Origin of the sequence: Lysobacter hankyongensis, assembly GCF_039543145.1 — a bacterium.
GTDB classification, from domain to species: domain Bacteria; phylum Pseudomonadota; class Gammaproteobacteria; order Xanthomonadales; family Xanthomonadaceae; genus Lysobacter_I; species Lysobacter_I hankyongensis.
In genome coordinates, this window is the sequence record NZ_BAABJE010000005.1 from 115,344 (window position 1) to 228,323 (window position 112,980).

Sequence of the window (112,980 nt, forward strand, 5' to 3'; positions counted from 1 at the left end):
GCGCATAGGGAATGCCGTGCAGCGGGCCCCGGTCGATGCCGGCGGCCAGCTCGCGATCGGCGCGCGCCGCATCCGCCTGCGCGCGCGCCGCATCGAGACGCACGAAGGCGTGGATCGCCGGATCCAGCGCATGCACGCGCTGCAGCGCGTCCTCGACCAGCGCGGTCGCGGTCAGCGTACCGTCGCGCAGGGCGCGGCCCGCCTCGGCGATGGACCACTCGTGCAGGGGAAGGCCGCGCATCACGCGGAGCGAACGATCGCCGGCAGATCGAAGATCGCCGCCGGTTCGACATCGTCGGCCACGACCTCGCGCACCAGCGCCGCAAGCCTGCGCATTTCGCGGATGTTGTCGCACACGCCGGCGGCGCGGTCGGGGATCAGCGGCATCCCGGCGAACGCAAGCAGCGCGGCGCAGGCTTCGCGATCGCGTTCCGCATCGGGTGCATCGTCGAAGGCTGTCGTCATCGTGCCTCGTCCCTCGCGATGGCCGCGGGATGCGCCGGCCGCGGCAGCCCGAAGTGCTCCCGCAGGGTCGTGCCGGCGTACTCGCGACGGAACGCGCCGCGCCGCTGCAGTTCCGGAATGACATGCTCGACGAAGGCGGTCAGACCTTCCGGCAGCGTCGGCGGCATCACGATGAAACCGTCGGCCGCACCAGCCGCCACCCACGCCTGCATGTCGTCGGCGATCTCCGTGGGCCCACCGCACAGCGTCCAGTGGCCGCGACTGGCGGCCACGAATTCGCAGAGCTGACGGATCGACATCCGTTCGCGGCGCGCCATCTCCAACAGCAGCGCACGTCGCGATTTTCCGAGATTGGTTTCCGGCAGATCCTGCGGCACCGGACCATCCAGCGGATAGCCGGACACGTCGCTGCCGAGCTGGGTGGCGAGCAGGGAATACGCCACCACCGGGTCGATGAGCGCGTTCAATCGCGCACGCAGGGCCTCGGCGTCCTCCCGGGTCCGGCCGACATAGGGAAAGGCGCCCACCAGCACCTTCACCTGCGAAGGATCGCGTCCTGCACGCGCGACGCGAGCCTTGACGTCGGCGTAGAACGCCTGCGCCTCCTCGAGCGTCGGCTGCGCGGTGAACACCACTTCCGCCATGCGTGCGGCGAGATCCTTGCCCGCATCGGAGGAGCCCGACTGCACCAGCACGGGATAGCCCTGCGGCGGGCGCGGAACGTTCAACGGCCCGCGAACGGAGAAATGCGCGCCGCGATGATTGAGCACATGGACCTTGTCGGGATCGAAGAACTGGCCGGACGCCTTGTCGTTGACGAAGGCATCGTCTTCCCAGCTGTTCCACAGACCGGTCAGCACCTCGGTGAACTCGGCAGCGCGCAGGTAGCGCTCGGCGTGCGGCGGATGCGCATCGAGGCCGAAGTTGAACGCTTCGTCTTCGTTCTGCGAGGTCACCAGGTTCCAGCCTGCGCGACCGCCACTGATGTGATCGATCGAAGCGAGCTTGCGCGCCAGATGATAGGGCTCGTTGTAGGTGGTGGAGGCGCTGCCGACCAGTCCGATGCGGTCGGTGGCGACGGCCAGCGCCGAGAGCAATGTCAGCGGATCGAACTGGCCGATGTAGCGGATCGCGGTCCGGCTGAGCGCAGGCAGGTCGCGGCCACGGACCGCGAGACTGTCGGCGAGGAAGACGAAATCGAACTTACCCTGTTCGGCGACGCGGGCGAGCGCCGACAGATGCGCGAAGTCGATGCCTGCACGCGGCGGAACTGCCGGGTCGCGCCATGCAGCGACGTGATAGCCCGTCGGATACAGCATCGCACCCAGATGCATGATCGATCACTCGCTTCCTAGATCCCTGGAAACCGCGACGGCGGTAATGCATCCAATATATCAGACGCCCAGATATCGAGACGGTTGAATACTTCGCTGTCGCAGTGCGGCCGGGCAGCGGCGGATTGCAGCAGGCGCTGGCCTTCGGCGGGCGTTCCCATTGCGGTCAATCGTGCGTCCTCGCGACCGGCCGCATCGTAGGGATGGAATCGCGGCGACAGATCCAGTCCACCGGGAACGAAATCGGCGTCCGGCGCTCGCCCGGGATTGATCCAGCGTCGCACCAGACCTCGACGCAGCAGGTTCGCGTACAGCGGTTCGACCGGATCGGCGGCATCGAACGCCGGCAGCCTGCCTTCGATCAGCACGCTGGCGCGTCGCGTCGCACCGGTTCGTGGGCCGGAGACGACGAACCCCTCCGCATCGGTTGCGACGGACGCGCCCGGCCCGACATCGAGATCGACGAGGCCCGCATCGAGCAAGGCGACCGTCTTCTCGATCGCTTCGATCCCCGCGCCGTTCGAAAGACGGTGGTAGATCCGCATGAAGCCGTCGAGGAACGACGCATGCGACGACGCATGCAAACCGCCGCGATCCACCAGGGCACCGAAAACGCCGCGCAGATCGCGCATCACGCCATCGCAGGCGGCCTTCAGTGGGTTGCGCAGATTGCCCTGCCTGGCGTTGCGCAGATCCTGGCGCACGAAGGCGAGCAGCCTGCTGCGCCAGGCCGGTTCCGCGACGGGCGGCTCGCCGGAACCGGCGAAGCGCGGATCGCGCAACGGGTGGAACAGACATCGCCAGTCGAATCGATGTTCGGAGAGGGCTTGCGGGTGGCCCCAGGGCGAGCTTTCGGGCCGCACCGCAGGCAGGTCGCCCGGCTGTGGTCGGCCGGGCAGGGCCGGGGCGAACAGAACGGCGTCGAAGGCATCACGCATCGCATCCCGCTGCGATGCGGAAACCGCGTCGTCCGAGGTCAGGGTGCGATGCGAAGGGTCCAGCTGACGACATGCCGCTGCGAACGCGGTCTGCAGCGGCGCGAGCAAGGCATCGATCGCAACCTCGCCCCGCAGCCCGACGGCGGCGTCGGCAGCGAAAAACGACTCGTAAACCGGCATCGCTTCGGCGACGGCGCGCTCATCGAACGCCGGCCCGAGCAACGTCAGGTAGTACGCCCGCGCGAGCTCCAGTACCACCAGCGGCAGCGCGTCGGCCTCGAAATCCAACTGCAGCGCGGTCTCTCCGTCAGGCAGCGACATCGGCACGCCGCGAACCCTGCGCAAACGGGCGATGGCATCGTGCGTGAAGAACACGCCGCGATAGGCGAGCGCGGGATCCAGCAATTTGAAATTCTGCGCACGGCAACACGGCAGCATGCCGCTGGGACTGAAGGCGACGATGCGGCGCGGCTCGCGACCGCAGGCGACATAGCGCAATGCCGGCTCCGCGGTGGCGACGGATTCGAACCGTCCGCCACGGCCCTCCGTCAGATGCAGCATCACGTCCACGGCGGTCAAACCGAGACCGCGGATGGCCACGTCCGTTCCGGGCGCGACGACCCGGGCATCCAGCTGCTGTTGCAACGGATAGGCCTGCGCGATGCGGCATGGACCTCCGGCATCGGGCTGCGAAGGCGGAGCGCGCGCGAAACTGGCGGCGTTGCCGGTGGCCAGGAGCACGCGGTCGACATCCAGACCATTGTCCCCGTCGACGCAGCGCGCACGCAGCCCCATCGCGTCGTCCGAGGACGGGACCAGATCGATGACTTCCGCCGCATGCGCATGCACCTCGACGCCGAAAGCGGCCAGCGCGGCGACATGCGCGGCGAACATTTCGGCGAGCGCCTCGCCATGCAGGCGGCGCGGTGGAATCGACATCGGACCGAGGGCATAGGCCGGATCGCCGGTCTCGCGAAGCCGGTGCTGCGTCCATTCGTGAAAGGTCGGCCGCGTCGCCCGGGGCAGCAACGCCGATAGCCGATGATTGGATTCATCGGCGGAAAACCCGATCTGGGCCGCGATCCGGTTCAGCAGGCTGGTCGCCGGTTGACGGTCGCTGTTGACCTCACCGGCGCCGAAACGCCCGCTGCGTTCGAAGATGTCGATGCGCAGCCCGCGACCCGGGACATCCACGCCCGACGCCGCGGAAAGACGGGCGACCAGCCTTTCCAGCGCATACACGCACAGAGGCCCACCGCCGATGATGGCGAGACGCAACCTGTCCGGTGGAGCCGTCGGCGGCATCATCGCCCCTTCGGGCGAGGCTGCCGTGGTCACACGACCGCGACGGGATCTGCGTGGCCGAGCATCTTCCTGAATTTCTGCCGCAGCGCCAGAGGCACGAAACGCTCCACGTGGAAACCCAGCTGTTCGTCGAAGACGTAGTGGGTGGGATTGCGCATCGAGATTTCCGAACACCCGTGAGCGAATTGCTCGATGTATCCGGGGAACTGCGACTGCATCGCATAGATCATGCTGTAATAGAGATTACGCCCGAGCGAGAAACACGGATAACGGGACTCGTAGTTCTCCAGCGACATCTTCGGGAAACAGCCGTCGATGATGCGCTTGGGACACAGCCAGAGCGGGAACACGAGATTCATGTCGCCGATCTCGCGCTTCGGGAACGGCGCCGGGATCATGCCGCTGGAAATGCGGAACAAGGCCTCGCAGAGCACGTCTTCGAGATTCAACCCGGTGCACAGATAGGTCGTCCCGAGATCGCGGGCGCGTTTCACCAGCGCCAGACGGACCAGCAGGGTACCGAGGAATTCGAAGTCGTCGCCCTTGAACTCCTTCTCGAAACGGTCGATCAGGGGCGTGCCGTCGTTCTGGATACCCAGCAAGGCCTTGACCTCGGGTTCTTCCATCACCGTCAGTTCGAGATTGTAGTTGGCGCACAGTTCGCGGGCGCGAGGCACGCCTTTGTCCCAGTCGGGGATGCCCATGATGATCACGGGGTGCACGCGCAGACCGTGGTCCGCAAGCTGGCTGAGGCCATAGAGCATGGCATTGCTGTCGCCACCGCCGCTGACGCCGACGACGAGGTCGGTATCCGGCGGAACGGTCGCCAGAATCGCGTCGCGGACGCGATCGGCGATGATCTGTTTGCACTCTTCGGGGCTGAGCTTCTTGAGGTAGGCCTCGGTCGAACCGTTGGCGTTGTCCATCCGCTGGTAGAAATATTCGGTGGCCTGCAGGGAGCCGACCGAAGGTGCGATGGTCTTGAACTGGTTCAACGAGAAGTTGAACGGATTCACGTTGCGGTTGAAGTACAGCAGGATCTCGGAGGCTTCGTGGAAATCCTCAAGCCTGCGATCCAGGCAAGGATCGAGTACGGGATCGCCGCCGCCCGTCGGGATGACGTAGATCGAAACCGCGGACCAGGGAACGCGATGGCGCTCCAGCAAATCGAAGAGGCGTTCGTCGCCCTGAGAGGTCAGTTCCTGACGGCCGTGAGTCGTCACGAGAGAAACGATGGGGCCGGCCTTGGTGCGGTCTCTTTGAGCGACATTCATCCTGAGCGTTCCATTGGGTCAGGGCGTCCGCCACCCGTCGATCACCGCTTTCTCATGCGCTTGCGCGCAACCGCAGCTCCGGCGGAATGCCGGTTCGTTTGCGGCGCCGGGAATTCGCGATTGATTGCGCGCGATGCTGCGAAGGTATCGAATGATGGAACGGCGCCGGTTCCAAGCATGGAGCCATTGGCTCCATGGACAACCGAAACCGTCCCTGATCGCTCAGGGACGGCTCCGAAGTTCGACTGCGCTTACTGCGCGCCGGTTTCGCAGCTGCCGCCGCAAATCACTTCGAGGCCGTGCTTCGAAGCGGAAACCGGACGACGGCTCGAGCGGGCGGCTTCGAGTTCGTTCAGGGAAACGAAGGCCGACTGGGCCGTCGCAGACGATTGAATGAGGTCCACCCGGGTGTTCTTCAGATCAAAGTTGCTGATCGGGGCCAAGCCAGCCTGTTGATGCTTCTGCATGTCGGATACTCCTGTATCGAGGTTGGACAGACACGCCGACCAATCTGCCGACGTACCATCTGATATACCTGCGTCAAGGCAGCCGTGTCAATAGCCGCCAGCAGCCGCCGATCCATTCCAGGAAATCGGCCGACACACGGCGGCAGTCGCCGCTTCGCGACGCATCACGGGCACGCTGGCGGATGACCGCCGCCGGGGCGCTTCGCCCACTCCGGAAACGCATCGAGCGTGTCGAAAAGACAGGCCAATTGCCATCCCCAATCGCGCGCCCGCGAGCCCTGTCGCGGGTCGAGCCGGGACCAGACCTCGGGGTCGACGACGCGATTCGAGAACAGGCTGTCGGCGAAGCGGAGGTAGTAGTACAGCGCCGGCCGCATCTCGTATTCGGACGCCACCGCCAGCACCCGGCTCCAATCGACGCTTTCGTGGCGCAGGATGCCGACGATATAGGCGAAATCCCGCAAGGAACGCTTTCCGTGGAGCGCCACCTCGTTGTAACAGCGACTGGTGATCAACCACAGGTGATCGGCGGCATCCAGGGCGAGGGCGCCCGGCACGACCGACATGCGCGCACGCGCGAACAGCGGCTGCGGATCCACATCGAGGGCGACGCTGTGATGAAGATCGATTTCATCGACGAGCCACGCGCCGCCATCGTCGTCGAACACCAACGGCTGTTTCGCCGGAGAAGCACGCAGTTCGGCAGCGACTGCCGGCTCGAAATCGATCGGCAGAATCCGCCGGAAGGGATACAGCTCGTAGTGCATGCGCTCGACGTCGGCGATGTCGGCGATGTCGGCATCGACCAGCGCTCCACGGGTCTCGTCGAAGTACGCCTGACGGAACCCGAGGCCCAGCAATGCGGTCCGGGCACGACCGATTTCGTCCCGCTTCACCAGCAGGTCGATGTCGTTCATCGCCGATGGGCTGCCATCGGCGAAATAACGCGGCGTCAGATCGACTCCCTTGAACGCGAGCGGTGTCACGTCGCGCGCAAGCAGTGCCTGCACCGCTTCCGCAGCCGACGCCTGTTGCATCGCCTCGATACGCGCATACGCAGACTGCAGCAGGCCCGAACGCGGGTCGGCGGCCCGAAACAGGCCGTCGATTTTCATCGCACGCAAACGATCCCACGCGGAGTCGGGAATCGACTCATGCGGTCTGCCTGTTTCGGCATCGGCGTAATCCGAAAGGATGCGGCAGGCGATGGCATGCCAGCCGGACTCTCCGGACTGAAGCGCGTTTCCTTCGATGTCCGATGCCTGGACGACAGGCAACGCGTTACCCGACCGGTTTCGCGCCGCGCAGCGTGAGAGCGGCGGATACGATCTCCGTCTTCTCATTGAGCGAGGCGATCGCCGACTTCAGCGTTTCCTTGTTTCCGCTGCGCAGGCGGACCGTGGCGGACACGCCCACGTTGACGAGGGAGGAAACGATGGTGGCGACATGGGTCAATCGGGTTGCGGCGCTGACGGTGACCATGGCCGAATCGGCCACGGGAACATTGACGGCGGGTTTCGCGACGCTGGTCGCACCGGCGACTGCGGCGGCGACGCTGACTTGGGCGGCTGCGCCCGGATTCACGGGGCCTTTCTCTTTTGCAGACATGCTGGCGTCCCTCCAGTGTTGAAGGCGAACTGAGTACTGCGGCATCGACTATGGACCTCCGCTGCCAAGGCTGTCAACAGCCGCCGGACCCTCGTTTCGACCGGGGATTCCGCGCCTCCGGCGCAGCGTCGGAAGCGGTGCCCGCGGGCTTGGCCCACCCGCATAATGAGTGCTCCTCGACCAGGAGCGGCCACATTGGATCGGAGCGAACCACCCGCATCGCTGATCGGCTTCCGGCATCGCATCGCGACGCTGCTGTCGGAAGAGCGTGGGGCGGCGAGGCGGGACATCATCGTCCTCGCGCTCGACGGGATTCCGCTGGCGCTCGCGCGCCGCTGTTGGCCGCACGCGAACATCTCGCGCATGGACTCGGTCTTCCCGAGCACGTCATCGACCGCCTGGCTGAGCAGCCTTACCGGCATGACGGTCGACGAACACGGGATTCCCGGCGTGGTCTTCCGCCTCGATACGCCGGCACCGATCAACGTCTATGCCCATCGGCAACCGCTGGGCGTTCCCGATCGCGGCAACCTTTTCAGCGATGCGGTCGCCGCCGGGTATCGCGCGCTTGCGGTGTCAGCGGACCTGGAAGCGGCACCGGGTCCCTGGCTCGACACCCTGCTGCGGCATGCGGAGCGCGTCGATGGACATCGCTTCTACGCCGATGTCGCGACGCCGACTGCCGAGGACACGATCGAAGCGCTGCGCGCAGCGGTGGACGCGCAGCGCAGCGATGACGGCGTGCCGCGGCTGATCTGGTGTTTCGTCGAGGTGGACCGCTACATCCACATGCACGGTTACGACACGGAGACGATGCGCTTCCTGGAGATGATCGATACGCTCGCCACGGCGTGGACGCGGGACGGCGCGATCGTGGTGGCGCACTCCGATCACGGCCTGGTCCCCACCCGGCACGAGCCGGAGATCGAATCGATGCTGCAGGCCAGCGCACGGGATTTCGCCTGCGACGCCGGCGGCGCCGGGCGTACCCGCTGGTTCTATCCGCAGGCGCACGATGAAGAGCGGATGCTCGCCCGCCTCGAGACGCGTTTCGCCGGCATCGCCCGCGTCTGTCGCGCCGACACGTTGTTCGATGTCGCAGGCTCGGCATTCCCGCGCGTCGGTCCGGTGGTCATGATCGCGGAAGGCGACACGTTCGCGACCTTCGACGGACACCGGTTCGATCATGGCTCGTGCACGGAGACCGAGATGCAGGTGCCTTATGCGCGCTGGGGCATGGGCTGAATCAGGCGTGCGCTTGGCGCAAGCGTCGCCAGTCGTGAATGTCGGGGTTTCGCAGCAAGCCCTCGAGCGGCCGTTCCCTCGGCACCACGGCGCTGGCGATACTGATGAAATCCCAGCGATGGTCGGCCGATGCGTGCGACGGCGCCAGCGCGCAGAGCGTCTCCCAATCCACGATTTCCTCCGCCGACAGACAGGCTTCCAGACGTCGCGCCGCGTCGTCTTCGATCGCACCCGCATCGCGCAATCTCCGCAGCGATGCCCGCGGATCGAGATCGTGTGCGGCATGCGAGGCATACAGCGCTTCGATCGCCGCGGCTGCGTCCATCGCGCCATCGGGGCGATCGCGAATCCACCGCAGCACGTCACGACGCGCGCCGGACTCGAGGAGAATGCCCAGTTCGCGAATCAGATCCGCAGGCTCATCCGTGACATGCACGAAATTGAGCACCTGGTTGGGCGGCGCGAGACGGCTGCGCAGATCGTCCGGGCCGCGCTTGCTCGCCAGCGCGTTTCCCTTCAGCGACGTGAGGCGAACCGAGGCGGGAATTCCGGGCTCCGGCGACCGGTCTTCCAGCACGAACATCAGCGACGGCGCGCTGGTGTACCAGAGGGTCGAGAAGCGCAGGCGATCGACGGTGTAGACATGCCAATCGTATCGCCATATTTCGCGCATGGAGTGGCGTCCGAACGCGAATCCGGCGACGCCGACGGGCGCGAATCCGCGTTCGATCGCGTAGTCGAGCATCGGTCGCAGGCGACGTCCGGCCACGGCATCCGGTTTCGCGCACAGAAGCGCGAATGCGGACAACGACGCGGCCGGATCGCCGTGCAGAACCGCCCGGGCATCGGCCCAGGCTTCGCGGAAATACAGGTCCTGGCCGAACAATGCGCGCTTCTCCGGCGATGCGGTCAACGTCCGCCACTGCGCATCGTCTGGAAGTGCATCCTGGGAGTTGATCATGAAAGGACGGACGGAGAGCAAGGGTGGAGCCGCGATTATGCACGGCTTGCGACCACGCTCCGCGGGGCGTGGTCGCCGCGGAAGCCGTTCGATGATCGCAGGCGCGATCGCGGCCGCCCGGTTCCCGCCCGTCGACCTTGTTTGTCATCGCAGGCGAGGTAGGCTAGCGCACGGCTCGCAATCGCTGCGACGGAGGTCTCCGGATGTTCGCACTGTGGGACTGGATCGACCGGATACCCGGATTCGGTCCGTGGCTGGGTCTGGCGCTGTTCGTCGGCTGGGTCGTCTACATGATCGTGCTCGGCGGCTGGATCGTGCTGCAGAAGCGCGAGCCCGTGGCGACGTTGAGCTGGTTGCTCGGTCTCGCGTTGCTGCCCTACATCGGCTTTCTGATCTATCACCTGCTGGGCCCGCAGAAGATCCAGCGGCAGCGCCTGCGCCGCGCGCGCAGCCGGCTGGAGCGCGACGTGATCGAGGGCGGCCTGTGCCCCGCCGCGAGTTCGCCGGAGGCACAGGAACTGGCGCGGCTCGCGCAGGGCGCGACCGGGCTGCCGCCCGGCACCGCCCGCGACGTGCGCCTGCTGGTGGATGGCGCGGCGAAGTACGACGCGCTGATCGAGGACATCGCTCACGCACGGCATCAGGTGCATCTGGAGTACTACATCTACACGCCGGACCGCAGCGGCGCGGCGCTGCGCGACGCGCTGGTCGCGTGCGCGAAGCGCGGAGTGAAGGTGCGCCTGCTGCTGGACGCGATCGGTTCCGGCGCCTGCACCGGCACGTTCCTCGCGCCGCTGGTCGATGCCGGCGGCGAAGTGGCGTGGTTCCATCCCACGCATTTCTGGCGGTTCTGGTGGCGACCGTGGCTCAACCTGCGTACGCATCGCAAGATCGCCGTGATCGACAGCCGCATCGGCTATACCGGCGGCATCAACGTCACCGACGACGAGAACGAGCGCATCCGCGCGGACGCCTATCGCGATCTGCACCTGCGGATCGAGGGCGATGCGGTGCGCGCGCTGCAGCTGGTGTTCGCCGAAGACTGGGTGTACGCCACCGGCGATCGCGGTTTCATCTCCGAGATCGCGCGCACGCTGCCCGTTCCGGAAAGCGGCGCGATTTCGGCGCAGGTGCTGACCTCCGGGCCGGATTCGTCGTGGGAAGCGATCCATCGCCTGCAGGTCGGCCTGATCCACGCGGCGCGCGAACGCGTGTGGCTGGTCACGCCCTACTTCGTCCCCGGCGAAGCGGCGATGATGGCGCTGACGTCGGCCGCGCTCGGCGGACTGGACGTGCGCCTGCTGGTACCGCGGATGAGCGATTCGAAACTGGTGACCTTGGCGGCGCGTTCGTACTACGACGATCTGCTGGCTGCGGGCGTGAAGATCTACGAATACGGGCCACGGATGCTGCACACGAAGGCGCTGCTGGTCGACGATGCCTCGACGATCGTCGGCAGCTCGAATTTCGATCACCGCAGCTTCCGCCTGAACTTCGAGGTCGCGGTGTTGTTCCAGGACCGCGATCTCGGCGCGCGGATGGCGAAGCTGATCGAAGGCGAGTTCGTCCGCGCCCCGCGGGTCCGCAACGATCGCCAGCGACGCCTGTTCCGGACCCGCCTGCCGGAGGCGTTGGCGCGGTTGATGTCGCCATTGCTGTAGCCGGCCGCTTCTGCAGCCAGCGGACCTGCCCGCCACGCACGGGCGACGGACGGCAGGCGTGGGCCGGCCCGGCGGGCTGTCGGCGACGGCGGCGCCCGGAGTAGACTGGCGCCCGCCCCTCAGTCCCCCGTGAAGGACGCCCTCATGCCCTGGTTGCTCCTCCTCATCGCCGCCGCCCTGCTGATGGTCGCGCTGACGACCACGTCGATGGCTCTCCTGGTGGTCTGCGCCCTGGCATCCCTCGGGCTCACCGTATTCAGCGTGATGTCCCTGCTGGCCCAGCGTGTGGACAACAGCGCCCGCAGCGAAGCCATGCTGATCGATCCGCAGGAACTGCGTCGTCTGCGCGAACAGGCCGAAGCCAAGCGCGCGGAAGCCGGCAACGGCCAACAGGTCGACCAGAACGTCCCGCAGCCCTGAATCGTCGCGACACCGTCTTGACCGTCCTCAGCGTCAACGTCAACAAGATCGCGGTCCTGCGCAATTCGCGCGGTGCGCACGATCCGGACGTGGTGACCGCCGCCCGCGCCTGTCTCGACGCCGGCGCTCACGGCATCACCGTGCATCCGCGACCGGATGCGCGCCATATCCGCACCGACGATGTGTTCGCGCTCGCCGAGCTGACGCGCAGTTACGGCGTCGAATTCAACCTCGAAGGCAATCCCTTCGCGCCACCGCGCGACGGTTATCCCGGCTTCCACGCGCTCTGTGCGGAGGCGCGCCCCGCCCAGGCGACCCTGGTCCCGGATGGAGACGGCCAGCTCACTTCCGACCACGGTTTCGATTTCGTCCGCGAGCGCGACGCGCTGCGAGAGCAGGTCTCCACGCTCAAGGCGCTCGGTTGCAGGGTCAGCCTCTTCGCCGACGCCGGCGCCGATCTCTCGGCCGCGGCCGCCAGCGGCGCCGATCGCATCGAGCTCTACACCGGTCCCTACGCCGAAGCCTACGCGTCGGGATCGGCGGATACGCAGCTCGCCCTGTTCGCCGAAACCGCACGCGCTGCAGCCGCGCACGGAATGGGCGTGAATGCCGGCCACGACCTGAGTCAGGCCAATCTGGGCCGGTTTCTCCGCGATGTTCCGAACGTGCTCGAAGTCTCGATCGGCCACGCGCTGATCGGCGAAGCGCTGTATGCCGGGCTCGAGGCCACGGTCAAGGCGTATCTCGCCATCCTCGACGGACGTTGAGCGCAGCGGGCGGCGAACGGCCGCCCACGCGCATTCGAGCGCGATGTCTTATTCGAAGCGGATGTTGGCGAGGCCGGCGTTTTGCGCAGCGGCCAGCACCCTGGCGACGGTCTGGTAATCGGCATCGCCGTTGGCGTCGATGCTCAGGATCAGCGGCTGGCCACCGGCGCGTTCGAGTTCGGCCGAGAACACCGACGGCAAGGCCGACATCGGCATCGGCCGACCGCCGAGAAAGAGTTCGCCGGAGGCGGCGATCCGCAGTTCGAGTGGCGCCGGGGGATTTTCTGGCGGCGTTCCACCACGCCCGATGTCCAGCGGAATCGGCCGGCTGAAGACCGGCGCCGCGATCATGAAGATCACCAACATCACCAGCATCACATCCACCAGCGGGGTGATGTTGATCTGCGAAAGGCTGTCCTGCCGGGTCTGTGCTTGGGCGAAAGCCATGGCGACGCTCCTCCGGTGTGGGTGACAACCTCACCTTATGCCTGTCCCCGCGGCGTCGGCAAGCCCCCGGCACGATGTCCGAGCGGGCACAAAAAAACGCCGCCCCGAGGGGCGGCGTCGAAAAGAGGCAAGCGGTTGGAGGCGTGGAGGCGGGCTGCAGGTCCACCTTCGGCCGGTAGTGCGGTTTATTTCTTGACGAAGCCGATCTTCTTCATGTCCGAGTCCTTGGCCGAGGCCAGGACCTTGGCGAGGATTTCGTAACGCGCATCCTCGTTCATGTCGATTTCGAGCGTGGGCTGGTTGTTCGGATCACGCTCGACTTCGGCCTGCATCATGTTGCGCAGGGCGGAGATCGGCGTGGTGCTGTCGTTCCAGTACACGGCACCGGCGGCATCGATGCGGAGCTTGATCGGCGGCGGCGGTTCCGTCTCCGGCGGCGGCTGACGATTGGGCTGCGGCAGATCGATGTCGATCGGATAGGACAGGATCGGCGCGGTCACCATGAAGATGATCAGCAGCACCAGCATCACGTCGACGAGCGGCGTGACGTTGATGTCGGCCATCGGGCCCGAACCGGAGTTGGAAGCGAATGCCATGGTTCAATCTCTCTCGTCGATGCGCGTCAGTTGCGTTCGCGGGTGGCCACAAAACCGACCTTGCGCATGCCGTTGGCCTGGGCGAGATCGACCGCCTGTTTCACGAAGCGATAAGGCGTGGCCTTGTCGCCGCGGACGTTGACCTGCGGCTGCGGGGTCATCTGCGCCTGGGTCGAGAAGCGGCTGCCGAGCAGGTCGAGGGTGACCGGCTCGTCGTTGTAGAAGTACTTGCCCTCCTCGGTGACCGCGATCGTGATCGGGGTCGCCTGGAGCGGTTTTTCTTCCCGCTTGTCGTAGTTGGCTTCGGGCAGTTCGACCTTGGTTTTGTGCGACATCAGCGGTGCCGTGATCATGAAGATGATCAGCAGCACCAACATCACGTCCACGAGGGGCGTGACGTTGATTTCGGACATCGGGCCGCCGCTGTCGTTGCCGGTACTGAAGGCCATGACTGTGCTCCGTCAGGTGTTCGATCTGGGCGTGCGGATCAGCGCTTGCCGCCGACTTCGCCGACGCGGGCGCCGGTCGCGAAGAAGTCGTGCAGATCGTGGGCGAAGGTGTCGAACTTGTTGTTCGTGATGCGGTTCAGGCGCACGAAGAAGTTGTACGCGAGCACCGCCGGGATGGCGACGAACAGACCGACGGCGGTCATGATCAGCGCCTCGCCCACCGGGCCGGCGACGGCATCGATCGAAGCCTGGCCGGTCGCACCGATCTTGATCAGGGCGCCGTAGATGCCCCACACGGTGCCGAGCAGACCGACGAACGGCGCGGTCGAACCGACGGTGGCGAGCACGGTGAGGCCGCTTTCCAGACCCATCGATTCGCGGATGACGCCCTGGCGCAGCGCGCGGTCGACGAACTCGGAACGGTTCAGCGACTCGACCAGACGCGAGCCTTCATGACGCTGGTGATGCGCAGCGGCTTGGGCGGCATCGAGGGCGATCTTCGAGAAGGGCTCGCTCTTGGGCTGCTCTTCCATGAAGCGGATCGCGTCCTGCGCGTTCGGGGTTTCCCAGAACGTCTGCGTGACGGAATCGCCACGACGACGGAGGTTGGAGTTCTTGATGAAGTTGACCACGATCCAGTACCAGGACATCGCGGACATGATGACCAGGGTGGCGGCAACCACGAGCTGGACGACGTAGTCGCCCGGGTTGCCGAGCATTTCGCGCGCCAGATGGTCGACGCCCATCTGCTTCAGAGCGGCGGCGTTGCCCCCGGTTGCGGCGGTGGTGGTTTCCTGCAGCATGACGCTTACCTTTCTTGTGTGTGGAAGGATCTAACGAAGGGTACGTGGAGCGGGATGAAACGGATTTGCGGAAGCTGAATTGCAGAAGCGGGTCTTGCTGAATCTGGTTTGCTGAACCTGGTGTCGCTGGATCAGCAGGATGACGCCTTGACTTATTCGGTCGCGAACGAGAACGGCAGACGACCCTGACCGGCGGAACCCGGACACAGCTTGGCGCGTTTCGCCCAGGTCTGTGCGGCGCGGTCCAGATCGCGGTTGCGGCTGCTCTTCACGATGTCGACATTGGTGATGGTGCCGTCGGCCTGGTAGGTGATCATCAGGGCGAGGTCGGCGGCGACGCCGGCGCGGCTGGCGGCCTGCTGCAGCGGGGCCAGCGACGGACGCACGCACAGGCTGGCGCGCAGGTCGTTGTCGTTGCGCGGCGGACCGGTCGGCGCGGGCGGGGTCGGCGGCGCCGGCGGAACCGGCGGCGGGGCCGGTTCGGCCATCGGCGACGGTTCGTCGAAGATCACCGGCGGCGGCTCGGGCTGGGGTTCCGGCGGCGTTTCGCGCGGCACTTCCTGCGGAGTGAGCTTGATTTCCTTCGGCGGTTCCGGCGGCGGCGGCGGCGGTTCCGGCGGCTTCGGCGGCGGCTCGATGATGACGACGCTGGTGTTCTGCTCTTCTTCCTGCTCGGCGCCCGGCGGAGTGACCGGCACCAGCAACAGCATGAGCGCCGCGATATGCAGCGCGATGGCGAAACTGATGGCGGTGATCCGCGGCCAGTTCAGGCCGGGTTCTTCGCGGTCGCGCTTGTCAGGGGTCGGCAACGGTTGGGTCATGCGCAGCAGGCTCGGTTTAGCGGACTCGTGGTGCTGATTCGGTATCGCGTTCGCGATCAATCCCTGAAAGTGAACCCGACCCCCAACCACGACACCCCGGAATGGTCGAACCGCGGCCGGCCCTCGTAGTGAGAACCGGTCGCGGGAATCTGTAAGCTTATACCAATCGCAGCAGGACTTACCAACACCCCTGCCTGAAACGCCGCTCGATACGTGACCGTATCGGGCGGTTTCGCATTACTTGCCCGGCAGCGCCAGGATATCGTTCGCATCCTTCGGCTTCTTGATGCCTTTGGCAAGGGCCTCGCGGGCCGCCGCCTTCGCCTCGCCGATGCGATTCTCGTTGCGCAGCACCTTGGCCAGATTGAGCGCGGCTTCGCCGTTGGTCGCCACTTTGGCCGCGCGGCCGTAGAAGTCGATGGCCTGGGCCACCTTGTCTTCGGCGAGATAATTCTGGGCGATCACCGCATAGTCGTTGGCCAGCGTCTGCGATGCGGGGATCGCGCCCTTGGCCACGCCGTCTTCCAGAACGGCCTGCGCTTCCTTGTATTTGTTGGCGTTGATGTAACCCACGAACAGCGTGCGGAATTCGTTGGCGTCCTTCAGCAGGCCCTGCGCGCGCGCGGCCTCCAGCAGCGCGTTGGCCTTGTCGAAATTGTCCGCCTGCTGGTACAGCGACACCGCGTTCATCAGCGTCGCACGGTCGCCGGGATTGGCGGCCAGCAATTTCTCGTACAGCGCGGCGCCTTCGCCGGCGCGATCGAGCTTGCTCAGCAGATACGCCTTCAGGCCAAGGGCCTGTTCGGATTCGTTCTTGGTCTCGGCGAGATAACGGTCGATCCAGGTCAGGGCTTCGGCATCGCGATCCAGTTCGTTGAGGATCACCGACAGGTTGAACATGATCTGGTAGTGGCCGTTGTTGTCGAGGCCGTTGGCTTCCACCGCCTTGCGGTAGTAGTCGACGCCCTTGGCGCGGTCGTCCTGCTCGATCGCCGCGCTCGCGGCCAACTGATAGAAATAACTGAGCAGATAGGCGTTCTGGCTGCCGGCGGCGTAGGCGTCGACCTTCGCGATCACGTCGGGGAATTTCTTGGCGTCGAAGTCGGCCTGGATGCCGTTGGCGACCTTGGCGTCCTTCTGCGACACCTTCTGCTCCGGCGGCTTGCGGGTGGCCTGCGGGAACATCTCGGGCTGCTGGTTGGCCTTGGCCGCGGCTTCGGCCTTGCGCTGACGCGCGCGGTCGGCGGCGGCCGCCGCACTGCCGCTCATGCGATCCGACTTCGGCTTGTCGTCGTAATCGTCGTCGTCCTGCGCCAGGGCACTGCCGGCGAAGGCGCAACCGAGCAGGAGGGCGACGGTGGCGGCGAGGACGGTGGTCGGAAAGCGGCGGGTGGAAGCGGTCATGGCGGTTCTCGGAGGCTGGTGAGCGTCGTTCACGGCGCGGCGGCCGTTGCGGTGGGCGCGGACGGGCCGCGTGCGGAATGGCATGGGGGCGGAAAGGAGTTCGATGGTCGAACGCTCAGCCGCAGGCCGGTTTGCGGCCGGCGGCGCGCGCCTGTTGATACACCGGCATCAGGCTTTCGGCGCGTTTGCGCAGCTCGCCGATGCGGGAGGTCGGGTCTGGATGCGTGGACAGCCATTCCGGCGGACGACTGGCGCTGGCGGCGAGCATGTTCTGCCACAGATCCACCGCCTGGCGCGGGTCGAAGCCGGCCTGGGCCATCAGCCGCTGGCCGACGACGTCCGCTTCGGTTTCCTGCTCGCGGGTGCCGGGCAACAGGAAGCCGGTCTGCGCGATCACGCTGCCGCCCTGGCTGGCGAGCTGCGAACCGCTCTGGCCGTAGCGGGCACCCGCGAGCACCGACAACAACTGGACCGCGCCGGCCGCGCCCATCTGCCGGGTGACGCGCTCGTCGTGGTGGCGTTCGATCACATGGCCGATTTCGTGGCCGATCACCGCGGCGAACTGGTCCTGATTGCGGGCCACATCGAAAATGCCGGTGTAGACGCCGACCTTGCCGCCGGGCAATGCGAAGGCATTGGGATTCTTGTCGACGAAGACCGCCTCGTCCCAGCCGCCCTGCTGCCACTGCGGCGGCAGCTCGCGCACGATGGCATCCACCACGCAGCGCACATAGGCCGACTGCTTGCCGTCCTGGGTCAACGGTTTCTTGGCCTTCTGTTCATCGAAGGCCTGTGCGCCCAGCTGATCGAGCTGCTGCTGCGACACCCCGCCGACATATTGCTTGCGCCCGGTGGAGGACGTGGTCGTGGCGCAGGCAGTGACCAGCACGGTGCAGGCCAGCCCCAGGGCGACGCCAAGCGCGGCAGACCGGTGTTTCGGTTGGGGCATGGCGGCAGCTCCGGGGTGGATGGGGCGACTGTTGTAATCCGAAGAGGATTAAGGTTTCGTCAATCGGCGCCGCCGATCGGTGAAGACGCGACAATGGTCGCAGCCTCCGGGCCGTAGCGGGGGGATACCGACCCCGCTCCGGCACGCGTTGGCGCACCGCGGCTTCGAACGCGCGGGTGCGCCGCCCGGGGTCGAGCCCCGGCGCCGGATCTCCGGCTCACACGTCGAGATTCGCCACCTTCAGCGCGTTGTCCTCGATGAATTCGCGGCGCGGCTCGACCACATCGCCCATCAGCGTGCTGAAGATCTGGTCGGCGGCGACCGCGTCCTCGATGCGCACCTGCAGCAGGCGGCGGGAGTCCGGGTTCACCGTGGTTTCCCACAGCTGCTCCGGGTTCATTTCGCCGAGACCCTTGAAGCGCTGGATCTGGCGGCCCTTCTTCGCTTCATCGAGCAGCCAGCCGTGCGCCTGGGCGAAACTCGCCACCGGCTCCTCGCGGTTGCCGCGCAGGATTTTCGCGCCATCGCGCAGCAGCTCGTGCAATTCCTTCGCCGCTTCGCGCAACGGACGCAGTTCGCCGGTTTCGAAGCTCGCCGCCGGCAACACCTGCACGATGGATTCGCCCATGTGGGTGCGGGTGACGAGCAGCGCCGCCGCCTGGGCGTCGGTCGCGGCCTGCACGCCGATGCGGTAACGCGGCCGGCCGAGACCGGTGCGGTTGAGCCGGGCTTCGAGGGCGTCGAGCGCGCTGCGATCGTCGGCGAAACCTGCGATGGCGGCGGCGTCGATCGGCGCGAAGTCGATCAGCATTTCGAGCAGCGCGGGATCGAAACGATGCGCGTTGCGGGCGATCGCATCGCGCGCGCCGGCGTAGACCAGCAGCAGTTTTTCCAGATGCGCGCCGAGGATGGCGCCCTCGCCCGCCGCCGGCACCAGCGATGCGTTCTCCACCGCGTTGCTCGCCAGATAGGCGTCGAGCGCGGCATCGTCCTTGAGGTACAGCTCGTTCTTGCCCTGCTTGATCTTGTACAGCGGCGGCAGGCCGATGTAGATGTGGCCGCGCTCGATCAGCTCCGGCATCTGCCGGTAGAAGAACGTCAGCAGCAGCGTGCGGATGTGCGAGCCGTCGACGTCGGCGTCGGTCATGATGATGATGCGGTGGTAGCGCAGTTTGTCCGGGTTGTATTCGTCCTTGCCGATGCCGGTGCCGAGCGCGGTGATCAGCGTGCCGACTTCCGCGGACGACAGCATGCGGTCGAAGCGCGCGCGTTCCACGTTGAGGATCTTGCCGCGCAGTGGCAGTACCGCCTGATTGCGACGATTGCGGCCCTGTTTCGCCGAGCCGCCGGCCGAGTCGCCCTCGACGATGAACAGTTCGGACAGCGCCGGATCCTTTTCCTGGCAGTCGGCGAGCTTGCCGGGCAGGCCGGCGATGTCGAGCGCACCCTTGCGGCGGGTGAGGTCGCGCGCCTTGCGCGCGGCTTCGCGTGCGCGCGCAGCGTCGACGATCTTGCCGGTGATCGCGCGGGCTTCGTTCGGATGCTCCTGCAGGAATTCCTCGAGGCGCGCGCCGAAGGTGCTTTCCACCACCGGACGCACTTCCGAGCTGACCAGTTTTTCCTTGGTCTGCGAGGAGAAGCTCGGATCGGGCACCTTCACCGACAGCACCGCGATCAGACCTTCGCGCATGTCGTCGCCGGACAGCGTGACCTTGGCCTGTTTGGCGATGCCGCTCTGCTCGATGTAGTTCGTCAGCGTGCGCGTGAGCGCGGCGCGGAAACCGATCAGATGGGTGCCGCCGTCCTTCTGCGGAATATTGTTGGTGAAGCAGAACATCGTTTCCTGGTAGGCGTCGGTCCACTGCAGGGCCACGTCCACGGTGATGCCGTTCTGCTCGCCGCTCACCGAAATCACGTTCGGGTGGAGCGGCGTCTTCAGCTGCGCCAGATGTTCGACGAACGAACGGATGCCGCCTTCGTACTGGAACACATCCTGGCGGGTGTCGCCGCGCTCGTCGCGACGTTCGTCGATCAGGGTGATCTTGACGCCGGAATTCAGGAACGACAGTTCGCGCAGGCGCTTGGCGAGGATGTCGTAATGGAATTCGACGTCGGTGAAGATCTCGACCGACGGCTTGAAGCGCAGGCGCGTGCCGCGCTTGTCCGACGGTTCCAGCTGCTTCAGCGGATACTGCGGCTCGCCGAGCGCGTATTCCTGTTCGTAGTGATGACCGTCGCGCCAGATCTCCAGCCACAGATGTTCGGACAGCGCGTTCACCACCGACACGCCGACGCCGTGCAGACCGCCGGAGACCTTGTAGCTGTTGTCGTCGAACTTGCCGCCCGCGTGGAGCACGGTGAGGATGACCTCGGCCGCGGACACGCCTTCTTCCTTGTGGATGTCGACGGGAATGCCGCGGCCGTTGTCCGAGACCGAACACGAACCGTCTTCGTGCAGGGTCACGATGATGTCGTCGGCATGGCCGGCCAGCGCCTCGTCGACCGAGTTGTCGACCACTTCGAACACCATGTGATGCAGGCCGGTGCCGTCGTGGACGTCGCCGATGTACATGCCAGGCCGCTTGCGCACGGCCTCCAGGCCGCGGAGCACGGTGATCTTGCTGGAGTCGTAGGTGTTGTTGGCGCCGGGCTGCTGGGTGTCTTCGGTCATTCGCTTCGGTCGGCTGCTGGGTTTGGCTGCTGTTGGTTCGGCTGTCGTTGAATCCGCTGCGGCAGGCGGATGGCCGTGCGCTGCACGACACATTAGCTATTGGTGACGAGGGCGGAATTATAGCGCGTCGGGAGGTTCGGCGGGTCCACCGCATCGACAGGCCCGCAGGCGCACTGTGCCGCGCGCTACGGCTCGAGCAGCAGATATTCGCCCTTGCGGCCGTATTTGCGCGGGGCGTCGCCCACACGCGCGCACAGCGCCTCTCCGCAGCGGGTGATGGCGCCGCTGCGGGTGGCTTCAAGCACGTCCTCGGCGAAATCGGCGCGTTTGAACTGCTGCAGGCTGCGCCAGGCGATGAACGCGGTGCCGCCCGCGGCGAGCACCGCGCCGATCACGAGGGCCAGTGCGGCTTTCCACAGCATGCCCTTCTGGGCTTTCTGCAAGGCTTGGGCCTGGTCAGCGATGAGCTTGGCGCTCTGTCCCGCGCTTTCGCTGGCCAGGCGCAATTCTTTGCGCAGTTGTTCGAGCGATTCCGCGGTGCCCTGTTCGATCGACTGCCGGGCCTGGGTGCCGATGGTGCCGAGCGTTTGCTCGGTCATCTGCCGATGCTGCTGCACCAGGCTCTGCGCGACCGACTGCAGTTGTTGGGCACCCTGCGCGGCCGACTGCGCGGCCTGCGTGCTGCGCTGATCGAGCATATCGGCCACCGCGGCCAGTTTCAGCGCGAAGTCCTGCAACGCCTCTGGGGTCATCGCTCAATCCCGTGTCGATGTGATGGCGGCGATCATTGGACCGTCAGCGCGCCATCGCCGGCTGGCGCGCGGGCTCATCGACCGTCGGCGGTGGCACGGCCGCGGCCTGATCGCGCAATCGCGCCTGTTCGAGATTGAAGGCGCGGCCTTCCTGCAGCCAACTCTGGCCCGGGCCGGTCTCGAGGAATTGCTGACCGATGCCGCGCGTGCCGTCGACATCGCCAGCCAGTGCGGCGCGACCGAGACGATCGAACGGACTGGCATCGCGCGCGGGATCGAGGGCACCCTGGCGCGGGTCCAGCGGGCCGGGAATCGGCGCCAGGGGCAGCGCGCGGTAATCGAACCGTTCCGCCAGCGATTGATCCATGGGCTCGCGCATGCGGTTCTCTGCGCTGGGCGGCACCTGATAAGGCATGCCATCCATGGTCACGGCGTATTCCGGCGCGCCGACCTGATGATTCACATCGCGGACGCCATCCCGATCGAAACCGCGCCGGGTATAGATCCAGGAGTTGTGGCCCTCGGAGTCGTGGATGACGTTGCTCGGATCTCCGAACGCCGGCTCGGTCCGCAGCCGCAGCAAGGGCCGATCGTTGTCGACCAAGCCGTTGAGATATTGCGACGCCATGTTGGTGTTGCGGATGCCCAGCCCGTTGGCCTCGTAGCCGTCCCCGATGTTGCTGTGCGCCCCGGGCACCGTGATGTTCAATGAACGCTGATCGTCGCTGAGGCCGGTCGGCAGATGCTGCGTGCCGATAAACTGGTCGCGGGTTTCGTCGCGCGCGGTGATCTGCATCGCGGAAATCACGCTGGGCGGCAGGCGGCGGTCGTAGTTCCGCGGGTCGCCCGTGGCGACGGGGTCTTCGAGCACCGCTGCCTGCGCCACCTGGCCCGGCGCCACCAGCGGCGGCCTGGTGTAGCGGACACCGGTGACCAGACCATCGTCCCCGGTGGTGTAAACCGCGCCGGTCGGGTCCTGAATCCCGCGTTCGTCGACGAGGCGCGTGAAGTACGCGGCCTGTTCCGCGCCACGACTGAAACCGATCGCGGCCACGCGGATATCGGCGTCGGGATTCTCGCGCAACCAACGCGCCGATTGTTCGATGAACTGGCGGTACATCGTTTCGCCGCGTTCTTCGAAGGTATAGCCGCGGGCACCGTCCCAGGTACCGAACGAGCCGGTGCCCGGCCCCTGGAGGTAACCCGCAGCGACATTGGTCAATTGACCGGCGTTCTGCTGATCGCGGATCTGCGCGAAGATCTGCGCCGGACCCGTCGGCGGCCCCCTGCCGGGGTCGTTCATGTCGTTGCCGGTGCCATCCAGCACCGCGACGAACAGCCGTTCGTTGGGCCGATCGTCGCTGACCATCACCGGAACCTGCATCCGCCCGAGCTCACGGTTGGCATCGGTGTACGCCTGCAGATCGGCACGGGTGACCGGAGCGACATCGACACCATCGGACTGCCGGGCACGGACGGGTTCGTTCATGGGATCGCTCCGGATCAGTAGCTACGGCTATGGACCTTGATGAGATCGTCGCGGAACTGGCTGTGCTTGTTGCCCGGGACCTGCTCGCGCTTGGTCGGAATCAGGGTCCGGGTATACACGTTGACGGTACGGTCGTTCACTTCGATCAGGACATGGGTGAAGCCCATGCTGACGCCCTCGGCGATGTCCTCGCGCGGAACCTCGTGGCGGATCAGGCTATCGCCGAAGATCTCGCCGAGATCGACCTCGGCGGTCAGCTCGGCTCCGTCCTTCGCACGCCAGCGCAACTGCGCCGGGCCCGGAAAATTGGGCAGATCGCCGTAGCGGGCGATCATCAGCGCATCGAAACGCCCGGGCGGCAGGCTCGACACCGGCGGCGTATCGGCGGTGGTGCCATGCTCGCGGCCGTCGTAGCGCACGCTGCAGCCGTGGGTATCGAAACAGACGGCACCGAACAGGTGGCGCTCGAAGGTCAACGGCCAGTCGGCGACGGTCCCCGAAGCGGGGCCATCGACCGCCGAGGCAACGGCGTTTTGCGAAACCGGGGAAGTCATGGCGGGGTGGCACCCTGAAATCATCTGCACGAACGCAACGACGGCCATGGCCATGGCGTTGCGCCGACCGCGCGGGAGGATCGACGAAAACACGTGAGACGACAGACTGCGCATACGGCCATCCTGAAGGCCCAAGCCACAGCCTAACGGGTCCCCGATCCCGGTGCCAAGCGGGCTTGAGCCCGATGCGGCCCGTCAGTCCAGGGGTCTGAGCACGGATCCCGACCCGCGATGTTCCACGTGGAACAAGCGAACCGGAACATCCAGTGTCGACACACTGGGCGGCATCTCGGTCCCGGTGATGAAGACCTGCGCACCCGAGAGGATCAAACGCTCCAGGACGCGTCGTTGGTGGTTCCGGTCCAGCTCCGAGGCCAGATCGTCCAACGCCACCACCGGCCATTCGCCGCAGCCTTGGGCATGCCGCTCGGCCTGTGCCAGCAGCACCGAGAGCGCCGACAGCTTGGCTTGTCCGCGGGAAAGGGTTTCCCGGCCCGGCAATGCGGCGTAATCGATCCGCCAGTCCGCGCGATGCGGACCGATCGACGTGAAACCATTGGCCAGATCACGGTCGCGAGCAATCACGAGGGCATCCGCCAGCGACAACTGGTCTCGGGACCACCCGGGCTGGAAATGCAGCGACGCGTGACCCAACCCGGGCGCAAGGTCCGTGCTCGTCGCCTGCAACAGCGGTTCGAGGGCATCCAGATACGCCTGACGGTACCGGGTCAGAGGCTCGCCAGCATCCGCCAACTCATGGTCCCATGCATCCAGCTGTCGGTCGCGCACCTTGGCCTTGAGCAGGGCATTGCGTTGTTTCAGCGCCCGCGCATAGCGGCGCCACAACGGCAGAAAATCTGGTTCCACGTGGAACAAACCCCAATCCACGAGCCTGCGCCGCGGCTCGCCGCCGCCGGTCACCAGAGCATGACTGCCGGGCTCGAACGTCACCACGGCCAACGCCGCACACAACTCTCCCAACTGGCTGACGGACGCGCCGTCGAGCCGCCCTTCCCAGCGCTGGCCGGCGTGGCGCAATCCGGCACGGCGGGTCCGGCCGTCGTTCTCTTCCCGCCATTCCGCGAAGACTTCGACCGCATCCGCCCCGGTGCGAATCAGACCGTCGCGGACCCGGCCGCGGAAACTGCGGCCGTAGGCGAGCAGATGCAGCGCTTCCAGCAGACTGGTCTTGCCCGCGCCGTTGTCGCCGGTGACGAGATTGATACCCGGCGCCGGGAGCAACTCCACGGCCGCCAAACGGCGGACATTCGCCACCTGCAGACGCGTCACCCGCATGGATGACTCCAGTCTGCACCTCGGCTCAAACGAATTCGCCCGGGAAAGCCCGGGCGAATCGTATGCGTCTCATTATGTTCCACGTGGAACCCATCCTCCATCACGGGGAGCCCGTTCAGAGGCGCAGCGGCATCACCACGTGACGGCACTTCTCGCTGCTGGCCTCACGGACGAGCGCCGAGGAGTTGGCGTCGCGCAACTGCAGCACGACATGCTCGTCGCGCAGCGCGGACAGGGCGTCGAGCAGGTAGTTCACGTTGAAACCGATGACCAGACTGTCGACCCTGGTGTCGGCCTCGATTTCTTCCTGCGCTTCTTCCTGCTCCGGATTGTGGGCGTTGATCTTGAGCTGGCCGGGCGACACTTCGATACGCACGCCGCGGTACTTCTCGTTCGAGAGGATCGCCGCGCGCTGCAGGGAAGCGCGAAACGCCTCGCGATCGATCCGGACCTCGCGATCGGCGCCGATCGGAATCACCGCTTCGTAATCCGGGAAACGACCGTCGATCAGCTTGCTGGTGAAGGTGACGTCGTCGCGCTTCACGCGGATATGGCTGCGACCCATCTCGAGTTCGAGTTCGCGGTCGCCGCCTTCCAGCAGGCGTTGCAATTCCAGCACGCCCTTGCGCGGCACGATGATCTGGCGCTTGGTCTGTACCGCTTCGTCCAGGACCGCTTCGCACAGCGCCAGTCGGTGCCCGTCGGTGGCCACACAGCGCAGCGCCTTGTCGCGCAGATCGAACAGCAGGCCGTTCAGGTAATAACGAACGTCCTGCTGCGCCATCGCGAACGCGGTGCGTTCGATCAGTTCCTTGAGCCCCGCTTCGCCGACCTTGACCCGCTCGGTCGCATCCACTTCGTCCAGCGCCGGAAAATCGTTGGCCGGCAGGCTGGCGAGCGTGAAGCGACTGCGTCCGGCCGAGACCGTGATCTTGTCGCCCGACTGGCTGACGGTGACCTTGCTGCCGTCCGGGAGAGCACGCACGATCTCGAACAACTTGCGCGCGGGGATGGTCGTCTCGCCGGCTTCGGCGTCGTCGATCTTCGTGCGCGCGACCATCTCGACTTCGAGATCGGTGCCGGTCAGGGAGAGCAGATCGCCTTCGACCCGGGCCAGGAGATTGGCCAAGACCGGAAGGGTCTGCCGGCGCTCGACCACGTTGACGACCTGGGCCAGCGGCTTCAAGAGCACTTCGCGTTGCAGACTGAAACGCATGTGAGTGGATTCCCCTCGTTCGACCGACGTGCCGGCCAAGCTTCAAATAGATGGAAAATCTTAAAAGATGGTGGTGATGGTGTCGCCGAAAGCCGGGGGTAACGCATCCAGGCTCTTGAATTCAATAACAATTCCGAACTTGCGAAGGTCTGTACAACCGTCCGGAGACGGTGGGGACACCCTGTGGACAACTTTGGATGCGGTTTTGCGCCTCGCACTTATCCACAGATTGTCTCCAGCCTGTTCTCATTCTCTGAGACGCGGCTGTGCACAACCCTTCATTCGCTGAGCTTGCGGATCAATTTGTCCCAGTCCTCGCGCAGCTTGCCGTCGCTCTCGCTGAGCGTCCGGATCTGGCGGCACGCGTGCAGGACCGTGGTGTGGTCGCGCCCCGCGAACGCATCGCCGATCTCCGGCAGGCTGTGCTCGGTCAGTTCCTTCGCCAAGGCCATCGCCACCTGCCGCGGGCGAGCCAGCGAGCGGGTCCGGCGCTTGGACAACAGATCCTTGATCTGCAAGCCGTAGTAGTCTGCCACGGCCTTCTGGATATTGGCGATGCCGATGGCCTGCTGCTGCGCGCGCAGCAGGTCGCGCAGCGTTTCCTGCGCGAATTCCGGGGTGATCGCGCGCCCGGTGAAGTTCGCCCGCGCCGACAGCGTGTTGAGCGCGCCTTCGAGGTCACGCACGTTGCTGCGCATTTTCTTGGCGAGCAGGAAAGCGACATCCTCGGGAAGGTTCACCCCGCGTTCGCGCGCCTTCGACAGCACGATCTGGGCCCGGGTCTCGAAGTCCGGCGGCTCGATCGCCACCGACAGCCCCCAGGCGAGACGCGACTTCAACCGCGGCTCCAACCCTTCCACCTCGCGCGGATAGCGGTCGCAGGTCAGGATGATCTGCTGGCGCCCGTCGAACAGCGCGTTGAAGGTGTGGAAGAACTCTTCCTGGGTGCGGTCCTTGCCGGCGAAGAACTGGATATCGTCGATCAGCAGCGCATCGACCTGCTGGAACTGGCGCTTGAACGCATCCATCGTCTTGTCCTGCAGCGCCTTCATCATCGCGCTGAAGAACTGCTCGCTGCGCAGATACATCACCCGCATGCCTGGATTCTGCCGGCGCATTTCGTTGCCGGCGGCGAACATCAGATGGGTCTTGCCCAGCCCCGTACCGCCGTACAACAGCAGCGGATTGTGGGCGCGGTCGCCGGGTTTCTGCGCCGCCTGCCACGCAGCAGCGCGGCCCAACTGGTTGCTGCGACCCTCGACGAAGTTGTCGAAGGTGTAGTGATTGTCCAGATTGCCGCCGTAACCCTCGGCGGAGGCAGGCCCGTTGGCGCGCGCGGTCGCCAGCGCCTGAGTCGGCGTGGGCGGCGCAGCGGCCGGGCGCACCGCTGATCCAATTTCCAGCGAGACCGTCCCGTTGCCGGCATAGTGATCCAGCAGCTCGCTGATCCGCGGCAGGTATTTCGCCTGCACGGCGTCGCGCACGAACGCGTTCGGGGCGTACAGCACCATGCCGTCGTCGCGCAGGCGCGCCTGCAGCGGCTTCAACCAGGTCTGCACCTCCTCCACCGGCAGTTCGGCTTCGAGACGTTCGAGACAGCGGGGCCAGGCATCCATCGGTATTCGGGAACTTGCAGAGACGGCGGGAGCGCACCGGGCCATGCCGTGGGCCGTCGGGCCGGCGCGGCGGCCGGGCCCGGACGCCTGACGGAGCGGGGCGGTGGGAGTCGGCCAGACTACCACCCTGCTGGCCCCCCCGCATCCGTCGCGCTTCGCCGGGTCCGCGGCCATTTGACCCGCCCCGGGCCGCGCCTGCATAATTGCCGGTTCTTGCGGTTTCGCAGTCGCGCCTGGCGCGATCCAGTCGACCCCGCGTCACGCCACACGACATGCAACGAGCCCGATCATGGCCACCAAGCGCACCTACCAGCCCAGCAACCTCAAGCGCAAGCGCGACCACGGTTTCCGTGCCCGCATGAAGACCGCCGACGGCCGCAAGGTCCTCGCGCGTCGTCGCGCCAAGGGCCGCAAGCGCCTCACTGCCTGACGGCTACGGCCATGGCTGCGCCCTGCCGCAGCCTGTCCGACGCTTCCGGCCCCGGCGTGCGTATTTAAGGCACGCCGTTCATGGCCACCGGTCGCCCTGCCGCCGTTTCCGCCCGATACCCGCGCACCGCGCGGGTACGCGCGCGTCCGGAATTCGACGCCGTCTTCGCCAGCGGACGCCGTGCCGCCAATCCGACTTTGGCTCTGCATTACCTCGCCGATGATCGCCCTGCGCGCCTCGGACTCGCGGTATCGCGCAAGGTCGACCGCCGCGCCGTGGTTCGCAATCGGATCAAACGCGTCCTCCGCGATCACTTCCGCCGCAGTCGCGCCGAACTCCCCGGCGGCGCCTACGTCATCGTCGCCCGTGCGCCCGCCGCGCGCGCCAGCGGACCCGAACTCGCCAGTGCCTTCCGGCATGCCTTGCGCAGGCTCGCGTTGCCCCCATCCATCGCGAACGGCACAATGCCGCCCGCCTCCCCTCCTCCTTCCCCAGCGCCGCATTCCGATGGCGCGACGAGTCCCGCCGCCCCATGAATCAACTGCGCACCTTTCTGATCTTCGCCTGGGTTCTCGTGGCGATCATCCTGTGGATGGAATGGAACAAAGAACAGCGCCAACCGGCGCAGGTGGCCGCGACCCAGGTCACCACGCCGACCACCCAGCCGCAGGGCCTGCCGGCGCCGACGCTCGCGGGTGCCGTGCCGACGGTATCCGCACCGGCCGTGCAGGGGCAGCCGACGATGGCGGCGACCCCGGCTCCGGAAGCCGCGGCGCCGACCTTCACGCTCACCAATGACGTGCTGCGCATCGTTCTCGACGGCGGCAACGTGCGCCGCGCGGAGCTGTTGAAATACCGCACCAGCCGCGCGCCCGATGCGCCGCAGGTGCGTCTGTTCGACGACACGCCGAAGAATTTCTACATCGCGCAGAGCGGCTGGACCAGCGACCAGGGCGCACCCGGCCACAACGGCGGCTTCGTGGCCGAACAGTCGGCCACCGATCTCCGTCTGGCCGACGGCGCCAAGGACGTCAGCGCGCGCTTCGTATGGACCGGTGCGGACGGCGTGACCATCCGCCGTACCTACACCCTCGCGCGCGGCGAATATGCGCTGAAGGTGCGCGACGAGATCGTCAATCGCGGCGCCAAGCCGTGGACCGGCTATGTCTATCGCCAGCTCACGCGCCTGCCGCACGATTTCAAGCGCAGCATGTTCAACCCGGAGACGTTCGCGTTCAGCGGTGCCGCCTGGTACACGCCGGCGGAAAAATACGAGAAGCGCGGCTACGACGCGTTCCTCGACGACGAACAGCTCGAACAGATCGACGCGAAGAACGTCCAGGGCGGCTGGATCGCGCTGCTGCAGCACTATTTCTTCGCCGCCTGGATTCCGCAGACCGATCAGAAGGCGAATTACGAGCTGGCGCAGGGCGCCGACATGTACGGCATCAACGCGACCGGTCCGCAGTTCACCGTGGCCCCGGGCACCCAGACCAGCACCGAAGCCAAACTCTGGATGGGCCCGAAACTGCAGGACAAGCTGGCCGCACAGGCGCCGGGTTTCGACCTCACGCTCGATTACGGCATCTTCACGTTCCTCGCCAAGCCGATCCACTGGCTGCTGGCGCAGTTGCACAAGCTGACGCACAACTGGGGCTTCGCGATCATCCTGCTGGTGCTGCTGATCAAGCTCGCGCTGTATCCGCTGTCCGCCGCGCAGTACAAATCGATGGCGAAGATGCGCAAATTCCAGCCGCGCATTCAGCAGCTCAAGGAACGCTACGGCGACGACAAGCAGAAATTCCAGATGGCCATGCTGGAGCTGTACAAGAAAGAGAAGATCAATCCGGCGGGCGGGTGTCTGCCGATCCTGATCCAGATGCCGGTGTTCCTCGCGCTGTACTGGGTGCTGATCGAATCGGTGGAACTGCGTCAGGCGCCGTGGATGCTGTGGATCCAGGACCTGACCGCGCGCGACCCGTTCTTCATCCTGCCGGTGATCAACGCCGCGGTGATGTGGTTCACCCAGAAGATGACGCCGATGGTCGGCGTGGATCCGATCCAGCAGCGCATGTTCCAGATGATGCCGATCATCTTCGGCGTGATGTTCGCGTTCTTCCCTGCCGGACTGGTGCTGTACTGGGTCACCAACGGCACCCTCGGCATGCTGCAGCAGTGGTGGATGATGCGGCTGTACGGCGACAAGTCCACGCAGACCGTCGCCAAGTCCTGACCCGGGATCCGTACGACCCGATGACGAAGCCCGCCGAAAGGCGGGCTTTGTCTTTGTCGGAGCGAAGGAGTAAAGCGATGCAAGGCATCGCGTCTGCGCCGGATGCGGCGCAGACGCGCGATCGAACCTGAGATCGAAAATGTCGGGGAATCGGGACACGCGGATGCGGAACATGGGAGGCCCGAACGAACAGGCGGTCGGCCATGCGCCATCGCTTCACCGACTCCCCCAATCCCTGCGATCCTAAAGGCTGGCGTTTCCACCCGAGGTCGACCGAATGCACAGTCAGGACACCATCGCCGCCATCGCCACCGCTGCCGGAGCCGGCGGCGTTGGCGTCGTGCGCGTGTCCGGTGCGCGAGCACTCGAGATCGCGGAAATGCTCTGCGGCAGACCATTGAAGCCGCGTTTCGCGCACTACGCCCGGTTTCACGACGCGCATGGCGAGACGCTGGACGATGGCATCGCCCTGTATTTCCGCGCACCCGCGAGTTACACCGGCGAGGATGTGGTGGAACTGCAGGCCCACGGCAGCCCGGCGGTGCTGCGCGCATTGCTCGATCGCTGCTGTGCGCTGGGCGCGCGGATGGCGCGACCGGGCGAATTCAGCGAACGCGCCTTCCTCAACGGCAAGCTCGATCTCGCACAGGCGGAGGCGGTGGCCGATCTGATCGCGGCCGGCGATGCGCGCGCGGCGCGCGCGGCGCGGCGGTCGCTGGACGGGGTGTTCTCGCGACGCGTGGATGCGCTCGCAGATGCGCTGCTCGGGCTGCGGGTGCATGTCGAAACGGCGATCGATTTCGTCGACGAACCGCTCGACACGCTCGGCGGCGCGCAGCTGCGCGCCGGGCTTGCGCAGGCGGCGGTGGATCTCGATGCGCTGTTGGTGGAGGCCGAACGCGGGCAGAAGCTGCGCGATGGTCTGCATGCGGTGATCGTCGGTCCGCCCAATGCCGGCAAGAGTTCGCTGCTGAATGCCTTGGCCGGCAGCGAACGCGCCATCGTCAGCGACATCGCCGGCACCACCCGCGACCTGCTGCGCGAAACCGTGCGCGTCGATGGCGTGGAGCTGACGCTCGTCGACACCGCCGGCCTGCGGACCGGGGGCGATGCGATCGAACGTGAAGGCATGCGCCGTGCCGAGACGGAATTGACCCGCGCCGATCTGGCCATCGTGGTCCTCGACGCGCGCGATGTCGCGGCGGGACGGGACGCGGTCGCAGCGGCCATCGCCGGGGTACCGCAGCGGCTGTGGGTGATGAACAAGGCGGACCTGCTGCCCGGCCCGCCGACGGACACCGCCGATGCGGTCTGGGTCTCGGCCCGGACCGGCGCCGGTCTGGATGCGTTGCACGACCGCCTGCGCGCGTTGGCGGGTCTTGAGGCCGAAGGCAGCGAAGGCGCGTTCAGCGCGCGTGGGCGTCAAGTGGACGCCTTGCGCCGTGCGCGTCATGAATTGGCCGCTGCGCGGCAACAGCTGGAAGGGGATATGCTGGACCTGGCCGCCGAAGCGTTGCGCGCCGCCCACGACAGCCTGGGGGAAATCACGGGCAGGGTGGCTCCGGACGACTTACTCGGTCACATTTTTTCGCGTTTCTGTATCGGAAAGTAGACAACGAAGCCGCCCGGGGGATGCGGGCGTGCGCGACAGGGGGTGCGCTGGCACAGGATGTGCTTGCAAACCAAGACCAGCCTGCAGGAAACCAACGTGATGTCCGCCGCCCAAGACACCGCCCAATCACTGAATCCCCCGTTCCGGAACGCTCTGCGTACCGCCGCGTTGTCCGCCGCGCTGGTTCTGGCCATCGCGGCCTGCGGCGGCGACAAGCCGGCCACCGATGATGCCGCCGCCGCGCCCGAGGCCGCCGCACAGACCACGCAGGCGCCCGCACAGGCCGTTTCGGCCCAGGTCGCCGCCATGAGCGTGGACCAGCTGCGCGAGGCGGCGCGTGCCGCCCAGGCCGAGCAGCGCATGTATGCCCCATCCGGCAACAACGCGATGGAGTATTACCTCGCCCTGCGCGACAAACAGCCGAACGACGCTGCGGTCGCCAGCGCGCTGACCGATCTGATGCCTTATGCGCTGATCGCTGCCGAGCAGAGCATCGCGCGCGACGATTTCGCCGAAGCCCAGCGCCTGTACGCGCTGATGGAAAAAACCGACAAGGCCGCACCGGCGTTGCCGCGCCTGAAGCAGTCGCTCACCGATGCCCAGGCGACCTTCGCCCAGCGTCAGCAGCAGCAGGAAGTGGACGCCGAAGCCGAGAAGGCGCGTCTGGCCAAGCTGGAGGAGGACCGCAAGAAGGCCCAGGAAGAAACCCAGCGCCAGGCCGCGGAGCGTCTTGCCCAACAGCAGCAACAACAGCAGGCCGCCGCCGCTCAGGCGCAGCGCGAAGCTGCCGACCGCGAAGCCGCGCAGCGTGCTGCTGCCCAGCGTGAAGCGGCCCAGCGCGAAGCTGCGGAACGCGAAGCCGCGCAGCGCGCCGCCGCCGCACAACCGGCTGCCGCCAGCGCCAACGACCTGCGCGCGATCAGCACGCCGCCGCCGCGTTATCCGCCGGAAGCGCTGCGCGCGGGAACGTCGGGCGAAGTCCTGGTCGAGTTCACCGTCGCCACCGACGGTTCGGTCAGCAGCGCCCGTGTCGTGCGCGGCAATCCGCCGCGCGTGTTCGATCGCGAAGCGGTCGCCGCGGTCAAGCGCTGGCGTTATCAACCGGTGGCTTCGCCGGTCACCACGCGCCGCACCATCGGCTTCAAACCGGGTGGCTGAAAACCCGCGTTCGCGAATCGGCCTATCGCCGATTCGCGCGGGTTTTCAGGCCCGGACAAGGATGTCCGGGCGGGAGCCTCGGTTCCCGCACCGCATCGCCACGGACGGCATCACGAGCTCACGAAAAACCCGGCGAAAGCCGGGTTTTTCTTTGGGGCGAAACCTTCACGCGGCGCGGTCCACGCGCACCGGTGTTTCAATCGCGGGGGTGAAGTCCTGCGCATCCGTGCGCAGCAGTCCGTCCGACAACCGCGGCAGATCGGCGTGCGTCGGATACCGCGATACGCGACGGCCGTAGCGCAGCGCGCGAACGCCGTACTCGCGCCGGGTTCGGGGCGGATGAAGGAAGATCATTTCGGTCTTGAACAATTGCATGGGTCTCTCCTTGGACACGGTGCGGGGGAATGTGCGTTGATCAACGCGGGTTGTGATCGACGTGCGGGGCTCGCGGCATGCGGCACGCACGCGACAAACCGTGGCCGGTCGCGTTGCATGCGTCGGATGCCACCGCCTTGCGCGACGGCGGTACGGGGAACGCCGATGCGCCTGCGGCGCGAATCGGCGTGTCTGGGCGCGATGGACGGGGATTCGTCGGGGTGCCCGGCGGCACATCCTTGTGCCCGGAAACGTCTTTCCCGCCCGCGCCTCTGCGGCTGCGTCGCGGCGTTTCCTGTTCCTGGCGCATCCCTGCGAACCGGACGATCAGTGTCTCCCGAGCCTGTCTCGCGGACTGCGACGGCGTCGCCGTGCAGTGCATCCGGGCCGGGAGATCGTCGCCTCGAAAACCCTTGTTTTATTGGGGTTTTCGTATCTCCGTCATGGGAGAAATGATAGGGTTTCGAGGTCTCACGGACTGCGATTGCACGGCCCGCGTTGACGTACACTGCGGTCATGTCGCCGCCGCCCGCCGCTCCGGTTTCCGACACCGCGCAACGCGCGGCGACGCTGATCGCCGGCGGTTTCGATGACTACAACGCGCGCTTCTCCGACATCACCCGCCGTGCGCGCCGGCGTTTCGAGCGTCGCGACTGGAAGCATGCCCAGACCGACGCCACCGCCCGGATCGATCTGTACGAACAATGCGTGCGCGAAACCCTGTCGGGGCTGGAAGCGCTGCTGGAGGAGCGCGTGCGTTCGCGCCCGCTGTGGCGCGCGATCCTGCCGGCGTATGCCGCGCGCATCGCGACGCGTCCGGACCGTGAGCTGTACAAGACCTTCTACAACTCGCTGGTCCGCCGGTTCTTCCAGATCGATGGCGTGGCCCCCGACGTCGAATTCCTGGCGCTGGAGATCGTGCCGACCGGCGATCCCGCCTGCCCCGGAGAATTGCGCCACCACGCGTTCGGCGAGGAGGCGGTCGAGGTGTGGTGCGCGATCTTCCGCGCGCTCGCCTACGGCAACGGCTGGGCCGATCTGGAAGCCAGCGCCGGCGCGGTGGCGGAAGCGTTGCGATCGCGCGGCGTGATCGGCGTCTCGATGCTGCGTACGCCGTTCTATCGCGAACGGCGCGCGTACCTGGTCGGACGCGCGCACGGCGCTTCGGGTGCGACCTACCCGGTCGTGGTCGCGCTGGTCAGCGATGTCGCCGGCGTGCGCGCCGATGCGGTGATCGTCGACGATCAGCAGATCTCGATCCTGTTCGGCTTCTCGCGCAGTCATTTCCACGCGGATCTCGCGCGGGTCGGCGATGTCGTCGCTTTCCTGCATCAGCTGCTGCCGCGCAAACCGCTGGACGAACTGTTCACCGTGGTCGGCCGGATCAAGCAGGGCAAGACCGAGCGTTATCGCCAGGTGTTCCGCCATCTCGCTGAGCATCCCGACGAAGAACTGGTGCTGGCCGACGGTGAGCGCGGAATGGTAATGGCGGTGTTCACGCCGCGCGGGTATCCGGTGGTGTTCAAACTGATCCGCGACCGCTTCGCCTATCCCAAGGACATGGTGCGCGCCGAAGTCGAGGAGAAATACCGGCTGGTGTTCCGTCGCGATCGCATCGGCCGACTGGTCGATGCGCAGGAGTTCCTGCGCCTGCGGTTTCCGAAACGCCAGTTCGCCCCTGCGGCATTGCAGGAGCTGTTGAGCGAATGCGCGCAGACCGTGCAGCTCGACGGCGATGAAGTGCTGATCCGCCATTGCTACGTGGAACGACGGGTGCGGCCGCTGAATCTGTACGTGCGCGAGGCTGCTGCGCCTGCCGCCGAACGCGCGGTGCTCGACTACGGCCAGGCGATCAAGGATCTCGCGCGCAGCAACATTTTTCCGGGCGACCTGCTGCTGAAGAATTTCGGCGTGAGCCGCCATGGTCGGGTGCTGTTCTACGACTACGACGAGCTGTGTCTGGTCGAGGAATGCCGGTTCCGCGCGGTGCCGGCCATGCGCGAAGAGGACGAGACGCGGCCGTTGGACGAATGGTTGTACGCCGGCGCCGACGACGTGTTTCCGGAATTGTTCCCGCAGTTCCTGGGGATCGCCCCCGCGCTGCGCGCGCGGTTGCGCGCGGTGCATGGCGAGATCTTCGATCCGGCCTGGTGGCGGGATGTGCAGGGCCGGCTGGCTGCGGGCGAGCACTTCGATGTGCCGCCGTATCCGGACGCCGTGCGGTTGCCGTTCTGCTGAAAACACGAATCGCAGGATGGCGATTCTCAAAAAGATCAACCCGGCGTGCGGCGGATCTCAAAAAAGTGAACCCGCCATGCGGCGGATCTCAGAAAAATGAACCCGCCAAACGGCGGGTTCAGGCGGCCAGCGATCCGATGTTGGCGAGGGCTTCGTGGTTGTCGGTCGGGGCCATCGCGGCGGGCGAGTCGCTGAGGTGCAGCTCGCGCGGCAGCGATGTGGGTTGATCGGTCTCCACCGGACGGCGGCCATAGGTGCGGCCGTAAGTGCGGGTGTAGAGCCGGGTGGCGAGCGGGCGCTCGCGGGTGGCGTAAAGCCAGGTGCAACGGAACATGGTCTGTCTTCCTGTGTGGGGTGAAAGGCGCGGTGCGCCTGCGATTCCTTCGATGCGTCGTGAGACCGGACATCTTTGGCATTGAAACGTTGCAGCTTCATGTTGCAACGCAGCATAGGCTGCCGATTTTTGATGCAGTGCACAATTCCGCGGCCGTCACCGCTGTCACCCGTATCGGAGGCCCACACTGGCGAGTGTCGGATGCATCGCGGAGAATCGCCGGCATTCCCCCAACCGGAACACCTCCATGCCCGCGATTTCCCGCCTCGCCGTTTCGCTGCTGCTTGCCCTGCCGTTGATGACGGGGTGCGCGACCGCGCAATCGAACGCTGCCGACAGGGCCGAACAGGCCACGGCATCGGCCTTCACGCTCGACGCGGCCATCGCCGGCGCCTGGCGCGATCCGAAAAACGCTGCGCGCGACGCGTACCGCCATCCGCGGGAGACCCTGCGCTTTTTCGAGGTCACGCCGGACGAGACCGTCGTCGAGATCACACCCGGCGGCGCCGGTTGGTACAGCGAGATTCTCGCCCCGTATCTGCGCGAGGACGGCGCCTACATCGCCGCGCTGGTCGATCCGGCGGCCGTGCCGGAAGGTCGCAGCCGCGACAACCAGCAGAAGACCATGGACACGCTGAAGGCGCGACTCGCGCAGCATCCGGCGCAGTTCGATCGCGCGCGCATCGCCGGTTTCGATCCGAAGCAGCCGGTGTTCGCGGCGCCGGGCACGGCGGACACCGTGCTGACTTTCCGCAACGTCCACAACTGGGTCGCCGGCGGCACCGTCGACGGCTATTTCGCCGCGTTCTACGCCGCGCTGAAGCCGGGCGGCACGCTGGGCGTGGTCGACCATCGCGCCAAACCGGGCACCGACCTCGAAACGATGAAGAAGTCGGGCTATCTCACCGAGGCGATGGTGATCGAGCTGGCCACGAAGGCCGGCTTCGAACTCGAAGCGCGCAGTGAGATCAACGCCAATCCGAAGGACACCGCCGATCATCCCAACGGCGTCTGGACGCTGCCCCCGACCAACCGCCACGACCCGGAAGAAGCGCAGAAGTATCAGGCCATCGGCGAAAGCGACCGGATGACGCTGCGGTTCCGCAAGCCAGCCCGGGACTGACGGGACGCGACGCGATTTCCCGGCCGCGCGCGCGGCCGGCGAAAACGGATGACCGCCGGGTTCGCTTCAACGTGACCCGGCACTCACCGCTGTCGCGCTTCGAGCAATTGCTGCAGCAGCACGATCTGTTCGCCCTGCGCGACGAGGATCTTCTCCAGTTGCTCCACCCGCAGCTGGTCGAGCTTGTCGTGCAGCGCCATGATTTCCAGCTCGGCCTTCAGGTTGACCTGATAGTCGTGTTCGGCCGCTTCGCGGTCGCGCTCCGCATGCCGGTTCTGGCTCATCATGATGACCGGCGCCTGCAGCGCCGCGAGCATCGACAGCAGCAGATTGAGGAAGATGAAGGGATAGGGATCGAACGGATGCGCGCGCAGCAGCCAGACGTTGGTCGTCACCCAGGCCGCAAGAAAGACCATGAACATCCCGATGAACGTCCATGAGCCGCCCAGTCGCGCGACCGCATCGGCCACGCGTTCGCCGAAGGTGCGATCGTCGTCGCCGGCGATCGCGGGCGCCCGCGTCGTGCGTTCCCGCCGATGCATCTGGGTCAGCACCGCGCGTTCGGCGGCGGTCGCATGTTCCCAGGCCTTGCCCAGCCAGCGGGTGGAGAGTCCGGTGAGTTCGTGGTTGCCCATGGCGGTGCTCGCGAAAAAGTGGCCTGGGCACAGGATAGGCTCGCCGCGCGATGGCGGTGGCCGGCGATGCTGATCGCGTTCAACAAGCCGTATGGCGTGCTCTGTCAGTTCACCGACCGCTCGCTGCCGCCGCGGCCGACGCTCGCGGGTTTCGGATTGCCGGCCGGCGTGTACCCGGCCGGGCGGCTCGATCACGACAGCGAAGGCCTGCTGCTGCTCACGGACGACGGCGGGCTGGCGCACCGCATCACCGATCCGCGGCACAAGCGCGCGAAAACCTACCGCGTGCAGGTGGAGGGCGATCCGCAGCCGGAACAGCTCGATGCGCTGCGTCGCGGCATCGTGCTCAACGACGGTCCCACCCGCCCCGCGCAGGTTCGTCGGATCGACATTGACGCCGAGATGCCGACGTTGTGGCCGCGCGACCCACCGGTGCGGGTGCGCAAGACCGTGCCGGACGCCTGGCTGGAGATCGCGATCCGCGAGGGCCGCAATCGCCAGGTGCGGCGGATGACCGCGGCCGTGGGCCTGCCGACGCTGCGGCTGGTGCGGGTGGCGATCGGCGATTGGACGCTGGACGATCTGGCGCCGGGCGCCTGGCGCCCGGTGCGGGATTGAAGCGAGAGGTTCGACGCTCCGGTTTCAGCGGCGCGGGATCACGCCTCGCCGCGCGCGGCCTTCGATGCCGTCGTCTTGCGCTGCGCGTGCTTGCGCACGGGCCGCACTTCCCTGCTCTTGTTCTCCGTGGCGACATCCGCCGTCGTGCCGTCGTGTGCGATTGCGGCATCGGATGTGTTCGCGCGTTTGCGGTACAGGCGATACGCCAGAACGCCGACGCCGAGCACGCCGATCGCGACGGCCGCCGCCGGATTCCGGCGCACCAGCGTGGTCGCGACCCTGGTTCCGCTGCGGGCGAGCGACAGCGCCGCGCCCGCGCTCAACCATTGCGGCAGGTGGGAAGACGCGGCGTCGAGGCCGTCGCGGGTGCGGTGGACCAGTGCGAGGCTGCGGTCGGAAAGGTGGTCGATCGTGTTCATGGCGATGGGACTCCTCGTATCGGTGCGTCGGTGCGGCGATGCCGCGGTGCGGTTGCATTCTGTCGCGGGATCGCAGGCGTCCGGATGCAGCGCGTTTCGCGTGTGCGTGACGATTCAGATTGGCGCCGAACGCGCGTTTTCACGGCGATTTTCGTGCGCAGTGCCCGTGTCCATCGTGTATTTCGCGCGATGTTCGCGGTCTCCCGTCGCGCGGATCACGTCCCGCGCGGCTTCGCCCGATGCGTCGCGGTCGCGCTCCACGGATCGTCCGGCCACGGATGCTTCGGATACCGTCCCTTCATTTCCTTCTTCACTTCCGGGTACGTGCGTTCCCAGAAGCTGCGCAGGTCGCGCGTGATCTGCAGCGGTTTGCCGCCGGGCGACAGCAGGTGCAGCACCACCGCGACGCGGCCATCGGCGACGTGCGGGGTATCGGCGAGGCCGAACAGCTCCTGCAGTTTCACCGCGAGCACCGGCGGCTGCGGCGCGTCGATCGCGGCGTCGTAGGCGTATTCGATCTTCCGCTCCATGCCCGATGGCACCACGATCCGGGTCGGTGCGAGCGCGTCGATGCGCTGGCGCAGCGACCAGTCGATGCCCGATTTCAGCGCATCGCCGAGATCGTCCTCGCTCAGCGCGTCGAGCCGGGTCTTGCCGGCGAAGGCGGGCTTCAGCCATGCGTCGAGCGAAGCGAGCAGCGCGTCGTCCGCCAGATCCGGCAGCGCGAGTTCGGGCATCCAGGCGCACAGGCAGCGCACCCGCGCGCGCCACTGCGTCAGCGACTCGCGCCACGGCAGCGCATCAAGCCCGAGCGTGCGCACCGCGTCGGTCAGCGCCTGCGCCGCCTGCGCGGGATCGACCCGGCCCGCGGGCCGCGCATCGAGCACGATGCCGTCGAAGCGCTGCACGCGTTCGGCGACCAGCGCGCGTCTGCCGTCGTCCCAGCGCACTTCGTCGCGATCGGAGAACCGCGTCGGGAAATCGCGGCGCAGCCGCACTTCGTCGACCGGCGCCGCGCGCAGCACTTTCGCGTCCTTCGCCTCGAAGCGCAGATCGCAGGCGACGATCCACGGCTCGCCGATCAGCGCGCTGTCGTCGAACAGCTGCGCCATGCGTCCGTTGGCCAGCGGATAGCGGCGAACATCGCTGCCGTGTCGATGGCCGATGCGGTCGGGAAACGCATGCGCGAGCAGGTCGCCCAGCGCATGTGCCGGCACGCTCGCCGGCGGTTTCGCGGTGCAGCGCAGACGACGTCGCCATTGCGCCGCTGCCGCGTCGATCGCCTGCAGCGACGACCGCGAAGCCTCGGCCGGTGTCCGCCCGCCGCGGAATGCGGCCAACGCCTGCCAGCGTGCGGCCAGCGCATCGCTGCGGCCGCTGCCCGGCGTTGCGCGCAGCGGATCGCGCGCTTCGAGCAATGCGGCGACATCGCAGGCCAGTGCGGTTTCGACGTCGTCGTCGGTCGACAGCAGCATCGCCGCCAAGCGTGGATGGGTGCCGATCGCGAGCATCCTGCGCCCGAGCGGCGTGATCGCGCGGCCGGCGTCCAGCGCGCCGAGCCGCTGCAGCAGATCGCGCGCGGCGCCCATCGCGCCGGTCGGCGGCGCATCGATGAAGCGCAGTGCGTCGCTGCCCCAGGCCGCGAGTTCCAGCGCCAGCGAGGCCAGCTCCACCTGCGCGATCTCCGGCCGCCGCTGCGGTTCCAGCCGTTGCGATTCCGGCCAGAGCCGGTAGGCCCAGCCTTCGGCGACGCGGCCGGCGCGACCCGCGCGCTGATCCGCGGAAGACTGCGCGATGCTCACCACGTCCAGCCGCGAAAAACCGCTGTTGGGGTCGTAGCGCGGCTCGCGCGCCAGACCGCTGTCGATCACCACGCGCACGCCCGGCAGAGTCACGCTGGATTCGGCGACGTTGGTCGCCAGCACCACGCGACGACGGCCATCCTCGGCCGGCTGCAGCACGCGCGACTGCTGTTCGACCGGGAGCTCGCCGTGCAGGGCGAGCACGTCGACGGCGGCAGCGGCGGCGAGATCGGCCAGCAACGCCTGCACCTTGCCGATCTCGCGCTGCCCCGGGAGAAACACCAGCACATCGCCGGGGTGCCCGGCGAGCGCGTGTTCGACCGCGCGCTTCACCTGATGCTCCAGCGCCTCGTCGCGACGCGCGGCGAAGTGCGCGATGCGTACCGGAAAACTGCGGCCGGCGCTGGACAGCCGCGGCGCGTCCAGCACCTTCGCCAGGCGGTCGCCGTCGAGCGTCGCCGACATCGCGACGATCCGCAGATCGTCGCGCAGACCGGCCTGCACATCGAGCGCCAGGGCCAGGCCGAGATCGCCGGCGAGATGGCGTTCGTGGCATTCGTCGAACAGCACGGCGCCGACGGTCTCCAGCATCGGATCGTCCTGCAGCATGCGGGTCAGGATGCCTTCGGTCACCACTTCGATCCGGGTCTTCGCCGAGATCCTGTTCTCGAAGCGGATGCGATAGCCGACGGTTTCGCCCACCGCCTCGCCGAGCTGTTTCGCCATGAACTGCGCGGCCGCGCGCGCCGCCACCCGGCGCGGTTCCAGCATCACGATCGTGCGGCGGTCCAGCCAGGGGGCATCCAGCAGCGCCAGCGGTACCTGGGTGGTCTTGCCGGCGCCCGGCGGCGCTTCCAGGACGAGGCGCGGGTGTTCGGCGAGCGAACGCCGGATGTCCGGCAGCAGGCTGGCGATGGGAAAGGCGTCGTGCGGGGTCATCCCGACAAGGCTAACAGCCGCGGCAAGCACCCGTTCCGGGTCGCACCCGGGTGCCGTCCGTCGGGCCGATACGGGCCGGTATGCGAATCCGGTGGCGGCTGTCACAGACCTCGGCTAGATTGCCCCGTCCTTCATCGGAAGCGTGACGCTCCCGATCGATCGCGGTCCGCCGGGTGCGGACCGCCCGCGCGGTCAGGGGGCCGCGTCGTCAGTCCTGCGGGCCGGGGGTTGTCGTGCCTGCAATCGGAACACGCCCAGGACGTGCCTGTTCCATCCATCCCAACGAAGAGACCCAGCTTATGTCGCGTGTGTTGTCCACGGTGTCACCCTTGGCCTGCGCCCTGCTGCTCGCATCCGGCGCCGCCCAGGCCGAAGTTTTCATCAACGAATTCCACTACGACGATTCGACCGCCGCCGGCGACACCGGCGAGCGCATCGAAGTCGTCGCCACCGCCGGCGAGACGCTGAGCAGCTACCGCGTCTATCTGTACAACGGTTCGACGCCGACCGCGGCTGTCACCTACGACAACGACCTCGTGCCTGCCGGCAGCCTGGTCACCTGCGGTTCGCAGGTGCGCATCGCGACGCTGAGCTACGCCACCAACGGCATCCAGAACGGCTCCAACGACGGCATCGCCCTGGTCAATCCCAGCGGCCAGGTCGTGCAGTTCATCAGCTACGAAGGCCAGATCAAGGCCAGCAACGGTCCGGCGGCGGGTCTCACCAGCACCAATCTCTCGGTTTCCGAAACCGGTTCCGACCCGGCCGGCCGCTCGCTGCGCCTCGCCGGCACCGGCACCAGCTACAGCAACTTCAGCTGGCAGGCCCCGGCCACCGCCACCTTCGGCGCCTGCAACACCGGACAGACCTTCAGCTCCCCGAACACCGCGCCCACGGTCGTCTCGACCACGCCGGCGAACGGCGCCACCAACTTCCCGGCGGCGGGCGACCTCAACATCACCTTCAGCGAAAGCGTCACCACCAGCCCCAATCCCTTCACGCTGACCTGCGCGACGTCCGGCGGCATTTCGCTGATCCAGCCCGCCAGCGGCACCAGCTTCACCATCAACACCGGCACCGCGCTGGTGGCCGGCGAAGCCTGCACCTTCACCGCGATCGCCAGCCGCATCACCGATGCGGGCGGCCTGCATCCCGCCGCCGACACGGTGGTGAATTTCAACGTCGCCTCCGGCGGCGGTGGCGGCACCGGGTACTACTCGAAGGTCAACACCAGCAGCCCGTCGCAGCTGCGCTGCTCGCTGCACGCCACGATCAAGGGCCACACCGCGTATCCGTACAGCGGCGGCACCACCAACACCTGGACGATCCTGGAAATCGCCGACGAAGATCCGTTGAACTCGGGCCGCATCCTGGACGTGTATCGCAACCGCAGCTACGCCAAGGTCACCGATCGCGCCGGCGCCAGCTCGACCAACAAGTACAACCGCGAACACACCTGGCCGAAGTCGCTGGGCTTCAGCGCGGAAACCGGCAATCTGGGCCTGCCCAACTCGCCGCACACCGACACCCACATGCTGTATCTGTCGGACGCCAACTACAACGCCGACCGCGGCAACAAGCCGTACGGCAATTGCAGCGGCTGCACCGAACGCGTGACCGAGGTCTACAACGGCGCGGGCGGCGGCAGCGGCGTGTATCCCGGCAACTCCAACTGGTTCAACGGCAGCGTCTTCCAGACCTGGGGCAAGCGCAAGGGCGACATGGCGCGCGCGGTGCTGTACATGGCGATCCGCTACGAAGGCGGCACCCATCCGACCACCGGCCAGAACGAGCCTGACCTGGAACTCACCGACAACGCCAGCCTGATCGTCGCCACCTCCAGCTCGCCGGCCTACATGGGCCTGCTGTCCACGCTGCTCGCCTGGCACCAGGCCGATCCGCCGGATGCCGCCGAAGTGGCGCGCAACGAAGTGATCTACAGCTTCCAGGGCAACCGCAACCCGTTCATCGATCACCCGGAATGGGCCACTTCGAGCCTGTTCACCTCGGCCAAGCCGGCGTCCTGCCAGCTGAACTGATTCGCGGGACATCGCGATGCACGACGAAACGCCGGCGGGACACCGCCGGCGTTTTTCGTGGAAGTATTTCGTGGTCGCTTTCGTGGCCGCATACTGTCCGCGACATCCGCGCGGATACCCGTCATCTGTTCGAGGGTCGCATCGCAATGAACACGCTTTCCCCGTTGCCGACGTTGAGGCCGGGTCGTTACCGCCACTACAAGGGCGGCGAATACGACGTCGTCGATGTCGTCCGCCACAGCGAGACGCTGGAACCGCATGTGCTGTATCGCGCGCTCTACGGCGAGGGCGCGCTGTGGGTGCGGCCGTATGCGATGTTCGTGGAAAGGATCGAGATCGACGGCCGTCCGCAACCGCGTTTCGCACCGATCGATCCTGCGGGGTAGCGCTGGGGCGACGGAAGGGATCAAGCCTCGGGCATGATCCCCTCCGCGTCGATGGACTCAGCGCGTCTGCGGCACGCGTGTCCGTACCGTGGTCTTTGCGGGTGCCGCGCTCGACGACGGACGCGCCTTCGGCATCGCGATCCGGCGGCCCTGGCCGTCGGCGGTGACGGCGTTGACCATCAGCCGGATGTCGGTGATGTCGTCCGAGAGACGGGTGTTCACGTCGTCGACGAGGAACACGCCGGCCACCTGGGTGTTGCGGTCCACCCACGGCGTGAAGCCGAACGCACCGGGACTGGACACGATCAGCGGCGAGCTCGGATCGATCCACTGGCCGAGGCCGTAGCCGAAGCCGGTCGAGGTCGGCGGGCGCGAAATGTCGACGGTGCCCACGGTGCGATCGCGCGCCATGAAGTCGATGGTGGCGCGGCTGAGGAAACGACGGCCCGGCAGGCAACCGCCATCGATCCGCAGATCCAGACAGCCGTAGGCCAGCACCATGTCGACGACCTTGCCGTAGTCCTCCAGCGTGCTGCGCACGCCGCCGGCGATGCGCGGATTGTCGGTGCGCACGTAACCCGGTTCGGTCGAGGACGTGGCGAAGTCGGTGGCGTTGAGGTTCAGCGGCGTGGTCATCTCGGCGATGAAGATGTCGTCCCAGGCCTTGCCGGTGGCGAGTTCGGCCATGCGTCCGGCGACCTGCATCGAATTGCCGCCGTAGGAGAAGACCTTGCCCGGCGTGCCGATCATCGTCGAGGTCAGGATGCGGTTGGCGCAGGTCTCCAGCGTGTACAGCGGATTGGACATGCAGAAATCGTCGCCGCCCGGCAGTCCGCTGGTATGCGAGAACAGCTGTTCCAGCGTGATCGCGCGCTTGGCCGGTTCGACGTTCGGGAAATACTGGCCGACGGTGTCGCTCCAGCGCAGCTGGCCCTTCTCGACCACACGGGCGATGGTGAGCGCCGACAGCCACTTGCTGGCCGAAGCGATGCGGACCCGCGTGCCCAGCGTGTAATTGCCGAAGGCGCGGCGGTAGACGACATTGCCGGCCTTGTTGACCCGCAGCGAAGCGCCGTCGAGCGAATAGGTCTGCACGAAACTCTGCATTTCGGCGGTGACTGGCGCGAAGTCGTAGATCGGCACCGCGCGCGCGGGGCCGGCGGCGCCCAGTCCGGCGGCGAGGGCGGCCGTGACGATGAAGGTGGCGGAAAGGGTTCGGAACATGGTGCGTCTTCCTTGTGGTGGTGGGGACGCGCCCATGAACGTCGGGATCGGCCGCGGCGTTGACCTGCCTGCACCGCGGAGTTGTGAACAGTTGTGTCTGGCCCGTCGCCCGGCTTACGTACAATGGTCGCTTCCTTTCCTGCCGCACGCGCATCGCATGACCCTGATCGACATCGGCGCCAACCTCACCCACGAAAGTTTCGACCACGACCGCGAGGCGGTGCTGCAGCGCGCGCGCGCCGCGGGCGTGGCGAAGATGATCGTCACCGGCGCCAGTCGCGAGCATTCGCCGCGGGCGCTGATCCTCGCGCAGACCTTTCCGGGCGAACTGTTCGCCACCGCCGGCGTGCACCCGCACCATGCGGTCGAGTACACCGACGAATGCGATGCGGAAATGCGCGCGTTGCACGCGCATCCCGAAGTGGTGGCGGTGGGCGAATGCGGTCTGGACTATTTCCGCGATTTCTCGCCGCGTCCGGCGCAACGGATGGCGTTCGAGCGCCAGCTGCAACTGGCGGCCGAGACCGGCAAGCCGTTGTTCCTGCACCAGCGCGACGCGCACGACGATTTCGTCGCGATGATGAAGAACTTCGACGGCCGCCTGGGTCCGGCGGTGGTGCATTGCTTCACCGGCAGCCGCAGGGAACTGTTCGACTGCCTCGATCGCGACTGGTACATCGGCATCACCGGCTGGCTCTGCGACGAGCGTCGTGGCAGCCATCTGCGCGAGCTGGTGAGGCACATCCCGGCGAACCGGCTGATGATCGAAACCGACGCACCCTACCTGTTGCCGCGCACGGTGAAACCGCAGCCATCGCATCGGCGCAACGAGCCGATGTATCTCGCGCACATCGTCGAGGAACTCGCGCGCGATCGCGGCGAAACGGTGGATGCCGTCGCCGCCGCGACCACGGCGACGGCGACGGCGTTCTTCCGTCTGAATACGACGTAGGCTGGCGCTGAGCGCAGCGAAGCCCAGCCATCCGTCCACGACAGCACCGTTCGATCGACGCGCGGCATGAAAGCGCGGGGCTGCGCAGCGCTCAGCCCCACCCACGCCGGCCTGCCGAAGCCGCCGCCTTCGCAACGATGAAGATATGCCGTGGATCCTGCCGGGACCACGGAGACCAGCGGCATCACACCGGAGCGCACCACATCAGGCACTCCTCGCGCTGCATGGCGCAGATGTCCGCGAATTCCGGGCCGGCGTACATGCAGCGACTGTACGCCCGCCAGCACGCGTCCGCGCAGGGATTCGGCGACGGCGGGATGGCGAAGGACGTTCCGGCGCCGAGGCCGGCTGCGACCGCGAGCAGCGAAGACATCAGGAAGGTTCTGGGCTTCATCGGGATCTCCTTTTTCGACGACGTATGGGCACGCGGGACACGAGTCCTGATGCGTGCCGCGGGGATCAGCAGTCGGTGATGCAATTCTCGTAGTTGGTCTTGCACAGGTCGTAACACCAGCCCTGCCCGGGCGTGCACGAATACCAGCAGGCCGTGTACTCCGCCTGGCACGCGCGGATGCACTGGTTGCCGGCCGCCGCCGTGGTCGAGGACATCGACATGCCCAGACCCGCCGCCATCGCCATCATCGCCGTCAGTGCCCATGTTTTCGTCTTCATGGTGGTTCTCCTCGGTATGCGCGATCCTGTTGGAAGCCGGATCGCCGGGCCCTTCCCGGCCGTGCGGACATCGCCGCGCGGCCCGCGGATCACTTGCGCAGCGATGCGAGGGCGTCGCGGATGGCGCTTTCGCGGAAACCGTCGATCCTGCGCTCGCCGATGTACAGCAACGGCACGCCGATGCCGCCCTTCGCGGTGAACTCCGCGTTCGCCGCCTCGGACTTGTCGATCTGGTATTCGGTGTACGCCACGCCCTGTTCGGCGAAGAGCGCGCGCGCCTTCGCGCAATAGGGGCAGGTGGTGGTGGCGTACATCACGACCGGATGTCCGGCCTTGGCGTACAGCGCGGCATGATCGCCGGTGGTGTATTGCGCAGGCGGGAACACCGTGCGGTAAGCGCCGATCAAGCGTGGGCCGGCGTACAGGCCGATCAGAAAAAACGCAGGAATCAGCAGCAACGGCACGGATGTCCGGGCCGCGCGCGACAATCGGTCCTTGAACGTCATGTTCGACATCGCCTCGTCCTTGTGTTCATGGCGCCCTTCTGTTCACGCGCCGGTGCGCGGCAGACCACCGCGCATCCGTCCCTACCTTACTCCCGTCGCGGAGCGTCATGCATGCCGCAACGCAACAGTCGCCGTGGCGACACAGGCTGGCGCTGAGCGCTCAGCGCTGGGGCGTAGGCTGGGCTTCGTGCAGCGAAGCCCGGCAGCATTCACCGGGAACTGGGGTGGAGCGACAGCCTGACGGAAACGCTGGGCTTCGCTGCGCTCAGCGCCAGCCTACGTCGACGATGCGGGCGTCGTCGAACGCAGCCCCGCGATTCCTCAGCTGCGCAATCCCACGCCGCGCTTCAACAGCCACAGGCCCAGGCCGCCGAGCGCGACCACGAAGCCGAGCATCAGCGCATACGCGAGCCACAGCGGCACGTCGGAGACGCCGAGCAGGCCGTAGCGGAAGGCGTTGACCATGTAGAAGATCGGGTTGAGATGGGTCGCGGCTTCGGCCCAGCCGGGCAGCAGCTTCACCGAATAGAACACGCCGCCGAGATAGGTCAGCGGGGTGAGGATGAAGGTCGGCACGATCGCGATGTCGTCGAACTTCTTGGCGTAGACCGCATTCACGAAACCGGCGAGCGAGAAGATGGTCGCGCCCAGGATCACCGTGCTCAGCGTCACCAGCGGATGCGGCACGCGGACCTTGGTGAAGAACATCGCGATCACGAGCACGATCGCGCCGACCATCAGCCCGCGCAGCACCGCGCCGGCGACGTAGCCGCCGAGGATCACCCAGGCCGGCATCGGGCTGACCAGCAGTTCCTCGACGTGACGGCCGAACTTGGCGCCGAAGAAACTCGACGAGATGTTGCCGTAGCTGTTCTGGATGATGCTCATCATCACCAGGCCGGGGACGATGAAATCCATGTAGCGGATGCCGTCCATCTCGCCGACGCGCGAACCGATCAGGCCGCCGAAGATCAGGAAATACAGGGTCATCGTGATCGCCGGCGGCACCAGGGTCTGGCCCCAGATGCGCAGGATCCGGCTGACTTCTCGGCGGACGATGGTGAGCAGCGCGATGCGGTGGCGCTGGCCGATGCTCATCGACTCGCCGCTCATGCCGCCACCGCCTTGTCGCCGCCGCCATGATCGTTCCCGGTCAATCGCACGAACAGTTCCTCCAGCCGGTTGGTCTTGGTGCGCATCGAACGCACGCGGATGCCGGCGGCGTCCAGCGCGGCGAACACGCCGTTGAGGTCCATCGCGCGCGGCATGTCGATGTCCAGGGTGTGATCGTCGGCGGCGATCAGGGTCGCGCCCGCGATCGCGGGCAGCTGCGCCGGCAGGTTGCCGTCGATGTCCAGCAGGAAGCCTTCGACATCGAGTTTCGCCAGCAGCGCCTTCATCGGGCCCTGTTCGACGATCCGGCCCTTGTCGATGATCGCGAGATTGCGGCAGAGGTTTTCGGCCTCTTCCAGATAGTGCGTGGTGAGGATGATGGTGGTGCCGGAGGCGTTGATCTCCTTCAGCGTCTTCCACATCCCGCGGCGGATCTCGATGTCGACGCCGGCGGTGGGTTCGTCCAGGATCAGCAGTCGCGGCGAGGTCATCATCGCGCGCGCGATCATCAACCGCCGTTTCATGCCGCCGGACAGCGTGCGGCTCATCTTGTCGGCCTTGTCCCACAACTGCGCGTCCTTCAGCACCTGCTCGGCGCGCGCCTTCGCCGCCTCGCGCGGCACGCCGTAGAAGCCGGCGTAGTTCACGCAGATGTCGAACGGTTTCTCGAACATGTTGAAGTTGATTTCCTGCGGCACCAGGCCGATCAGGCGCATCGCGGCGTCGCGGTCGGCGACGATGTCGACGCCGAAGATCCGGACCTCGCCGGCGGTCTTGTTCACCAGCGAACTGGTCACGCCGATCAGGGTCGACTTGCCGGCGCCGTTCGGGCCGAGCAGGGCGTAGAAATCGCCGGGAGCGACATCCAGCGAGACGCCCTTCAGGGCCTCCACGCCGTTGTCGTAGGTCTTGCGCAGATCGCGGATCGACAGCGCCGGGGCGTCGTGTCCGGTGGCGGGCCCGCTGGGCGGGGAGGCGGATGCGGCAGTCATCGGGGGTCCTCGCCGCCGCGGACGGGAGCCCGCACGGGGCGTGCGGTAGGGGGCGCGGCGGAACGGTTAGTATAGGCGCCCGGCCGGGATCGGCCGGACAACACTCCATTCCAAGACATCACCGTGCCCGCCCATTTCCCGCTCAAGCTCGTCGGCCGCAGGATGCTGGCCCCCACCGTCGCCCATCTCGGATTCGTCCGCGACGATGGCGAGCCGCTGGACTACATCCCGGGCCAATTCCTCCAAGTGCATTTCCACTATCCCGACGGCACCGCGACCAAGCGCAGCTATTCGCTCGCGACCCGACGCGACCACGGCCGGCCGCCGGACGAAGCGGTGGAGATCGCGGTCAGTTACGTCACCGGCGGCGCGGCCACCGCGTTGTTCGAGTCGCTGCCCGAAGGCGGCACCATCCAGGCCAGCGGCCCCTACGGCCGGTTCTGCCTGATGCCGAACGACGCCAATCGCCGCTATCTGCTGATCGGCACCGGCACCGGCGTCACCCCGTATCGCGCGATGCTGCCGCAACTGGCCGAACAGATCGCCGGCCGCGGGATCGAAGTCGTGCTGCTGTTCGGCGCGCGCACGCCCGAGGAGCTGCTGTACGGCGACGAATTCCGCGCCTTCGCGAACGCGCACCCGGGCTTCCGTTTCGTGCCGTGTTTCTCGCGCGAACTGCCGGCTGCCGATTCGCCGCATGCGCACGCCGATGTGCGCAAGGGCTACGTGCAGGACCAGTTGGCCGAATTCGCGCCGCAGGCCGATGGCGACATCGCCTACCTCTGCGGCAATCCGAACATGGTCGACGCCTGCTTCGAGACCCTGAAAGGCCACCACCTGCCGGTGCCGCATATCCGCCGCGAGAAGTACATCAGCAGCAAGTGAGGCTGCGGGCGGTCACAACCGCCCGGAATCCACGTCCTGTCCACAGGCGGACGCCATTCGGCGTCCGCAACGCGCCAGGAGTCCATGCATGTCCGATGATGTCACGCCCATCGCACCGGGCCCCGTTCCGTCGCCGGCTGCGTCGGCCCCGCGCACGCGCCTTTTCGCGACCCTGCTGCTGTCGGCGCTGATCGGCGCCGCGCTCGGCTCTGCCGGCATTCTGGTCGGCAGGCGCTTCGGGCAGAGCGGTTGGCTCGAACACGCGCTCGACGCGCTCGTCGGATTCGATCTGCTGCTGTTGCCGCTGATCTTCTTCGTCGTGATCCTGGTGCACGAACTCGGGCATCTCGCCGGCGGCATGGCGCGCGGCATGAAGTTCCTGCTGCTGATCGTGGGTCCGCTGCGTCTGCGGCGCACGGTGTCGGGCGTGAAGCTCGACTGGTTCTTCAGCGCGCAGACCATGGGCGGTCTGGCGGCGGCCCTGCCCGATCCGCAGCGACCGATCCGCGGCCAGTTGCTGCCGCTGGTGATCGGCGGACCGCTGGCCAGTCTGCTGCTCGCGCTGTCGGCGTTCGCGCTGTCCAGCGCATTCGATGGCCGCGTGTCCGCGCATCTGTCGATCCTCGGCCTGATGTCGGCGATGATCTTCGTCGCCACCGCGCTGCCGATGCGCGCCGGCGGGTTTCTCAGCGACGGGCGACAGTGCATCGAACTGCTGCGCGGCGGCGCAGCGGTCGAACAGCGCGCGATGCTGATGGCCGCGTATGCCGAGAGTCTGTCGGGCGTGCGCCCGCGCGATCGCGATCCCGCACCGCTGGCGCGTGCGCTGGCGCTCGCCGGCGACGAACCGCTGCGCGACACCGGCGCCGCGCTGATGGCTTATCAGGTCGCGCTCGATCGCCGCGACCTCGCCGCCGCCGCGGAATGGATCGATCGCGTCGCTGCCGGCCACGACGCCTACCCGGCCGGCTTTCGGCAGGCGCTGGCGAACGAGATCGCCTACTTCTCCGTGCGCTATCGCCACGATCCCGCGACCGCGCAGGCCTGGCATGCATGCGCCGGCGGCGGCGTGGTCGAGCCGGCGTCGCGCGCGCTGACCGAAGCGGCGCTCGCGCTGGCTGCAGGCGATGCGCAGGCCGCGCTTGCTGCGATCGCGCGCGGCGAACGTGGATTGCAGGCCTGCAGCGACGCCGGCAGCGTGCCGTTCCTGCAGGATGAACTGGCATCGCTGCGGCAGGAGGCCGAGGCGGCGTCCGCGCGGCCGGCCGCAGCATGACCGCGGCGATCTTCGCGCCTCCTGCCCGCCATGAGTCACATCGACCACCGTTCCGCGTCATGATTCCCGACGCCGGGCCCGACGGCCCGCACACGATCCGCACCGGAGTTCCCGCAATGCTCAGACCGCTGTCCCTGACCGTCCTCGCCCTGGCGCTCGTCGCCTGCGGCGGAAAGGCCGAAAAACCCGTGACACCGAAGACCGACGCCAAGGGCGATCTGCGCTACGGCCGCCTGGTGTTCAAGCCCTGCACCCTGGGCGGCGACACCGGCCAGAGCGTGGACGCGCAGTGCGCCACGCTGATGGCGCCCGAGAATCCCGCGGCGCCCGACGGCCGCAGGATCGGTCTCGCGGTGGCGATGATCCCGGCGAAGAACCTGGCGGCCGCCGATCCGGTGGTGATCATCGCCGGCGGCCCGGGCCAATCGATCCTCGACAGCTATCCGATGCTGCACGATGCGCTCGGCGACGTGCGCCGCAGCCGCAACGTGCTGCTGATGGACGCGCGCGGCACCGGCGGTTCGCATCTGCTGCAGTGCGAGGAGCTGACCGGACTCGACGACACCTCGGCCGAATCCGAAGATCCCGCGCGGATGCGCGCGCTGACCGAACGCTGCCGCGACCGCCTGGCGAAAAACGCCGACCTGCGCTTCTACGGCACCGCCGAACACATCCGTGATCTCGACCTGCTGCGCGAATCGATCGGTGTGGGGCGGCTCAACCTCGCCGGCATTTCCTATGGCACCCGCGTCGCCCAGCAGTACGCGGCGCGCTATCCGAAGCACACGCGTACGGTCACGCTCGATTCGATCGCGCCGAACACGCTGGTGCTGGGCCAGGAACACGCGCAGAACCTCGATGCCGCGATCAAGCGCCAGTTCGCGCGCTGCGTCGCCGATACCGCCTGCAAGCGCAACATCGGCGATCCGGCGACGCTGCTCGCGCAGGTGCGCACCACGCTGCAGGGCGGCGGTCTGGCGGCGGTGCGCTATCGCGACCCGACCAGCGGCGAATGGCGCGAGGAAGTGCCGCGCTTCGCGCATCTCGGCGCGCTGCTGCGCTTCTACGCCTATCGCCCGGAGTCGGCGTCGATGCTGCCGCTGATCCTGCACGACGCGGCGCAGGGCCGTTACGAAACCCTGTTGTCGCAGGCGCGCGCGCTGAGCGGCGATGTCGGCGATTCGATGGCGCTGGGCATGCATCTGTCGGTGAGCTGCACCGAGGATCCGGAGATCCGGTCGCGGCCCGAAGACGAGAACACGATCATGGGCAACAGTATCGCCGAGTTCATCCAGGCGCAGTGCGCGGTGTGGCCCAAGGGTACGCGTGATCCTGATTTCCGCAAACCGCTGTCGGGCGACGTGCCGGTGCTGGCGATCAGCGGCGAACTCGATCCGGTCACGCCGCCGCGCTATGGCGACGACGTGGTGAAGACGCTGCCGAAGGGTCGCCATCTGGTGCTGCCGGGCCAGGGCCACAGCGTGCTCACTACCGGCTGCATGCCGAAGCTGTACGCGCAGTTCGTCGAAACCGCCGACGCGAAAGCGCTCGATGCCGAGTGCCTGAAACGGCTGAAGGCGTCGCCGCCGTTCGCGGGTTATTACGGCTGGGAGCCCTGATCGCGCCTTGACGCTTTTCCCCTCCCCTTGCGCGCAGCACAGGGGGAGGTCGGGAGGGGGTTCGGAGGGATGCAGTCATCCCAAAGCACCCCACCCCTTCCCTCCCCTTGGCCTTCGGCCAAGGGAGGGCGTCATTCGCAAGCGCTGCGGCGCATGCGTCATCCACGAATTTTCTTCACGGGCTATTCCCATGATCCAGGTCCAGAATCTGCACAAGGCGTTCAAGACCAAGACCGGTCTCGTCCAGGCCGTGCGCGGCGTGAGTTTCGACGCGCGCGACGGCGAGATCACCGGTCTGCTCGGCCCCAACGGCGCCGGCAAGACCACCACGCTGCGCATGCTCTACACGCTGATGTCGCCCGACGAGGGCAGCGTGAGCGTCGACGGCATCGACGTGGCGAAAGACGCGACCGCGGTGCGCCGCCGCCTCGGCGTGCTGCCGGATGCGCGCGGCGTCTACAAACGCCTGACCGCGCGCGAGAACATCGCCTATTTCGGCGAGCTGCACGGTCTGGACGCCGCGACCATCGCGCAGCGCACCGCGCGGATGTCGGAAGCGCTGGGCATGGAGGATTTCCTCGACCGTCGCACCGAGGGTTTCTCGCAGGGCCAGCGCACCAAGACCGCGATCGCGCGGGCGCTGGTGCACGATCCGAAGAACGTGATCCTCGACGAACCCACCAACGGCCTCGACGTGATGACCACTCGCGGCCTGCGCAACTTCCTGCTGCAGCTGCGCGCCGAAGGCCGCTGCGTGATCTTCTCCAGCCACATCATGCAGGAGGTCGCCGCGCTGTGCGATCGCATCGTCGTGATCGCCGGCGGCGAAGTGAAGGCCACCGGCACGCCGGACGAACTGCGCGCGCGCGCGGGCCACGACAATCTCGAAGACGCGTTCGTCAAACTGATCGGCTCGGAGGAGGGCCTGCACGCATGAGCACCTCGGCCTTCTCCGCATTCGTCACCGTGTTCCGCAAGGAACTGCGCGACTTCGTCCGCGACCGCCGCACCTTCCTGATGGCGCTGCTGCTCGGCCCGCTGGTCTATCCGCTGTTGATGCTGGGCATGGGCAAGCTGATGGAAGCGCGGGTCAGCACGCAGCTGGAGAAACCGCTGGAGATCCCGGTGGTCGGCGCGGACTACGCACCGAACCTGATCGCCTTCCTCGCCACCCAGGACATCCGCGCCAAGGCGCCGCCGAAGGATCTGGTCGCGGCCATCCGCAACCAGGACGAAGACGTGGCCTTGGTCATCGCCCCGGATTTCGCCGAAGACTGGCGCGCCAGCCGGCCCGCGAAGGTCGAGATCGTCGCCGACACCACCCGCACCAACGCCGATGTGCCGATTGAACGCCTGCGCGCCGCGCTCAACGGTTACAGCCGCCAGGTCGGCGCGCTGCGGTTGGTCGCGCGCGGTCTCAATCCGTCGCTCGCGCAATCGGTGATGGTGGCGCAGCGCGACGTGGCCACGCCGGAAGCGAAACAGGGCCGGCTGATGTCGATCATCCTGCCGCTGATCCTGGTGCTGTTCGCGTTCATGGGCGGCGCCAACCTGACCATGGACGTGACCGCGGGCGAACGCGAACGCCAGTCGCTCGAACCGTTGCTGGCCACGCCGGTGTCGCGCGCCAGCCTGGTCAGCGGCAAGATGGCCGCGGCGGGCCTGATCGGCGTCGCCAGCGTGGTGCTCACGCTGCTGTCGTTCAAGCTCAGCGCGGCGCTGTCCACCAGCGCGATGGCCAGCGCGCTCGACGTGTCGTTCCCGGCGATCGGCCGCATGCTGCTGGTGCTGGCGCCGATGGTGCTGATCGGCACCGCGCTGCTCACCTTCATCTCGGCCGGCGCCAAGAGCATGAAGGAAGCGCAGAGCCACATGGTCTGGCTGATGTTCATGCCGATGCTGCCGGGCTACGCGCTGATGGCGTATCCGCTGAAGGATCAGGACCTGTGGCAGTACGCCGTCCCGTTCCTGTCGCAGAACCAGATGCTGGTGAAGGCGACCCGCGGCGAGACCGCATCGCCCGAACAATGGGCGATCTACCTCGGCTGCGCCTTCGCGCTGGCCGCGGTGTTGTGGATCGCCGCGATCTGGCGCTACCGCCAGGAAAAGCTCGCGATTTCGGCGTAAGCCCTGTCGCGATGAGAGGAGAAAAAGCCCGGCGAATGCCGGGCTTTTTTCGTGCGTCCGTGCTTTTGACCGGTAGAGCGGTCTTCAGGCCGCTGCTTTCTTGCCCGCTCATGAAATGCACGTATCCCCTGGTGCACAATGCAGTGCCTCGAATCGATCTGGACGCACCATGGATATCAAAGCTCTTCTGACTGCGGCCTTGCGCGAAGCGGGTTACGGGCCTGACGCCATCGGCTCCGCGATGCCGAGGCTGCTGCGCATTCTGGAAGCCGAGGATGTGCGTATCGAGATGGGCCGCAAACTCTCGCGCAAGGAGCGCGAATACGTGCGCCTTCAGCTTGAACTCGGACTCGGCGTCTCGGAAATCGTCGCAGCCTTGAAGAAGTGAGCGACGGCGGTGCGTGCAGCGAGTAGCCCGGGTAAGGCCGAAGGCCTTACCCGGGGCTTTTGATCTTGAACCAGCATAGAGTTTGACCGCTTGCGTTCTCCCGGGTGCGTGCTGTGCACTTACCCGGGCTACTCGCTGAGGCCAATTTAATATGGAGTTTAATTTATCAAGATTGATGGTCGGAGCTGCCAAGCATGAAGTCTTGTCCGCCTAATCGATGACTTACCCAGCCAACAATGTAGTCAGCGCCTAGCCGAATTCGTGCTTGCTCAGCTTCTGCTCTCGATGGCTTTACATCCGCTAGATGCCAGTTATTGGGGTTGTAAACCCCAAATCCCCTTCTACAACAGGGGTTATCGCTATCCAAGGTGGGAGCTAAGTGTGATGCTTCCGGTATGAAGCTAAAACAAGTTGCATAGCCTCTACCAGGTTCTCCTTCGCTTGGAAGCAAGGAATAACTGACCACTCCGATCACATGTCCCTGTCGATTAAATACTGGGCCGCCGCTCATTCCAGAACGCCATTCAGCTTCAACCTCAAAGACCGGGGTCGGACGAGCTCTGCCTCGTCCGTTAGGAAAAAGGTTGGTTATTGTTCCGTACACGCCGAACATACCTTCCTCTAAATAACGTTCGACCTCTTCTCCATCCATGGCGCGGAAATCGAGATCTGGATAACCCACGGCGAAGACAGTCTCACCGATCTCAGGATACCAATGGAAATCCACGGGAACAGCGTGTAAGGAAGGGGCCTTCTGATCAAGAAAAGCCGTTATACCTGCCAAGTCCGGTCCAACGTGATAGCGCTGTGCGCCCCTTAAAACCTCCAAAGGATCTCTGTCGCTTTCCTCAACAATTGCATCTATTCGATTGATCGGAGCCCAACATGCTTCGGGAATGCCGACAGTTCCAAATGCCAAGCCGTAGCCAAGCAGAACGGCTGCATGTGGTGACTGACTGATGTCAACTTGAATTAACGAGTCTGGCTGAATCTGAGATAGGTGCCGTTCGCGGGTATAGTCCACGACGTGATCAGCTGTGAGCAGTCGGCCCCAGCCATCAACGTGGAAAGCAGTACCGACGCCAAGTGCGCTGCCATCAGGATTGCGCTGGAAAACGGGCACGATTGCGCGGCGCAGACCAAAGGGGTCGTGAATTGGGAACGGAGAGCCGGGAGCGGCATTTTCACCATAAGGATGCTTGGGAGAGTGGGCTTTAAAAGCCTCAAACGTGTTGGGCGTAAAAGAGGCAGACATGCATCATTCTCGGGCAAGCTCATTTCAGGGAAAAAGCGCAGTCGCTAGCACTCTAATCCTAGCCGCTTTTTTCTACACCGAAGATTCCGTCAAACAGCGGTTAAAATACGGTATTTACTGCAACCAAGTAACCCGTAGGCTGGGTCATCGACCCAGCATTCATAGAGCCATGCCTGAACCTGCGTACAAAGCGCCCGACTTACTAAGGTGATCGGACGATGGGCGGCTTCGGTAGAGCGGCCTTCAGGCCGCTGTTCTTTGCGATAGAAGCAGCGGCCTGAAGGCCGCTCTACCGGCACGACATGCGACAGACGCCGCTCACATCGGCAGCAGCGGCCCACCCAGCCAGATCCAGCGTGCGAGCCAGGCGGTGGTCAGCGCGATCATCAGCGTCAGCGGTGCGCCGACGCGGATGAAGTCGGCGAAGGTGTACTTGCCGGGGTTGAGGATCAGCAGGTTGCCGTGGTGGCCGATGGGCGTGAGGAACGAGGCCACCGCGCCCACCGCCGTGCACACGACGAACGGCGTCGGCGGCAGGCCCAGGCCTTCGGCCAGCGCCAGCGCGATCGGGCTCAACAACACGGTGGTGGCGGCGTCGGAGAGGATCTGGGTCAGCAGCGCGGCGGCGCCGAACATCACCAGCAGCAGGGTGAGCGGCGACCAGTGCGCGGCGTGATCGAGCAGGAACGCGGCGAACAACGATGCGGTGCCGGTGCGTTCCATGGCGATGCCCAGCGGGATCACGCCGGCGATCATCACGAAGATGCGCACGTCGATCTCGCGATAGGCCTGCTCCACGCCGACGCAGCGCGTGAGCACCATCGCCGCCGCGCCGGCCAGAAACGCGATCTGGGGCTGCAGCAGTTCGGTGGCGGAGGCGACGATCGCCGCGGCCATGATCAGCAGCGCGACCGGTGCGCGGCTGCGGGTCTTCTTCTGTCCGTCGAACGGCATCAGCATCAGGAAGCCGTGATGCGAGGCCAGCTGTTCGTAGTTCTGCTGGCGGCCCCACAGCACGAGGAGGTCGCCCTCCTGCAGCGGCATTTCGGACAATTCGCCGTGCAGCCAGCCTTCCTTGCGCCACAGGCCCACGACCACCACCCCGAGGCTGCGCAGGAAGTCGACGCTGGCCACGCTCTGGCCGATGAACTCCGAGTGCGGCGCCACGATCGCCTGCACCAGCTGTTCCTCGCCCAGCAGCTCGGGCTTGTGACCGGCGTCGGGCTTCTCGCCGTACTTGGCGACCGCATGCAGCGCGAGCCCGGGTTCGTCCTTGATCGACGCGATCTCGTCCGGCGAGGCCCGCACCAGCAGCACGTCGCCGGCCTCGAACGGACTGTCGGTGTTCTGGTGTCTGCGGCGCATGCCGTGCCGCAGCCAGTCCACCACCTGCAGGCGGTCGCCGAAGGTCTTCTCGAACGCGGCGCGGGACTTGCCGATCCACGGCGATTCGGCTTCCACCACCAGCTCGGTGTAATAGCGCTCCAGGCGCAGGTAATCGGACTGGGTGGATTCGCCGCTGCGTTTGGGCACCAGCCAGCGCGCCAGCAGCATGTACGTGGTGCCGAGCAGCACCAGCGCGGCGCCGATCGGGGTGATCGCGAAGATGTCCAGCGACGGTTGGCCGTCGCGTTCGAGCAGATCGTTGGCCAGCAGGAACGCGGGGGCGCTGATCAGGGTCAGCGTGGTGCCCAGCGATGCGGCCAGCGACATCGGCATCAACAGGCGGGAGGTCGCCAGTTTCTGGTCGCGTGCGAGGCGCATCAGGATCGGCAGCATCATCGCGGTAATCATCACGTGATGCGAGAACGCCGCGAGCGCCGCGGTCGCGGGCATCACCACCGCGATCGTGCGCCATTCGCTGCCGCCGGCGGCGCGCGCGATCCACGCGCCGATGCGATCGGTGATGCCGGTCGCCGACAGTCCCGCGGAGAGCACGAAGACCGCCGCCACGATGATCGCGGGGTCGCTGGAGAAGCCGGACAGCGCCTGCTTCGGGTCGAGGATGCCGGTGAGCGTCAGCGCCAGCAGCGTCAGCATCGCCACCAGATCCACGCGCAGCTTTTCGCTGACGAACAGCGCCAGCGTGGCGGTCAGGATGACCAGGAACAGGGCTTGTTGCGCGTCCATGAGCCAACCCTAGCCGATCTGCGGCGTCATGCGTGAGTGCGCCCGTGCCGAACCGGTGCGGGCGCGGGACATGCGGGCAGGTTCCATCCCCCGCAATGCAAAGCGCCCGGCGTCGACCGGGCGCTTTGCGTACCGCCAGCGGCATCAGAGATGCTTGATGATCTCGTCCGCGAACTCGCTGCACTTCACTTCGGTGGCGCCGTCCATCAGGCGGGCGAAGTCGTAGGTGACGCGCTTGCTGCCGATCGCGCCATCCATCGCCTTGATGATCGCGTCGGCCGCTTCGGTCCAGCCCATGTAACGCAGCATCATCTCGCCCGACAGGATCACCGAACCCGGGTTGACCTTGTCGAGGTCGGCGTACTTCGGCGCGGTGCCGTGGGTGGCTTCGAACACGCCGTGGCCGGTGACCGTGTTGATGTTCGCGCCCGGCGCGATGCCGATGCCGCCGACCTGCGCGGCCAGCGCGTCGGACAGGTAGTCGCCGTTGAGGTTGAGCGTGGCCGAGACGTCGTATTCCTTCGGACGCAGCAGGATCTGCTGCAGGAAGGCGTCGGCGATGGCGTCCTTGATCACGATGCCGGCGCCGGGACGGCCCTCGGGAATCACGTGCCACGGGCCGCCGTCGAGTTCGACCGCGCCGAAGAAGTCGCGCGCGACCTTGTAGCCGAAGTCGCGGAACGCGCCTTCGGTGAACTTCATGATGTTGCCCTTGTGGACCAGGGTCACCGACTTGCGCTTGTTCTCGATCGCATACGCGATCGCGCTGTGCACCAGACGCTCGGTGCCCAGGTAGGACACCGGCTTGATGCCGACGCCGACCTGCACCGGGAGGTCGCGCGCCGGGGCGCCGATGCCTTCGAGCGCCTTGTTCCACTCGTCGGTCTTCGCCTTGGTGCCGAAACGGATCTTGTCGAAGCCCTTGGGGAATTCCTTCTGCAGGAAATCCAGCACCTTCTGCGCGTCGGCCGAACCCGGTTCGAACTCGATGCCGGCGTAGATGTCCTCGGTGTTCTCGCGGAAGATCACCATGTCGACGTCGCCCGGCTTCTTCACCGGCGAAGGCACGCCTTCGAACCAGCGCACCGGGCGCAGGCAGACGAACAGGTCGAGCATCTGGCGCAGCGCGACGTTGAGCGAGCGGATGCCGCCGCCGACCGGCGTGGTCAGCGGGCCCTTGATGCTGACGAGATATTCGCGGCAGGCCTCGACGGTGGCGTCGGGCAGCCAGTTGCCGGTGGCGTTGAACGCCTTTTCGCCGGCCAGGACTTCCATCCACTCGATCTTCTTCGCGCCGCCGTAGGCCTTGGCGACCGCGGCGTCCAGCACGCGCACGCTGGCGCGCCAGATGTCCGGACCGGTGCCGTCGCCTTCGATGAACGGGATGATCGGACGATCCGGAACGACCAGCCCGGTCGGGGTCTTGGTGATCTTGGCGCCGCCAGCGGGCACCGTGGGGGTGAAGTCGGCCATACGCTCTCCATGAAGGCCGACGGTGGTGTCGGCCAAGACCGCTATTGTCGCGGGTCCGGGGGGGTGGGGGAAAGGCCCGCGCCATACGCACGCGGATTGCTGCGCCGCACACGCCGGCAGGCATATTGAGATGCATTTTCGATTGCATGCGTTCTGAGAGCGCAGGCACGTCCTGACCATCGGCGCATGCGGTAGGGTCGCGCGGTGCCGGCGAACAGGATGCCGGCGCCGACCGCCGCCGGCCTGTCCGGACGCGTGGCCGATCTTCCGCGATGCCACATCCATCGACGCCACATCCATCGATGCCACATCCATTCAAGGAGCGAAGTCCATGTCTCATCCGCATCACCGCCGTCCCGCCCGCCGCACCGCCATCGCGCTGTCGCTCGCCGTCGCCGCGTTCGCCATCGGCAACGTGTCCGCCGCCGAGCGCGAGCCGGTCCTCAGCAAGGTCGTCGCCAACGCGATGAAACGCGACCTCGGCATGAACGACGCGCAGCTCGCGCAGTACTTCAACGCCGAGCGCACCGCTTACGTCAACGAAGCGCGCGTGACCAAACAGCTGGGCGACCGCTATGCCGGCAGCTGGCTGGAGCGCGGTGCCGACGGCAATTACCGCTACGTCGCCGCGACCACCGGCTCGACCAAGGCCGCGAACGTGGGCGGCATCGAAGTGCGCCAGCATCGCTACACCCTGCGCCAGCTGCGCAACGCCGCGGCGGAGCTCGATGCCATCCACGCCGGCACGATGCAGAAGAGCCGCCTGAGCGGCGTGCATGCCTGGGCCGTGGACGTGCCGAACAATCGCGTCGTGGTGACCGTCGCCGCGGGCCATGCGCTGCGCGCGGCCGACTTCGTCGCGGCCAGCAGCATCGATCCGGACATGATCCGTTTCGAACTCTCGCCGTACCAGGCGCCCACGCCGTTCCTCAACGTGATCGGCGGCAGCGAGTACCAGTCGGGCGGCGGCCTGTGCTCGATCGGCTTTTCGGTGACCCGCGGCGCCACCAAGGGCTTCGCCACGGCTGGCCATTGCGGCGGCGTCGGCACCCAGGTGCGGCTGTCGGGCACGCTGGTCGGTTCGGTGCAGGGCCAGTTCTACCCGAGCGGCGATCAGGCCTGGGCGAACGTGCGCAGTACCGACACCCTGTTCGGCCAGGTGACCAAGTACAACGGCACCGTGCAGCGCGTGCTGGGCAGCACGGTGGCGCCGATCGGCGCGGCGGTCTGCCGGTCCGGCCGCACCACCGGCTGGCGCTGCGGCACCATCGTGTCCTACAACAACTCGGCCAACTACGGCACGGGCGTGGTGAACGGTCTGACCCGTTCCACCGCCTGCGCCGGCCAGGGCGACTCCGGCGGTTCTTGGATCACCGGTGCCGGCCAGGCCCAGGGCGTGACCTCGGGCGGCCAGCTGCCCGCCGGCAGCAGCAACAACTGCGGCGTCGCCAGCCCGATCACCTGGTTCCAGCCGATCAACCCGATCCTCAGCCGCTTCGGCCTGACCCTGGTTCTCGGTTGATCGTTCGCGTCGCCGACGCGTCGATGCGCGATGCCCCGGAGCGATCCGGGGCATCGTCTTTCCGAGCCGGCCTTTCCGCAGCAGGCATTTCGCGCAGGGCGATCGCGCGCGCTGACTTCCGGCACGGGTCGTGGGCATCGTTTCGGAGAACGATGCGGCATCCGCTTCCGTCATCGATCCCCGGAGCACCCGCATGACGCTGCAACGACGCGATGTCCTGAAACTCGGTGCCCTCGGGCTGGCCGCGGCCGCCGTCGGCGCGCACGCCTCGGCACAGACGACGGTCCCGGCGAAGGCCGGCGCACCGCTCGACCTGCTGATCCTCGGCGGCACCGGTCTCACCGGTCCGCACCAGGTGCGCTATGCGCTGGCGCGCGGGCATCGGGTCACGATCTTCAACCGCGGCCGCAAGCAGCGCGAATGGCCCGGCCACGTCGAACAACTGCTCGGCGATCGCGACATCAACGACTACGCCGCATTGAATGCCGAAGTCGCGAAGGGCCGGCGCTGGGACGTGGTCATCGACAACCCGAGCAGCGTGCCGGCGTGGATCCGCGACGCGGCGAAGGTGCTCAAGGGCCACGTCGGCGCCTACACCATGATTTCCAGCCTGTCGGCCTACGCCGGCAACGCGATTCCCGGCGAAGACGAGGACGCGCCGCTCGCGTCCTTCGACGGGGATCCGCTGCAGGAAACGATGGCGACGCTGCGCGCCGACATGGGCAAATATTCCGGATTGAAGGCGGCGACCGAGGCGGAGACGCGCAAACACTTCGGCGCGAACGCGACGATCATTCGCCCCGGGCTGATCGTGGGCCCCGGCGACGAGACCGATCGGTTTACCTATTGGCCGCTGCGCATGCGCCGCGGCGGCGACGTGCTGTGTCCCGGCGACGGTCGCGATCCGGTGAAATTCATCGACGCGCGCGACCTCGGCGAATGGATGATCCGCCTTGCCGAACGGAAGGCGCGCGGCGCGTTCAACGCCATCGGCCCGGACTACGCGCTCGACACCGCCGCGATGCTCTACGGCATCCGCGCCTCGACCACGCAGGGCGCGCGTTTCGTCTTCGTGCCGACCGACTTCCTCGAAGCGCAGAACGTCTCGCCCTGGGGCGACATGCCGGTGTGGGTCCCGGCGACGGGCGATTCCGCGGGTTTCCACACCCGCAGCAACGCCAAGGCGATCGCCGCCGGCCTCACCTTCCGCAGCCTCGCCGACACCGTCGCCGCGACGCTCGAGTGGTACGACGCGCAACCCGAAGACCGCCGCAAGGCCGGCCCGCGTGCGGGCATCAAACCGGAGCGCGAAATCGAAGTGTTGGCGGCGTGGAAGGCGCGACAGGGCGGTTGAGCGCGCGGCGTAGCGCGCAAGGCCACGGAAACTGTCGTTCCGGCGAAGGCCGGGACCGGGCCTTCGTTCTTTAATTCGAAAAAAAAGCGGCGGATGCGGTTCGATCTTCTGTCTTGGTGTCGATTGTGACCCGATTTCATCAGGATAGAGGCACCACCGCGCAAGTCGCCTCTTGATCTGATCTCCAAAACTTATCAAAAAGTGGAGAATCGTATTGTGGCCGGGGATGTCAGACCCGTTCTCCAAATCGAATCGTCGAGAGGTTCTGCGTTGATCTCCTGTTGCGCGCTACGATAGGTTGATACGTTAGAAAATCAGCGACGAAGCGGTCCAACTCGGCGCCCAGATAGTTCCGAAAACGATAGTACGAGAACCTCGAATGACGGTCCCCACCTACGATAAATTCATTGAACCCCTGCTGCGCTTTCTTGCGACAAAGCCAGGTGAGGTTCGCGCTGCTGAGGCCCATGATGCGACGGCATCCATGCTCGGAATCTCGGAACAAGATAAGCAAGAGCTTCTGCCCAGCGGTACGCAGCCGATCTACAAAAATAGAGCTGGTTGGGCGCACGATCGACTGAAAAGAGCGGGTCTATCGCGAAGCCCTCGCAGGGGTTACTGGCAACTTACGGAAGAAGGACGAAAATTTGTAACGTCACATCCGTCGCCGCTAACGGCCAAGGAGATCGAACAATTGGCTGTTGGTTTCATGGATGTGCGCCTACGCCCGCCACTTTCGGGTGAATCTCTTGCGGCGGTGGCCTTCGTTCAACCCGTAGAACAAGCCGGCTCTATCGCGAGTCCAGATGAGCGACTCGGGGAAGCGTTAGCCGAACTCCGCCGTTCCGTGGCTGGAGAATTACTCGAGGTTCTCGCAACCGTTTCTCCAAGCTTTTTCGAATCCATAGTTCTGGATTTGCTTCACCGTATGGGCTACGGAGCTAGCCGCTCGGATCTACAACGCGTAGGTGGAAGTGGTGATGGGGGCATCGATGGAATCATTTCTCTGGATAAGCTGGGACTGGAAAAAGTCTATGTGCAGGCAAAGCGCTGGCAGGGTGTTGTTGGTCGCCCAGAGATACAAGCCTTTTATGGCGCTCTTGCAGGGCAACGTGCGCGCAAAGGCGTATTCATCACTACTTCCGGCTATACGACGCAAGCGATCGAATTTGCGCGATCCGTTGAGCATATTGTTCTGGTAGATGGTCCAAGACTTGCCGAGCTGATGATTGACCATGAGGTTGGGGTGTCAGCTCGAACCGTGAAGGTGCCTAAACTCGACAGCGATTACTTTGATGAAGAGTTGACCTAAGCAATACATTCGGAAGCAAAATTACAAATAATCTGTCAGTCTCGTAGCCCGGGTCTCGCCACAGGCGAGACCCGGGGAAACCTCACGGCAACTCCGGAATTTTCCGATGCCGGATGGGTCGCGAAGATCGCATCCTGCGTTGATGGTGCTGTATCGACGCAATCGCGTGCCCGGTGGCACGTATTTCTTCACGCTGACGTTGGCGAACCGCTCCGAGCGGACACTCGTCGAGCAGATCGATGCCTTGCGATGGTCTTTACGGAAGACCCGAGCGGAACGTCCGTTCCAGATCATGGCGATGGTGATCTTGCCGGATCACCTGCACGCCATCTGGCGTCTACCGGAAGGCGATGATGCGTATTCCATACGGTTTTCGGTATTCAAAAGCAGGTTCACTCGGGCCTTGAAAGCTCAGGGTGTTCGCATTCCGCGCTCCAGTCGCGGAGAGCCGGCCGTGTGGGCCAGGGGTTTCTGGGAGCACACGATCCGCAACGACGACGATCTGCGGACGCACGTCGATTACATTCACTACAACCCGGTCAAGCATGGTCTGACCGATCGCGTTTCGGCTTGGCCGTATTCCACATTTCATCGTGATGTCGCGATGGGCGGAACGCATCGCGATTGGGGTGTGGCGCAGGGCAGCGCGCATGCGGGCGACGATGGATGAATGTCGGTCGCCGTTCACCCGGGTCTCGCCGGTGGCGAGACCCGGGCTACGCGATCACGCGCCGTGGCACTTCTTGTACTTCTTGCCGCTGCCGCAGGGGCACGGGTCGTTGCGGTCGGGGGTGATCGCGCGGCGCCGCGGGACGCGCGGGGTCAGGGCGTCGATGCGGTGGTGGTGCAGGTCGGACAGCATGCCGGGCAGCGCGGCGATGATGCCGATGCGCTCCTTGTAGTCGAGCGCGGCGGGTTCCGCGGTGGGATCTTCGCCGAGCACTTCGCCGCTGGCGATGCGGTCGAGCAGATCGAAGATCTCCTCGATCCAGTCGTGCTGGTCGAGCCAGGCGTCCCAGGCGGCTTCGCGCAGCTCGACGCCGCGGAAGAAGCCGAGGGCCCAGTCGTGGCCGACATCGAGTTCGTCGTCGTCGTGTTCGGACGGATCTTCCGGCAGCCACAGCAGCGGCGCGAGGTGATCGGGCAGATCGTCGTCGTGGCGCACGCGCTGTTCGACCATGCGCGCATGCGCGGCGAGCAGCGCGTCGACCTCGGCGGCTTCCTCGGCGTTGTCCCAGCGCGGCGGTTTGCCGCCCCAGACCACCGGTTTCCATTCTTCCGGCGGTACGGTTTCGGGCGAGACCGCCAGCGCGGACAGGAAGCCGTCCAGCGCTTCGAGATTGAAGCCCTTGAACGGCACCGCACGGACGTCGAGCAGATCGGAGAGCCGTTCGAGGCGGGCGTCGTCGAGGAGATCGGTGGCGGACATGGCGGTTCTGCGCGGGGAGACGGCGCATAGGGTAATCGACCCGACGGCGGCCGCGAGCCGCCAAGGCGGATCAATCGCGGCGCAGCGGCGGCGGTTGCGCCGGACGGCGTCGCCACCGGACATGTCCGTGCGTCCGTTTCGATGCTTTCCCGCGCTCAGTCCTGCGGCACGTCCGCGGGCGTGTCGACATCGCCGGGCGGATGCGGCGCGGGATGATCGATGGGGTCGTGCTCGTCGCGCAGCAGCGTGCGCGCGCCCCGGTCGCCGCGCAGGGCCGCGAGCGCGGCGAAGACGGTGCGCGGGAACACGGCCGGCACGCCGCGCACGCCGTCGTAACGCGACGCGATCATCCGCTGCGGATGGGCCGCCGCCAGCGCCAGCAGCGCGCGCAGCCAGGCCGCGTCGACGGTGTACTGTTCGGTCAGCAGCACCAGCAGGCGTTCGATGGCCGGGTCCGCATCGACATGCGCGACCACCGCGCGCAGCGAGGCCGAGAGACCGTCGTCGGCATCGTGCACGTCGACGCGCGCGACTGCCGCCCCCCCGGCCGGAAGGACCAGCGTGCGCCACAGCGCATCGCCGTCGGCGCCGAGCGCCACGATCACCCGCGGCGAGGCCGCGACGGCGGTGTCGAGCGCGCGCTGCAGCAGCGTACGGCCGCGCCATGGCACCAGCGCCTTGGGTCGACCGAGGCGCGAGGAGCGCCCGGCCGCGAGGATCGCGATCGCGGTGTTCATGCCCCGGCCGGCGTCGGGGAGATCGCGCGCGCGTCCGCAGGATGGCAGCGCTCGCGATGGGCCTGCATCGCCTCGGCGAGGATCGACACCGCAAGCTCCTGCGGATCGCGCGCGCGGGGCAACAGCCCCAGCGGGCTGCGCAGCCGCGTCAGCGATGCCGCGTCGACGCCGAGCGCCTGCAGCCGCTCCAGGCGCAGCGCCTGCGCGCGTGGGCTGCCCATCGCGCCGACCAGACAGGCATCGCTGTCGAGCGCGCGCTGCAGGAACGGCAGTTCCCAGTCGTGATCGTGGAACAGGGTGATGGCGGCGGTCCATGCATCGAACGCAGCGTCATCCAGCAGCGGCAGCGCGTGCTGCGCCTGCAGCACATGCAGATCCACGCCCAGCGCGTCCAGCGGCGCCCGCAGGTCGCGCTCCGGGCTGAGCGCGATCACCGCGATGTCGGCCGCGCGGGCCAGCCGGCACATCGCCAGCAGGGTGTCGCCGGCACCGGCCAGCACCAGGCGCAGCGCGGGCATGCGCTGGACGACGACCGCGTCCGTGTCCGCATCTGCGGCCGGCATCGCATCCGACACGCATGCCGGCGGCGATGCCGGATCGCGCCAGCGCAGTGCGAACGGCCTGCGTGCGGCGATCGCCTGCGCGATCGCGTCGACGGTCGCGGCCGGCACCACGCCGTCGAACTGCAGATCCAGTCCGCTGCCGCAGGGCAGGACGATGTCCACGTAGGGCGAGTCTTCGCCGTAGCGCACGCGTCGGCTCACGCCTTCGTCCAGCGCGCGCCGCGCGTCCTCGATCACCGACCCGTCGAGACAGCCGCCGGAGAACGAACCGGCGACTTCGCCGTTGGCGGTCACCGCCATCTGCGCACCGATCCGGCGCGGGGCCGCACCGTGCAGCCCGACCAGCGTGACCAGCGCGCAGGCTTCGTTCCGCCGTGCGCTGGCGATCAACAGCTCAAGCGCATCCGGCATCGCGCACCGCGGTCATGCCTGGAGGGGTCATGCCTTGAGGAGCGGCAGATCGCGCACGCGCTTGCCGGTGGCCTGGAAGATCGCGTTCGCGACCGCGGGGCCGATCGGCGGCACCGCGCATTCGCCGATGCCGGTCGGCGATGCGGTCGAAGGCAGCATGTGCACCTCGACCGTCGGCATCGCATCGATCCGCAGCACCCGATAGGCATCGTAGTTGCGTGCGGTCGGCGCGCCGTTCTCCAGCGCGATGGCTTCGCCGAGCATCGCGCTCAGACCGAAGCCGGTGCCGCCTTCGATCTGCGCGCGCACCACGTCCGGATTGATCACGGTGCCGCAATCGGACGCCACCACGCAGCGCTCGACGCGGATGCCGCCGTCGGCGGTCTTCGAGATTTCCGCGACCGTCGCGACGTAACTGCCGAACGACTGATGCACGGCCACGCCGCGGAAGCGGCCGGCCGCGACCGGCTGCGACCAGCCCGCCTTCTCGGCGACCAGCGACAACACCGCGCGTTCGCGCGCGTCCGCCGGCAGCAGCGCCAGCCGCAGCGCCACCGGATCCTGCCCGGTCGCGGTCGCGATCTCGTCGAGCATGGTCTGCATCACGTACGCGGTATGGGTGTGACCGACCGAGCGCCACCACAGCACCGGCACCGGCGATGCCGGATGGGTCATGCGCACGTCGATGTCGGGCAGCGCGTACGGCGTGTCGGCGACGCCTTCGGTCGAGGTCGGGTCGATGCCGTCCTTCATCATCATCGCTTCGAACGGTGTGCCGGCCATGATCGACTGGCCGACGATGTGATGCTGCCAACCGCTGATGCTGCCGTCGGCGCCGAGACCGACGCGGACCCGGTGCAGGTGCAGCGGGCGATAGCGACCGCCGCCCATGTCGGCCTCGCGCGTCCACTGCAGCTTGATCGGTGCGCGGAAATCCAGCGCCTTGGCAATCTCGGTGGCCTCGACGAACACGTCGCAGTCGGCCACCGCGCGGCGGCCGAAACCGCCGCCGGTCTTCATCACGTGCAGGTCGACCTGTTCGGGCTTCACGCCGGCGATCTGCGCGCACGCGGCCTGCACCGCGTCGGGCATCTGCAGCCCGCCGTGGATGTGCAGGCGGTCGCCGTCCTTGTGGATCACCGCGTTCAGCGGTTCCAGCGCCGCGTGCGCGAGATAGGGGAAACGGTAGGTCGCTTCGAGGGTCTTCGCGGCCTTGGCGAGCTTGCCGGCGGCATCGCCGCGCTGCAGCGCGACCTTGCCGTCCTGCTTCGACAGGGCCTCGTATTCGGTGAACATCGCATCGGAAGAGCGGGTTTCCGCGCCGCTGTCGTCCCAGGTCACCTGCAGCGCTTCGCGGCCCTTGATCGCGGCCCAGGTGTTGTTCGCCACCACCGCCACGCCACGACTGATCTGCACCACGTCGACCACGCCCGGCACCGCCTTGGCGGCGGTGGCGTCGAACGACGCGACCTTGCCGCCGAAGCGCGGGCTGTGGGCTACGGTGGCGACCAGCATGCCCGGCAAGCGGATGTCGATGGTGTAGGCCTGGGTGCCGTCGGACTTGGCGCGCGCGTCGATGCGCGTGGTCGCGTCCTTGCCGATCAGCGTCCACGCCTTCGCGTCCTTCAGCGCGACCTCGCCGGGCACCGGCAACGGCGCGGCGGCGGCGATCAGGCTGCCGTAGGGCGCGCGGCGGTCGCTGCCGGCGTGCACGACCTCGCCGTTCGCGGTCGAGAGTTCGCCGATGGCGACCTGCCACTGCTTCGCCGCGGCCTGTTTCAGCAATTCGCGCGCGGCGGCGCCGGCCTTGCGGTAGCGCTCCCACGACGAGGGCATGCTGCTGGATCCGCCGGTGAGCTGGAACGCACCGCCCATCGCGAGATTGCCGTACCACTTCGGATTGCCGGCGCGGCCTTCGACCCGCACCTTGTCCAGCGCCACATCGAGTTCTTCCGCGACCAGCGTCGCCAGGCCGTGATACGAGTTCTGGCCCATGTCGAACTGGCTGGAATACACGGTGACGATGCCGTCGGCGGCGATCGCGATGTAGGCCTCGAAGGGCGAGCCTGCCGAAGGCTTGATCGCGCCACTGGGGGCCGGCGCATCGCTGTCGTCGGCCTGCATGCGGCAACCGACCAGCAGCGCGGAACCCAGCAGGCTCGCGCCGAGCACGAACTGGCGGCGCGACAGCGTGGGCGTCGCGGCGGCGGTGGCCAGGGCGGAGAGTTTGCGACCGTTGAACATGATCCGTTCTCCCTCAGGCGAGCGTGGCGGCCGCGGTCTTGATGGCCGCGCGGATCCGCTGGTAGGTGGCGCAGCGGCAGAGGTTGCCCGCCATCGCCGCATCGATGTCGGCGTCGCCGGGATTGCGGTTGCTTTCCAGCAGCGCGACCGCGGCCATGATCTGGCCGCTCTGGCAGTAGCCGCACTGCGCCACCGCACCGGCGATCCACGCATCCTGTACCGCCTTGGCGACCGGCCCGGTGGCGGTCGCCCCTTCGATCGTGGTGATCGGCTGGCCGACCAGCGCGCTCGCCGGCGTGATGCAACTGCGCATCGGCTGACCGGCGACATGCACGGTGCAGGCGCCGCACTGGGCCATGCCGCAGCCGTATTTGGTGCCGGTCAGTCCGGCGATGTCGCGCAACACCCACAGCAGCGGCATGTCGTCGGGCGCATCCACCGACACCGGCTTGCCGTTGATCGTCAGTTCGAAGGCCATGTCGCACTCCTGGGGCGGGTCGGAAGGGATCGGCGCAAACCGCAAGATCAGGGCGGCCGGGCCACACTAGTCCAATTGCCGGAGGCGTTCCAGTGCGTGGACGGCACGGGTCGTCGCGCCCGCGGGCATGAAAGACGCACAGCAAAAAGGGCGCGACCGAAGCCGCGCCCTCTCGCCGGAATCCGGGACGAAGCGGATCACTTCGCGACGTCGAATTCCTTGGTCTGCACGACGTTGCCGTCGAGGCTGATCGCGACCTTGTACTTGCCGGCCGGCCAGCCGTCGGGCTTGGCGAACTGGAAGTTGGTGGTGCCCTTGTCGGTCATGTTGAGGTCGCGGGTTTCGTCGCTGACCACCATTTCCTCAGTGCCGTTCATGTAGGTCAGCTTGGCGCCGACCTTGCCGGCGACGGTCGCGGCCGGGTCGCTGGTCGACGTGGCGATCGACACGTGCACCGTGTCCTTCGGCTTGAAGCTGGCGGTGGGGGCGGTGACCTTCATCGTCGCGTCGACGGCGCTGCCGACATCGACCGAGGCGATGGATGCGGTCGCCGCAGGCGCGGGGGCCGGTGCCGGCGCGGGTTCGGCGGCGACCGGCGGCGGAGTCGGCGCGGCTTCTTCCTTCTTCTTGCAGCCGACGACGGCGACGCTGCCGATCACGGCGATCAGCAGGACCTGGGAAAGCGTGTTCTTGAACATGTGCGTGCGATTCATGGGTGGGTCCTCGATGCGTCTTGTGGGAATCCTGGGGGCGGAGGCGATGAATACCGGATGAGATCGATTCGAGATCGGTCGCCGATCAGTCGGCCGACGGGTCGTCGAGATCGCCGTCGCCATCGACATCGATCGCCGGCAGCTTGATCGTCTGCCCCGGGAAAATGCGATCGGGGTCTTCGATGGTGTCCCGGTTGGCTTCGTGGATGTGGCGCCAGAACTTGGCCTTGCCGTAGAAGCGCTTGGCGATGTGCGACAGCGTGTCGCCCTTCTCGATGGTGTAGGTCTGTTCGCCGGTACTGCCGCCGCCGCCCTCGCCGCCGACGATCTCTTCGGTGGAGGTGACCGTGGTCTGGACGTTGCTGAAGTCGGGGCGGACCTGTTCGGTGCTGGTCACCGTGGTCTGCACGTTCGAGAAATCGGGTTTCTTGTCGGGTGTGGTCATGGCGGCGGGTTCCTGCCTGGAGGGCGTGTCCACATTGACACGCAGGATGTTAAGAAACCATATCGACGGCGTGTTTTTTTCGCCTCGCCTCGCCGCGCGACCGGGTCTATTGCCGCGCGTCGCGTCCCGCGGCCGGTGCGTCGACATCCGCCGTGGCGCGCCACGGGTTGATGTCCAGCCCGCCGCGACGGGTGTAACGCGCTTCCACCGACAGGGTGTCGGGGCGGCAACGGGCCATCAGGTCGACGAAGATGCGTTCCACGCACTGCTCGTGGAACTCGGCGTGATCGCGGAACGACACCAGGTAGCGCAGCAGTCCGGCGCGATCGATCCGCGGTCCGCGATAGGCGATGCGCACGCCGGCCCAGTCGGGCTGGCCGGTCACCGGGCAGTTGGATTTCAGCAGCGCCGAATGCAGGGTTTCCTCGACGCCGTCGCCATCATCGGCCGCCAGCAGCGTGGCGTCGGGCGGGCCGTAGCGATCGATCGCGATGTCCTGGCCGTCGATGGATTCGGCACCTTCCGCGGCTTCGGCGAACGGCGGCAGGCCGAACACCACTTCGACCGTCGCGCCCGCGGCGGCGGAGAGGTCGGCGATGATCGCCGCGCGCACGTCGCCGGTGGATTCGAAGCGCACGCCGTTGAGCGAGTTCAGATAGAGCTTGAGCGATTTCGATTCGATCAGCTGCGGCGAGGTCGCCGGCACGGTGAGCGTCGCGGTCTCGACCACCGGTTTGCCGCGCGCGTCCAGCCAGCTCAGTTCGTAGGCATGCCAGCGGTCGTGGCCGACGAACGGCGGCGCCGCATCGTCCACGCCGATCTCCGCGCGCGCCTGCGCCCGCGGAATCGGGAACAGCAGCGACGGATCGTAGCGGTCGGGGTACGCGACCTCGCGGCCGAGAGGGATGTCGCCGTGTCTAATGTCGTTCTGATTCATGCGGGTATTATCGCGCACCCGCACTGGTAGAGCGGCCTTCAGGCCGCTGCGCTTCACCACACGAAACAGCGGGCTCAAGCCCGCTCTACCCCTCGTTGCAGCGGCCTGAAGGCCGCTCTACCGTCGACGCTCCCGCGTCAGCCCGCGCCGTGCAGGTAATCCAGCGCCACCTGCAGCATGCCGCGGAAGCCGACATCCAGCGACGATTCGTCGAGGAAGAATTCCGGCGAATGGTTCGACGGCGCCGTGTTCGGGTCCTGGCCCTTCGGCGTCGAGCCGACGAAGAAGAAGAAGCCCGGCACTTCGCGCGCGTAGAACGAGAAATCCTCGGCGCCCATGTTCAGGCCCATCTCGACCACATTGTCCTTGCCGGCCGCGCGCACCAGGCTGGGCAGCATCTTCGCGGTCAGTGCCGGGTCGTTCGTGGTCACCGGATTGCCCTTGGTGTCGGGGATCTGCGCCACCGCGGTGGCGCCGTGCGCGGCGGCCACGTGTTCGGCCACGTTCTGCAGGTCCTTGAACACCGCGGCGCGCATGCCGTCGTCGAAGGTGCGGATGGTGCCGATCAGTTCGACCTGGTCGGGAATGATGTTGTAGCGGATGCCGCCCTTGATCGCGCCGAAGGTGACGACCACCGGCAGCTTCGAGATGTTCTGGCGGCGGCTGACGATCGTCTGCGCGCTGCCGATCACGTCGGCCGCGGCGACGATCGGATCGACCCCGCCCCACGGCCGCGAGCCGTGCGTCTGGCGGCCCTTGATCACGATGTTGAAGCGGTCGGAGGCGGCCATCGCCGGGCCGCTGCGCCAGCCGATCTGGCCGGCGTTGAGGGTGCTGAACACGTGCAGGCCGAACACCGCCTCGGGCTTGAAGTCGCGGAAGATGCCCTGCTTCAGCATTTCCTCGGCGCCGCCTTCCTCGCCGTCCGGCGGGCCTTCCTCGGCCGGCTGGAACACGAACAGCACTTCGCCCGGCAGATCGGCCTTCATCGCCGCGAGCGCCTCGGCCACGCCCATCAGGATCGAGGTGTGGGCGTCGTGGCCGCAGGCATGCATCACGCCGACGGTCTCGCCGCGGAAGGTCGAAGTGGCCTTCGACGCGAACGGCAGGCCGTTGCGTTCGGTCACCGGCAGCGCATCCATGTCGGCGCGGATCGCGATCCGCGGGCCGGGCCTGCCGCCCTTGAGCACCGCGACCACGCCGGTGGTGGCGACGCCGGTCTTCACCTCCAGCCCGAGCGCGCGCAGATGGTCGGCGACCAGTTTCGAGGTGCGCACTTCGCGGTTGCCCAGTTCCGGGTGCTGATGCAGGTCGCGGCGCCAGGCCAGCACCTTCGGCTGCAGCCGCTGCGCCTGCTGCGCCACTTCGGGCCGCACGGCATCGGCGGCGTGCGCGGTCGGTGCGAGGGTCGCGCCGAGCGCGGCGGCGAGGGACAGGGCGAGCAGGGTCGTGCGCATGCGGGGTCTCCGGTGAGTGCGCCCGATGCTAACCCGAACCCGCTGCGGATCGTGGCGGGGCCTGATCAGCCCCCTGTAGGAGCGCCGGAAGGCGCGACGGGTTGCGGAAGATCTTTCCTGGGCCCGTCGCGCCTTCCGGCGCTCCTGCAGTGCCCCGCCGCAGCGCGGCGACGCTCGCCAAACCCGAGGCCGCCGTGCGAGGCTGCGCGCTCCATCCCGTTCCGGATTCCGCGACCATGTCCGATGCGTCCTCCGCCCGCCCGCTGCAGGGCGATGCCGCGCTGATCCGCGCGGTCGGCACCTTCGCGCTGACCGCCGCCGTGATCAACGTGATCATCGGCGGCGGCATCTTCCGGATGCCGTCGGCGCTGGCGACGCAGATGGGCAGCGCGGCGCCGCTCGCGCTGCTGGCGGGTGCGATGGCCATCGTGCCGGTCGCGCTGTGCTTCGCCGCGATCGGCAGCCGCACCCGCGCCACCGGCGGGCCGTACACCTATCTCACCGCGGTGTTCGGGCCGTTCGCCGGCTTCGTCGCCGGTGCGCTGATGTGGATCAGCAATCTCGCCTCCAGCGCCGGCGTCGCCGCGGCGTTCACGGTGCAGGTCGGCACGCTCGCGCCGGTGTTCTCCGATCCGGACAATCCGTGGCCGCGCGCCGCGCTGCTCACCGTGGTCTATGCGCTGCTGTTCGCGCTGAACGCCTTCGGCGTGAAGCTCGGCGCGCGCGCGATCGCGGTGTTGGCCACGCTGAAGCTGGCGCCGCTGTTCCTGCTGGCCGCGGTCGGCATCTTTTTCGTCGACTGGTCGCAGGTGAGTTTTTCCTTCGGCGACGTGCCGTCCGTTTCGGCGCTGGGCGCGTCGATGGTGCTGGTGATGTTCGCGTATTCCGGCATGGAAACCGCGCTGGTGCCCTCGGGCGAGCTGCGCGATCCGTCGCGCAACGTGCCGCGCGCCACCGTCGCCGCGATCCTGCTGGTGGTGCTGCTGTATCTCGGCCTGCAGATCGTCGGCCAAGGTCTGCTCGGCGACGATCTCGCAAAGAGCGGCGTCCCGATCGCCGACACCGCCGCGGCGCTGTGGGCGCCGGGTCGCACCCTGTTGCTGATCACCGCCTGCGTGTCGATGGCCGGTTTCCTGATGGGCAATCTGCTCGGCACCTCGCGACTGGTGTATGCGCTGGGCCGCGACGGCTATCTGCCGTCCGCGTTCGGCAGCGTCACCGCCGCCCATCGCGTGCCGCTGCTGGCGCTGGCCGCGCATGCGGGCATCGCCTGGGCGCTCGCGCTCGGCGGCAGTTTCGACAAACTCGCGCTGATCTCGGGCGGCGCGATCTGCCTCACCTATGCTTTCGTCGCCGCCGCGGCCTGGCGCGCGCAGGCGCGCGATCTGCGCGACGGCGACGCGACGCCGTTCCGGTTGCCCGGTGGCTTCGCGCTGCCGCTGGTCTCGCTCGTGGCGATGGTGGCCATCGTGACCACGCTCAAACCCGACGAATGGCTGGCGATCGGCATCGCGCTGGCCGCGCTGATGCTGGTGTACGGCGTGCTGCACCTGCGTCGTCGCGGGCCCCCTGCCGTGAACTGAACGCGCGCGTGGGCGTGTTCGGTTCAGCCCCGCCGTTCGTCGTCCCGATGCGCGTTGACGGGGGGCAGGGTGTAGCCTGATTTTCTTGACCGGACGCACCGGATCGGACGAACGCTCCGGACGACGATCCTGACGACCCTCCGGAAGGACAGGAAACGCGGCGCGGCCGCGGTTCGAGGAGAAAGACGATGCAGGGATTCTCGCGCGCGGACATCGAAGCCGCCGCTCCGATCACATCGCTCCCATCGCGTATCGCATGCGCCCGCATGCGCGCGGATCCCCCGATCGCCGCGTAAGCGCGATCGCCGCCGGTATCGCGGGTCCGGCTTCCGCCGGATCCGCTGTCCGCCGCCAGCGCATCGCCGGACATCGTCCAGCGCGCCGTCGGCATTCATCCAGGAGAGCATGCCATGAGTACAAGGACTCGCACATCGCACTCGTTGTCCCTTCTCGCGAGCGCCGCATTCGCGGCGTTGCCGCTGTCGGCGGTCGCGCAGAGCTGGGAGGTCTATTCGGGCCTCAATCCGCATCGCGAACAATTGCACGGCGTCGCCGACGTGCAGTTCTGCGCGGGCGGTGGCCAGGTGGCGACCGGCACCCAGACCGTGCCGCCCACCGTGGCCGGATTCAGCAACATCGTGATCGAGCGCAAGAACGCTGCGAACCCCGTCGCCGGACCGTGGCGTTTCAGTTACGACAGCGGCCGTTCCGAAGAAGGTCGCGGCATCGTCGAATACACCGACGGCACCGGTTTCGCGGTCGTCGGCACCTTCGATGCCCTCACCACGCCGGTGCAGACCCATCTGACGATCAGCAAGGTCGACTGCAACGGCAACATGCTCTGGCACCGCAGGTACGGCACCACCGCCGGCAAGCACATCGCCTGGGACATCATCCGCGCGACCACCGGCGACGCCGCGTTCGGCACCGCGCCGGGCGATCTGATCGCGCTGGGCGAATACAACACCGGCACGACCAACTTCGTGCGCGTGGTGCGCGTGCGCAGCAACGGCGCGCTGATCTGGATGCGCGACTACAGCGTGCCGACCGCGCTCGTGCAGTTGACCGGCCGCGGCATCGCCGAAGTGGAAACGCCTTCGCTCGCGGACAATCTGGTGGTCGCCGGCGGCTACGGCAACAACGCCGCGATCTTCCAGATCGACGGCAACAACGGCGCCTTCATCTGCGGTTCGCAACAGCCGGGACAGGGCCTGTCGCGTTTCAACGACATCGCCCGCCACGGCGCCTCCGGCACGACCATCGCGCCCGGGTTCACCGCGGTCGGCGAAACCCGCACCGCATCCACCGCGCTGCCGCAGGCCTATGTCGCCAGTTACCGCAGCACCGGCTGCGCATTGCAGCAACAGGTGCACTGGGGTTCGCCCAACGAAAGCGAAACCGCGCAGGCGGTGACCACCACCCGCGCCACCACCTTCACCACCGTGCCGACCGGGCAATTGCTCATCGTCGGCAATATCGTCGGCGCGTATCTGGGCGCCAACAGCAACGACGTGTGGTCACACCTGATGGTGCCGATCAGTCTCACGCCTTACACCGCGGGCGGTTACACGGGCCAGCGTTACGGCACGCAGGGCGCGGGCTTGGCGGGCGTCGAAACCGTGGCCGATGTCGCCGAAAGCAGCAACGGCGCGCATTTCGTCGGCGCCACCACCAGCAACTGGGATGGCCTGAACGATCCGATCGACGGCTACTCGGTGCGCATGGGCGCCAGCGGCATGAAGACCCTGTGCAGCGTGCCCTGGAGCGGTGCGATCACCGTGCTGACGCCGTTCTCGGCATTGACCGTCACGCCGACGCCGATCAGCCCCTCGACGGCGCTCAGCCCGTTGCCTGCCACGCCGCTGCCGGCGGCGCTGTGCTGCGGCATCGGCCCGTAAAGGCAACACTGAACAAGTCCCTCCAGCACTTGTTCAGTGGTCGCGAGTTCGGGACATGCCCGAACTCGCTCCCGCCGAATCGATCACTTGCGTGATCGATTCGCGCGCGGCACATCCCTGTGCCGCAGCAACACTGACGCTTGCAGTGTTGCCAAAGCATTCTGCGCGCGTCGTCGCGACAGGATCGCACGCGCGTCCGGCTGCGGCCGGGCGCGTGGGCTCGGGTGCCGGCGTTTACAGCAAGCGCTGCGGCGAAAAGAGCGACGCTTCGGGCAGACGCTCCGCGTCCGTCGCGGCCTGGGCCAGCAGGCGGTCGGCCTGCATCGGGCCGATGAAATCGACCGCCAGCAGATACAGCTGGTGCGCGAGGTGGCGCAGGTCTTCCGGCGCCTGCAGCGGCGGCAGGGCGTCCTCCGCGAAGCGCGCGCGCGACCATTGCCTGAGCGCGAGATGCAGGTCGCGGTCGCGTCCGCTGGCGGTGGCGCCGAGATCGTCCACCGCCTGGGCCAGCACATCGCGATGGCGGTCGGCCTTGGCCAGGATCGCGGCCGCGATCGGTTTCGCGAAGGCCTTGAACACCACGCGTTCCGGCGCTTCGAAGCTTGCCGCGGGGACCGGCTCCGGCGGCGGTGCATGGCGCGCCGGCATCGCGGGTGCGGCCACCGCCGGCGCTTCGCCGGTCGGGCCCGGGCCCGCGAGCCAGGCATCGGGCACGCGCGGCAGGCTCTCGTAGGATTGGGTCAGGCCATGGAACAGGCGACGCTGGAAGACCGATTTCTGTTCGCCGGTGAAGCCGGCCGCCGCCGCCACCACCGCGGCGAAGCGGGTGACCACGAAGTGCGCCTCGTGGCCGTGATCGCGCTGCCACAGGTCGAAATACCGGCGGACCTGCTGCGGATCGTGGAAGGTCTCGTTGAGCGCCTGGTAGATCACGCGGCGCCGATAATTCAGCCCCATGCTGCCGCTGTCGTTCGCGGCCATGCTCAGGCCTCGCCGCCCAGATCGCGATGCGTGCGCGCGGCCATGAATTCGCCGTAGCCGATTTCGTAGTGTTCGGTGTAATCCAGACCGCGCTGCTCATGTTCGGTGCTCGCACGCACGCCGATGGTGAGGTGCAGCAGTTTGTAGACCAGCCAGCCCATGCCGAACGCCCAGGCGGCGGCGACCAGCGCCCCGAGCGTCTGCACGCCGATGCGCGAGGGATCGAACAGGTGATCGCGCGCGAACAGGCCGGTCGCGATCGTGCCCCAGAGGCCGCAGAACCCGTGCACGGAGACCGCGTCGACGACATCGTCGATCTTCATCCGCTGCAGCACGGCCGGGCCGACCACGGCGATCGCGCCGCCGATCAGGCTGGTGAGGACCGCGAAACCGGGGTCCATGTATTTCGCGCCCGCGGTGATCGCCACCAGGCCGCCGAGCGCGCCGTTGAGCACGGCCGACATCAGCAGCGGCCGGCGGTGGATGCCGAGCGTCAGCATCGCGCCGACGATGCCCGCGGCCGCACCGAGATGCGTGTTGAGCACGATGATGCCCAGGTCCTTGAAATCCGCATCGGCCGCGCCGCCGTTGAAGCCCAGCCAGCCCACCCACAGCAGGAACGCACCGAGCGCCGCCAGCGGCAGGTTGTGGCCGGGGATCTCCCGCACTTCGCCGGTGCGCGAGAAGCGACCGAGGCGCGGCCCCAGCACCACCAGCGCGCCGAGCGCGGTGAAGCCGCCGATCACGTGGACCGCGGAACCGCCGGCAGTGTCGAGGAAGCCCATCGCGCGCAGCCAGCCGGGATTCTCGGCGGTGCCGCCCCAGACCCAGGCGCCGTACAGCGGATAGATCACGCAGACCATCAGGCCGCTGCCGATCAGATACGGCACGAACCGGATCCGCTCGGCCACCGCGCCGCTGATGATGGTCGCGGCGGTGGCGGCGAAGAAGGTCTGGTACAGCACGTTCACCAGCGACGTGCCCTGGCCGCCGGGGAAGAATTCGCTGATGCCGACCACGCCGTTCCAGCTGACGCCGAACATCAGGCCGAAACCGACCGCCCAGTACGCCAGCGAGGCGATGGCGCAGTCGGTGAAGTTCTTCATGATCACGTTGACCGCGTTCTTGGCGCGGCAGAAGCCGCTTTCCAGCAGCGCGAAGCCCGGTTGCATCATCAGCACCAGCCCCGCGCAGGTCGCGATCCAGACCGAATGCACGACCTCTTCGGTCGTCGTTTGCGCCCATGCCACGGCCGGCGCGAACGCCATCGCCGAAACCGCTCCCACGATCCCCCACCGCTGCCAGCGAGCCATGATTCCCTCACCCGGTTGTCGATACCTCTCCCCAGAGGCCGAGCCGAGACTACACCAATCGATGCCGTGAATCGTATTGCCCGGAGGTACGTTGCGGATGCGCGATCGATCGGGCGCGTGCCCGGCGCGCGTTACATCCGGCGTTTCACGGGCCGTGTCGTTGCGGATGCGCGATCTGTTTCAGCCGCTGTTTCAGTGGCTGTTGCGGTCGCGATCCCAGCCGCGGTGCCTGATGTCCAGATACAGGCTGTAGCACGCGGTGAACGCCGGAAACAGATTCTGGAGGATGCCCACCGAGTCCTGTTTCGACGAGAAAATGAAGTAGCTGAGCGTCATCAGGCTGCCGACGATGCTCATGTACCAGAACAGCCGCGGGATCACCGGCTTGCCGGCGCGCTTGCTGGCGATGAACTGCACCACCCAGCGACTGCCGAACATCAGCGCGCCGGTCAGGCCGATGAGCTTCCACGGCGATGCGTGCAGCCCGGTCCAGGCCAGCCACGGGATCGGCGAATTCATGATGTCCAGGGCGGCCGGTTCCATGCTCACAGCTCCTCGACCGCGGTGCGCTTGCTGCGCACGATCAGCCAGGCCACGCCGCGCAGATCGCGCAGGCCGACGAGCGCGCGGTTGAGGTTGTTGTACTTCGACACGCCGCTGGCGCGATGGCGATGGTTCACCGGCACGCTCACCGTCTTCCAGCCCGCGCGCTGCATCAGCGCCGGCAGATAGCGGTGCATGTGATCGAAGTAGGGCAGATCGAGGAAGGCGTCGCGATCGAACAGCTTGATGCCGCAGCCGGTGTCGGGCGTGGCATCGCGCAGCATGCGGCTGCGGATCGCGTTCGCCCACTTCGAAGCCCAGCGCTTGCTGCCGGTGTCCTTGCGGTCGACGCGCCAGCCGGCGAACAGCTTCACGTCGGCGGCGGATTCGTCGCGTTTGGCGAGCAGCTTCGGAATGTCGGCCGGGTCGTTCTGGCCGTCGCCGTCGAGGGTCGCGATCCACGCGCCGCGCGCGGCCTTCACGCCGGTGCGCACCGCGGTGCTCTGCCCGCTCTGGCTCACGTGCCTGATCACGCGCAGTTCCGGGACGTCGGCCTTGAGCTTTTTCAACACATCGAGGGTGTCGTCGCGCGAACAGTCGTCGACGTAGACGATCTCGAACGCGACGAGCCCCCGCAACGCGGCGGTGATTTCGTTGATCAGGGGCGTCACGTTGTCGCGCTCGTTGAACACGGGGACGACGACGGAGAGGTGGGGTTGGATCATGGGTGGGGGTATCCGGATTCACGTTGCGAACGGATCGCGAGGACGCTCATCAAATCCATCCGTTCGTCATGGTCGTACAGGGCGATGCGGCTGCGGACTCCACGCCCGGCGATCGGTTCGGGGCTGCCGTCCGCGCGCGGACGGCCGATCGACGGCTTGCTTCCGAGGCGGCCCATGCGTGCCGTGCGACGATCAGCCGCGCGCCTTCAACCGCTCCAGCACGCCTTCCAGCGTGTCCAGGTCGGTGTAGTGGATCACCAGCCGGCCCTTGCCGCCGCGGCCGTGCAGCACGTTGACCTTGGCGCCGAGGGATTCGGAGAGATCGCGTTCGAGGGCGACGATGTCGGCCTGCGGTTTGGCCTTGGCGCCGTTCGTGGTCTTGGCCTTGGCGGCGGTGGGCACCTGGCCGGCGCTGAGCTGTTGCACGCGGTGTTCGACTTCGCGCACCGACCAGCCGTTGTCCGCGGCCTGGCGCGCCAGCGCGATCGCGGCCTGCGGCGTCAGCGACAGCAGCGCGCGGGCGTGGCCCATTTCCAGCGCGCGGGTTTCCACTAGCGTGCGGATGTCGGCCGGCAGTTCCAGCAGGCGCAGCAGGTTGGACACCGCGGCGCGCGAGCGGCCTACGGCCTCGGCGGCCTGCGCGTGGGTGAGGTCGAATTCGTCGATCAGCCGCTGCAGCGCCTGCGCTTCTTCCAGCGGGTTGAGGTCTTCGCGCTGGATGTTCTCGATCAGCGCCATCGCCACGACGGTGCGGTCGTCGACTTCGCGGATGACGACCGGGATTTCCTGCAGCCCGGCCTGTTGCGACGCGCGCCAGCGGCGTTCGCCGGCGATGATCTCGTAGACCTTGCCGCCCTTGTCCTTGGCGATCTCGCGGACCACCACAGGCTGGATCACGCCCTGCGCCTTGATCGACTCCGCCAGCTCGGTGAGCTTGGCCGGGTCCATCGCGCGCCGCGGCTGGTACTTGCCGGGGGTCAGCGCATCGATCGGCAGCACCCGCAGGGTGTCGGTGGGCGTGGCTTCCAGCGCCGGCGCCTCCGCGGCGGCCTTGGGGCCGAGCAGGGCTTCGAGACCGCGGCCGAGGCCACGCTTTTTCGCGGAAGTCATGCGGAGGTCTCCGGAGAACTGGTACGGGATTTCTGGGCGCGCTCGCGCTGATGGCGGATGATCTCGCCGGCCAGGCCGAGATAGGCGATGGCGCCGCGCGAGCCCTTGTCGTAGCCGATGATGCTCACGCCGTGGCTGGGCGCCTCGGCCACGCGCACGTTGCGCGGGACGATGGTGCGGAAGACCTTGTCGCCGAAATGCGAGGTGAGATCGGCGGAGACCGCGTTGGCGAGGTTGTTGCGCACGTCGAACATGGTGCGCAGCACGCCCTCGATCTCGAGCGCGGGATTGAGCTTGGCCTTCAGCGCGTCGATGGTCTGCAGCAGCGCGGTCAGGCCTTCCAGCGCGTAGTACTCGCACTGCATCGGCACCAGCACCGAGTCGGCCGCGGTCAGGGCGTTGAGCGTGAGCAGCGACAGCGCCGGCGGGCAGTCGATGAGGATGAAGTCGTAGCGGTCGCGCACGGTCTCGAGCGCGCGGCGCAGGCGCTGTTCGCGCCCGGGCTCGTCCATCAGCTCGATCTCGGCCGCGGTGAGGTCGTTGTTGCCGGGCAGCAGGTCGAAGCCTTCGGGCGTGCGCACGATGACGTCGGCCGCATGCATTTCTTCCAGCATGACGTCGCAGGTGGAGCCTGCGACCTCGCGCTTGTCGACGCCGCTGCCCATGGTGGCGTTGCCCTGGGCGTCGAGATCGACCAGCAGCACGCGTTTGGGCGCCTGCGCGAGCGCGGCGGCGAGATTGACCGAGGTGGTGGTCTTGCCGACCCCGCCTTTCTGGTTGGCGATGGCGATGATGCGGGCCATGAAGGGGTCCGGAAGTCTCGGGATGTCTGGGCGAAGCCGCTGGGCCCGTGCCGCCGGGGCGCGGGCCGAACCGCAGATTATGCCTGCTGCGGGGGGCGGCTGCCTTCAGTGATTGGTCGAATGGGCCCGACCGATCACCACCAGATGCCGTTCAGCGTCCAGTCCGGGCACGCGCAGCGGCCGCAGGTCGCGCAATGCCCAGCCCGCCGGGAGGGCCGCGATCTCGTCGTCCGGCCGGGCGCCCTTCATCGCCAGCAGCACGCCGTCCTCGGCGATCAGGTGTCCGCCCAGGGCCAGGATCTGCGGCAGCGTGGCCAGCGCGCGGGCAGTGATGGCGGCGAACTGCCCGGGGCGATCCAGGGCCTCGATCCGCGATTCGGCGACCTCGGCGTTGCCCAGGCCCAGCTGCCGCAGCGCTTCGCGCATGAACCGCGCCTTCTTGCCGTTGGATTCCACCAGGGTCACGCGCAGGCCCGGGGTGGCGATGGCCAGCGGGATGCCCGGCAGCCCGGGGCCGGTGCCCAGATCGGCCAGCGTCGGCAGCCCGGCCACGGCCGGCGCCATCGCCAGCGAGTCCAGCAGATGCTTGGTGACCATCTCGCGCGGGTCGCGGATCGCGGTGAGGTTGTAGGCGGCATTCCAGCGCAGCATCAGCGCGAGATAGCGGGCCAGCGGGCCGGCCAGCGCCGGGTCCAGGCCGAGCGCGGCGAGGCCGGCGTCGAGGTCGTCGCGCGCGGCGGCGGGGAGATCGGAAGCGGTCATCCGGTGAATTATGCGCGACGGTGTTGTAGGAGGGGCTTCAGCCCCGAGCGTTTGCTTTGAACGAGAGCCGGATCGTGGCTGAAGAGCTCGGGGCCGAAGCCCCCTCCTACGACCGCTTGTAGGCCAGCGTCGCCCAGTAGCCCGGTTCGGATGTCCAGGCATGCAGGCCCCAGTCGTCCGGCGCGCCCAGCGCCGGGTCGCAGGCCGCCAGTCGCGGCAGATCCTGTTCGTCCAGCACGAAACGCAGCTTCGTCAATCCAAACGCCAGCCCGCGGCCGTGCGCCTTCAGCACCGCTTCCTTTGCGCACCACAGACGCGTGAACGCGGTCTGCAGCCGCGCCGGGTCGTCGGCCATGGCCGCCAGCCCAGCCGCTTCTTCGCCGTCGAAGAACCGCTGCGCCAGCGCCAGCGCCGCCGGCCGCGGTCGCAGCAACTCGATGTCGGCACCGACCTTCACCTGTTCGGCGCAGACCGCCAGCAGCCGTTCCCCGCTGTGGCTCCAGTTCAGATCGACCCGGTGGGTGCCGGCCTGCAGGTACGGCCTGCCGTAGGGATCGCGGGCGATCGACAGCGCCCCGGGCGGCAACGCCCACAGATCGCCCAGCCATCCGCGGACGCGGGCTTCGGCGTCGTCGCCACGGCGGTAGGGCCACCAGGCGCAGCGCAGCGGGCCGAGGGAAAGGCTGTTCACGTTCGCGGTCGGTTTGAGGCGGTCGGGCCCGCCAGCGTAAGCTAGCCGCGGGGCGGACACACACGGGTCCGGACAGCGCATCGGCGGGAGCGGAACAGGCACATCATGTCGGCAGCGATCGGAACCATGGCCGGAGGCACGGCCGCACAGACATCGCCGAGCCCACGGATGGACCTCGCGGAAGGCCCCGCAGGCCGCAGCTTCGCCTTCGACGGCCACGGGCGCATCGCGCTCGACACCTTTCTCGCCGAGGTCCGCGGCGTCGCCGCCGACCTGCCGGACGCGGCCTGCGCGATCAACCTCTGCGAAGACCGCTACCGTTTCCTGGTCGCGTTCTGCGCCGCCGCGGTGCGCGGCCAGACCAATCTGCTGCCGTCCTCGCGCACGCCCGCGGCGATCGAGGACGTGCGCCGCCAGTATCCCGACAGTTACTGCATCGCCGACGTGCGGCTTTCGCCGGCGCCGCCGCGCCTGCACGCCCTGCCCGAGCGCCTGCCCAAGCACGACGGGCCGATGCCGCAGGTCGACGCTGATGCGCTGGCGATGATCGGCTTCACCTCCGGCAGCACCGGCACGCCCAAGCCCAATCCCAAGACCTGGGGCAGCCTGCGCACCAGCACCGGCCAGAATCTCGGCGCCCTGCGCCACCTGTGGCCCGAGGGCATCACCGTGCCCATCGTCGCCACCGTGCCGTCGCAGCACATGTACGGCATGGAACTGTCGGTGCTGTTGCCGCTGTTCGCGCAGGCCGCGGTGCACGGCGGCCGACCGTTCTTTCCCGAGGACGTGGCCCGCGCCGTGCGCGACGCCGATGCGCCGGCGCTGCTGGTGACCACGCCGGTGCACCTGCGCGCGCTGGTCGAATCGGGCATCGTGCTGCCCCCGCTGGCGGGCATCGTGACCGCGACCGCGCCGCTGCCGCAGGCCCTCGCCGCCGCTGCCGAGCAGCACTTCGGCGTGGAGGTCCGCGAACTGTTCGGTTCCACCGAAACCTGCGTCATCGCCCAGCGCCGTACCGCCCGCGAAGAGGAGTGGCGCCTGTTGCCCGGCATCCGCCTGCAGCCGCAGCCCGACGGCACCCTGGTGTTCGGCCCGCACCTGCCGGCGCCGGTGCCGCTGGCGGATCTGGTCGAAGTGCGCGCGGACGGCGGCTTCGTCCTGCGTGGCCGCCAGTCGGATCTGCTGGAGATCGCCGGCAAGCGCGCCTCGCTCGGCGACCTCACCCGCCGCCTGCTCGCCGTGCCCGGCGTGCTCGACGGCGTGGTCCTGCAACTGGAGCCGTGCGAGATCACCGGCGTGCGCCGCATCGCCGCGCTGGTGGTGGCGCCAGAGCTGCAGGAAACCGCGATCCTGGACGCGCTGCGCCAGGCGGTCGACCCGGTGTTCCTGCCGCGCAGGCTCCGTCTCGTCGACGCCCTGCCCCGGAACGACACGGGCAAGCTGCCGCGCGACGCGCTGCTGCGGATGCTCGAAGGCGCCTGAGCCGGCCGCAGTCGCCGCGCGGCTGCGTTTATGATCCCGGTCGGCGGATGGTCCGCCGGGGAGGCGCGACATGAATGGTGCAGGCGGTACGCCCGGCGGGATCGGGCAATTCTTCATCGGGCTGATGCTCGCCGTCGCCGGCGGCTGGCTGCTCACCAATCAGGTCACCGTCACCACCGGCGGTTACTGGCATCTGTGGGGCATGAACGGTTTCGGCCTGTCGCTGATTCCCTTCATCCTCGGCACCGGCCTGATCTTCTTCAACGGCAAATCCATCGTCGGCTGGCTGCTGCTCGCCGCCGGACTGGTGATCGTGTTCGTCGGCATCCTGTCGAACCTGCGGATCTATTTCGAACCCACCAGCCTGTTCAACACCCTGCTGATGCTGGGCCTGCTCGCCGCGGGCCTGGGCATGATGGCGGCGTCGCTGCGCACAAGGCCGGCGGAGAAGACCAAGGCCTGATCGTTCGACATCATCGAAACGATGTCTCCGATGCGACGTGCTTCGGCGCGCTGACACGAACAACCAGAAATGCCGCATAGGGTGCGCCCCGGCGCACCGAGCGACTCCGCGCGAAACTGGATCGGTGCGCCAGGGCGCACCCTATGCCGTAGCCTCTTCAACCCGCGAGCTGCACCCATACCGGCGCGTGATCGCTCGGCCGGTCCCAGGTGCGCGGATTGCGGTCGATATCGGCGGCGCTGGCGCGTTCGCGCAGCGCGTCGGAGACCAGGGTGAGGTCGATGCGCAGTCCGAGGTTGCGGCGGAAGCCCGCCTGGCGGTAATCCCACCAGCTGAAGAAACCGCCTTCCGCGTGGTGCAGTCGATAGGCGTCGTGCAGGCCGAGATCGAGCAGCCGCTTCAGCGCCGCGCGCTCGGCGGTGGAGGTGAGGATGCTGTCGTCGTTCCACACCTGCGGATCGTGCACGTCGCGGTCGTCGGGGGCGATGTTGAAATCGCCCATCACCACCAGCTGCGGATGGCGCGACAATTCGTCGGCCAGCCAGCCGTGCACGGCGTCGAGCCAGCGCAGTTTGTAGTCGTACTTCTCGGTGCCGACATCCTGGCCGTTCACCACGTACAGATTGACGATGCGCACGCCGCCGACGGTCGCGGCGATGGCGCGCCGCTGGGCGTCGTCGAATCCGGGAATGCCGATGCACACGTCGTCGAGCGCATGGCCGCGCGCCAGCAGCGCCACGCCGTTGTAGGTCTTCTGTCCCGCGAACACGCTGCGGTAGCCGAGGCCGGCGAGCACCGCGTCGGGGAAGCGGTTGTCCTCCAGCTTGGTCTCCTGCAGCCCGACCACGTCGGGCTGCGCGTCCTGCAGCCACTGTTCCAGGTGCGGCAGGCGCACGTTGAGCGAATTGACGTTCCAGGAGGCGATTTTCATGGCCGCATCTTACGACGGCCGCGCATGCGGCGTGATGCCACTGGGCCTCGCGAACCCCGCTTGCACCGCCTCACGCATAGCCCATCGCCACGGCGATGCCGACGCTGGTCGCGGCCAGCACCACCAGCAGCAGTTCGAACCGCCAGATCGCGCGCAGCCAGCGTTGCCAGCTCACCCCGGCCACGCCCAGCGCGCCCATCAGCACCGCCGAGGTGGGGATGATCAGATTGGTCACGCCGTCCCCGAGCTGGAACGCGAGCACCGCGACCTGGCGGGTGACGCCGACGATGTCGCCCAGCCCGGCCATCAGCGGCATGGTGATCGAGGCCTGGGCCGAGCCCGAGGTCACGAACAGATTGAACACCGCCTGGAACAGCAGCATGCCCTGCGCCGCCAGTAGCGGCGGCCAGTCTTCCAGTGCGCCGCCCATCGCGTGCAGCAGCGTGTTGAGCACCGAGGCCTTGTGCGGGTCGGTGCCGCCCAGCAGCCACAGCATGCCCTTGGCCGCGGCGATCACCAGCGCCACCGGCACCATCTGCGCCACGCCGTGGGTGAACAGTTCGGCGAGCCGGTTGCCGCTCGCGCGTCGCGTCGCCGCCATCGTCAGCGCGCAGAACAGGCCCAGCGCGAAGAACTGGCCAGCCAGCTCCGGCAGGTAGTAGCCCCGCGCGGTGATGCCCCAGACGATCCAGACCACGGTGGCGAGGATCGCCAGCAGCACGATGCGGTCGCTGCCGCGCAGCGGCGCCGCGGCGACGGCCGCGGCCACGTCCTCGTGCCCCGCGCGGCGATGGCGCAGCGCGTAGCGCAGGGTGAACAGCAGCGCCGCCAGCGTGAACACCGCCCAGATCGCGATCCGCAGCGGCGCACCCGAGAGCGCCGGCACGCCGGCCACGCTCTGCGCCACCAGCACGCTGAAGGGATTCATCCACGAAGTCGCGAATCCGATCTGGCTGGCCATGTAGGTCGCCATCACCGCGCTCTCGCGCGGCAGGCCCAGCCGATCGACCAGCGGCAGCAGCAGCACCAGGAAGGCGATGGTTTCCTCGCCCATGCCGAACACCGCGCCGCCCAGCGAGAAAGCGACCGTCAGCAGGCCCAGCAGCCAGCCCGGATGCCCGCCGCTGAGGGCCACCAGCCGCAGCAGCCCGCGCTCGACCGCGCCGGTGTCGTTCACCAGCGCGAAGCTGCCGCCGATGATCAGGATCAGCGCGATCAGGCCGACCGCGGCGCCGTTGCGATCGCCCGAGGCGAAGCCTTCGAACAGGAAATTCAGGAATCCGCGCGCATCGCCGGCGCTGAAGATGGTGGTGCCGGCGGCGTCGAGCGCCGGCCGATAGCGCTCCAGCGCCACCGGCGCGCCGGGTTCGAAATAGCCCGCGGGCAGGAAGGGCACGGCCACCGCCGCGATCAGCGCCAGCGCCAGCAGCACCAGCAATGTATTGAGGCCGCGCTCCGGCGCGGCCTCGGGGGGAACGTTCGACATCAATGACCTCGATGCGGCGGAAAGACCTGCGGATGCATGCGCCGTTCGCGCTTCATCGCGATGAAGGCGGACGCGGCGAGCTTAGAGCGTGTTCGAACGGTGCCACAACCGCAGGCCTTCGACCGCGAACCGAAAATCGGTGGTCGTCCCGAACGCCCGCGCAGCGGGTGACGGGATCTGCCGTTGTCGCACCACCAACCGCAGATCCCTCCCCGGGCTTCGCCCTCGTTCGGGATGACTGCAGATTTTCATCGATGCCGGTGCGGCACGGCGATACGCCGTGCCGCCGCGGGCGGGGTGCGATCAGTAGCGGTAGACGTAGCGGAAGGTCACGAACCGGCCCAGCGTGTTGTGGTTGTACAGGTCCACGTTGCTGGCCGACCCCAGCGACACCGGCGGATCGCGGTCGCCGAGGTTGCGGATATTGAGGCCGATCGACTGGCGATCGTCGATGTCCCAGTCGACGTTGAAGTTCAGCGTGGTCCACGAGGCCACCCTGCGGCCGGCCGGCACGTCGGCGCGCTGGTCGTCGTCGTAATAACCATCGATGTAGTTCGCCCACAGCCGCGCGCTCCAGTCGCCGCGCGACCACGACACGCCGGTGTTGACCAGCCATTCCGGATAGCGGAATTCGCCGGCCTTTTCCAGCAGACGCTGGCCGTCGGCGCTGCAATCGCCCGCACCGCGACGCGGGTCGCTGCCGCTCGGGTCGCAGGATTCGCTGCGCTCGAACGAATGCGTCCAGGTCGCATCGACATAGGTCTTGAAACGTCCGATCGGGGTGTCGTCGAAGCGGTAGTCGAAGCCCAGGTCGATGCCGTCGGTCTTCTGGCGGCCGATGTTGATCAGCTGCAGCTGCACATCGTCGATCGGGTCGCCGATCTCGCCGCCGCGGGTGGCGATGCCGATCACGCCCGGGGCCAGCGTGCGCTGGTTGGCGTCGCCCGCGCGCGGACGCGAGTTGTAGATCAGGCTCGGATCGGTCAGCGCGCGGCGGAACAGTTCCAGATCGTCGATGTCGACCAGATCTTCCTGGTCGAAATTCCAGTAATCCAGGGTCAGCGTCGCGCGGTCGCCGAACTCGAACACGGTGCCGATATACCAGGCGGTGGAGGTTTCGGGATCGAGGTCGGGGTTGCCGTAGATTTCCGAGAGATAGCCGTCGTCGCCCGAGAAGCCGCCGCAGAAACTGCCGAAGAACTCGCTGCCGGTCGAACACGGCAACGCCCCCGAACTGAGCGTGGTGCCGGCGCCGACCTGGGCCAGCGACGGCGCGCGGAAGGAGGTGTTCCAGCCGCCGCGCAGCAGGACATGCTCGCTCGGGCGCCAGCGCACGCCGACCGAGGGATTGAAGTCGCCGCCGAAATCGTCGTAGTGGTCGTAGCGTCCCGCCAGGCGGACATCGAGCGTGGGGGTCACCGGCAGATTGGTTTCGCCGAACAGCGCCCACTGCGTGCGCCTGGCCTCGACCGCGGTGGAACCGAAGCCGTACACCGGGACATCGCCGTCGGCATCGGCCGTGGCCAGCGGCGAGGGTTCGTCGGCGATCTCCTCGCGCCGCACCTCGGCGCCGAACGCCCACGGCACCTCGCGTCCGCCGATGCGGCCCCAGTCGCCGTTGATTCGGGCGTCCCATGCATAGAGCCGGGAGCTGCCGTCGCGCGGCACCGTTTCGCGCACCAGATCGAGCACCTGCTGCGAATTGCCGGCTTGGCCGTTGAACGGGTCGTACCACAGACCGCCCGCACCGGGCGCGCAGTTGGTGCGGCCGTCGGCGCAGAGTTCGCCGAACAGGCCCGCCTCGATGCGCGCGACGTTGTAGATACCGGCGACCGCCGTCTGTTCCGACGCGCTGCGAGAAACGGTGAGCGCGGTTTCCCAATCCCAGCCGCCCAGATCGCCGCGCAGGCCGTTGAGCCAGCGCCAGTTCCGGGTGGTGACCTCGATCGTGCGCGCGTCGGGGAAGCGGCCGAACGCGATCAGCGCGCTGGTGTCGAAGCCCAGCGACACGAGACGCTGACGCAGCTCCGCCGGCATGCCCGGATGATCGAATGCGATCTCCGCGTCCCAGGGCGCCGGTGCGGCGTCGGCGCGTGAGGTGTTGTGCTGCAGCGCGAGTTCGGTGAAGTACTCCAGCGCGCCGCCGAGCTTGACGTTGAGGGTGCCGTAGGCGCCGAGCTGCCGGGTTTCGGGATCGGTCGCGGTGAATGCGTTGCGATTGACTTCGCAGTACTCGCCGAGGCGTCCGACCTGGAACTGGTCGGCGGGACAACCGGCTTCGACGATATCGTCCTGCGCGAAATCCAGATCGTTGAAGCTCGGGAAGATGCCCTGCTGGGAGGGCCGCGGTTCGACCGAGGAGATCCGGCGGTCGCGGTCGTAGAGCGCGTTGCGCTGGTAGGCGTCCACCACCACCAGGCCGTCGACGCGATCGCCCTGGAAACCGTAAACCAGATTCGCGTTGGTACGCGCCTCGTCGGTGCCGCGGGTGGAGTCGCCCCAGTTCAGGCCCAGGCGCAGACCGTCGAAATCCTTGCGCAGGATGACGTTGACCACGCCCGCCACCGCATCCGCACCGTAGATCGCGGACGCGCCGGTGGTCAGCACTTCGATGCGATCGACCGCGGCCATCGGAATGGCGTTGATGTCGACGAAGTTCTCCGAGCCGTTCGCGAACGACGACACCGCGACCCGGCGCCCGTTGACCAGGGTCAGCGTGGACGCGGTGCCGAGGCCGCGCAGCGATGCCGCGGCGCTGCCGGCGGGCGAATCGGCCTGCAGCGCGCCCGAGGTGCCGGTGTTGAAGTTACCGGTGCCGCCGCCGGTTTCGGAAATCTGTTTCAGCGCATCGCCGACGTTGTTGGCGCCGATCTGTTTCAGATCCTCGGCTTCCAGCACGACCACCGGCTGCGCGTCCTGCAGATCGATGCCGGAAAGATTGGAACCGGTGACGACGATGGCGTCCAGTTCGTCCTGATCGGCGGGGGCGGGCGTCGGCGCATCCTGGGCGACAGCCTGGGTGGACAGCAGCAGGGAAAGGGTGGTCGCGATGGCGATCGCGAGCGGGGTGGTGCGGATCATGGGCGAAGCCTCGTACGGAGGGGGCCGCTGCGCGCCGACGTGGATACGGCGTGCGGACGGCCCTGGCGTTGTTCGGAAGGGCGGAGACACGGAAGACGCCTGCGCAGGCGTTTGCGGCGGGTCAACCGACCGGGTTCATTCGTTCCACCATTCGCTGAGATAGAACGTCCGGCAGATGTGCCGGATGTGGGTGCGTGGTTTCGGCATGCGTACGTGGCCTGTGCGGGGCGGACGACGCAGCGGCGCGCGTGACGCGTGCCGCTGCGCAGGGATCCGTACGGGCATCAGTAGGGATTGGCCGGCGCGAACGGCGTGGTCGCATTGCGGCCGTCCACGCTCAGCAGCAGGGCGCTGCCGGTGTGCGCGCCGGACACGAAGTCGAAGGTCTGCCCGGCCACCAGCTTCGTGCGCTGCAGGTTGCGGTAGATCAGCGGCGCGCCCGACAGCACCTGCGTGCGCTGGGTGTCGCTGCGTTCTTCGACGACGTACGCGGCGCCCGCACCGTCGGCGATGGCGCGACCGGTCCGGTCCACGAACAGCGACGTGGATTCGTCGATGCCGATGCCGATGATCCGTGCCGTGGCGTTGTCCTGGCGCAGCCGCGCCATGAACGCGAACAGCCGGCCCATGCGGTCGCGCTGCCCGAAATGACTGTCGGTGACGATGTCGTTCATCAGCGGCAGGTCCAGGAATCCGGACGAGAACAGCATGCTGCCGCGGTAGGGATTCGCGATCGCCTCGGCGCCGGTGGCGGCGGTCACGCCGTCGGGGTCGTAGACGAATTCGCCCTGCACCGCGAGGCCCGCCGAGGTGCCGCCGATCACCGCGCCGCGCGCGTAGGCCGCACGGATCGCGTCTTCGCTGCGCGTGTCCTTCCAGGCGTTGATGTAGCTCGACTGGTCGCCGCCCGCGATGAAGATCAGCTCGGCGTTGCGGATCACCCAGTCGGCGTAATCGGAATTGGCCTTGTCGCGGGTGTCCAGCAACAGCGTCTCGACCGAATCGGGCTTCAGCGCGCCGCTGGTCAGGGTGTAGAGATAGTCGTTGTAGCCGTTGCTGCCGGCGGTGCGCAGGATCACCACGTCGCCGCCGTTGGCCACCGGGAACGCGCGCTGGCTGAAGGCTTCGTCGTTCTCCACGCCGCCCCCCATCAGCAGCACGGCCGGGCCGTTGACCGGATTGCGTCCGGAATCCGCGGCGTTGCCGGTCAGCCAGTTCTGCAGGTTGGCGGGCTTGGCCGGGCGCGTGCCGCCGCCACCGCCGCCGCCCGATGCGGCGATCGTGAGGTCGAGGTCGTACCAGCCGCTGCCGCGCCAGGCGGTGATCTTCAGGGTGTAGCGGCCGGTGGTGGTGGCCGCGTAGCTGCCGGTTTCGGGGATCGCGCTGCTCTTGCCACTGGCCACGGCGCCGCCGGTGCTCTTGTAGAGCGCCCAGTCGAAATCGTCGCCGGCGTCGTGGTTGAGGCGTACCGAAATGGTCGAAGCGGCCGCGAGATCGAAATAGAACCAGTCGATGTCCGAGGATGAGGACAGGCTGCCGGCGACGCGGGTGCCGGACCCGACCGGGCCATCCGCGGCGCTTTCGCTGTTGTTGTTTTCGCTTTCGGCGGCGATCTGCGCGAGCGCCGTGCCCGACAGGCCGGCAAGACAGAGACACAGGATGGCGGACGCGGCGCGCACGGACGCACGCGCCCGGCACAGGGGACGAAGCAACGACATGGCAACCTCCATGGAAGCGTGCGCGCGGTGCGCGACGCGGTCGGATCTTCTGGTCGGATCTTCCGGAAGCGGCACTCGTCAGGAGCGGCCCTCGGGGTCGATCTGGTGTGTGCTTCCGGAACGGTGTGCGCGCTGCGGCGCGGCATCGGTACGGCATCCGCGCATACCGATGGGCCCCTTGCGGGCCGGGTTCAGCGCCGTGGACTTATTCGTCCCACCATTCGCTGAGATAGAAGGTCCGGCAGATGTGCCGGATATGGTTGCGCGGCTTCGACATGGCCTGTGTTTGATACCCCCGCGCCGTCGCGGTCGTCAAGTGCCCGCGTGCCCGGAGGACCCGTGTCCGGCACGGGCCCTGCCGCGCCGCGGTTGTCCCGATCGCCGATGCCGCTGCCCGGCACCCTGCGGCAGCGGCGCCGGTCAGTAGGGATTCGACGGCGCGAACGGTGCGGTCGCGTTGCGGCCGTCCACGCTCAGCACGATGCCGACGCCGTTGTGCTGGCCGGAGACGAAATCGTAGAAACGGCCGGCATCCACGCGCGTGCGCTGGAGATTGCGGTAAATCAGCGGCTGGCCCGGCACGACCTGCGTGCGCACGGTGTCCGCGCGCTCCGCGATCACGTAGACCGCGCCGCCGAGATTGCTGTCGACCGTGCCCACGCCGTTGCGATCGATGAACAGCGAGGTCTCTTCGTCGATGGCGAGCGCCGTGATCGACGGCGCGATGCCGTCCTGGCGCAGCCGCGCCATGAACGCCAGGGTGCGGCCCATGCGGTCGCGCGCGGCGAAATGGCTGTCGGTGACGATGCCGTCCATGATCGGGAAGCGCAGGAAATCGGTGCTCAACATCATGCCCGGGCCGTACGGGTCGGCCAGCGCTTCGGCGCTGGTGATCCCGGCGATGCCGTCGGGGTCGTAGACGAATTCGCCCATCACCGCCAGCCCCGCGGAGGTGCCGCCGATCACCGCGCCGCGCGCATGCGCGAAATGCAGGGCGTCTTCCACGCGCGTGCCCTGCCAGGCGTTGACGTAGGTCGACTGGTCGCCGCCGGCGATGAAGATCAGTTCGGCCTTGCGGATCGCGTTGTCGACGTAATCGCTGTTGGCCTTGTCGCGGCTGTCGACCAGCATCGTCTCGACCGAATCGGGCTTCAACGGACCGGTCACCAGGGTGTAGAGGTAATCGTTGTAGCCGTCCCTGCCCGAGGTGCGCAGGATGACGATGTCGCCGCCGTTGGCGACCGGATACGCGCGCTGCGCGAAACCCGCGTCCACTTCGGTGCCGCCGCCCATCAGCAGCAGCGCCGGGCCGCCGAGCGGTTGTCGCGCCGAATCCGCGGCGTTGCCGGTCAACCAGACCCGCGGTTTGACCTGTTTGGCCGCCGCTGCGGTGTGCGGTATCGCCAGCGCGCACAGCGCGAGCATGAGTGCGAACAACGTCGTCGTCTGGCGCATCGATATGTCCTTGCGAAGGGAGGGGTCTTCCGTGGCTGGGGTCATCTGGCCGGGGTCATCCGGTCAACCAGCGGATCATGCGGTCGATCTTGCCCCGATACGGCGGCTTGATGAGATCGGTCGCGGTGAAGCGGGCCTGCCACAGCACCGGCATCGCCTTGGTGAACGCATCGAAGCCGGCGCGGCCGTGGTACTGGCCCATGCCGCTGGGGCCGATGCCGCCGAACGGCAGATTGGTCGCCGCGAAATGCAGCAGGGTGTCGTTGACGGTCACGCCGCCGGCGATCAGCCGCGACAGGATCGTTTCCACCGTCCGCTTGTCGTGGCTGAAGGGATACATCGCCAGCGGCCGGTCGTGGCGCTCGACATAGGCCAGCGCATCGTCGAGATGCGCGTAGCCGAGGATCGGCAGGATCGGCCCGAAGATCTCGTCCTGCATCACCGTCGCGTCGTCGCCGGGTTCCAGGATCAGGGTCGGCGGCAGCAGGCGTTCGGCTTCGGCGCGGGCATCGTCGACGCTCGCCAGTTCGATCACCTCGAGTCCGCGCGCGCGCGCATCGTCGATGTAGCCGCGCAGCCGGCGGTACTGGCCCGCGTTGATCACGCGGGTGTAGTGGTCGGCGTCGCGCATGTCCGCGCCGTAGCGCGCCTGCACCTGCGCGCGCAGCGCGGTCACCAGCGCATCGCGGCGCGCGGCGTCGATCAGCACGTAGTCGGGCGCGATGCAGGTCTGGCCGCCGTTGAACCACTTGCCGGTGGCCAGCCGCGCCGCGGCCTGTTCGATCGGGAAGTCCGCAGCCACGATCGCCGGCGATTTGCCGCCGAGTTCGAGCGTGAGCGGCGTCAGGTTCGGCGCCGCCGCCGCCATCACCTTGCGGCCGACCGCGGTGGAGCCGGTGAACACCAGATGGTCGAACGGCAGGCCGGAGAACGCGGCGCCCAGTTCGGCCCCGCCCAGCGCCACCGCCACGCGGTTCGACGGAAACACGTCGTCGAGCAGCGCCTGCAGCCATGCGCTGGTGCGCGGCGTGTGTTCGGACGGCTTCAGGAACACGTGGTTGCCGGCGGCGATGGCGGTCGCCAGCGGGACCAACGCCAGATTCACCGGGTAATTCCACGGCGCCATCACCCCGACCACGCCCACCGCCTCGCGCCGCACCTGCGCGCGCGCCGGCCACAACTGCCAGCCCACGCCGGCGCGCTTCGGCCGTATCCAGCCGCGCAGATGCCCGCGCAGATGGTCGATCTCGGCGAGCACGGTCATGCCGTCCGACAACAGGGTTTCGTGCTCGGAACGGTGGCCGAAATCCGCGCGCACCGCCGCTTCCATTTCGCCCATCCGCGCCTTGAAGGCGGCCTTCAACCGGGCCAGATCCGCCATCCGCTGTGCGTAGTCCGGTTTCTGCGCCCGCCACGCCGCGCGCAGGCGCTCCAGCGTCGGCAGCAGATCGGCGACCGCGGTCGCGGGCACGGCGTCGTCGCCCGGTTCCGGCGCACCCGGGTCTTGCCCGGAGGCTGTTGCGGCGGTGATGGCCGCGTTGGCGGCGATGACGGCCGCATTCGCGGCGGTGACGGCGGCGGTGGTGGAGGTGGTCATGGGTGGAGTGTAGCCCTTGCCACGACGGGGCGCCCCGGCGTTTCCGCATCCCGGCCATCCTGTCATTTCTGACGGTTGCGACCCGTCCGATTCGACAGGACGATCGGGACAGCCGGGTCGATGGCGCGAGCCGCCCGCCCGCCCGGTCGCGAGCGCGTCCGGCCCACGGCCGGCGCCTAGGGGGCTCGCGGACCGCGAGGCACGGGAATCCCCCAAACTTCTGCGGTCGGCAATCGCAAAGGGTCAAGTTTTCGTCGCCGCCCCTGTCGACATACGCAAGGGGAGCTGGGCATGACGACAGGCAGCACAGGCGGCGACGACACGACCGCTTCGCGACATCTCTACAGCATCGAATACGATGCCGACGACGGCACCCTCACGCCCCTCCAGGGTCAGCCGATCATCGATCTCTACCGTTCGCTCGCCATCGGCGGGATCGTCGCGTTCGTCGGTTCGGGAACGAGCTATCTGCTGGGTTACGAAAGTTGGGATGCGCTCGCCGAAAACATTCTGAAAGTGGCTTATGGCGGCGATGAAGAGGGCAGGTCGGTGTCGCGCTCGATTGCGGCCTCGAATAAACCCGCGCATCGCTCCAGTGACGAAGACGCGTCCTCATCGAAGTTGGACGTTGCCTTGAAGAAGGTCAGGGACAAGCAGACGCCTGCCGAAGGTCCCGGGAAGCTCGACAAGTACGATCGACTGGCGCTCGCGACCGAAAAAATTAGGCAGGCTCAGGCCTATAGAGGCGTCGAAGACGACGGGAAGGCAAAACAGTTCTACGAAGGAAAACTTCGGGAAAAGTACAGGGAATCCTTCGAGTTCAGGCTCCCGAGGACAAGAGCGGAGGCGGATGGAATCCTCAAAAAAATGGGGAGAAGCGCGCTGTTCGCTCGGGATGCGAAAGCGCTGCAAGGCGCTCTTGGCAAAAGCAAATTCATGCCGGTGGACTACAGCGGAGGGTTGCAGCTGATCGCGACGCTCGCGAAGATGAAAAATAATGAGTCGCGCGCTTCAAGTAAAAAGCCATTGAAGGAAAAAGAGCTTCTGCAAAGCCCGCATCCTTCAATCGATGTCCTCGGCGTGCTCCGGAGAAACTGGAAAATTTCGCGCTACGCCACGCTCAACTACGATCATGAAATCGAGCGCATGCTGGAACGTGCGGATTTTCCGTTCTACAGCATTACGCCGGACTCCGAAAAAAACAGGGATCGCCGAGAGGATCCGGCCGATCAGGACAGCGCCGGGGATCCGGTCATGACTGCGCGGTCGCGTCTCGGCGAAAAAGCACGAAGCGTCGATCTTGATCGCAGGAATGTCGCCGAATTCATGCTCTTTTCCGCCGGTTCTCCCGCGGGCGTTTCGCAAGTGTTGCATCTGCATGGCTCCGTTCGCGATCCGGGAAACATGATCGTCACGGACATCGATTACAACCGCAGATACTTCGCGAACAATATCTGGACCGACCTGCTCGAAGACAGCCAGGAATTGCTTTACCGCGGCAATGCGATCGTCTTCGTTGGCGTCGGGATGACCGAGGACGTTCTGTTCCGTGCGATGCGAATCCTGTCGCAGGCGCCGGATCGCGACATGAGGCCGGTGTACGCGTTCATGCAGACCAATGGGCAGGCCAAGGATACGGCGGACGCGATCAAACTGTTCCAGCGATACGGTATCCGCACGATCTTCTATGGGACACGATTGATCGCGAAGGATGAGCCGGAGGCCGGCGGATTCAACAACCATCCGCTGGTCAAAGACGCGATGGCTGCGATCGGGATCGGAAATTCGCTTTCCCTGCAGGAGGTCGCCCAGAAGCTTAACCCTCTTTCCGTGGAACTCGAGTTTCTCGAGGAACTCAGAAATTCGCTCGGAAATTACATCCGAGGCATCGAAGAGCATGCGAGCTCGAAAAAAATGCGTGCTGGAAGGCCGATTCCGAACAACCGGGAATTTTCGCAATTCTTCGAAATGTTGTGCGTGAAACTCAATGCGATCTGTGCGGTCGATTCTTCGGGTGGCGGGTCCGCAGATTCCGGGACGAAGAAAAAAAGCCATACGGCGAAGAAAAAATTCGACCCGACATCCGGGGATTTTCAGGTAGAGAGGCTTCCAAGGATTCTGCTTACACCATGGCACAATACGATATTCAAGATCGTCTGGCGCGTACTTTCCGACAGGAGTCTTGAAAATTTCAGGCGCGACATGGTCGTCCTCGAAGCTCTGAGAGAGGTCATCGGCAGCCTTTACTCCGCGGTTCACTCCCGTGCGCTGAGAGACGCGTTGCAGGCCATCTCGGCAGAATCGATAGAATGGCGGAAGCGCTGGAAAGCCACGCCAGGAAGCGAGTACGGCGCAATCGAAGGCAGACACCACTTCAGACACCCGGACCAAGCAAGGATTCGTGGCGGAGTGTGCGGGCACAATGTCTCGTTGCCTCACAGAGAAGAAGATTCCAATCGCGAAATCCTGAAGGCGATTCTGGCCGATGAGTCGGGCGAATCGGCGAGGCATGGAGCTGCGAGCGCGCTGAGGCGCGGCAAGATCGTCGTCGCCAGATCGAGGAACGGTGCCGGCAAGGGAATACTCGCGACGCGACTCGCGAACGAGCAGGATCTATTGCCTGGGACACGGCGACTCGTGGTTTCGTTTGGCCAGTCGTGCGGGCGCGACCCGGTATACGACCTGATCGTGAGTCAATTGGATTCGGTGACAAGCAGCGATCAAGGCGGGTGTCTGGAAGTGGTGATTTCGAAAGCCGACATCATCCTGACGGCCAGCGAAAGACGTCCGAAACTCGCGGAATGGGAAGCTGTGATCTCGAAGCTCGTAACCCACGAGAGGACGAAGGTGCTGTTGCTGTGCGAGGGAAACGAGGCCAGAGACTACTTCCGCCACCTGGCGCAGAACGAGCGTCTGGAAGAGCTTTGGCCGGAGCCGCCGGTGATTTTCCAGGAGGACTCGGAGAACGACGAGCCGCATGTCGTCGCCATCAAAAGGATATCGAAGCATTGCAAGTCCGTATGGCTCGCTTCATTCCTGTCGGCGGTTTACGCCGAAATCGTCATTGAAGAATCGGATCAGGTGCCCTTGGTTGTCAAAAAAAGCAGCTTCGATGAAATTCTGAGGCGTATCGAGCACGCGATGGATGTGACTCAGGATCCTAGGCAACGCGTGCCGGCCGTGATCAATGTCGCCATGGCCAACATCGAGCACTATGTCGTTAGCCACCGTGGTTATGAAGATCGTATCGTCAAGGTCATTTCCCACGCGATCCTGAAGCATCTGTTTGCGTTTGGAGGACCGGTCGAACGTGCGGTCTTTTCCGTTTGTCCTTCTCTGGTCGAAATCAAGAAGCAGTACGGAATATCTTCAAGGAATTTCGATCGCCGAATCCACGAATCGATCTCGTGGCTGCGCAAACTCGACATGATCACGGAGCTGTCCCAGTGCTACCGCCGGGTTCCGGACGACGGTGGGGATGAGGTCTTGCGCTACGGTCTGCATGGACATGTCCGCAACTGGCTATCGACGAAAAAAGGACTGCCATTCTCGGTCGTGGTCGGCCGCGAGCAAACCGCGATCACGGTCGTTCCGATCATCGACGAAGAGGTGGTTCCGCTGGACCGCGAGGATTACCAGTTCATCTGGGACACGGTCGACGGCCTGCTGCACCTGAAGCGTCCTGACAGCGCTCCGCCCGAACAGATCCGTGCGGCCTTCATGTTGCTCCGCGGTTCGATGCGGGTCGGCACGGTATTGCGCTCCCCGCATGGGGATGAGCCCAAACATCCCGCGATGAGGACGCCGCTGGAGGAGTATCTGTGTCGTCTTCTCTTGATCCGCCATGCGGCGCTTGAGAGTGCGTCATCGCGGTCGTCCGAGATTCCACCGTTGTTCGAGCGCGAATGGGTCTGGTTGTTCAACGAAATGGGCGTGGTCAAGCTTCTGCAGGGTCACATTCACGATGCCACCGCATTGTTCGAGCAGGCGATCGAATTCGAGACTCTGCGGCTGAAGCGCCGAGACGGGTTCGAGGCGTTCATCTATGCCGATACGCCTTATCCCGAATTTTCGATCACCAAACTTCGCATCATGATGAATCTCGCTCTGGCCGAAATCGAACATGGTGCCTTCGATCGCGCCAGGCGGATTCTTTCCAGCGAAAAGCGCGATCTCGAGCGGCTGTCAGCCCTCTTCCTGGCCAAGGGTCGCGGGCCCGTTCAAGGCGTCGGCCTCTCGCAGCCAGGCGATGATAGGAAGCTTCTGCATCGAGAAATCAGGATTCTGCTGCTGGTGCAAGGCTTGATCGATGCGCGTCTGAAATTCCTCTCCGGCGGTACCGGCGAGGCGATGCAATGGCTGGACGACACCGGAAGAGACATCGTCGGCGAAGGCGTGCACGGATTGACATCGCTGTACTACCTCGTGCGTGCGGATATCGACAAGCGCCGCGGCAACCATGACATGGCGGCACAGTGTTTTGCCCTGGCGCGTACCGAAGCGGAGGCTTCGGGTCGCAGCGATCTGGTCTTCAGCGTGCTGCTGGGCGAGGCCGAGTGCCACATGGCGCGTCGGCAGGCGCGCGGAGCGCCGGGTCTGCAGCAGCAGTTGACGAAGATCCGCAAGATCAAGCATGAAGCGCGGCGGATGGGGATGAGCCGGGTGGCGGTGACCGCGAGCATGATCCGCGCCCGCCTGTATCTCAGCTTCGGCGAGTACCGTTCCGCACGCCAGGACCTCATGACTGCGTTGACCCTGTCGACGGCGAATGGATTGAACATCAAGCGGGTTTCGGCATTGATCGACATGGCGGCGCTGATCGGTTCGCTGGACGCGGAACTCCGCGACGAGGCCAAGGACATCGCCGAGGCGGCCCGGTTCGAAGCCGAGCGCATGGGATACAAGCTGGCTGCGGCACGCGCGAAAGACCTGGAGCTGGTACTGCGCGAGCAGGGCTCGATCGAGGAATGGGTGCTCCGACAGGATCGCGAGGCCTCGGGCATGCAGGGAGATGCCGACTGACGACCGCACATCGCCTATCATCGCCCCATGACAGACATCCACCCCCTGCTCCGCCCCTATCGCCACCATCTGCCGACGCTCGGCGAGCGCGTCTACATCGACCCCGCGGCCACCGTCATCGGCGACGTGGTGCTGGGCGACGACGTGTCGGTGTGGCCGTCGACGGTGATCCGCGGCGACGTGAATTTCATCCGCATCGGTGCGCGCACCAATCTGCAGGACGGCACCGTGGTGCATGTGAGCCACGACGGGCCGCACGCCAAGCTCGGCGGGTTCGCGACCCGCATCGGCAACGACGTGACCATCGGCCACAAGGCGATCATCCATGCCTGCACGCTGGAGGATGCGGTGCTGATCGGGATGGGTGCGGTGGTGCTCGACGGGGCGGTGGTGCGCAAGCACGGGTTCGTCGGCGCCGGCGCGCTGATCCCGCCGGGCAAGGTCGTCGGCGAAGGCGAGATGTGGCTCGGCAACCCGGGCAGGTTCGCGCGCCAGCTGAAGGATGCCGAGATCGAGGCGCTGTACTACTCGGCGCAGCATTACGTGCGTTTGAAGGACGAATACCTCAACGGTTTCGCGCCGGGCTGAGCGTTCTGTCTGAAATTGCTTACGGCCGCGTCGCGATCTCCAGCAGCGACAGCAGATCGATGGCGCCCTCGCGCGAATCGCCGCACATGTCGGTGGCCGGCTGGAGGCTGGCGCAGAACGCGGGCCGTTCCGGATGGCCGAACAACCGGCAGCGCAGGTCGTCGTCCAGTTGCACGCAGGGCATGCCCGCGGGCTTGCCGTGCGGCATGCCGGGAATGGGCGAGGCGATCGAGGGGGCGATGCAGCAGGCGCCGCAGCCGGGTCGGCAGTCCATCGGGGTTCCTGGCAGCGTCGGAAGGGGCGAATCCGTGTGCGGTCACTGTAAAGTAGGCCCCGAGAAACGACGACAGACGGGTATCCGGGCGGAGAGGATGGCGGAGACGGACGAGGCGATACCGGCACGATGGACCCGCGGGCGCGCGCCCGCGGATGGGACCATGCTTCGATGACGGCACGGACCGGGTCGCTCGACACCGTCCGTGAGGTCTACACGCCCGAAGGCGTGGCCTTGCGTCTGCCGGCGGCCGGCCCCGTGCCGCGGGCGATGGCCTGGCTGATCGACACCGCCGTGCGCTGGGCCATCCTGCTGGTGGTCAGCATCCTGGTGCGGGTGATGGGCGAGGCCGGCTACGGGCTGTATCTGATCGCCTACTTCCTGGTGTTCTGGGGCTATCCGATCCTGTGCGAGGTGCTGTTCGACGGCCAGACACCGGGAAAGCGCGCGCTGGAATTGCGGGTGATCGCCGACGACGGCGCGCCGGTGGGCTGGCTCGGCTCGATCGTGCGCAATCTGCTGCGCACCGTGGACTTCCTGCCGGTCGGTTACGGCGTGGGCCTGGTCGCGAGCTATGCCGACCCGTGGGGCCGGCGTCTCGGCGACATGGTCGGCAAGACCATGGTCATCCACGCGCCGCGCGATCGCCAGACGCTGCGGCCGCCGGCGGAAGGCGCGCACGCGCCTTTGCAGCCGCTGCAGCCGCAGGAGCAGGCGGCGGTGATCGCGTTCTCCGAGCGCGCGGCGACCCTGACCCAGGAACGCCGCGAGGAGTTGGCCGGGATCGCCGCGCCGGTGGTCGGCATTGGCGGCGCGCTGGGCGTGCTGCGGCTGCAGGCCGTCGCCAATTGGCTGCTGGGGCGTCGATGAACACGGACTCCCTCAAGCAGGCGGTGCTGAAACAGGAAACCTTCGTCCTCCGCCATCAGGACGAATGGACCGAATTCGAAGCCTGGCTGGTCGCCCGCGGCGACAGCCCGCGCGACGCCCGCCGGCAGCAGGCCCGGTGGCAGGGCCTGCGCGACGAGGACATGCCGGCGCGCTATCGCCGTTTGTGCCAGCAGCTCGCGCTGGCCCGCAGCCGCGGTTACAGCCCGCAGGTGGTGGAACGCCTGCAGAGCCTCACCCAGCGCGCGCACGCGGTGTTCTATCGCGCGCCGCCGCCGCAGTGGCGGCGTGCGCTGGCGTTCTTCCTCGCGGATTTCCCGCGCCTCGTGCGCGCGCAGCGCGGCTGCCTGTGGGCGGCGGCGCTGCTGTTCGTGGTGCCGCTGGTGGGTGCGTTCGTGGCGGTGCAGATGTCGCCGGAGCTGGTCTACACGGTGTACGAGCCGGGCCAGCTCGCCGAATATGAGCAGATGTACGACCCCGCCGCGCCCGAGCGCAAGCTCGGCCGCGACAGCGGCAGCGACCTGATGATGTTCGGCTTCTACATCATGAACAACATCAGCATCGGCCTGCGCACCTTCGCCAGCGGCCTGCTCGCCGGGGTCGGCAGCATGGTGGTGCTGTTCACCAACGGACTGATGATCGGCGGGATCGCCGGCCATCTGCAGAGCGTGGGCCATGGCGACCCGTTCTGGCGCTTCGTCGCCGGACATTCCGCGCCGGAGTTGACCGCGATCGTGCTGTCCGGCGCCGCCGGCATGCAGATGGGCCTCGCGCTGATCGCGCCGGGTCGCCGTCGTCGCGTCGATGCCTTGATCGAAGCCGGCAAGGTCGGCGCGAAGCTGTGCCTCGGGGTGTTCGCGATGCTGCTGTTCGCGGCCTTCGTGGAAGCGTTCTGGTCGTCGATCGGCTGGATGCCGGCGGTCGTGAAGTACGCCGTCGGCGGTCTGCTGTGGACGCTGACCCTCGGCTGGCTGGCGCTCGGTGGGCGAGGCGGATCCGCTCACGCGGCACTGCCGCGTGATCCGCTGAGCGCCCGACCAGGGATGGTCGGGCCGGACGATCCGCAGCCCACGCCGTCGCGCCAAGGATGGCATCGTGATGGCGACGCGGCACCGCCGCGCGATGTCGAAGTCGCACCGTCGCGGGACGCGGCATGAAACTCGACACCCTCACCGTCGAACTGCGCCCGCGCTCCTCGTGGGAAGCGATGGAACTGGGCACCGCGCTGGTGCGCCGGCATGCGGGCGCGATCTGGCTCCCGTGGCTGATCGTCACCGGCCTCGCGTTCGCGCTGCTGAATCTCGCGGCCTGGGCCATCGGCCATCTCTGGCTGGCGTGGCTGCTGATGTGGTGGCTGCGTCCGCTGTTCGACCGCATTCCGATGTACGTGCTGTCGCGCGCGGTGTTCGGCACCGTGCCGCGGGTGGCCGACACCCTGCGCGCGCAGCTGCGCTGGGGCTGGAAGCCGATGCTCGGCCATCTCACCTGGCGCCGCTTCAGTCCGATGCGTGCGGCGATGCTGCCGGTGGATCTGCTCGAAGGCGCCGAGCCCGCGCGTCTGGCCGAACGGCGTCGCGTGATCGGCGGCGGCGTGGGCGGTCCCGCGGTGCTGCTCACGGTGGCCTGCCTGCATTTCCTGCTGGCGCTGAGCGTCTCCCTGGTGATGCTGGTGACGCTGTTCATCCCCAACGAACTGCTGCTCGAAGTCGGCCGCGAAGCCTGGGCGGCGCTGGAGTCCGGCCCGCCGGTGTGGGCGCTGATCGCGCTCAATGCGGTGGACTGGCTGGCGGTCGCCTTCATCGAGCCGTTCTACGTCGGCGCGGGCTTCGGCCTGTATCTCAATCGCCGCACCCAGCTCGAAGCCTGGGATCTGGAGATCGCGTTCCGGCGCATGCGCCGGCGGCTGGAAGCGCTGGGCAGCACGACGTTCGCGTCGATGTTCGCGTTCGCATTGCTCGCGTTCGCGCTGTCCTTGCCCGCGGCGCGGCCTGCGCAGGCCTGTCCCGGCGGCGACTGCATGCGATCGTCGGAGGTGCCGGCCCCGCTCGCGCTGCAGCAGGCGGAGACCGAAGGCACGAACAAGCCTGATCAGGACGCCGCCGACGCGCGCGCGGCCGCTCGCGCCGCTGCCGCCGCCGCCGCGGACGACGAGGTCGCGCCCGAAGGCCAGGATGTCCGCACCCGCACCCTGCAGGAGATCTTCGGCGAGGACACCGTCGCCCACGGCGATTTCGAGAAGGCGGTGGCCGAGGCCTACAAGGACCCGCTGCTGCGCCCGAAGCAGCAGACCACCACCTGGGAGCGTCGCGATCGCGACGAGAAGAAGCCCGAGCAAGAGGACGATCCCGACCTCGACCTCTCCGCGCTGAAATGGATCTCGGGCGTGGTCGGTTTCATCGTCGAAAACGTGCTGTGGCTGCTGCTGGCCGCGCTGGTGCTGGCGCTGGCGCTCACCGCGAAACGCTGGTGGCCGTGGCTCGCCGGTATCGCCGCCGATCCGGAGCCGGAACCCGAGCCGGTGGAGATGATGCATCTCGCGCATGCCGAACCGCTGCCGCCGGACATCGCCACGGTCGCGCGCCGGCTGTGGGCCGAAGGCCAGCCGCGCCGCGCGCTGGCCCTGCTCTATCGCGCCAGCGTCGAAGCGATGACCGCGCGGATCGATGCGCATCCGCCGCCGGGCGCGACCGAGGCCGATTGCCTGCGTCTGTCGCGGCGCCTGCCCGAGGCCGAAGATCGCGAGGCGTTCCAGCGCGTGGTCCGGGTGTGGCAATACGCCGCGTACGGGCAGCGCCTGCCCGACGCCGGCGATTTCGAAACGTTGGTGCAGACGCTGGCGCAGCGCTTCCGGTGGGCCGCATGAACCGCACCGCCGTCGTCCGCACGACCCTGCTCGCGCTGCTGGGCGCGGGACTCGTCGCGCTGTTCGTCTGGTGGTGGCTGCGCACCTTCGAGCGCGTGACCGACACCATCGATCTGCCGCCGCGCGGCGAAGCGGCGTACAACCCGCTCTACCCGCTCAAGCTCGCCCTCGCCAAATCCGGGCGCAAGGTCGATGCGCGCCAGCGCCTGGACCTGCCCGATCACCCGCTGAAGCCCGCGGACACCGTGCTGATGCTGGGCGACCCGCGCACGCTGTCGATCCCGGAAGTCGATGGCCTGCTCGCCTGGGTCGACGGCGGCGGCCATCTGATCGTGCGCACGCCGCCGCCGGGCTCCACCCTCGGCGGCGAGGACGTGTCGTTGCTGAGCGAACTGGGCATCGTCGCCATGGATGCCGACCCGGTCTGCCAGGGCCTGCAGGTGGCGAAGCTGGAGCACCACATCGAATTCTGCGATGGACGCCGGTTCTACTTCCACGACGAAGACGCCGAAGTCGCCGCGACCTGGGGCGACGACGAGGCCGCCGAATACGCCTACGCCCGCGTGATCCACGGCGACGGCACGGTCGACGTGATCGCGGACCTCGACTTCCTGCAGGCCGACAAGCTCGAAGACGCCCAGCACGCCGCGCTCGCGCGCCAACTGTTGCAGCCGAACTGGGCCGATGGCGGCACCTTCCATCTGATCTACAGCGCCAACATGCCGTCGCTGTGGGACCTGGTGTGGCAGTACGGCTGGCGCGCGATCGTGCCGGCGCTGCTCGCGCTGCTGCTGTGGCTATGGATGCGCGCCGAGCGCCTGGGCCCGCTGCGTCCCGCCGCGCCGCCGGACCGCCGTTCGCTGCTCGAACACGTCCAGGCCAGCGGCGATCACCTCTACCGCTACGGCCGCGGCGGCGTGCTGTACGCCGCGGTCCACGACGCCTTCCTCCGTCGCCTGCGTCAGCGCGACCCCTACGCCGCGGCACTCGAAGGCCCGGCGCAGATCGACGCCATCGCCCGGCGCACCGGCCTGTCCACCGTCGATGTCGACGCCGCCCTGCGCTACCCGCGCCCCGGCGACGCCAAGGACTTCGTGCTCCGTATCGCCAAACTTCTGCAACTGAGAACCCGACTATGACGACCCATGCCGCCACCGAAACCGCGGCCCTGCCGCAGCCGATCGTCGGCGAAGCCCTGGTGGCCCGCGCCGCCGCCGTGCGCGACGAAGTCGCCAAGGCCTTCATCGGCCAGGACGACGTGCTCGACCAGATCCTGATCGTGCTGCTCGCCGGCGGCCACGTGCTGATCGAAGGCGTGCCCGGCCTGGGCAAGACCCTGCTGGTGCGCGCGCTGGGCCAAGCGCTGGGCTGCGGCTACGGCCGCGTGCAGTTCACGCCCGACCTCATGCCCAGCGACGTCTGTGGCCACGCGGTCTATGACCCCAAGACCGAACGCTTCGCGATCCGCCGCGGCCCGATCTTCACCAACCTGCTGCTGGCCGACGAGATCAACCGCGCGCCGGCCAAGACCCAGTCCGCGCTGCTCGAAGCGATGCAGGAACAGCAGGTCACCATCGAAGGCACCAGCCATCCGCTGCCGGCGCCGTTCATGACCCTGGCCACGCAGAATCCGGTGGAACAGGAAGGCACCTATCCGCTGCCCGAAGCGCAGCTCGACCGGTTCCTGCTGAAGGTGCTGATCGACTATCCGTCGCACGCCGACGAAGTCGGCATGGTCACCGCGGTCAGCAGCGGCCGCGCCGCCGCGCATTTCGATCTGTCGCAGGTGCGCGCCGTGCTCAGCGCCGAGGACATCGTCGCGATGCAGCTCGGCACCGGCCTGGTCACGGTCGATGCGGCGGTGATCGACTACGCCGTGCGCATCGTCTCCGCCACCCGCAAATGGCCGGGCATCGCGCTGGGCGCAGGCCCGCGCGGCAGCCTCGCGCTGGTCCGCGCCGCGCGCGCGCAGGCGGTCCTGGCCGGCCGCGATTTCGTCACCCCCGACGATATCCGCAGCATCGCCAAGCCGGCGCTGCGCCACCGCATCGCGCTGTCGCCGGAAATGCAGATCGAAGGCCAGACGCCCGACCAGGTGCTGGACGCGCTGCTCGCCAAGGTCGAAGCGCCGCGGCAGTGAGCGCGCCCGTCGCCACCGCGAAACCGCCGCCGGTGCAGCCGAAGGCCGCCGCCGCGCCCGCGCCCGCGACCGTGCGCGTCGTGCGCGCCTGGCCGCGTCCGGCGCCGGGCTTCGTGTGGGCCTGCGTGGCCTGGGCCGCGCTCGGCCTCGCCGTGCACGTGCGCCTGCTGCCGGCGAGCGTCTGGCTGATCGCGCTCGCGGGGCTGGTCGCGCTCGCGCTGTTCGATCTGTGGCGGCTGCGCGTCGCGCCCACGCCCGAGGTCGCGCGCAGCCTGCCGGAAGCCTGGCCGATCGGCGTCGAGCGCGATGTCGAACTGCGGATCGAACACTACGGCCGTCGCCAGCGGGTGGTGGTCCACGACCTGCATCCCGGCGACTGGGACCTCACCGACCGCACGATTCCCGACCTGCCGCGCACGATCGTGCTCGCCGCCGACAGCGTCGCCACCCTGCGCTATCGCCTGCGCCCGTCGGTGCGCGGCAACTTCCGCTTCGAAGGCACGCAGCTGCGGCTGTCGTCGCCGCTGCGCCTGTGGCGGCAGTCGCGGATCGTCGGCGCGCCGCAGCAGGTGCGCGTGTTCCCGAATTTCGCGCCGCTCGCGGGCTTCGCGCTGTTCAGCGCCGAACAGGCTTCGCGGCTGGTCGGCGCGCACATCAAGCGCCGCCGCGGCGAAGGCACCGACTTCCACCAGATGCGCGAGTATCGCGTCGGCGACAGCATGCGCCAGATCGACTGGAAGGCGACGGCGCGCGCGCGCAAGCTCATCTCGCGCGAATACCAGGACGAAAAGAACCAGCAACTGCTGATGGTCGTCGACACCGGCCGGCGCATGCTCGCGCACGAAGGCGGGCTGTCGCACTTCGACCGCGCGCTCGACGCCACGCTGGTGGTCTCGTACATCGCGCTCAAGCGCGGCGACGCCGTCGGCCTGTTCACCGCCGGCGGCGAACAGCGCTGGGTCGCGCCGCAGCGCGGCATGGCCGCGATCGACACCCTGCTGCGCGCCAGCTACGACCTGCAGCCGGTGCCGGTCGCCACCGACTATCTCGCCGCCTCCACCGAACTCGCGCTGCGCCAGCGTCGCCGCGCGCTGGTGATGCTGGTCACCAACCTGCGCGACGAAGACATCGAGGACGTGCTCGGCGCCGTGCGCCTGCTGCAGCGCCGCCATCTCGTGGTCGTCGCCAGCCTGCGCGAACGCGATCTCGACGAAGCGCTCGACCAGCGCGTCGACGACGTGCGCAGCGCCGTCCGCGCCGCCGCCGCCGCCCGCTACATCGCCCAGCGCGCCGCCGCCCACGATCTGCTGCGCAACCACCGCGTCACCGTGCTCGACGTGACCTGCGAACAGCTCCCCGCCGCGCTGGTGGAGCAGTATCTGTCGATCAAGCGCAGCGGGTTGCTCTGACGGCGGCGCGGGCCACCTCATCGGGTACGCCATCGACGGAAAGATTTTCCTGCAGGCGCGCCGGCTTTCAACAGCCGAATGGCTGGTCAAGGCGCGACGAACCCTCGTGGAGCACCCATGCACTGGCTCAAGAAACTCCTGACCCACAAATCCGCCGAACCCACCGCCGAACGCGTCGACGATCCGACACCGCCGGATATCGCCCTCTACCGGCTGATTCCGCCGTGCTCCTCCGACGCCATCGGGCGCTGGGCCAAGGGCTTTCCGGACTATCCGGAGATCGTCGGTTATTCGCTGCTCGGGCACTTCTTCCTGCGCGATCCGGCGACGCAGGATTACATCGTGCTGCATCCGTTCCAGTGGGCGGCGAAGTCCTACGGCAGCCACGCGTCGGTCGAAGCCTTCGAGCGCGATGTGCTGCGGGAGCCGGGCTTCGCCATGTACGTGCTGCGTGCGGACCATGTCGCCGCCATCCAGCGGCGGCTGGACGTGCCGGGCGACGACGCGATCTACATTCCCGAGCCGTATCCGTTTCTCGGCGGCAGCGAAGCGCCCGAGACCTACGCCATCGGCAACGTGTGGGCGTTCATGGAGATCGTCGCGCAGATGGGCGGGCTGGAAGACTGATCCCGCCTCGCCGCCGGTACGCGCGCCGCGGCGGGGCGACGATGGCATCATCTCCCCGCCACCCGGCGAATGGAGGATTGTCCATGTCCCCGACCGCGAAGAAGACCGTGCGCGGGTCCGCGAAGACCGCCGACACGACGTTCACCGCCGAGGAAAAGGCGGCGATGAAGGCCCGCGCGCAGGAAATGAAGGCCGAAGCGTGCGCCGGCAAGGACCGTGCGGCGGGCGAACGGGAGCTGCTCGCGAAGATCGGCGAGATGCCGGCGCCGGAACGCGCCATGGCCCGGCGCCTGCACGACCTCATCACCGCCAGCGCGCCGATGCTGATGCCGAAGACCTGGTACGGCATGCCCGCCTACGCCCGGGACGGGAAGGTCGTCTGTTTCTTCCAGAGCGCGCGGAAATTCAACACGCGGTACGCGACGTTCGGCTTCAGCGATCAGGCGATGCTGGACGACGGCGATCTCTGGCCGACCGCGTTCGCGTTGAAGGCGCTGTCCGCCGCCGACGAGGCGAAGATCGTCGCACTCGTGAAGAAGGCGGTCGGCGGGTAGCGCGCAGGACGTCAGGAACATGTCGCTGCCCACGCGGGATGCTTCATCGCACGACATCCGCTGGTCGCGCGCGCTGCGGGTCTGGCTGGGTATCGTGGTCGTCGAGTCGGTGCATGGCGCCCTGCGGCAGGCGTTCCTGGCGCCGGCGATCGGCGACCTGCCCGCGCGACAGATCGGTGTGATCGTCGGGTCCGGCCTCATCCTCGCGATCGCCTGGCTGTGCATCCGCTGGATCGATGCACGCCGCCCGCGCCAGCAGTTCGCGATCGGCGCGGTGTGGGTCGTGCTGATCGTCGCCTTCGAAATCGGGCTCGGCCTCGCGTTGGGGTATCCGCCCGCGCGGATCGCGTCCGATTACGATCCGACCCGCGGCGGCTGGATGGGCTTCGGTCTGCTGTGCCTGCTGTGCGCGCCGTGGCTGGCCGCGAAGGTGCGCGGCCTGCGCTGAGAGCGCCGATCCGTGAACCGGTGTGTCCATGCACCGGCCCGGACACATTTCGACACGTGTCGCGCATCGGCCCGCGCTAGGCTGGACGCATCGTCGAATCGCGCTCCGGAGTGTCCGTCATGAAAGCCGCCGTCTTCGTTTCCGCGCTCACGCTGGTGACGCTCGCCGCCGGATTGTCGACCGACCTGCACGCGGGTCCGCTGCGTGAGCGTCTGCGCGCGCGCGTGGCGCAGGGCGGCGGCGACGGCATGGCCGAATTCGGCGGCGCCATGAGCTGCGCCGACTGGGCGAAACGCGTCGACCGGATGGCGCAGCGTTCGCAGGGGCGCGATGCCGGCCCGACGCCCGATCGCGCCGACGTGGCCTACGGGTCGGCGCCGCGCGAACGGATGGACGTGTTCCTGCCGAAGACCGCCGCGCCTGGCGGAAGTCTTGGCGGCGCGCCGGTCATCGTGATGGTGCATGGCGGCGGCTGGTGCGTGGGCGACAAGGCCATGGCCGGGGTCACCGCGAACAAGGTCGCGCGCTGGGTGTCGCGGGGATTCGTGTTCGTCTCGGCGAATTATCCGATGGTCAACGACGGCGCCGATGCGCGGGCGCAGGGCGGCGAGATCGCGAAGGCCGCGGCCTTCGTGCAGGCGCATGCCGCCGAATGGGGCGGCGATCCGGCGAAGGTCATCCTGATGGGCCATTCCGCGGGCGCGCATCTGGTGTCGCTGGTGAATGCCGATGCCGAACTGCGGCGCGCGCACGGCGTGCGTCCGTTGCTCGGCACGGTGTCGCTGGATGCGGGCGCCATAGATGTCGTGACCCAGATGCCGAACGTCTATCCGTTCCTGAAGCAGCGCTACCGCGAGGCCTTCGGCGAGCGCGAGGCGCAGTGGATCGCGGCCTCGCCGTATCACCGCCTCGACCGCACCGCCGCGCCGTGGCTGGGCGTGTGTTCGACCACGCGCAAGGACGACCCCTGCGGACAGGCCAGCGCCTACGTCGAGAAAAGCCGCGGCCTGGGCCTGCGCGCGGAGGCGCTGCCGCAGCCGATGAGCCACGGGGCGATCAACAACGAACTGGGCATGGACAGCGACTACACCCGCGATGTCGAAGCGTTCCTGGCCGCGCTGGATCCGGCGGTGGCGGCGTTGCTGCAGCGCTGAAGCTGCGCATGGCGTGATGCTGGCGCGATGCCGCCGCAATGCGATCAGGGCGCGGTGCGATCGTCGACGCGTTTGGCGTCGGAATCGATGCGCATGCCGGTGATCTCCTGGGTCGAGGTCAGCGTCCTGCCGTCGGCGGACAGCACGAACGCGACCTGCGCGGTGTCGCCGTCGGCGAACACGTAGGTCGCCTGGATGGCTTGCCGCGCCGGGTCGGTGGCGCGGATGCGATAGGCGTGGCGGAACACCTTGCCGTCGGGATGGATCAGCGTGTAAGGCCCCTGGCCGGAGGCGGCATCGATGGGGCCGTAGAACAACTGGTCGTTCG

Annotated in this window: 103 protein-coding genes (2 of these 103 running past the window's edge); 41 read left to right on the forward strand and 62 right to left on the reverse strand. The window is 67.3% G+C overall.

What is annotated here, in order from left to right:
- The 8 genes from ABD974_RS06450 to ABD974_RS06485 all read right to left on the reverse strand — a co-directional run.
- Window positions 1–241, reverse strand: partial view of an amidase gene (locus ABD974_RS06450; RefSeq protein ID WP_345302482.1) — the start only. 1,193 nt of this gene lie to the left of the window's left edge; the window shows 241 of its 1,434 coding nt (coding positions 1–241); it begins with the start codon at window positions 239–241; its stop codon lies beyond the left edge, outside the window.
- Entirely contained in the window at window positions 241–465 is a 225-nt protein-coding gene (locus ABD974_RS06455; protein ID WP_345302483.1) for a hypothetical protein, read from the reverse strand. Before ABD974_RS06455 ends, ABD974_RS06450 begins: the two co-directional genes overlap by 1 nt.
- Window positions 462–1,799, reverse strand: coding sequence for an LLM class flavin-dependent oxidoreductase (locus ABD974_RS06460; protein WP_345302484.1), 1,338 nt, complete (start codon window positions 1,797–1,799; stop codon window positions 462–464). The genes ABD974_RS06455 and ABD974_RS06460 overlap by 4 nt, the downstream gene beginning before the upstream one ends.
- Window positions 1,800–1,816: 17 nt before the next feature.
- On the reverse strand, window positions 1,817–4,015 hold the full coding sequence (locus ABD974_RS06465; protein ID WP_345302485.1) for an FAD/NAD(P)-binding protein: 2,199 nt from the start codon (window positions 4,013–4,015) through the stop codon (window positions 1,817–1,819).
- A gap of 56 nt (window positions 4,016–4,071) precedes the next feature.
- The gene (locus ABD974_RS06470) at window positions 4,072–5,316 is read right to left on the reverse strand and encodes a tRNA lysidine(34) synthetase (RefSeq protein WP_345302486.1); all 1,245 of its coding nucleotides are present in this window, start codon (window positions 5,314–5,316) and stop codon (window positions 4,072–4,074) included.
- A gap of 251 nt (window positions 5,317–5,567) precedes the next feature.
- Entirely contained in the window at window positions 5,568–5,783 is a 216-nt protein-coding gene (locus ABD974_RS06475; protein WP_345302487.1) for a hypothetical protein, read from the reverse strand.
- Window positions 5,784–5,947: 164 nt separating this feature from the next.
- Window positions 5,948–6,898: a nucleotidyltransferase family protein gene (locus tag ABD974_RS06480; RefSeq protein ID WP_345302488.1), complete on the reverse strand. Its 951-nt coding sequence runs from the start codon at window positions 6,896–6,898 to the stop codon at window positions 5,948–5,950.
- A 166-nt stretch (window positions 6,899–7,064) separates the two neighbouring features.
- The gene (locus ABD974_RS06485; protein WP_345302489.1) at window positions 7,065–7,391 is read right to left on the reverse strand and encodes a hypothetical protein; all 327 of its coding nucleotides are present in this window, start codon (window positions 7,389–7,391) and stop codon (window positions 7,065–7,067) included.
- A 195-nt stretch (window positions 7,392–7,586) separates the two neighbouring features.
- On the opposite strand from ABD974_RS06485, the gene ABD974_RS06490 reads away from it, so the two are divergent.
- Window positions 7,587–8,636 (forward strand): alkaline phosphatase family protein, encoded by a 1,050-nt coding sequence (locus tag ABD974_RS06490; RefSeq protein WP_345302490.1) that lies wholly within the window; start codon window positions 7,587–7,589, stop codon window positions 8,634–8,636.
- A 1-nt stretch (window position 8,637) separates the two neighbouring features.
- On the opposite strand, the gene ABD974_RS06495 is transcribed toward ABD974_RS06490, so the two are convergent.
- The gene (locus tag ABD974_RS06495; protein ID WP_345302491.1) at window positions 8,638–9,597 is read right to left on the reverse strand and encodes a hypothetical protein; all 960 of its coding nucleotides are present in this window, start codon (window positions 9,595–9,597) and stop codon (window positions 8,638–8,640) included.
- A gap of 203 nt (window positions 9,598–9,800) precedes the next feature.
- On the opposite strand from ABD974_RS06495, the gene cls reads away from it, so the two are divergent.
- The 3 genes from cls to ABD974_RS06510 all read left to right on the forward strand — a co-directional run bounded on the left by cls (window position 9,801) and on the right by ABD974_RS06510 (window position 12,445).
- Window positions 9,801–11,258, forward strand: coding sequence for a cardiolipin synthase (gene cls, locus ABD974_RS06500; protein ID WP_345302492.1), 1,458 nt, complete (start codon window positions 9,801–9,803; stop codon window positions 11,256–11,258).
- 144 nt (window positions 11,259–11,402) lie between these two features.
- On the forward strand, window positions 11,403–11,678 hold the full coding sequence (locus ABD974_RS06505; protein ID WP_345302493.1) for a hypothetical protein: 276 nt from the start codon (window positions 11,403–11,405) through the stop codon (window positions 11,676–11,678).
- Window positions 11,679–11,695: 17 nt separating this feature from the next.
- Complete coding sequence (locus ABD974_RS06510) at window positions 11,696–12,445, forward strand: pyridoxine 5'-phosphate synthase (RefSeq protein WP_345302494.1); 750 nt, start codon at window positions 11,696–11,698, stop codon at window positions 12,443–12,445.
- Window positions 12,446–12,493: 48 nt separating this feature from the next.
- On the opposite strand, the gene ABD974_RS06515 is transcribed toward ABD974_RS06510, so the two are convergent.
- The 14 genes from ABD974_RS06515 to dnaA form a co-directional block, all read right to left on the reverse strand.
- The gene (locus ABD974_RS06515; protein WP_345302495.1) at window positions 12,494–12,892 is read right to left on the reverse strand and encodes an ExbD/TolR family protein; all 399 of its coding nucleotides are present in this window, start codon (window positions 12,890–12,892) and stop codon (window positions 12,494–12,496) included.
- Window positions 12,893–13,077: 185 nt separating this feature from the next.
- Window positions 13,078–13,488 carry an ExbD/TolR family protein gene (locus tag ABD974_RS06520; RefSeq protein ID WP_345302496.1) on the reverse strand — a complete coding sequence of 137 codons (411 nt, stop codon included), beginning with the start codon at window positions 13,486–13,488 and terminating at the stop codon, window positions 13,078–13,080.
- 26 nt (window positions 13,489–13,514) lie between these two features.
- Window positions 13,515–13,937 (reverse strand): ExbD/TolR family protein, encoded by a 423-nt coding sequence (locus ABD974_RS06525; RefSeq protein ID WP_345302497.1) that lies wholly within the window; start codon window positions 13,935–13,937, stop codon window positions 13,515–13,517.
- Window positions 13,938–13,975: 38 nt separating this feature from the next.
- The gene (locus tag ABD974_RS06530; RefSeq protein ID WP_345302498.1) at window positions 13,976–14,740 is read right to left on the reverse strand and encodes a MotA/TolQ/ExbB proton channel family protein; all 765 of its coding nucleotides are present in this window, start codon (window positions 14,738–14,740) and stop codon (window positions 13,976–13,978) included.
- 152 nt (window positions 14,741–14,892) lie between these two features.
- Entirely contained in the window at window positions 14,893–15,561 is a 669-nt protein-coding gene (locus tag ABD974_RS06535; RefSeq protein WP_345302499.1) for an energy transducer TonB, read from the reverse strand.
- 237 nt (window positions 15,562–15,798) lie between these two features.
- Entirely contained in the window at window positions 15,799–16,965 is a 1,167-nt protein-coding gene (locus ABD974_RS06540) for a tetratricopeptide repeat protein (RefSeq protein ID WP_345302500.1), read from the reverse strand.
- Between the two features lie 115 nt (window positions 16,966–17,080).
- Window positions 17,081–17,914, reverse strand: coding sequence for a M48 family metallopeptidase (locus ABD974_RS06545; protein WP_345302501.1), 834 nt, complete (start codon window positions 17,912–17,914; stop codon window positions 17,081–17,083).
- Window positions 17,915–18,131: 217 nt separating this feature from the next.
- Window positions 18,132–20,585, reverse strand: coding sequence for a DNA topoisomerase (ATP-hydrolyzing) subunit B (gene gyrB / locus ABD974_RS06550; protein WP_345302502.1), 2,454 nt, complete (start codon window positions 20,583–20,585; stop codon window positions 18,132–18,134).
- A 185-nt stretch (window positions 20,586–20,770) separates the two neighbouring features.
- Complete coding sequence (locus tag ABD974_RS06555; protein ID WP_345302503.1) at window positions 20,771–21,337, reverse strand: hypothetical protein; 567 nt, start codon at window positions 21,335–21,337, stop codon at window positions 20,771–20,773.
- Window positions 21,338–21,380: 43 nt separating this feature from the next.
- On the reverse strand, window positions 21,381–22,826 hold the full coding sequence (locus tag ABD974_RS06560; protein WP_345302504.1) for a DUF2235 domain-containing protein: 1,446 nt from the start codon (window positions 22,824–22,826) through the stop codon (window positions 21,381–21,383).
- Between the two features lie 14 nt (window positions 22,827–22,840).
- Window positions 22,841–23,380, reverse strand: coding sequence for a hypothetical protein (locus ABD974_RS06565; protein ID WP_345302505.1), 540 nt, complete (start codon window positions 23,378–23,380; stop codon window positions 22,841–22,843).
- A 195-nt stretch (window positions 23,381–23,575) separates the two neighbouring features.
- A complete protein-coding gene (recF, locus tag ABD974_RS06570) occupies window positions 23,576–24,676 on the reverse strand; it encodes a DNA replication/repair protein RecF (RefSeq protein WP_345302506.1) in 1,101 nt (366 codons plus the stop codon).
- A gap of 115 nt (window positions 24,677–24,791) precedes the next feature.
- Window positions 24,792–25,892, reverse strand: coding sequence for a DNA polymerase III subunit beta (gene dnaN / locus ABD974_RS06575; RefSeq protein ID WP_345302507.1), 1,101 nt, complete (start codon window positions 25,890–25,892; stop codon window positions 24,792–24,794).
- A 278-nt stretch (window positions 25,893–26,170) separates the two neighbouring features.
- The gene (dnaA, locus tag ABD974_RS06580) at window positions 26,171–27,508 is read right to left on the reverse strand and encodes a chromosomal replication initiator protein DnaA (RefSeq protein ID WP_345302508.1); all 1,338 of its coding nucleotides are present in this window, start codon (window positions 27,506–27,508) and stop codon (window positions 26,171–26,173) included.
- Window positions 27,509–27,797: 289 nt separating this feature from the next.
- On the opposite strand from dnaA, the gene rpmH reads away from it, so the two are divergent.
- From rpmH to ABD974_RS06605, 5 genes are all read left to right on the forward strand, one after another.
- A complete protein-coding gene (gene rpmH / locus ABD974_RS06585) occupies window positions 27,798–27,938 on the forward strand; it encodes a 50S ribosomal protein L34 (protein WP_041043460.1) in 141 nt (46 codons plus the stop codon).
- Window positions 27,939–28,018: 80 nt separating this feature from the next.
- Window positions 28,019–28,474: a ribonuclease P protein component gene (gene rnpA / locus ABD974_RS06590; protein ID WP_345302509.1), complete on the forward strand. Its 456-nt coding sequence runs from the start codon at window positions 28,019–28,021 to the stop codon at window positions 28,472–28,474.
- Window positions 28,471–30,171 carry a membrane protein insertase YidC gene (yidC, locus tag ABD974_RS06595; RefSeq protein WP_345302510.1) on the forward strand — a complete coding sequence of 567 codons (1,701 nt, stop codon included), beginning with the start codon at window positions 28,471–28,473 and terminating at the stop codon, window positions 30,169–30,171. Before rnpA ends, yidC begins: the two co-directional genes overlap by 4 nt.
- 277 nt (window positions 30,172–30,448) lie before the next feature.
- Window positions 30,449–31,783: a tRNA uridine-5-carboxymethylaminomethyl(34) synthesis GTPase MnmE gene (mnmE, locus tag ABD974_RS06600; protein WP_345302511.1), complete on the forward strand. Its 1,335-nt coding sequence runs from the start codon at window positions 30,449–30,451 to the stop codon at window positions 31,781–31,783.
- Between the two features lie 63 nt (window positions 31,784–31,846).
- Window positions 31,847–32,941 carry an energy transducer TonB gene (locus ABD974_RS06605; protein WP_345302512.1) on the forward strand — a complete coding sequence of 365 codons (1,095 nt, stop codon included), beginning with the start codon at window positions 31,847–31,849 and terminating at the stop codon, window positions 32,939–32,941.
- A 165-nt stretch (window positions 32,942–33,106) separates the two neighbouring features.
- Here ABD974_RS06605 and ABD974_RS06610 read toward each other — a convergent pair whose 3' ends face one another.
- On the reverse strand, window positions 33,107–33,316 hold the full coding sequence (locus ABD974_RS06610) for a hypothetical protein (protein WP_345302513.1): 210 nt from the start codon (window positions 33,314–33,316) through the stop codon (window positions 33,107–33,109).
- A gap of 516 nt (window positions 33,317–33,832) precedes the next feature.
- Between ABD974_RS06610 and aceK the strand changes: the two genes are divergently transcribed.
- A complete protein-coding gene (aceK, locus tag ABD974_RS06615) occupies window positions 33,833–35,554 on the forward strand; it encodes a bifunctional isocitrate dehydrogenase kinase/phosphatase (protein WP_345302514.1) in 1,722 nt (573 codons plus the stop codon).
- 118 nt (window positions 35,555–35,672) lie between these two features.
- Here the strand turns inward: aceK and ABD974_RS06620 are convergent, their stop codons facing one another.
- Window positions 35,673–35,888 carry a hypothetical protein gene (locus ABD974_RS06620; RefSeq protein ID WP_345302515.1) on the reverse strand — a complete coding sequence of 72 codons (216 nt, stop codon included), beginning with the start codon at window positions 35,886–35,888 and terminating at the stop codon, window positions 35,673–35,675.
- Between the two features lie 247 nt (window positions 35,889–36,135).
- Here ABD974_RS06620 and ABD974_RS06625 point away from each other — a divergent pair, with 247 nt between their 5' ends.
- Window positions 36,136–37,011 (forward strand): class I SAM-dependent methyltransferase, encoded by an 876-nt coding sequence (locus ABD974_RS06625; RefSeq protein ID WP_345302516.1) that lies wholly within the window; start codon window positions 36,136–36,138, stop codon window positions 37,009–37,011.
- 83 nt (window positions 37,012–37,094) lie between these two features.
- On the opposite strand, the gene ABD974_RS06630 is transcribed toward ABD974_RS06625, so the two are convergent.
- A complete protein-coding gene (locus ABD974_RS06630) occupies window positions 37,095–37,646 on the reverse strand; it encodes a DUF1003 domain-containing protein (RefSeq protein ID WP_345302517.1) in 552 nt (183 codons plus the stop codon).
- 66 nt (window positions 37,647–37,712) lie between these two features.
- Between ABD974_RS06630 and ABD974_RS06635 the strand changes: the two genes are divergently transcribed.
- Entirely contained in the window at window positions 37,713–38,264 is a 552-nt protein-coding gene (locus ABD974_RS06635; RefSeq protein WP_345302518.1) for a pseudouridine synthase, read from the forward strand.
- Between the two features lie 38 nt (window positions 38,265–38,302).
- On the opposite strand, the gene ABD974_RS06640 is transcribed toward ABD974_RS06635, so the two are convergent.
- Both ABD974_RS06640 and hrpB read right to left on the reverse strand, forming a co-directional pair.
- Window positions 38,303–38,683, reverse strand: a complete 381-nt coding sequence (locus ABD974_RS06640; protein ID WP_345302519.1) for a hypothetical protein — start codon at window positions 38,681–38,683, stop codon at window positions 38,303–38,305.
- A 215-nt stretch (window positions 38,684–38,898) separates the two neighbouring features.
- Complete coding sequence (hrpB, locus tag ABD974_RS06645) at window positions 38,899–41,424, reverse strand: ATP-dependent helicase HrpB (RefSeq protein WP_345302520.1); 2,526 nt, start codon at window positions 41,422–41,424, stop codon at window positions 38,899–38,901.
- A 299-nt stretch (window positions 41,425–41,723) separates the two neighbouring features.
- Between hrpB and ABD974_RS06650 the strand changes: the two genes are divergently transcribed.
- The gene (locus ABD974_RS06650) at window positions 41,724–43,463 is read left to right on the forward strand and encodes an endonuclease (RefSeq protein ID WP_345302521.1); all 1,740 of its coding nucleotides are present in this window, start codon (window positions 41,724–41,726) and stop codon (window positions 43,461–43,463) included.
- A gap of 146 nt (window positions 43,464–43,609) precedes the next feature.
- Entirely contained in the window at window positions 43,610–43,849 is a 240-nt protein-coding gene (locus tag ABD974_RS06655; protein ID WP_345302522.1) for a DUF1653 domain-containing protein, read from the forward strand.
- Window positions 43,850–43,906: 57 nt separating this feature from the next.
- Here ABD974_RS06655 and ABD974_RS06660 read toward each other — a convergent pair whose 3' ends face one another.
- On the reverse strand, window positions 43,907–45,073 hold the full coding sequence (locus ABD974_RS06660) for a serine hydrolase domain-containing protein (protein ID WP_345302523.1): 1,167 nt from the start codon (window positions 45,071–45,073) through the stop codon (window positions 43,907–43,909).
- Window positions 45,074–45,230: 157 nt separating this feature from the next.
- Between ABD974_RS06660 and ABD974_RS06665 the strand changes: the two genes are divergently transcribed.
- Window positions 45,231–46,025, forward strand: coding sequence for a TatD family hydrolase (locus tag ABD974_RS06665; RefSeq protein WP_345302524.1), 795 nt, complete (start codon window positions 45,231–45,233; stop codon window positions 46,023–46,025).
- A gap of 184 nt (window positions 46,026–46,209) precedes the next feature.
- On the opposite strand, the gene ABD974_RS06670 is transcribed toward ABD974_RS06665, so the two are convergent.
- The 5 genes from ABD974_RS06670 to ABD974_RS06690 all read right to left on the reverse strand — a co-directional run bounded on the left by ABD974_RS06670 (window position 46,210) and on the right by ABD974_RS06690 (window position 49,308).
- A complete protein-coding gene (locus ABD974_RS06670; protein ID WP_345302525.1) occupies window positions 46,210–46,419 on the reverse strand; it encodes a hypothetical protein in 210 nt (69 codons plus the stop codon).
- Between the two features lie 65 nt (window positions 46,420–46,484).
- Window positions 46,485–46,697 (reverse strand): hypothetical protein, encoded by a 213-nt coding sequence (locus ABD974_RS06675; protein WP_345302526.1) that lies wholly within the window; start codon window positions 46,695–46,697, stop codon window positions 46,485–46,487.
- A gap of 89 nt (window positions 46,698–46,786) precedes the next feature.
- Window positions 46,787–47,212, reverse strand: coding sequence for a glutaredoxin family protein (locus ABD974_RS06680; protein WP_345302527.1), 426 nt, complete (start codon window positions 47,210–47,212; stop codon window positions 46,787–46,789).
- Between the two features lie 312 nt (window positions 47,213–47,524).
- A complete protein-coding gene (locus tag ABD974_RS06685; RefSeq protein ID WP_345302528.1) occupies window positions 47,525–48,316 on the reverse strand; it encodes an ABC transporter permease in 792 nt (263 codons plus the stop codon).
- A complete protein-coding gene (locus tag ABD974_RS06690) occupies window positions 48,313–49,308 on the reverse strand; it encodes an ABC transporter ATP-binding protein (RefSeq protein ID WP_345302529.1) in 996 nt (331 codons plus the stop codon). Before ABD974_RS06690 ends, ABD974_RS06685 begins: the two co-directional genes overlap by 4 nt.
- A 162-nt stretch (window positions 49,309–49,470) precedes the next feature.
- On the opposite strand from ABD974_RS06690, the gene ABD974_RS06695 reads away from it, so the two are divergent.
- From ABD974_RS06695 to ABD974_RS06720, 6 genes are all read left to right on the forward strand, one after another.
- Window positions 49,471–50,193, forward strand: coding sequence for an FAD-binding oxidoreductase (locus ABD974_RS06695; RefSeq protein ID WP_486346765.1), 723 nt, complete (start codon window positions 49,471–49,473; stop codon window positions 50,191–50,193).
- A gap of 88 nt (window positions 50,194–50,281) precedes the next feature.
- Window positions 50,282–51,469, forward strand: coding sequence for a site-2 protease family protein (locus ABD974_RS06700; RefSeq protein WP_345302531.1), 1,188 nt, complete (start codon window positions 50,282–50,284; stop codon window positions 51,467–51,469).
- Window positions 51,470–51,585: 116 nt separating this feature from the next.
- Entirely contained in the window at window positions 51,586–53,088 is a 1,503-nt protein-coding gene (locus ABD974_RS06705) for an alpha/beta hydrolase (protein ID WP_345302532.1), read from the forward strand.
- A 190-nt stretch (window positions 53,089–53,278) separates the two neighbouring features.
- A complete protein-coding gene (locus ABD974_RS06710; RefSeq protein WP_345302533.1) occupies window positions 53,279–54,025 on the forward strand; it encodes an ABC transporter ATP-binding protein in 747 nt (248 codons plus the stop codon).
- A complete protein-coding gene (locus ABD974_RS06715) occupies window positions 54,022–55,215 on the forward strand; it encodes an ABC transporter permease (RefSeq protein ID WP_345302534.1) in 1,194 nt (397 codons plus the stop codon). Before ABD974_RS06710 ends, ABD974_RS06715 begins: the two co-directional genes overlap by 4 nt.
- A gap of 169 nt (window positions 55,216–55,384) precedes the next feature.
- Window positions 55,385–55,603, forward strand: a complete 219-nt coding sequence (locus ABD974_RS06720; RefSeq protein ID WP_345302535.1) for a polyprenyl synthetase — start codon at window positions 55,385–55,387, stop codon at window positions 55,601–55,603.
- 166 nt (window positions 55,604–55,769) lie between these two features.
- On the opposite strand, the gene ABD974_RS06725 is transcribed toward ABD974_RS06720, so the two are convergent.
- From ABD974_RS06725 to icd, 3 genes are all read right to left on the reverse strand, one after another.
- Window positions 55,770–56,858, reverse strand: coding sequence for a S1 family peptidase (locus ABD974_RS06725; RefSeq protein ID WP_345302536.1), 1,089 nt, complete (start codon window positions 56,856–56,858; stop codon window positions 55,770–55,772).
- A 318-nt stretch (window positions 56,859–57,176) separates the two neighbouring features.
- Window positions 57,177–58,988 carry an SLC13 family permease gene (locus tag ABD974_RS06730; RefSeq protein WP_345302537.1) on the reverse strand — a complete coding sequence of 604 codons (1,812 nt, stop codon included), beginning with the start codon at window positions 58,986–58,988 and terminating at the stop codon, window positions 57,177–57,179.
- A 144-nt stretch (window positions 58,989–59,132) separates the two neighbouring features.
- On the reverse strand, window positions 59,133–60,461 hold the full coding sequence (gene icd / locus ABD974_RS06735) for an NADP-dependent isocitrate dehydrogenase (RefSeq protein ID WP_345302538.1): 1,329 nt from the start codon (window positions 60,459–60,461) through the stop codon (window positions 59,133–59,135).
- A gap of 331 nt (window positions 60,462–60,792) precedes the next feature.
- On the opposite strand from icd, the gene ABD974_RS06740 reads away from it, so the two are divergent.
- The 4 genes from ABD974_RS06740 (at window position 60,793) to ABD974_RS06755 (ending at window position 65,319) form a co-directional block, all read left to right on the forward strand.
- Entirely contained in the window at window positions 60,793–61,983 is a 1,191-nt protein-coding gene (locus ABD974_RS06740; protein ID WP_345302539.1) for a S1 family peptidase, read from the forward strand.
- Between the two features lie 193 nt (window positions 61,984–62,176).
- Window positions 62,177–63,337: an NAD-dependent epimerase/dehydratase family protein gene (locus ABD974_RS06745; protein WP_345302540.1), complete on the forward strand. Its 1,161-nt coding sequence runs from the start codon at window positions 62,177–62,179 to the stop codon at window positions 63,335–63,337.
- Window positions 63,338–63,716: 379 nt separating this feature from the next.
- Entirely contained in the window at window positions 63,717–64,649 is a 933-nt protein-coding gene (locus ABD974_RS06750) for a restriction endonuclease (protein WP_345302541.1), read from the forward strand.
- A gap of 142 nt (window positions 64,650–64,791) precedes the next feature.
- On the forward strand, window positions 64,792–65,319 hold the full coding sequence (locus tag ABD974_RS06755) for an REP-associated tyrosine transposase (RefSeq protein ID WP_345302789.1): 528 nt from the start codon (window positions 64,792–64,794) through the stop codon (window positions 65,317–65,319).
- A gap of 54 nt (window positions 65,320–65,373) precedes the next feature.
- Here ABD974_RS06755 and ABD974_RS06760 read toward each other — a convergent pair whose 3' ends face one another.
- The 9 genes from ABD974_RS06760 to ABD974_RS06800 form a co-directional block, all read right to left on the reverse strand.
- Window positions 65,374–66,078: a UPF0149 family protein gene (locus ABD974_RS06760; RefSeq protein WP_345302542.1), complete on the reverse strand. Its 705-nt coding sequence runs from the start codon at window positions 66,076–66,078 to the stop codon at window positions 65,374–65,376.
- Window positions 66,079–66,233: 155 nt separating this feature from the next.
- Complete coding sequence (locus ABD974_RS06765) at window positions 66,234–66,815, reverse strand: nucleotidyltransferase family protein (RefSeq protein ID WP_345302543.1); 582 nt, start codon at window positions 66,813–66,815, stop codon at window positions 66,234–66,236.
- On the reverse strand, window positions 66,812–67,789 hold the full coding sequence (locus ABD974_RS06770) for an XdhC family protein (protein WP_345302544.1): 978 nt from the start codon (window positions 67,787–67,789) through the stop codon (window positions 66,812–66,814). The genes ABD974_RS06765 and ABD974_RS06770 overlap by 4 nt, the downstream gene beginning before the upstream one ends.
- A 27-nt stretch (window positions 67,790–67,816) precedes the next feature.
- A complete protein-coding gene (locus ABD974_RS06775; RefSeq protein WP_345302545.1) occupies window positions 67,817–70,033 on the reverse strand; it encodes a xanthine dehydrogenase family protein molybdopterin-binding subunit in 2,217 nt (738 codons plus the stop codon).
- A gap of 13 nt (window positions 70,034–70,046) precedes the next feature.
- The gene (locus ABD974_RS06780; RefSeq protein WP_345302546.1) at window positions 70,047–70,511 is read right to left on the reverse strand and encodes a (2Fe-2S)-binding protein; all 465 of its coding nucleotides are present in this window, start codon (window positions 70,509–70,511) and stop codon (window positions 70,047–70,049) included.
- A gap of 197 nt (window positions 70,512–70,708) precedes the next feature.
- Window positions 70,709–71,224 carry a hypothetical protein gene (locus ABD974_RS06785; RefSeq protein ID WP_345302547.1) on the reverse strand — a complete coding sequence of 172 codons (516 nt, stop codon included), beginning with the start codon at window positions 71,222–71,224 and terminating at the stop codon, window positions 70,709–70,711.
- A gap of 85 nt (window positions 71,225–71,309) precedes the next feature.
- A complete protein-coding gene (locus ABD974_RS06790; RefSeq protein ID WP_345302548.1) occupies window positions 71,310–71,669 on the reverse strand; it encodes a LysM peptidoglycan-binding domain-containing protein in 360 nt (119 codons plus the stop codon).
- 106 nt (window positions 71,670–71,775) lie between these two features.
- Window positions 71,776–72,606, reverse strand: a complete 831-nt coding sequence (gene queF / locus ABD974_RS06795) for an NADPH-dependent 7-cyano-7-deazaguanine reductase QueF (protein ID WP_345302549.1) — start codon at window positions 72,604–72,606, stop codon at window positions 71,776–71,778.
- Window positions 72,607–72,743: 137 nt separating this feature from the next.
- Entirely contained in the window at window positions 72,744–74,063 is a 1,320-nt protein-coding gene (locus ABD974_RS06800; protein ID WP_345302550.1) for an amidohydrolase, read from the reverse strand.
- Window positions 74,064–74,299: 236 nt separating this feature from the next.
- Here ABD974_RS06800 and ABD974_RS06805 point away from each other — a divergent pair, with 236 nt between their 5' ends.
- Window positions 74,300–75,646, forward strand: a complete 1,347-nt coding sequence (locus tag ABD974_RS06805) for an APC family permease (protein WP_345302551.1) — start codon at window positions 74,300–74,302, stop codon at window positions 75,644–75,646.
- Between the two features lie 410 nt (window positions 75,647–76,056).
- Window positions 76,057–77,544: a hypothetical protein gene (locus ABD974_RS06810; RefSeq protein WP_345302552.1), complete on the forward strand. Its 1,488-nt coding sequence runs from the start codon at window positions 76,057–76,059 to the stop codon at window positions 77,542–77,544.
- A 234-nt stretch (window positions 77,545–77,778) separates the two neighbouring features.
- Here the strand turns inward: ABD974_RS06810 and ABD974_RS06815 are convergent, their stop codons facing one another.
- The 8 genes from ABD974_RS06815 to ABD974_RS06850 form a co-directional block, all read right to left on the reverse strand.
- Window positions 77,779–78,525, reverse strand: a complete 747-nt coding sequence (locus ABD974_RS06815) for a hypothetical protein (RefSeq protein ID WP_345302553.1) — start codon at window positions 78,523–78,525, stop codon at window positions 77,779–77,781.
- A gap of 2 nt (window positions 78,526–78,527) precedes the next feature.
- On the reverse strand, window positions 78,528–79,793 hold the full coding sequence (locus ABD974_RS06820) for an ammonium transporter (RefSeq protein ID WP_345302554.1): 1,266 nt from the start codon (window positions 79,791–79,793) through the stop codon (window positions 78,528–78,530).
- A gap of 237 nt (window positions 79,794–80,030) precedes the next feature.
- Entirely contained in the window at window positions 80,031–80,381 is a 351-nt protein-coding gene (locus ABD974_RS06825; protein ID WP_345302555.1) for a lipid-A-disaccharide synthase N-terminal domain-containing protein, read from the reverse strand.
- Between the two features lie 2 nt (window positions 80,382–80,383).
- Window positions 80,384–81,106, reverse strand: coding sequence for a glycosyltransferase family 2 protein (locus ABD974_RS06830; RefSeq protein ID WP_345302556.1), 723 nt, complete (start codon window positions 81,104–81,106; stop codon window positions 80,384–80,386).
- A gap of 192 nt (window positions 81,107–81,298) precedes the next feature.
- Window positions 81,299–82,216: a ParB/RepB/Spo0J family partition protein gene (locus ABD974_RS06835; protein WP_345302557.1), complete on the reverse strand. Its 918-nt coding sequence runs from the start codon at window positions 82,214–82,216 to the stop codon at window positions 81,299–81,301.
- The gene (locus ABD974_RS06840; RefSeq protein ID WP_345302558.1) at window positions 82,213–83,019 is read right to left on the reverse strand and encodes a ParA family protein; all 807 of its coding nucleotides are present in this window, start codon (window positions 83,017–83,019) and stop codon (window positions 82,213–82,215) included. The genes ABD974_RS06835 and ABD974_RS06840 overlap by 4 nt, the downstream gene beginning before the upstream one ends.
- A gap of 105 nt (window positions 83,020–83,124) precedes the next feature.
- Entirely contained in the window at window positions 83,125–83,781 is a 657-nt protein-coding gene (gene rsmG / locus ABD974_RS06845; RefSeq protein ID WP_345302559.1) for a 16S rRNA (guanine(527)-N(7))-methyltransferase RsmG, read from the reverse strand.
- 106 nt (window positions 83,782–83,887) lie between these two features.
- Window positions 83,888–84,472 carry a 4'-phosphopantetheinyl transferase family protein gene (locus ABD974_RS06850; RefSeq protein ID WP_345302560.1) on the reverse strand — a complete coding sequence of 195 codons (585 nt, stop codon included), beginning with the start codon at window positions 84,470–84,472 and terminating at the stop codon, window positions 83,888–83,890.
- A 126-nt stretch (window positions 84,473–84,598) separates the two neighbouring features.
- Between ABD974_RS06850 and ABD974_RS06855 the strand changes: the two genes are divergently transcribed.
- Complete coding sequence (locus ABD974_RS06855) at window positions 84,599–85,954, forward strand: AMP-binding protein (protein WP_425562640.1); 1,356 nt, start codon at window positions 84,599–84,601, stop codon at window positions 85,952–85,954.
- Window positions 85,955–86,024: 70 nt separating this feature from the next.
- Window positions 86,025–86,417 (forward strand): hypothetical protein, encoded by a 393-nt coding sequence (locus ABD974_RS06860; RefSeq protein WP_345302562.1) that lies wholly within the window; start codon window positions 86,025–86,027, stop codon window positions 86,415–86,417.
- Between the two features lie 157 nt (window positions 86,418–86,574).
- Here the strand turns inward: ABD974_RS06860 and xth are convergent, their stop codons facing one another.
- From xth to ABD974_RS06890, 6 genes are all read right to left on the reverse strand, one after another.
- Window positions 86,575–87,348 (reverse strand): exodeoxyribonuclease III, encoded by a 774-nt coding sequence (xth, locus tag ABD974_RS06865; protein WP_345302563.1) that lies wholly within the window; start codon window positions 87,346–87,348, stop codon window positions 86,575–86,577.
- A gap of 70 nt (window positions 87,349–87,418) precedes the next feature.
- Window positions 87,419–88,834, reverse strand: coding sequence for a transporter permease (locus ABD974_RS06870; RefSeq protein WP_345302564.1), 1,416 nt, complete (start codon window positions 88,832–88,834; stop codon window positions 87,419–87,421).
- 303 nt (window positions 88,835–89,137) lie between these two features.
- Window positions 89,138–91,915, reverse strand: a complete 2,778-nt coding sequence (locus ABD974_RS06875; protein ID WP_345302565.1) for a TonB-dependent receptor — start codon at window positions 91,913–91,915, stop codon at window positions 89,138–89,140.
- A gap of 284 nt (window positions 91,916–92,199) precedes the next feature.
- Window positions 92,200–93,633 (reverse strand): Type 1 glutamine amidotransferase-like domain-containing protein, encoded by a 1,434-nt coding sequence (locus tag ABD974_RS06880; RefSeq protein WP_345302566.1) that lies wholly within the window; start codon window positions 93,631–93,633, stop codon window positions 92,200–92,202.
- A 420-nt stretch (window positions 93,634–94,053) separates the two neighbouring features.
- Entirely contained in the window at window positions 94,054–95,088 is a 1,035-nt protein-coding gene (locus ABD974_RS06885) for a cyanophycinase (RefSeq protein WP_345302567.1), read from the reverse strand.
- A 55-nt stretch (window positions 95,089–95,143) separates the two neighbouring features.
- Window positions 95,144–96,685, reverse strand: coding sequence for a coniferyl aldehyde dehydrogenase (locus ABD974_RS06890; RefSeq protein WP_345302568.1), 1,542 nt, complete (start codon window positions 96,683–96,685; stop codon window positions 95,144–95,146).
- Between the two features lie 291 nt (window positions 96,686–96,976).
- On the opposite strand from ABD974_RS06890, the gene ABD974_RS06895 reads away from it, so the two are divergent.
- Both ABD974_RS06895 and ABD974_RS06900 read left to right on the forward strand, forming a co-directional pair.
- On the forward strand, window positions 96,977–101,707 hold the full coding sequence (locus tag ABD974_RS06895) for an SIR2 family protein (RefSeq protein WP_345302569.1): 4,731 nt from the start codon (window positions 96,977–96,979) through the stop codon (window positions 101,705–101,707).
- 27 nt (window positions 101,708–101,734) lie between these two features.
- Window positions 101,735–102,295 (forward strand): gamma carbonic anhydrase family protein, encoded by a 561-nt coding sequence (locus tag ABD974_RS06900; RefSeq protein ID WP_345302570.1) that lies wholly within the window; start codon window positions 101,735–101,737, stop codon window positions 102,293–102,295.
- 19 nt (window positions 102,296–102,314) lie between these two features.
- Here the strand turns inward: ABD974_RS06900 and ABD974_RS06905 are convergent, their stop codons facing one another.
- Entirely contained in the window at window positions 102,315–102,569 is a 255-nt protein-coding gene (locus tag ABD974_RS06905; protein ID WP_345302571.1) for a YkgJ family cysteine cluster protein, read from the reverse strand.
- A 171-nt stretch (window positions 102,570–102,740) separates the two neighbouring features.
- On the opposite strand from ABD974_RS06905, the gene ABD974_RS06910 reads away from it, so the two are divergent.
- The 10 genes from ABD974_RS06910 (at window position 102,741) to ABD974_RS06955 (ending at window position 112,652) form a co-directional block, all read left to right on the forward strand.
- A complete protein-coding gene (locus tag ABD974_RS06910) occupies window positions 102,741–103,439 on the forward strand; it encodes an RDD family protein (RefSeq protein WP_345302572.1) in 699 nt (232 codons plus the stop codon).
- A 26-nt stretch (window positions 103,440–103,465) separates the two neighbouring features.
- Entirely contained in the window at window positions 103,466–104,614 is a 1,149-nt protein-coding gene (locus ABD974_RS06915) for a stage II sporulation protein M (protein WP_425562646.1), read from the forward strand.
- Window positions 104,611–106,320, forward strand: a complete 1,710-nt coding sequence (locus tag ABD974_RS06920; RefSeq protein WP_345302573.1) for a DUF4129 domain-containing protein — start codon at window positions 104,611–104,613, stop codon at window positions 106,318–106,320. The genes ABD974_RS06915 and ABD974_RS06920 overlap by 4 nt, the downstream gene beginning before the upstream one ends.
- Window positions 106,317–107,459 (forward strand): DUF4350 domain-containing protein, encoded by a 1,143-nt coding sequence (locus tag ABD974_RS06925; RefSeq protein WP_345302574.1) that lies wholly within the window; start codon window positions 106,317–106,319, stop codon window positions 107,457–107,459. The genes ABD974_RS06920 and ABD974_RS06925 overlap by 4 nt, the downstream gene beginning before the upstream one ends.
- Window positions 107,456–108,460: an AAA family ATPase gene (locus ABD974_RS06930; RefSeq protein WP_345302575.1), complete on the forward strand. Its 1,005-nt coding sequence runs from the start codon at window positions 107,456–107,458 to the stop codon at window positions 108,458–108,460. The genes ABD974_RS06925 and ABD974_RS06930 overlap by 4 nt, the downstream gene beginning before the upstream one ends.
- Before the next feature lie 80 nt (window positions 108,461–108,540).
- Window positions 108,541–109,869, forward strand: coding sequence for a DUF58 domain-containing protein (locus ABD974_RS06935; RefSeq protein WP_345302790.1), 1,329 nt, complete (start codon window positions 108,541–108,543; stop codon window positions 109,867–109,869).
- Window positions 109,870–109,986: 117 nt separating this feature from the next.
- Window positions 109,987–110,496: a DUF1851 domain-containing protein gene (locus ABD974_RS06940; RefSeq protein WP_345302576.1), complete on the forward strand. Its 510-nt coding sequence runs from the start codon at window positions 109,987–109,989 to the stop codon at window positions 110,494–110,496.
- Between the two features lie 83 nt (window positions 110,497–110,579).
- Entirely contained in the window at window positions 110,580–111,050 is a 471-nt protein-coding gene (locus ABD974_RS06945) for an iron chaperone (protein ID WP_345302577.1), read from the forward strand.
- A 19-nt stretch (window positions 111,051–111,069) separates the two neighbouring features.
- Entirely contained in the window at window positions 111,070–111,498 is a 429-nt protein-coding gene (locus ABD974_RS06950) for a hypothetical protein (protein ID WP_345302578.1), read from the forward strand.
- Between the two features lie 119 nt (window positions 111,499–111,617).
- Window positions 111,618–112,652 (forward strand): alpha/beta hydrolase, encoded by a 1,035-nt coding sequence (locus tag ABD974_RS06955; RefSeq protein WP_345302579.1) that lies wholly within the window; start codon window positions 111,618–111,620, stop codon window positions 112,650–112,652.
- Window positions 112,653–112,696: 44 nt separating this feature from the next.
- Here the strand turns inward: ABD974_RS06955 and ABD974_RS06960 are convergent, their stop codons facing one another.
- On the reverse strand, window positions 112,697–112,980 hold the 3' portion of the coding sequence (locus tag ABD974_RS06960; RefSeq protein ID WP_345302580.1) for a hypothetical protein. It continues 127 nt past the right edge of the window; 284 of the gene's 411 nt are visible here — the last part of the coding sequence; its start codon lies beyond the right edge, outside the window; the stop codon is at window positions 112,697–112,699.

Excerpts from the sequence above, each read along its gene's own strand:
- ABD974_RS06455 (WP_345302483.1), bottom strand. The coding sequence starts at position 465 with ATGACGACAGCCTTCGACGATGCACCCGATGCGGAACGCGATCGCGAA.
- ABD974_RS06460 (WP_345302484.1), bottom strand. The coding sequence starts at position 1,799 with ATGCATCTGGGTGCGATGCTGTATCCGACGGGCTATCACGTCGCTGCA.
- ABD974_RS06470 (WP_345302486.1), bottom strand. The coding sequence starts at position 5,316 with ATGAATGTCGCTCAAAGAGACCGCACCAAGGCCGGCCCCATCGTTTCT.
- ABD974_RS06475 (WP_345302487.1), bottom strand. The coding sequence starts at position 5,783 with ATGCAGAAGCATCAACAGGCTGGCTTGGCCCCGATCAGCAACTTTGAT.
- ABD974_RS06480 (WP_345302488.1), bottom strand. The coding sequence starts at position 6,898 with ATGAAAATCGACGGCCTGTTTCGGGCCGCCGACCCGCGTTCGGGCCTG.
- ABD974_RS06485 (WP_345302489.1), bottom strand. The coding sequence starts at position 7,391 with ATGTCTGCAAAAGAGAAAGGCCCCGTGAATCCGGGCGCAGCCGCCCAA.
- ABD974_RS06495 (WP_345302491.1), bottom strand. The coding sequence starts at position 9,597 with ATGATCAACTCCCAGGATGCACTTCCAGACGATGCGCAGTGGCGGACG.
- cls (WP_345302492.1), top strand. The coding sequence starts at position 9,801 with ATGTTCGCACTGTGGGACTGGATCGACCGGATACCCGGATTCGGTCCG.
- ABD974_RS06505 (WP_345302493.1), top strand. The coding sequence starts at position 11,403 with ATGCCCTGGTTGCTCCTCCTCATCGCCGCCGCCCTGCTGATGGTCGCG.
- ABD974_RS06515 (WP_345302495.1), bottom strand. The coding sequence starts at position 12,892 with ATGGCTTTCGCCCAAGCACAGACCCGGCAGGACAGCCTTTCGCAGATC.
- ABD974_RS06520 (WP_345302496.1), bottom strand. The coding sequence starts at position 13,488 with ATGGCATTCGCTTCCAACTCCGGTTCGGGCCCGATGGCCGACATCAAC.
- ABD974_RS06525 (WP_345302497.1), bottom strand. The coding sequence starts at position 13,937 with ATGGCCTTCAGTACCGGCAACGACAGCGGCGGCCCGATGTCCGAAATC.
- ABD974_RS06530 (WP_345302498.1), bottom strand. The coding sequence starts at position 14,740 with ATGCTGCAGGAAACCACCACCGCCGCAACCGGGGGCAACGCCGCCGCT.
- ABD974_RS06535 (WP_345302499.1), bottom strand. The coding sequence starts at position 15,561 with ATGACCCAACCGTTGCCGACCCCTGACAAGCGCGACCGCGAAGAACCC.
- ABD974_RS06540 (WP_345302500.1), bottom strand. The coding sequence starts at position 16,965 with ATGACCGCTTCCACCCGCCGCTTTCCGACCACCGTCCTCGCCGCCACC.
- ABD974_RS06545 (WP_345302501.1), bottom strand. The coding sequence starts at position 17,914 with ATGCCCCAACCGAAACACCGGTCTGCCGCGCTTGGCGTCGCCCTGGGG.
- gyrB (WP_345302502.1), bottom strand. The coding sequence starts at position 20,585 with ATGACCGAAGACACCCAGCAGCCCGGCGCCAACAACACCTACGACTCC.
- ABD974_RS06555 (WP_345302503.1), bottom strand. The coding sequence starts at position 21,337 with ATGACCCCAGAGGCGTTGCAGGACTTCGCGCTGAAACTGGCCGCGGTG.
- ABD974_RS06560 (WP_345302504.1), bottom strand. The coding sequence starts at position 22,826 with ATGAACGAACCCGTCCGTGCCCGGCAGTCCGATGGTGTCGATGTCGCT.
- ABD974_RS06565 (WP_345302505.1), bottom strand. The coding sequence starts at position 23,380 with ATGACTTCCCCGGTTTCGCAAAACGCCGTTGCCTCGGCGGTCGATGGC.
- recF (WP_345302506.1), bottom strand. The coding sequence starts at position 24,676 with ATGCGGGTGACGCGTCTGCAGGTGGCGAATGTCCGCCGTTTGGCGGCC.
- dnaN (WP_345302507.1), bottom strand. The coding sequence starts at position 25,892 with ATGCGTTTCAGTCTGCAACGCGAAGTGCTCTTGAAGCCGCTGGCCCAG.
- dnaA (WP_345302508.1), bottom strand. The coding sequence starts at position 27,508 with ATGGATGCCTGGCCCCGCTGTCTCGAACGTCTCGAAGCCGAACTGCCG.
- rpmH (WP_041043460.1), top strand. The coding sequence starts at position 27,798 with ATGGCCACCAAGCGCACCTACCAGCCCAGCAACCTCAAGCGCAAGCGC.
- rnpA (WP_345302509.1), top strand. The coding sequence starts at position 28,019 with ATGGCCACCGGTCGCCCTGCCGCCGTTTCCGCCCGATACCCGCGCACC.
- yidC (WP_345302510.1), top strand. The coding sequence starts at position 28,471 with ATGAATCAACTGCGCACCTTTCTGATCTTCGCCTGGGTTCTCGTGGCG.
- mnmE (WP_345302511.1), top strand. The coding sequence starts at position 30,449 with ATGCACAGTCAGGACACCATCGCCGCCATCGCCACCGCTGCCGGAGCC.
- ABD974_RS06610 (WP_345302513.1), bottom strand. The coding sequence starts at position 33,316 with ATGCAATTGTTCAAGACCGAAATGATCTTCCTTCATCCGCCCCGAACC.
- aceK (WP_345302514.1), top strand. The coding sequence starts at position 33,833 with ATGTCGCCGCCGCCCGCCGCTCCGGTTTCCGACACCGCGCAACGCGCG.
- ABD974_RS06620 (WP_345302515.1), bottom strand. The coding sequence starts at position 35,888 with ATGTTCCGTTGCACCTGGCTTTACGCCACCCGCGAGCGCCCGCTCGCC.
- ABD974_RS06625 (WP_345302516.1), top strand. The coding sequence starts at position 36,136 with ATGCCCGCGATTTCCCGCCTCGCCGTTTCGCTGCTGCTTGCCCTGCCG.
- ABD974_RS06630 (WP_345302517.1), bottom strand. The coding sequence starts at position 37,646 with ATGGGCAACCACGAACTCACCGGACTCTCCACCCGCTGGCTGGGCAAG.
- ABD974_RS06635 (WP_345302518.1), top strand. The coding sequence starts at position 37,713 with ATGCTGATCGCGTTCAACAAGCCGTATGGCGTGCTCTGTCAGTTCACC.
- ABD974_RS06640 (WP_345302519.1), bottom strand. The coding sequence starts at position 38,683 with ATGAACACGATCGACCACCTTTCCGACCGCAGCCTCGCACTGGTCCAC.
- hrpB (WP_345302520.1), bottom strand. The coding sequence starts at position 41,424 with ATGACCCCGCACGACGCCTTTCCCATCGCCAGCCTGCTGCCGGACATC.
- ABD974_RS06650 (WP_345302521.1), top strand. The coding sequence starts at position 41,724 with ATGTCGCGTGTGTTGTCCACGGTGTCACCCTTGGCCTGCGCCCTGCTG.
- ABD974_RS06655 (WP_345302522.1), top strand. The coding sequence starts at position 43,610 with ATGAACACGCTTTCCCCGTTGCCGACGTTGAGGCCGGGTCGTTACCGC.
- ABD974_RS06660 (WP_345302523.1), bottom strand. The coding sequence starts at position 45,073 with ATGTTCCGAACCCTTTCCGCCACCTTCATCGTCACGGCCGCCCTCGCC.
- ABD974_RS06665 (WP_345302524.1), top strand. The coding sequence starts at position 45,231 with ATGACCCTGATCGACATCGGCGCCAACCTCACCCACGAAAGTTTCGAC.
- ABD974_RS06670 (WP_345302525.1), bottom strand. The coding sequence starts at position 46,419 with ATGAAGCCCAGAACCTTCCTGATGTCTTCGCTGCTCGCGGTCGCAGCC.
- ABD974_RS06675 (WP_345302526.1), bottom strand. The coding sequence starts at position 46,697 with ATGAAGACGAAAACATGGGCACTGACGGCGATGATGGCGATGGCGGCG.
- ABD974_RS06680 (WP_345302527.1), bottom strand. The coding sequence starts at position 47,212 with ATGTCGAACATGACGTTCAAGGACCGATTGTCGCGCGCGGCCCGGACA.
- ABD974_RS06685 (WP_345302528.1), bottom strand. The coding sequence starts at position 48,316 with ATGAGCGGCGAGTCGATGAGCATCGGCCAGCGCCACCGCATCGCGCTG.
- ABD974_RS06690 (WP_345302529.1), bottom strand. The coding sequence starts at position 49,308 with ATGACTGCCGCATCCGCCTCCCCGCCCAGCGGGCCCGCCACCGGACAC.
- ABD974_RS06695 (WP_486346765.1), top strand. The coding sequence starts at position 49,471 with ATGCTGGCCCCCACCGTCGCCCATCTCGGATTCGTCCGCGACGATGGC.
- ABD974_RS06700 (WP_345302531.1), top strand. The coding sequence starts at position 50,282 with ATGTCCGATGATGTCACGCCCATCGCACCGGGCCCCGTTCCGTCGCCG.
- ABD974_RS06705 (WP_345302532.1), top strand. The coding sequence starts at position 51,586 with ATGCTCAGACCGCTGTCCCTGACCGTCCTCGCCCTGGCGCTCGTCGCC.
- ABD974_RS06710 (WP_345302533.1), top strand. The coding sequence starts at position 53,279 with ATGATCCAGGTCCAGAATCTGCACAAGGCGTTCAAGACCAAGACCGGT.
- ABD974_RS06715 (WP_345302534.1), top strand. The coding sequence starts at position 54,022 with ATGAGCACCTCGGCCTTCTCCGCATTCGTCACCGTGTTCCGCAAGGAA.
- ABD974_RS06720 (WP_345302535.1), top strand. The coding sequence starts at position 55,385 with ATGGATATCAAAGCTCTTCTGACTGCGGCCTTGCGCGAAGCGGGTTAC.
- ABD974_RS06725 (WP_345302536.1), bottom strand. The coding sequence starts at position 56,858 with ATGTCTGCCTCTTTTACGCCCAACACGTTTGAGGCTTTTAAAGCCCAC.
- ABD974_RS06730 (WP_345302537.1), bottom strand. The coding sequence starts at position 58,988 with ATGGACGCGCAACAAGCCCTGTTCCTGGTCATCCTGACCGCCACGCTG.
- icd (WP_345302538.1), bottom strand. The coding sequence starts at position 60,461 with ATGGCCGACTTCACCCCCACGGTGCCCGCTGGCGGCGCCAAGATCACC.
- ABD974_RS06740 (WP_345302539.1), top strand. The coding sequence starts at position 60,793 with ATGTCTCATCCGCATCACCGCCGTCCCGCCCGCCGCACCGCCATCGCG.
- ABD974_RS06745 (WP_345302540.1), top strand. The coding sequence starts at position 62,177 with ATGACGCTGCAACGACGCGATGTCCTGAAACTCGGTGCCCTCGGGCTG.
- ABD974_RS06750 (WP_345302541.1), top strand. The coding sequence starts at position 63,717 with ATGACGGTCCCCACCTACGATAAATTCATTGAACCCCTGCTGCGCTTT.
- ABD974_RS06755 (WP_345302789.1), top strand. The coding sequence starts at position 64,792 with ATGGTGCTGTATCGACGCAATCGCGTGCCCGGTGGCACGTATTTCTTC.
- ABD974_RS06760 (WP_345302542.1), bottom strand. The coding sequence starts at position 66,078 with ATGTCCGCCACCGATCTCCTCGACGACGCCCGCCTCGAACGGCTCTCC.
- ABD974_RS06765 (WP_345302543.1), bottom strand. The coding sequence starts at position 66,815 with ATGAACACCGCGATCGCGATCCTCGCGGCCGGGCGCTCCTCGCGCCTC.
- ABD974_RS06770 (WP_345302544.1), bottom strand. The coding sequence starts at position 67,789 with ATGCCGGATGCGCTTGAGCTGTTGATCGCCAGCGCACGGCGGAACGAA.
- ABD974_RS06775 (WP_345302545.1), bottom strand. The coding sequence starts at position 70,033 with ATGTTCAACGGTCGCAAACTCTCCGCCCTGGCCACCGCCGCCGCGACG.
- ABD974_RS06780 (WP_345302546.1), bottom strand. The coding sequence starts at position 70,511 with ATGGCCTTCGAACTGACGATCAACGGCAAGCCGGTGTCGGTGGATGCG.
- ABD974_RS06785 (WP_345302547.1), bottom strand. The coding sequence starts at position 71,224 with ATGAATCGCACGCACATGTTCAAGAACACGCTTTCCCAGGTCCTGCTG.
- ABD974_RS06790 (WP_345302548.1), bottom strand. The coding sequence starts at position 71,669 with ATGACCACACCCGACAAGAAACCCGATTTCTCGAACGTGCAGACCACG.
- queF (WP_345302549.1), bottom strand. The coding sequence starts at position 72,606 with ATGAATCAGAACGACATTAGACACGGCGACATCCCTCTCGGCCGCGAG.
- ABD974_RS06800 (WP_345302550.1), bottom strand. The coding sequence starts at position 74,063 with ATGCGCACGACCCTGCTCGCCCTGTCCCTCGCCGCCGCGCTCGGCGCG.
- ABD974_RS06805 (WP_345302551.1), top strand. The coding sequence starts at position 74,300 with ATGTCCGATGCGTCCTCCGCCCGCCCGCTGCAGGGCGATGCCGCGCTG.
- ABD974_RS06810 (WP_345302552.1), top strand. The coding sequence starts at position 76,057 with ATGAGTACAAGGACTCGCACATCGCACTCGTTGTCCCTTCTCGCGAGC.
- ABD974_RS06815 (WP_345302553.1), bottom strand. The coding sequence starts at position 78,525 with ATGGCCGCGAACGACAGCGGCAGCATGGGGCTGAATTATCGGCGCCGC.
- ABD974_RS06820 (WP_345302554.1), bottom strand. The coding sequence starts at position 79,793 with ATGGCGTTCGCGCCGGCCGTGGCATGGGCGCAAACGACGACCGAAGAG.
- ABD974_RS06825 (WP_345302555.1), bottom strand. The coding sequence starts at position 80,381 with ATGGAACCGGCCGCCCTGGACATCATGAATTCGCCGATCCCGTGGCTG.
- ABD974_RS06830 (WP_345302556.1), bottom strand. The coding sequence starts at position 81,106 with ATGATCCAACCCCACCTCTCCGTCGTCGTCCCCGTGTTCAACGAGCGC.
- ABD974_RS06835 (WP_345302557.1), bottom strand. The coding sequence starts at position 82,216 with ATGACTTCCGCGAAAAAGCGTGGCCTCGGCCGCGGTCTCGAAGCCCTG.
- ABD974_RS06840 (WP_345302558.1), bottom strand. The coding sequence starts at position 83,019 with ATGGCCCGCATCATCGCCATCGCCAACCAGAAAGGCGGGGTCGGCAAG.
- rsmG (WP_345302559.1), bottom strand. The coding sequence starts at position 83,781 with ATGACCGCTTCCGATCTCCCCGCCGCCGCGCGCGACGACCTCGACGCC.
- ABD974_RS06855 (WP_425562640.1), top strand. The coding sequence starts at position 84,599 with ATGGCCGGAGGCACGGCCGCACAGACATCGCCGAGCCCACGGATGGAC.
- ABD974_RS06860 (WP_345302562.1), top strand. The coding sequence starts at position 86,025 with ATGAATGGTGCAGGCGGTACGCCCGGCGGGATCGGGCAATTCTTCATC.
- xth (WP_345302563.1), bottom strand. The coding sequence starts at position 87,348 with ATGAAAATCGCCTCCTGGAACGTCAATTCGCTCAACGTGCGCCTGCCG.
- ABD974_RS06870 (WP_345302564.1), bottom strand. The coding sequence starts at position 88,834 with ATGTCGAACGTTCCCCCCGAGGCCGCGCCGGAGCGCGGCCTCAATACA.
- ABD974_RS06875 (WP_345302565.1), bottom strand. The coding sequence starts at position 91,915 with ATGATCCGCACCACCCCGCTCGCGATCGCCATCGCGACCACCCTTTCC.
- ABD974_RS06880 (WP_345302566.1), bottom strand. The coding sequence starts at position 93,633 with ATGTCGTTGCTTCGTCCCCTGTGCCGGGCGCGTGCGTCCGTGCGCGCC.
- ABD974_RS06885 (WP_345302567.1), bottom strand. The coding sequence starts at position 95,088 with ATGCGCCAGACGACGACGTTGTTCGCACTCATGCTCGCGCTGTGCGCG.
- ABD974_RS06890 (WP_345302568.1), bottom strand. The coding sequence starts at position 96,685 with ATGACCACCTCCACCACCGCCGCCGTCACCGCCGCGAATGCGGCCGTC.
- ABD974_RS06895 (WP_345302569.1), top strand. The coding sequence starts at position 96,977 with ATGACGACAGGCAGCACAGGCGGCGACGACACGACCGCTTCGCGACAT.
- ABD974_RS06900 (WP_345302570.1), top strand. The coding sequence starts at position 101,735 with ATGACAGACATCCACCCCCTGCTCCGCCCCTATCGCCACCATCTGCCG.
- ABD974_RS06905 (WP_345302571.1), bottom strand. The coding sequence starts at position 102,569 with ATGGACTGCCGACCCGGCTGCGGCGCCTGCTGCATCGCCCCCTCGATC.
- ABD974_RS06910 (WP_345302572.1), top strand. The coding sequence starts at position 102,741 with ATGACGGCACGGACCGGGTCGCTCGACACCGTCCGTGAGGTCTACACG.
- ABD974_RS06920 (WP_345302573.1), top strand. The coding sequence starts at position 104,611 with ATGAAACTCGACACCCTCACCGTCGAACTGCGCCCGCGCTCCTCGTGG.
- ABD974_RS06925 (WP_345302574.1), top strand. The coding sequence starts at position 106,317 with ATGAACCGCACCGCCGTCGTCCGCACGACCCTGCTCGCGCTGCTGGGC.
- ABD974_RS06930 (WP_345302575.1), top strand. The coding sequence starts at position 107,456 with ATGACGACCCATGCCGCCACCGAAACCGCGGCCCTGCCGCAGCCGATC.
- ABD974_RS06940 (WP_345302576.1), top strand. The coding sequence starts at position 109,987 with ATGCACTGGCTCAAGAAACTCCTGACCCACAAATCCGCCGAACCCACC.
- ABD974_RS06945 (WP_345302577.1), top strand. The coding sequence starts at position 110,580 with ATGTCCCCGACCGCGAAGAAGACCGTGCGCGGGTCCGCGAAGACCGCC.
- ABD974_RS06950 (WP_345302578.1), top strand. The coding sequence starts at position 111,070 with ATGTCGCTGCCCACGCGGGATGCTTCATCGCACGACATCCGCTGGTCG.
- ABD974_RS06955 (WP_345302579.1), top strand. The coding sequence starts at position 111,618 with ATGAAAGCCGCCGTCTTCGTTTCCGCGCTCACGCTGGTGACGCTCGCC.